Origin of the sequence: Roseibium sediminicola, from assembly GCF_023156505.1 — a bacterium.
GTDB classification, from domain to species: Bacteria; Pseudomonadota; Alphaproteobacteria; order Rhizobiales; family Stappiaceae; genus Roseibium; species Roseibium sediminicola.
Map to the genome: position 1 here is coordinate 57,672 of NZ_JALNMJ010000009.1, position 113,317 is coordinate 170,988.

General features: G+C 61.9%; 106 protein-coding genes and 1 other RNA gene (2 of these 107 only partly in view). 76 read left to right on the forward strand and 31 right to left on the reverse strand.

Features of this window, described 5'->3' with window-relative positions:
• Positions 1-531, reverse strand: partial view of a GntR family transcriptional regulator gene (locus M0H32_RS14120; protein WP_248155043.1) — the 5' portion only. It extends 102 nt beyond the left edge of the window; only the first 531 of its 633 coding nucleotides appear in the window; its start codon is at positions 529-531; the stop codon falls past the left edge of the window.
• Between the two features lie 350 nt (positions 532-881).
• Between M0H32_RS14120 and M0H32_RS14125 the strand changes: the two genes are divergently transcribed.
• Complete coding sequence (locus M0H32_RS14125; protein WP_248155045.1) at positions 882-1,352, forward strand: OsmC family protein; 471 nt, start codon at positions 882-884, stop codon at positions 1,350-1,352.
• Here the strand turns inward: M0H32_RS14125 and M0H32_RS14130 are convergent.
• Positions 1,349-1,972, reverse strand: coding sequence for an alpha-ketoglutarate-dependent dioxygenase AlkB family protein (locus tag M0H32_RS14130; RefSeq protein WP_248155047.1), 624 nt, complete (start codon positions 1,970-1,972; stop codon positions 1,349-1,351). The genes M0H32_RS14125 and M0H32_RS14130 overlap by 4 nt on opposite strands.
• A 22-nt stretch (positions 1,973-1,994) precedes the next feature.
• Positions 1,995-2,852: a glycine-rich domain-containing protein gene (locus M0H32_RS14135; RefSeq protein ID WP_248155049.1), complete on the reverse strand. Its 858-nt coding sequence runs from the start codon at positions 2,850-2,852 to the stop codon at positions 1,995-1,997.
• A 361-nt stretch (positions 2,853-3,213) separates the two neighbouring features.
• Between M0H32_RS14135 and dnaK the strand changes: the two genes are divergently transcribed.
• From dnaK to hslU, 7 genes are all read left to right on the forward strand, one after another.
• Complete coding sequence (gene dnaK, locus M0H32_RS14140; RefSeq protein WP_248155051.1) at positions 3,214-5,139, forward strand: molecular chaperone DnaK; 1,926 nt, start codon at positions 3,214-3,216, stop codon at positions 5,137-5,139.
• A 162-nt stretch (positions 5,140-5,301) separates the two neighbouring features.
• Positions 5,302-6,432: a molecular chaperone DnaJ gene (gene dnaJ, locus M0H32_RS14145; RefSeq protein ID WP_248155053.1), complete on the forward strand. Its 1,131-nt coding sequence runs from the start codon at positions 5,302-5,304 to the stop codon at positions 6,430-6,432.
• 107 nt (positions 6,433-6,539) lie between these two features.
• On the forward strand, positions 6,540-7,202 hold the full coding sequence (locus tag M0H32_RS14150) for a class I SAM-dependent methyltransferase (protein WP_248155055.1): 663 nt from the start codon (positions 6,540-6,542) through the stop codon (positions 7,200-7,202).
• A gap of 126 nt (positions 7,203-7,328) precedes the next feature.
• Entirely contained in the window at positions 7,329-7,904 is a 576-nt protein-coding gene (locus tag M0H32_RS14155) for an NADPH-dependent FMN reductase (protein WP_248155057.1), read from the forward strand.
• 121 nt (positions 7,905-8,025) lie between these two features.
• Positions 8,026-8,586 carry an ATP-dependent protease subunit HslV gene (hslV, locus tag M0H32_RS14160; protein WP_248155059.1) on the forward strand — a complete coding sequence of 187 codons (561 nt, stop codon included), beginning with the start codon at positions 8,026-8,028 and terminating at the stop codon, positions 8,584-8,586.
• A gap of 6 nt (positions 8,587-8,592) precedes the next feature.
• A complete protein-coding gene (locus M0H32_RS14165; protein WP_248155061.1) occupies positions 8,593-9,111 on the forward strand; it encodes a GNAT family N-acetyltransferase in 519 nt (172 codons plus the stop codon).
• Positions 9,112-9,114: 3 nt separating this feature from the next.
• Positions 9,115-10,419 (forward strand): ATP-dependent protease ATPase subunit HslU, encoded by a 1,305-nt coding sequence (gene hslU / locus M0H32_RS14170; protein WP_248155063.1) that lies wholly within the window; start codon positions 9,115-9,117, stop codon positions 10,417-10,419.
• A 16-nt stretch (positions 10,420-10,435) separates the two neighbouring features.
• Here the strand turns inward: hslU and M0H32_RS14175 are convergent, their stop codons facing one another.
• Entirely contained in the window at positions 10,436-11,203 is a 768-nt protein-coding gene (locus M0H32_RS14175) for a GGDEF domain-containing protein (protein WP_248155065.1), read from the reverse strand.
• Between the two features lie 135 nt (positions 11,204-11,338).
• Here M0H32_RS14175 and M0H32_RS14180 point away from each other — a divergent pair, with 135 nt between their 5' ends.
• The 22 genes from M0H32_RS14180 (at position 11,339) to pnp (ending at position 35,423) form a co-directional block, all read left to right on the forward strand.
• A complete protein-coding gene (locus M0H32_RS14180) occupies positions 11,339-11,833 on the forward strand; it encodes a universal stress protein (RefSeq protein WP_248155067.1) in 495 nt (164 codons plus the stop codon).
• A 174-nt stretch (positions 11,834-12,007) separates the two neighbouring features.
• Positions 12,008-12,565 (forward strand): NifU family protein, encoded by a 558-nt coding sequence (locus tag M0H32_RS14185; protein WP_248155069.1) that lies wholly within the window; start codon positions 12,008-12,010, stop codon positions 12,563-12,565.
• 372 nt (positions 12,566-12,937) lie between these two features.
• Positions 12,938-13,615 (forward strand): tRNA (adenosine(37)-N6)-threonylcarbamoyltransferase complex dimerization subunit type 1 TsaB, encoded by a 678-nt coding sequence (tsaB, locus tag M0H32_RS14190; RefSeq protein ID WP_248155372.1) that lies wholly within the window; start codon positions 12,938-12,940, stop codon positions 13,613-13,615.
• On the forward strand, positions 13,612-14,100 hold the full coding sequence (gene rimI / locus M0H32_RS14195) for a ribosomal protein S18-alanine N-acetyltransferase (protein WP_248155071.1): 489 nt from the start codon (positions 13,612-13,614) through the stop codon (positions 14,098-14,100). The genes tsaB and rimI overlap by 4 nt, the downstream gene beginning before the upstream one ends.
• Before the next feature lie 42 nt (positions 14,101-14,142).
• Positions 14,143-14,592, forward strand: coding sequence for a Fur family transcriptional regulator (locus M0H32_RS14200; RefSeq protein ID WP_248155073.1), 450 nt, complete (start codon positions 14,143-14,145; stop codon positions 14,590-14,592).
• Positions 14,585-15,451, forward strand: coding sequence for a lyso-ornithine lipid O-acyltransferase (gene olsA / locus M0H32_RS14205; RefSeq protein WP_248155075.1), 867 nt, complete (start codon positions 14,585-14,587; stop codon positions 15,449-15,451). Before M0H32_RS14200 ends, olsA begins: the two co-directional genes overlap by 8 nt.
• 139 nt (positions 15,452-15,590) lie before the next feature.
• Positions 15,591-17,069, forward strand: a complete 1,479-nt coding sequence (gene miaB / locus M0H32_RS14210) for a tRNA (N6-isopentenyl adenosine(37)-C2)-methylthiotransferase MiaB (protein WP_248155077.1) — start codon at positions 15,591-15,593, stop codon at positions 17,067-17,069.
• A 16-nt stretch (positions 17,070-17,085) separates the two neighbouring features.
• Complete coding sequence (locus M0H32_RS14215) at positions 17,086-18,219, forward strand: PhoH family protein (protein ID WP_425607320.1); 1,134 nt, start codon at positions 17,086-17,088, stop codon at positions 18,217-18,219.
• Between the two features lie 15 nt (positions 18,220-18,234).
• Positions 18,235-18,747: an rRNA maturation RNase YbeY gene (ybeY, locus tag M0H32_RS14220; protein ID WP_248155079.1), complete on the forward strand. Its 513-nt coding sequence runs from the start codon at positions 18,235-18,237 to the stop codon at positions 18,745-18,747.
• A 36-nt stretch (positions 18,748-18,783) separates the two neighbouring features.
• Positions 18,784-19,986, forward strand: a complete 1,203-nt coding sequence (locus tag M0H32_RS14225; protein WP_425607321.1) for a transporter associated domain-containing protein — start codon at positions 18,784-18,786, stop codon at positions 19,984-19,986.
• A 117-nt stretch (positions 19,987-20,103) separates the two neighbouring features.
• Positions 20,104-21,714 carry an apolipoprotein N-acyltransferase gene (gene lnt / locus M0H32_RS14230; RefSeq protein ID WP_248155083.1) on the forward strand — a complete coding sequence of 537 codons (1,611 nt, stop codon included), beginning with the start codon at positions 20,104-20,106 and terminating at the stop codon, positions 21,712-21,714.
• Between the two features lie 197 nt (positions 21,715-21,911).
• Entirely contained in the window at positions 21,912-22,316 is a 405-nt protein-coding gene (locus M0H32_RS14235; protein ID WP_248155085.1) for a helix-turn-helix domain-containing protein, read from the forward strand.
• Positions 22,317-22,427: 111 nt separating this feature from the next.
• Positions 22,428-23,600 (forward strand): methionine adenosyltransferase, encoded by a 1,173-nt coding sequence (gene metK, locus M0H32_RS14240; RefSeq protein ID WP_248155087.1) that lies wholly within the window; start codon positions 22,428-22,430, stop codon positions 23,598-23,600.
• Between the two features lie 264 nt (positions 23,601-23,864).
• The gene (gene trmB, locus M0H32_RS14245; protein WP_248155089.1) at positions 23,865-24,551 is read left to right on the forward strand and encodes a tRNA (guanine(46)-N(7))-methyltransferase TrmB; all 687 of its coding nucleotides are present in this window, start codon (positions 23,865-23,867) and stop codon (positions 24,549-24,551) included.
• A gap of 276 nt (positions 24,552-24,827) precedes the next feature.
• Entirely contained in the window at positions 24,828-25,418 is a 591-nt protein-coding gene (rimP, locus tag M0H32_RS14250; RefSeq protein WP_248155091.1) for a ribosome maturation factor RimP, read from the forward strand.
• Positions 25,419-25,495: 77 nt separating this feature from the next.
• A complete protein-coding gene (nusA, locus tag M0H32_RS14255; RefSeq protein WP_248155093.1) occupies positions 25,496-27,142 on the forward strand; it encodes a transcription termination factor NusA in 1,647 nt (548 codons plus the stop codon).
• A 135-nt stretch (positions 27,143-27,277) separates the two neighbouring features.
• Positions 27,278-27,916: an RNA-binding protein gene (locus M0H32_RS14260; RefSeq protein WP_248155095.1), complete on the forward strand. Its 639-nt coding sequence runs from the start codon at positions 27,278-27,280 to the stop codon at positions 27,914-27,916.
• A 29-nt stretch (positions 27,917-27,945) separates the two neighbouring features.
• Entirely contained in the window at positions 27,946-30,684 is a 2,739-nt protein-coding gene (gene infB / locus M0H32_RS14265) for a translation initiation factor IF-2 (RefSeq protein ID WP_248155097.1), read from the forward strand.
• Between the two features lie 243 nt (positions 30,685-30,927).
• The gene (gene rbfA, locus M0H32_RS14270; RefSeq protein WP_248155098.1) at positions 30,928-31,335 is read left to right on the forward strand and encodes a 30S ribosome-binding factor RbfA; all 408 of its coding nucleotides are present in this window, start codon (positions 30,928-30,930) and stop codon (positions 31,333-31,335) included.
• A 204-nt stretch (positions 31,336-31,539) separates the two neighbouring features.
• Positions 31,540-32,484: a tRNA pseudouridine(55) synthase TruB gene (truB, locus tag M0H32_RS14275; protein WP_248155100.1), complete on the forward strand. Its 945-nt coding sequence runs from the start codon at positions 31,540-31,542 to the stop codon at positions 32,482-32,484.
• Positions 32,485-32,692: 208 nt separating this feature from the next.
• Positions 32,693-32,962 carry a 30S ribosomal protein S15 gene (rpsO, locus tag M0H32_RS14280; protein ID WP_248155102.1) on the forward strand — a complete coding sequence of 90 codons (270 nt, stop codon included), beginning with the start codon at positions 32,693-32,695 and terminating at the stop codon, positions 32,960-32,962.
• Positions 32,963-33,287: 325 nt separating this feature from the next.
• The gene (gene pnp, locus M0H32_RS14285; protein ID WP_248155104.1) at positions 33,288-35,423 is read left to right on the forward strand and encodes a polyribonucleotide nucleotidyltransferase; all 2,136 of its coding nucleotides are present in this window, start codon (positions 33,288-33,290) and stop codon (positions 35,421-35,423) included.
• A 69-nt stretch (positions 35,424-35,492) separates the two neighbouring features.
• Here the strand turns inward: pnp and M0H32_RS14290 are convergent, their stop codons facing one another.
• The gene (locus M0H32_RS14290; protein WP_248155106.1) at positions 35,493-38,246 is read right to left on the reverse strand and encodes an EAL domain-containing protein; all 2,754 of its coding nucleotides are present in this window, start codon (positions 38,244-38,246) and stop codon (positions 35,493-35,495) included.
• Positions 38,247-38,728: 482 nt separating this feature from the next.
• On the opposite strand from M0H32_RS14290, the gene dapB reads away from it, so the two are divergent.
• From dapB to M0H32_RS29640, 3 genes are all read left to right on the forward strand, one after another.
• Positions 38,729-39,532, forward strand: a complete 804-nt coding sequence (gene dapB, locus M0H32_RS14295; protein ID WP_248155376.1) for a 4-hydroxy-tetrahydrodipicolinate reductase — start codon at positions 38,729-38,731, stop codon at positions 39,530-39,532.
• Between the two features lie 29 nt (positions 39,533-39,561).
• The gene (locus M0H32_RS14300; protein WP_248155108.1) at positions 39,562-40,182 is read left to right on the forward strand and encodes a 2,3-bisphosphoglycerate-dependent phosphoglycerate mutase; all 621 of its coding nucleotides are present in this window, start codon (positions 39,562-39,564) and stop codon (positions 40,180-40,182) included.
• A gap of 365 nt (positions 40,183-40,547) precedes the next feature.
• Positions 40,548-42,980, forward strand: coding sequence for a methyl-accepting chemotaxis protein (locus M0H32_RS29640; RefSeq protein ID WP_248155110.1), 2,433 nt, complete (start codon positions 40,548-40,550; stop codon positions 42,978-42,980).
• A 55-nt stretch (positions 42,981-43,035) separates the two neighbouring features.
• On the opposite strand, the gene M0H32_RS14310 is transcribed toward M0H32_RS29640, so the two are convergent.
• From M0H32_RS14310 to M0H32_RS14320, 3 genes are read right to left on the reverse strand one after another with little or no spacing between them, the layout of a single operon-like run.
• A complete protein-coding gene (locus tag M0H32_RS14310; protein ID WP_248155112.1) occupies positions 43,036-44,037 on the reverse strand; it encodes an adenosine kinase in 1,002 nt (333 codons plus the stop codon).
• 37 nt (positions 44,038-44,074) lie between these two features.
• Entirely contained in the window at positions 44,075-44,965 is an 891-nt protein-coding gene (locus M0H32_RS14315; RefSeq protein WP_248155114.1) for a prephenate dehydratase, read from the reverse strand.
• 52 nt (positions 44,966-45,017) lie between these two features.
• Positions 45,018-45,752 carry a 3-deoxy-manno-octulosonate cytidylyltransferase gene (locus M0H32_RS14320; RefSeq protein ID WP_248155116.1) on the reverse strand — a complete coding sequence of 245 codons (735 nt, stop codon included), beginning with the start codon at positions 45,750-45,752 and terminating at the stop codon, positions 45,018-45,020.
• Positions 45,753-45,950: 198 nt separating this feature from the next.
• Here M0H32_RS14320 and M0H32_RS14325 point away from each other — a divergent pair, with 198 nt between their 5' ends.
• The 7 genes from M0H32_RS14325 to M0H32_RS14355 all read left to right on the forward strand — a co-directional run bounded on the left by M0H32_RS14325 (position 45,951) and on the right by M0H32_RS14355 (position 55,964).
• Positions 45,951-46,502, forward strand: a complete 552-nt coding sequence (locus M0H32_RS14325) for a c-type cytochrome (RefSeq protein WP_248155118.1) — start codon at positions 45,951-45,953, stop codon at positions 46,500-46,502.
• A 207-nt stretch (positions 46,503-46,709) separates the two neighbouring features.
• Positions 46,710-48,080 carry a diguanylate cyclase gene (locus tag M0H32_RS14330; protein WP_248155120.1) on the forward strand — a complete coding sequence of 457 codons (1,371 nt, stop codon included), beginning with the start codon at positions 46,710-46,712 and terminating at the stop codon, positions 48,078-48,080.
• Positions 48,081-48,190: 110 nt separating this feature from the next.
• Complete coding sequence (locus tag M0H32_RS14335) at positions 48,191-50,062, forward strand: extracellular solute-binding protein (protein ID WP_248155123.1); 1,872 nt, start codon at positions 48,191-48,193, stop codon at positions 50,060-50,062.
• Entirely contained in the window at positions 50,059-51,945 is a 1,887-nt protein-coding gene (locus M0H32_RS14340) for an extracellular solute-binding protein (protein ID WP_248155125.1), read from the forward strand. The genes M0H32_RS14335 and M0H32_RS14340 overlap by 4 nt, the downstream gene beginning before the upstream one ends.
• Positions 51,946-52,009: 64 nt before the next feature.
• Positions 52,010-53,134, forward strand: a complete 1,125-nt coding sequence (locus M0H32_RS14345; RefSeq protein WP_248155126.1) for a microcin C ABC transporter permease YejB — start codon at positions 52,010-52,012, stop codon at positions 53,132-53,134.
• A gap of 3 nt (positions 53,135-53,137) precedes the next feature.
• Positions 53,138-54,322 carry an ABC transporter permease gene (locus tag M0H32_RS14350; protein WP_248155128.1) on the forward strand — a complete coding sequence of 395 codons (1,185 nt, stop codon included), beginning with the start codon at positions 53,138-53,140 and terminating at the stop codon, positions 54,320-54,322.
• Positions 54,323-54,332: 10 nt separating this feature from the next.
• Positions 54,333-55,964, forward strand: coding sequence for an ABC transporter ATP-binding protein (locus M0H32_RS14355; RefSeq protein WP_248155130.1), 1,632 nt, complete (start codon positions 54,333-54,335; stop codon positions 55,962-55,964).
• On the opposite strand, the gene M0H32_RS14360 is transcribed toward M0H32_RS14355, so the two are convergent.
• From M0H32_RS14360 to M0H32_RS14390, 7 genes are all read right to left on the reverse strand, one after another.
• Positions 55,954-56,604 carry a hypothetical protein gene (locus tag M0H32_RS14360; RefSeq protein WP_248155132.1) on the reverse strand — a complete coding sequence of 217 codons (651 nt, stop codon included), beginning with the start codon at positions 56,602-56,604 and terminating at the stop codon, positions 55,954-55,956. The genes M0H32_RS14355 and M0H32_RS14360 overlap by 11 nt on opposite strands.
• A gap of 14 nt (positions 56,605-56,618) precedes the next feature.
• A complete protein-coding gene (locus M0H32_RS14365) occupies positions 56,619-57,242 on the reverse strand; it encodes a hypothetical protein (protein WP_248155134.1) in 624 nt (207 codons plus the stop codon).
• A gap of 137 nt (positions 57,243-57,379) precedes the next feature.
• Complete coding sequence (locus M0H32_RS14370) at positions 57,380-58,645, reverse strand: SulP family inorganic anion transporter (protein WP_248155136.1); 1,266 nt, start codon at positions 58,643-58,645, stop codon at positions 57,380-57,382.
• 97 nt (positions 58,646-58,742) lie between these two features.
• Positions 58,743-59,957, reverse strand: a complete 1,215-nt coding sequence (locus tag M0H32_RS14375) for a lytic murein transglycosylase (RefSeq protein WP_425607322.1) — start codon at positions 59,955-59,957, stop codon at positions 58,743-58,745.
• Between the two features lie 252 nt (positions 59,958-60,209).
• Positions 60,210-60,788 carry a histidine phosphatase family protein gene (locus M0H32_RS14380; RefSeq protein ID WP_248155138.1) on the reverse strand — a complete coding sequence of 193 codons (579 nt, stop codon included), beginning with the start codon at positions 60,786-60,788 and terminating at the stop codon, positions 60,210-60,212.
• The gene (gene nudC, locus M0H32_RS14385) at positions 60,788-61,738 is read right to left on the reverse strand and encodes an NAD(+) diphosphatase (RefSeq protein WP_248155140.1); all 951 of its coding nucleotides are present in this window, start codon (positions 61,736-61,738) and stop codon (positions 60,788-60,790) included. Before nudC ends, M0H32_RS14380 begins: the two co-directional genes overlap by 1 nt.
• Positions 61,739-61,869: 131 nt before the next feature.
• Positions 61,870-62,289 (reverse strand): HIT domain-containing protein, encoded by a 420-nt coding sequence (locus M0H32_RS14390; protein ID WP_248155142.1) that lies wholly within the window; start codon positions 62,287-62,289, stop codon positions 61,870-61,872.
• A 133-nt stretch (positions 62,290-62,422) separates the two neighbouring features.
• Here M0H32_RS14390 and ffs point away from each other — a divergent pair.
• The 6 genes from ffs to recR all read left to right on the forward strand — a co-directional run bounded on the left by ffs (position 62,423) and on the right by recR (position 66,527).
• Positions 62,423-62,520, forward strand: an RNA gene (gene ffs, locus M0H32_RS14395) — signal recognition particle sRNA small type.
• Positions 62,521-62,827: 307 nt separating this feature from the next.
• Positions 62,828-63,082 carry a hypothetical protein gene (locus tag M0H32_RS14400; protein WP_248155144.1) on the forward strand — a complete coding sequence of 85 codons (255 nt, stop codon included), beginning with the start codon at positions 62,828-62,830 and terminating at the stop codon, positions 63,080-63,082.
• The gene (locus M0H32_RS14405) at positions 63,075-63,473 is read left to right on the forward strand and encodes a hypothetical protein (protein ID WP_248155146.1); all 399 of its coding nucleotides are present in this window, start codon (positions 63,075-63,077) and stop codon (positions 63,471-63,473) included. The genes M0H32_RS14400 and M0H32_RS14405 overlap by 8 nt, the downstream gene beginning before the upstream one ends.
• Before the next feature lie 102 nt (positions 63,474-63,575).
• Positions 63,576-65,486: a DNA polymerase III subunit gamma/tau gene (locus M0H32_RS14410; RefSeq protein ID WP_248155148.1), complete on the forward strand. Its 1,911-nt coding sequence runs from the start codon at positions 63,576-63,578 to the stop codon at positions 65,484-65,486.
• An 89-nt stretch (positions 65,487-65,575) separates the two neighbouring features.
• Positions 65,576-65,896 carry a YbaB/EbfC family nucleoid-associated protein gene (locus M0H32_RS14415; protein WP_248155150.1) on the forward strand — a complete coding sequence of 107 codons (321 nt, stop codon included), beginning with the start codon at positions 65,576-65,578 and terminating at the stop codon, positions 65,894-65,896.
• A 22-nt stretch (positions 65,897-65,918) separates the two neighbouring features.
• Positions 65,919-66,527 carry a recombination mediator RecR gene (gene recR / locus M0H32_RS14420; protein ID WP_248155152.1) on the forward strand — a complete coding sequence of 203 codons (609 nt, stop codon included), beginning with the start codon at positions 65,919-65,921 and terminating at the stop codon, positions 66,525-66,527.
• A gap of 240 nt (positions 66,528-66,767) precedes the next feature.
• On the opposite strand, the gene M0H32_RS14425 is transcribed toward recR, so the two are convergent.
• Positions 66,768-67,505: a class I SAM-dependent methyltransferase gene (locus tag M0H32_RS14425; RefSeq protein WP_248155154.1), complete on the reverse strand. Its 738-nt coding sequence runs from the start codon at positions 67,503-67,505 to the stop codon at positions 66,768-66,770.
• A gap of 431 nt (positions 67,506-67,936) precedes the next feature.
• On the opposite strand from M0H32_RS14425, the gene M0H32_RS14430 reads away from it, so the two are divergent.
• The 7 genes from M0H32_RS14430 to M0H32_RS14460 all read left to right on the forward strand — a co-directional run bounded on the left by M0H32_RS14430 (position 67,937) and on the right by M0H32_RS14460 (position 74,255).
• A complete protein-coding gene (locus M0H32_RS14430; protein WP_248155156.1) occupies positions 67,937-68,650 on the forward strand; it encodes a sulfate transporter family protein in 714 nt (237 codons plus the stop codon).
• 68 nt (positions 68,651-68,718) lie between these two features.
• Positions 68,719-69,654, forward strand: coding sequence for a glutaminase (locus M0H32_RS14435; RefSeq protein WP_248155158.1), 936 nt, complete (start codon positions 68,719-68,721; stop codon positions 69,652-69,654).
• 277 nt (positions 69,655-69,931) lie between these two features.
• Positions 69,932-70,330 (forward strand): succinate dehydrogenase, cytochrome b556 subunit, encoded by a 399-nt coding sequence (sdhC, locus tag M0H32_RS14440; RefSeq protein WP_248155160.1) that lies wholly within the window; start codon positions 69,932-69,934, stop codon positions 70,328-70,330.
• A gap of 11 nt (positions 70,331-70,341) precedes the next feature.
• Positions 70,342-70,725 (forward strand): succinate dehydrogenase, hydrophobic membrane anchor protein, encoded by a 384-nt coding sequence (gene sdhD / locus M0H32_RS14445; protein ID WP_248155162.1) that lies wholly within the window; start codon positions 70,342-70,344, stop codon positions 70,723-70,725.
• 5 nt (positions 70,726-70,730) lie between these two features.
• Positions 70,731-72,557: a succinate dehydrogenase flavoprotein subunit gene (sdhA, locus tag M0H32_RS14450; protein ID WP_248155164.1), complete on the forward strand. Its 1,827-nt coding sequence runs from the start codon at positions 70,731-70,733 to the stop codon at positions 72,555-72,557.
• A gap of 12 nt (positions 72,558-72,569) precedes the next feature.
• On the forward strand, positions 72,570-73,415 hold the full coding sequence (locus M0H32_RS14455; protein ID WP_248155166.1) for an FkbM family methyltransferase: 846 nt from the start codon (positions 72,570-72,572) through the stop codon (positions 73,413-73,415).
• Positions 73,416-73,472: 57 nt separating this feature from the next.
• The gene (locus tag M0H32_RS14460) at positions 73,473-74,255 is read left to right on the forward strand and encodes a succinate dehydrogenase iron-sulfur subunit (protein ID WP_248155168.1); all 783 of its coding nucleotides are present in this window, start codon (positions 73,473-73,475) and stop codon (positions 74,253-74,255) included.
• Positions 74,256-74,530: 275 nt separating this feature from the next.
• On the opposite strand, the gene M0H32_RS14465 is transcribed toward M0H32_RS14460, so the two are convergent.
• Both M0H32_RS14465 and M0H32_RS14470 read right to left on the reverse strand, forming a co-directional pair.
• Positions 74,531-75,316, reverse strand: a complete 786-nt coding sequence (locus M0H32_RS14465) for a methyltransferase domain-containing protein (protein ID WP_248155170.1) — start codon at positions 75,314-75,316, stop codon at positions 74,531-74,533.
• On the reverse strand, positions 75,313-76,506 hold the full coding sequence (locus M0H32_RS14470; protein ID WP_248155172.1) for a Rossmann-fold NAD(P)-binding domain-containing protein: 1,194 nt from the start codon (positions 76,504-76,506) through the stop codon (positions 75,313-75,315). The genes M0H32_RS14465 and M0H32_RS14470 overlap by 4 nt, the downstream gene beginning before the upstream one ends.
• Before the next feature lie 238 nt (positions 76,507-76,744).
• Between M0H32_RS14470 and creD the strand changes: the two genes are divergently transcribed.
• Positions 76,745-78,160, forward strand: a complete 1,416-nt coding sequence (creD, locus tag M0H32_RS14475; protein ID WP_248155174.1) for a cell envelope integrity protein CreD — start codon at positions 76,745-76,747, stop codon at positions 78,158-78,160.
• Between the two features lie 96 nt (positions 78,161-78,256).
• Entirely contained in the window at positions 78,257-78,631 is a 375-nt protein-coding gene (locus M0H32_RS14480; protein WP_248155176.1) for a VOC family protein, read from the forward strand.
• 58 nt (positions 78,632-78,689) lie between these two features.
• On the opposite strand, the gene M0H32_RS14485 is transcribed toward M0H32_RS14480, so the two are convergent.
• Positions 78,690-79,100, reverse strand: a complete 411-nt coding sequence (locus tag M0H32_RS14485) for a VOC family protein (RefSeq protein WP_248155178.1) — start codon at positions 79,098-79,100, stop codon at positions 78,690-78,692.
• 165 nt (positions 79,101-79,265) lie between these two features.
• Between M0H32_RS14485 and M0H32_RS14490 the strand changes: the two genes are divergently transcribed.
• Entirely contained in the window at positions 79,266-79,814 is a 549-nt protein-coding gene (locus M0H32_RS14490) for a winged helix-turn-helix transcriptional regulator (RefSeq protein WP_248155180.1), read from the forward strand.
• A gap of 36 nt (positions 79,815-79,850) precedes the next feature.
• Here the strand turns inward: M0H32_RS14490 and M0H32_RS14495 are convergent, their stop codons facing one another.
• The gene (locus M0H32_RS14495) at positions 79,851-80,303 is read right to left on the reverse strand and encodes a hypothetical protein (RefSeq protein ID WP_248155182.1); all 453 of its coding nucleotides are present in this window, start codon (positions 80,301-80,303) and stop codon (positions 79,851-79,853) included.
• A gap of 100 nt (positions 80,304-80,403) precedes the next feature.
• Here M0H32_RS14495 and msrA point away from each other — a divergent pair, with 100 nt between their 5' ends.
• Positions 80,404-81,048 carry a peptide-methionine (S)-S-oxide reductase MsrA gene (gene msrA / locus M0H32_RS14500; RefSeq protein WP_248155184.1) on the forward strand — a complete coding sequence of 215 codons (645 nt, stop codon included), beginning with the start codon at positions 80,404-80,406 and terminating at the stop codon, positions 81,046-81,048.
• A gap of 222 nt (positions 81,049-81,270) precedes the next feature.
• Complete coding sequence (locus M0H32_RS14505) at positions 81,271-81,699, forward strand: hypothetical protein (protein WP_248155186.1); 429 nt, start codon at positions 81,271-81,273, stop codon at positions 81,697-81,699.
• A 16-nt stretch (positions 81,700-81,715) separates the two neighbouring features.
• Here M0H32_RS14505 and recQ read toward each other — a convergent pair whose 3' ends face one another.
• The 3 genes from recQ to M0H32_RS14520 form a co-directional block, all read right to left on the reverse strand.
• Positions 81,716-83,608, reverse strand: coding sequence for a DNA helicase RecQ (gene recQ / locus M0H32_RS14510; RefSeq protein ID WP_248155188.1), 1,893 nt, complete (start codon positions 83,606-83,608; stop codon positions 81,716-81,718).
• 419 nt (positions 83,609-84,027) lie between these two features.
• Entirely contained in the window at positions 84,028-84,921 is an 894-nt protein-coding gene (locus M0H32_RS14515; RefSeq protein WP_248155191.1) for a GNAT family N-acetyltransferase, read from the reverse strand.
• Between the two features lie 140 nt (positions 84,922-85,061).
• The gene (locus M0H32_RS14520; protein ID WP_248155193.1) at positions 85,062-85,439 is read right to left on the reverse strand and encodes an MAPEG family protein; all 378 of its coding nucleotides are present in this window, start codon (positions 85,437-85,439) and stop codon (positions 85,062-85,064) included.
• Between the two features lie 190 nt (positions 85,440-85,629).
• Here M0H32_RS14520 and M0H32_RS14525 point away from each other — a divergent pair, with 190 nt between their 5' ends.
• From M0H32_RS14525 to M0H32_RS14590, 14 genes are all read left to right on the forward strand, one after another.
• The gene (locus M0H32_RS14525) at positions 85,630-86,091 is read left to right on the forward strand and encodes an arsenate-mycothiol transferase ArsC (RefSeq protein ID WP_248155195.1); all 462 of its coding nucleotides are present in this window, start codon (positions 85,630-85,632) and stop codon (positions 86,089-86,091) included.
• Positions 86,092-86,215: 124 nt separating this feature from the next.
• A complete protein-coding gene (locus tag M0H32_RS14530; RefSeq protein WP_248155197.1) occupies positions 86,216-86,716 on the forward strand; it encodes a protease inhibitor Inh/omp19 family protein in 501 nt (166 codons plus the stop codon).
• 74 nt (positions 86,717-86,790) lie between these two features.
• Positions 86,791-87,573: a DUF7662 domain-containing protein gene (locus tag M0H32_RS14535; protein ID WP_248155199.1), complete on the forward strand. Its 783-nt coding sequence runs from the start codon at positions 86,791-86,793 to the stop codon at positions 87,571-87,573.
• Positions 87,574-88,036: 463 nt separating this feature from the next.
• Positions 88,037-89,194, forward strand: a complete 1,158-nt coding sequence (zapE, locus tag M0H32_RS14540; RefSeq protein WP_248155380.1) for a cell division protein ZapE — start codon at positions 88,037-88,039, stop codon at positions 89,192-89,194.
• A 173-nt stretch (positions 89,195-89,367) separates the two neighbouring features.
• Complete coding sequence (gene mdh, locus M0H32_RS14545) at positions 89,368-90,330, forward strand: malate dehydrogenase (protein ID WP_248155201.1); 963 nt, start codon at positions 89,368-89,370, stop codon at positions 90,328-90,330.
• A 71-nt stretch (positions 90,331-90,401) separates the two neighbouring features.
• Entirely contained in the window at positions 90,402-91,595 is a 1,194-nt protein-coding gene (gene sucC / locus M0H32_RS14550) for an ADP-forming succinate--CoA ligase subunit beta (protein WP_248155203.1), read from the forward strand.
• 539 nt (positions 91,596-92,134) lie between these two features.
• Positions 92,135-93,040, forward strand: a complete 906-nt coding sequence (gene sucD, locus M0H32_RS14555; RefSeq protein WP_248155205.1) for a succinate--CoA ligase subunit alpha — start codon at positions 92,135-92,137, stop codon at positions 93,038-93,040.
• Positions 93,041-93,251: 211 nt separating this feature from the next.
• The gene (locus M0H32_RS14560) at positions 93,252-96,239 is read left to right on the forward strand and encodes a 2-oxoglutarate dehydrogenase E1 component (RefSeq protein ID WP_248155207.1); all 2,988 of its coding nucleotides are present in this window, start codon (positions 93,252-93,254) and stop codon (positions 96,237-96,239) included.
• 65 nt (positions 96,240-96,304) lie between these two features.
• The gene (gene odhB, locus M0H32_RS14565; protein ID WP_248155209.1) at positions 96,305-97,816 is read left to right on the forward strand and encodes a 2-oxoglutarate dehydrogenase complex dihydrolipoyllysine-residue succinyltransferase; all 1,512 of its coding nucleotides are present in this window, start codon (positions 96,305-96,307) and stop codon (positions 97,814-97,816) included.
• A gap of 42 nt (positions 97,817-97,858) precedes the next feature.
• Complete coding sequence (locus M0H32_RS14570; RefSeq protein WP_248155211.1) at positions 97,859-98,473, forward strand: LysE family translocator; 615 nt, start codon at positions 97,859-97,861, stop codon at positions 98,471-98,473.
• Between the two features lie 46 nt (positions 98,474-98,519).
• Complete coding sequence (locus tag M0H32_RS14575) at positions 98,520-99,944, forward strand: caspase family protein (protein WP_248155213.1); 1,425 nt, start codon at positions 98,520-98,522, stop codon at positions 99,942-99,944.
• Between the two features lie 19 nt (positions 99,945-99,963).
• Positions 99,964-100,722 (forward strand): SDR family oxidoreductase, encoded by a 759-nt coding sequence (locus M0H32_RS14580; RefSeq protein ID WP_248155215.1) that lies wholly within the window; start codon positions 99,964-99,966, stop codon positions 100,720-100,722.
• A gap of 44 nt (positions 100,723-100,766) precedes the next feature.
• Entirely contained in the window at positions 100,767-102,170 is a 1,404-nt protein-coding gene (gene lpdA, locus M0H32_RS14585) for a dihydrolipoyl dehydrogenase (protein WP_248155217.1), read from the forward strand.
• Between the two features lie 246 nt (positions 102,171-102,416).
• On the forward strand, positions 102,417-103,892 hold the full coding sequence (locus tag M0H32_RS14590; protein WP_248155219.1) for a hypothetical protein: 1,476 nt from the start codon (positions 102,417-102,419) through the stop codon (positions 103,890-103,892).
• Here M0H32_RS14590 and M0H32_RS14595 read toward each other — a convergent pair.
• The 3 genes from M0H32_RS14595 to M0H32_RS14605 are packed head-to-tail and all read right to left on the reverse strand — an operon-like array spanning position 103,889 to position 105,428.
• Complete coding sequence (locus M0H32_RS14595) at positions 103,889-104,665, reverse strand: methyltransferase domain-containing protein (protein WP_248155221.1); 777 nt, start codon at positions 104,663-104,665, stop codon at positions 103,889-103,891. The two genes, M0H32_RS14590 and M0H32_RS14595, sit on opposite strands and share 4 nt — an antisense overlap.
• Positions 104,666-104,672: 7 nt before the next feature.
• Entirely contained in the window at positions 104,673-104,969 is a 297-nt protein-coding gene (locus M0H32_RS14600) for an antibiotic biosynthesis monooxygenase family protein (protein WP_248155223.1), read from the reverse strand.
• Between the two features lie 39 nt (positions 104,970-105,008).
• A complete protein-coding gene (locus M0H32_RS14605) occupies positions 105,009-105,428 on the reverse strand; it encodes a MerR family transcriptional regulator (protein ID WP_248155225.1) in 420 nt (139 codons plus the stop codon).
• Between the two features lie 84 nt (positions 105,429-105,512).
• Here M0H32_RS14605 and M0H32_RS14610 point away from each other — a divergent pair, with 84 nt between their 5' ends.
• A complete protein-coding gene (locus tag M0H32_RS14610; protein ID WP_248155228.1) occupies positions 105,513-106,151 on the forward strand; it encodes a cation efflux transmembrane domain-containing protein in 639 nt (212 codons plus the stop codon).
• Positions 106,152-106,169: 18 nt separating this feature from the next.
• On the opposite strand, the gene M0H32_RS14615 is transcribed toward M0H32_RS14610, so the two are convergent.
• From M0H32_RS14615 to M0H32_RS14625, 3 genes are all read right to left on the reverse strand, one after another.
• Positions 106,170-107,135, reverse strand: coding sequence for a metallophosphoesterase (locus M0H32_RS14615; protein WP_248155230.1), 966 nt, complete (start codon positions 107,133-107,135; stop codon positions 106,170-106,172).
• A 162-nt stretch (positions 107,136-107,297) separates the two neighbouring features.
• Positions 107,298-107,528, reverse strand: coding sequence for a hypothetical protein (locus M0H32_RS14620; protein ID WP_248155232.1), 231 nt, complete (start codon positions 107,526-107,528; stop codon positions 107,298-107,300).
• Positions 107,529-107,645: 117 nt separating this feature from the next.
• Positions 107,646-108,050 carry a serine/threonine protein kinase gene (locus M0H32_RS14625; RefSeq protein ID WP_248155235.1) on the reverse strand — a complete coding sequence of 135 codons (405 nt, stop codon included), beginning with the start codon at positions 108,048-108,050 and terminating at the stop codon, positions 107,646-107,648.
• Positions 108,051-108,193: 143 nt separating this feature from the next.
• On the opposite strand from M0H32_RS14625, the gene M0H32_RS14630 reads away from it, so the two are divergent.
• Complete coding sequence (locus tag M0H32_RS14630) at positions 108,194-108,697, forward strand: GNAT family N-acetyltransferase (RefSeq protein ID WP_248155237.1); 504 nt, start codon at positions 108,194-108,196, stop codon at positions 108,695-108,697.
• On the opposite strand, the gene M0H32_RS14635 is transcribed toward M0H32_RS14630, so the two are convergent.
• Positions 108,694-109,653: a tyrosine recombinase XerC gene (locus M0H32_RS14635; protein WP_248155239.1), complete on the reverse strand. Its 960-nt coding sequence runs from the start codon at positions 109,651-109,653 to the stop codon at positions 108,694-108,696. The two genes, M0H32_RS14630 and M0H32_RS14635, sit on opposite strands and share 4 nt — an antisense overlap.
• A 408-nt stretch (positions 109,654-110,061) precedes the next feature.
• Between M0H32_RS14635 and M0H32_RS14640 the strand changes: the two genes are divergently transcribed.
• Complete coding sequence (locus M0H32_RS14640) at positions 110,062-110,574, forward strand: Hcp family type VI secretion system effector (RefSeq protein WP_248155241.1); 513 nt, start codon at positions 110,062-110,064, stop codon at positions 110,572-110,574.
• A 206-nt stretch (positions 110,575-110,780) separates the two neighbouring features.
• Here M0H32_RS14640 and fsa read toward each other — a convergent pair whose 3' ends face one another.
• The gene (gene fsa, locus M0H32_RS14645) at positions 110,781-111,434 is read right to left on the reverse strand and encodes a fructose-6-phosphate aldolase (protein WP_248155243.1); all 654 of its coding nucleotides are present in this window, start codon (positions 111,432-111,434) and stop codon (positions 110,781-110,783) included.
• 288 nt (positions 111,435-111,722) lie between these two features.
• On the opposite strand from fsa, the gene M0H32_RS14650 reads away from it, so the two are divergent.
• Positions 111,723-113,317, forward strand: partial view of a primosomal protein N' gene (locus M0H32_RS14650; RefSeq protein ID WP_248155246.1) — the 5' portion only. 601 nt of this gene lie beyond the right edge of the window; the window shows 1,595 of its 2,196 coding nt (coding positions 1-1,595); it begins with the start codon at positions 111,723-111,725; its stop codon lies off the right edge, out of view.

Genomic DNA, 113,317 nt, shown 5'->3' on the forward strand with positions numbered 1-113,317 from the left:
GCATGTCTCGACCAGCTCTTCATGGTCCTTGAGCCAGTCGCCGGTGCGCGAGGGCAAAATGCCGTAGCCGGAAATGTGGATCCGGCAGGTCCGCCTCAGTTCCTCGATCATCGCCAGTTGCCTCGGTCGTCGGGCCGGCAGGTAAAGCGCGCGGTGAAACGCCCAGTCGCCTTCCGCCCAGAGATCCCCCGTCGCATCGATGTTGGAATGCGCCAGCGCGCTGGCGATCCTCTTGAAATCGGCCGCTGACATGTTCGGGATCGCCTGTTTCAGGCAATCCGTCTCCAAGAGGACGCGCAGATCGAACACCTCGGCGATTTCGGCGGCCGACAGGCTGATGACGCGTGCCCGGCGGTTGGGTTCAAGCTCGATCAGCCCGCGCGATGCCAGAAGCTGCAGGGCGTCGCGCACCGGGATCCGGCTCACCGAAAACCGGCTGGCGATGTCGCCCTGTTTCAACTCCTCGCCCGGCCGGAAGGCACCGCCCAGAATGTCGGCTTCCAGCGCGGTCGCGATTTTGTCTGCGGACATGAGATCTCCTTATACCGACCTCAATAGATAGGAACCGATCTGACCGTGTTTGGGGTCTGTTCGGCAAGGAGCAGGTTGCAGGGCGATATGGTTTATCGTTCAAAACCTGGGACGCGGCTGAACAGACCCCAAACACGGCCTTCGGTGGCCTGCTCCGGCCCGCCGGTCAGCGTTGTGCCGCTTGAACGGCCAACCAGGCCGTCCTGCGCAACGCGCCTTGCCGGCCAAACCGGATCAGAGCCATCAGATCGGTTCCTATCTATTGAGGTTGGTATTAGCCCCCCGGCTATAGGCCTCTTGACAGGGCGATGCAATTGAAATGTATAAATGTATACATTTTGGAGAATACCATGACGACCCAACACAGCTACACATCGACGATCGCCTGGACCGGAAACCGCGGCGAGGGCACAAAAACCTATCGCGGCTATGACCGGACCTGGGAGATCCGCACCCCCGGCAAACCAACGGTTTCGTGCTCCAACGATCCGCTGCTTGGCGGCGATCCGGGCCTGCACAATCCGGAAGACCTGCTGCTCTCCTCCCTCGCGAGCTGCCACATGCTCTGGTACCTGCATCTGGCGAGCAGTGCCGGCATCACCGTCATTGCCTATGAAGACCAGCCGGAGGCTCTCGGCGAGACCGAGCGTTCCGGCGCCGGCCGGTTCCTGAGAGCGACCTTGAAGCCGGTGATCACCGTTCCCGCCGGCACCGATCTGGCGAAAGCCGACGCGATCCATCACGAGATCCACAAGGTCTGCTACATCGCCCGCTCGGTGAATTTTCCGGTGAGCTACGAGGCGAGGTATGTGGAGCGTTAATCCGCCGTCACCCGTCTCAGCGTCAGGTTGATCCGCCCGCCGTTCTTCAACAGCGTCGACGTGCCGGGCAGGATGCGGTCAATGCCGTGATAGGCGAGGCGGGCGTCGCCGCCGAGCACCACAACGTCGCCGGAGGCAAGCCGGAAGGATCTGGTCGGATCCTTGCGCGCGGTGCCGCCGACGCGGAAGGTGGCGGTGTCGCCGAGCGAGACGGAGATCACCGGCGCGGTGAACATGTCCTCATCGCGGTCCTGATGCAGCCCCATCCGGGCGCCCGGTTCATAGAAATTGATCAGGCAGGCTTGCGGCGGCGATGCCTCCGGGGCAAGCGCTGCCCACAGGCCGGTCAAGGCCTCCGGCATGGCCGGCCAGGGCCGTCCCGTGACGGGATGCGCCGGCTGATAGCGGTAGCCGTTGATGTCCGAGACCCAGCCGAGCGGGCCGCAATTGCTCATCTTCACCGAGAACGGCTTGCCCGTGCGCGGCATCACCGGTTGAAACAGCGGGGCCTCGGCAACGATCGCGCGGATTGTCTCCAGGAGATCTTCCTGGGCTTTGCGGTCGAAATACTCCGGCAGATAGGCAAGGCCGGTCTGGCCGTTGATGGGCGTCGTGTCCATAGCCGCCTTTTAGCCGAAACTGTCAGTCGCCACCACCGCAGCCGCCGCAACCCGAGCCGCCGCCGCCACTGTCGCTGCCGCAGCTGGAGTCGTTGCCGGAGGTGCTGCATCCGGAGGACCCTCGGCGAGATCTCCTGCCGCGCTTCCGGCCTGAGGACTTGCCGAAGAGCATTTGCAAAACAAACCCGATGACGAAGATGCTGAACACAAATTCGAACGTATGCTCGGAGGCCCAGTGCCAGATCATGTTCCGGGTTTTTTCAATGATCCCCTCGCCGGATGGGCTGCCATGGGCCAGCGCAATGCTGGTGCCTAGGACAAGACACACCAGCGTCAGCAACGCGCTCCAGGCTCTCGCAGGCGTATGTGCGATTTTCCGCGCGCCTGTCTTCAGAACGTCCGGCCAGCGCGGTTTGCGGATCAGCCAAACTTCTTGCGTGTTGATCCGCTGGAAATGGGGCGCCCGGCCGAAACGGATCTCCTCTGGCGGCCAGATGTCAGCCGGCGGCTCGCCGAACTCGATCCGGTAGAGATCGAGGGTTTTCGCATAGGTGCTTTTGAAGAGCGCGCCCTGGTCCGCGCCGCCCTTGGTCGGCATGTGATGCAGCGGGCCGCCGAGAGCCTCCCTGAACGGACCCCAATAGTGTTTGGTATAGGTCAGGTGAAGATGCCAGACCTGATCAACCTCGTCGCTTGGCGTGACCATGCCTTCCCCAAGCTGGCTCAGATAGGCAAACCGCTGGTATTCAAGGATGGCGCGCTGCGCAAAGTCTCCGGACCAGGCATTGTCGCGGGCAAGGCGTCTGGAAAAAGGCAGGTCGGCGGCGACGTCGTCCGGATGGCAGCCTCTGATCCTGTTCCAAAGCTTGGGATCTCTCATGGTCTATCTCTCAGTTCACGTTCGGGCCACTGTCGGGCGAATGGTGCGCGTTGCGGCAAAGCTATCCGGCAAGCCTTTAGGAAATGCGAAACGGGGCCTCGGGTCCCGGAGAGCGGATCAAAATGGCCGTTGACAGGTAACCATTTGCGAAGAACTTGCGTAGAAAAAGCCTGAAGAGGCCTTGTCGGCGGACAGATGTCTTGCAGGCAAAGTTTCATCCACCTATATAGCGGTCAAGCTTCGCGCCAAATCATGAGGGCAACCTCGGGCGCGATGTCCGGGCAGCTCCCGGAACCCAAGTGAGAGGAGCCGGACTGACGCCTTCATGGGTCCTTCCGGCTTGCTAGAAAGAGAGGCAGATATGGCAAAGGTCATTGGTATCGACCTCGGCACGACGAACTCGTGCGTCGCCGTCATGGACGGCAAAGATTCCAAGGTTATTGAAAACGCGGAAGGCGCCCGCACCACCCCTTCCATGGTGGCATTCTCCGATGACGGAGAGCGTCTTGTGGGCCAGCCGGCGAAACGCCAGGCGGTCACGAACCCGACCAACACCCTTTTCGCAGTCAAGCGCCTGATCGGCCGCCGGTTCGACGATCCGACCGTCGCGAAGGACCAGAAGCTGGTTCCGTTCGAAATCGTCAAGGCGGACAATGGCGATGCGTGGGTGGAAGCCAACGGCGAGAAATACTCTCCGTCGCAGGTCTCCGCGTTCATCCTTCAGAAGATGAAGGAAACCGCAGAGAGCTACCTCGGCGAAAAGGTGACCCAGGCGGTCATCACCGTTCCGGCCTACTTCAACGACGCTCAGCGTCAGGCCACCAAGGACGCCGGCAAGATCGCGGGCCTCGAAGTCCTGCGCATCATCAACGAGCCGACCGCAGCCGCGCTGGCCTACGGTCTCGACAAGAACGACGGCAAGACCATCGCGGTCTATGACCTTGGCGGCGGTACCTTCGACGTCTCCATCCTGGAAATCGGCGACGGTGTCTTCGAAGTGAAGTCCACCAACGGCGACACGTTCCTCGGCGGTGAAGACTTCGACATGGTCCTGGTCGACTATTTGGCGTCCGAGTTCAAGAAGGACCAGGGCATCGACCTGAAGAACGACAAGCTGGCTCTGCAGCGCCTGAAAGAGGCCGCTGAAAAGGCCAAGATCGAATTGTCGTCCTCTTCCCAGACCGAAATCAACCTGCCGTTCATCACGGCGGACGCTTCCGGTCCGAAGCACCTGACTTTAAAGCTGACCCGCGCGAAGTTTGAATCGCTGGTCGACGATCTGGTCAAGCGCACCATCGAGCCGATGAAGGCCGCTCTGAAGGATGCCGGTCTTGCGGCCGGTGAGATCGACGAAGTGGTTCTGGTCGGCGGCATGACCCGCATGCCGAAGATCCAGGAAACCGTGAACACCTTCTTCGGCAAGGAGCCGCACAAGGGTGTGAACCCGGACGAAGTCGTGGCCATGGGCGCCGCGATCCAGGCCGGCGTGCTGCAGGGCGACGTCAAGGACGTTCTGCTGCTCGACGTCACCCCGCTGTCGCTCGGCATCGAGACCCTCGGTGGTGTCTTCACCCGACTGATCGACCGCAACACCACGATCCCGACCAAGAAGGGCCAGGTGTTCTCGACCGCTGAAGACAATCAGACGGCCGTGACCATCCGCGTCTTCCAGGGCGAGCGTGAAATGGCTGCGGACAACAAGATCCTCGGCCAGTTCGACCTGGTCGGCCTGCCGCCCGCGCCGCGCGGCGTGCCGCAGATCGAGGTCACCTTCGACATCGACGCCAACGGCATCGTCAACGTGTCCGCCAAGGACAAGGGCACGGGCAAGGAACAGCAGATCCGCATCCAGGCCTCCGGCGGCCTCAGCGACAGCGACATCGACCAGATGATCAAGGACGCTGAATCCCACGCCGACGAGGACAAGAAGCGCAAGGAGCTGGTCGAGGCGAAGAACCAGGGCGAGTCTCTGGTGCATTCGACCGAGAAATCGCTCAAGGACTATGGCGACAAGGTCTCCGAAGACGACAAGTCCGCGATCGAAACCGCTCTGGAAACGCTGAAGGCCTCGCTGGAAGGCGAAGACCTGGAAGACATCAAGGCCAAGACCCAGGCCCTGGCGGAAGCCTCCATGAAACTGGGCGAAGCCATGTATCAGGCGGCCCAGGCCGATGCCGAAGCCGGCGGTGACGCCGGTGAAGAGGCCGAAGGCAAGAAGGCCGACGATGATGTCGTCGACGCGGATTTCGAGGAAGTCAAAGACGAAGACGACAAGAAGTCCGCATAAACCAACCAATCAGCCAGCCGGCTTCCGGCTGGCTGGTTCATTCCCGGCGCCGGTTGCTTGACTGCCTGATGACAAGGGCGCTTGTGCCCGGCGCCTTCGCCGTACTTGGCGCCGGTAATTGCCAGGCTGCCAGCGGTGCAACAACAAGACCGAGAGATCTTGATGTCGAAACGTGATTTCTACGAGGTGCTGGGTGTTTCGCGCGATGCGGACGAGAAAGTGCTGAAAAGCGCCTACCGCAAGATGGCCATGCAGTTTCACCCGGACCGCAATCCGGGCGACGAGGCCGCCGAAGCCAAGTTCAAGGAAGTCAACGAAGCCTATGACACGCTGAAGGACGGCCAGAAACGGGCCGCCTATGACCGGTTCGGTCACGCGGCGTTCGAAAACGGCGGTTTTGGCGGTGGCGGCGGCGCAGGCGCGCATGACTTTTCCTCCACCATGTCCGATATTTTCGAGGAATTTTTCGGCATGGGCGGCGGTGGGCGCCGCTCCGGTGGCCGCGAACGCGGCGCCGATCTACGCTACAATCTCGACATCACGCTGGAAGACGCCTTTGCCGGAAAGACGGTGGAGATCGAGGTGCCGACAAGCGTCACCTGCGACGACTGCACCGGGTCCGGCGCCAAGCCGGGCACCAGCCCGAGCACCTGCCGCACCTGCGGCGGCGCTGGCCGTGTGCGCGCGGCCCAGGGCTTCTTTACCCTGGAGCGCACCTGCCCGAGCTGTCAGGGCCGTGGCCAGGTGATCACGGACCCTTGCGAAAGCTGCGGCGGTTCCGGCCGCAAGACCCAGGAACGCACCCTGTCGGTCAATATTCCGGCCGGCATCGAAGACGGTACCCGGATCCGGCTGGCCGGTGAAGGCGAAGCCGGCGTGCGCGGCGGTCCAGCGGGCGATCTTTACATCTTCCTGTCGATCAAGCCGCATGACCTGTTCCAGCGCGACGGCGCGGATCTTTATTGCCGCGTGCCGATTTCCATGTCGACGGCGACGCTCGGTGGCCAGTTCGACGTTCCAACCGTTGAAGGCTCGACCAGCCGGGTCAAGGTTCCGGAAGGTACCCAGACCGGCAAACAGTTCCGCCTGCGCGGCAAGGGCATGCCGATCATGCGCTCCAGCCAGCACGGCGACATGTATATCCAGGTGACGGTGGAAACGCCGACCAACCTGACCCGCCGCCAGCGGGAACTCCTGGCCGAATTCGAAAAGGAATCCTCCGGCGAGAACCATCCCGCTTCGGCCGGGTTCTTCTCGAAGGTCAAGGATTTCATCGACAATCTCGGAGCTTGAGGCGCATTGCATGTTTTGACAGGGCAAAAGCGCGCAATTTGTGCGCATGCCCATAGCATCTTATTGCAATCACTCTTATATTCGCTTCGTGGGGTGAGTGAGGAAAGATGCTGAAGCGCAATTCAAGCCGTCGGGATGCTCTCTGGGAGAAATTCGAAAAAGCCAATGCCGTCAGGGCGAAGGTTCTGGATGAAGTGAAATTCATCCGCAACTGGGCGCAGAACCCGCTCAGGACCGGGGCGGTCACACCGTCCGGACCGGAGCTGGCGGCGAAGATGGCCTCTTACCTGGCGCCGCGTCCGAATGCTTCTGTGGTGGAGCTGGGCCCGGGAACCGGGGTGGTGACCAAGGCACTGTTTGACCGCGGCTACGCCCATTCGCAGCTGACCCTCATCGAGTATTGTCCGGATTTCTGCGAACTTCTGACGCGTCGCTACCCGGCATTGAATGTGGTGCGGGGCGACGCTTACGCATTGCGCGGCACGCTGGCTGCCGCGAACCGGCTTCCCGAAGGCAAAGCGGACGGACTTCATTCGCTGGACGGTATCGTGTCGTCGCTGCCGCTTCTGACCCGGCCCGAGCCTGCCCGCAAGGCACTCCTGGCCGAAGCCCTCGAGCTGTTGAAGCCGGGCGCCCCATTCATCCAGTTTTCCTATGGTCTCGTTGCCCCGGTCAAACCGGACGGCAGAGGGGTTTCGGTCTACAGCTCCGAATGGGTCTGGAAGAACCTGCCGCCGGCCAGGGTCTGGGTCTACCGCAAGGGCCATTAGGCGCGCCATCAAGACGGTTTAGGAACGCCCTCCAATTTTCATCGAAACGCTCTACATTGACCGGAGTCGCTGTGCCGCGGTCGGAGCGGTGCGTGATACCGAACCAACGGTCAAGGGAACCTGTTGATGCGCAACCCGAAAATCCTCGTCTGTTCCGGTTCCAGCCGGGGCGGGTCCTACAATGGCAAGCTGGCGTCGCTCGCCGCGAAGAAGCTGGCGATCCTGGATGCGGAGGTGACGCATCTGTCCTTGAAGGACTACGCGCTGCCGATCTATGACGGCGACCTGGAAACGAACAGCGGTGTGCCGGACAACGCCAGGAAGCTGCATCGGCACTTTCAGGGCCAGGACGGCATCTTCCTGGCCTGCCCGGAATACAATGCCGGCATCACGCCGCTCCTGAAAAACACCCTCGACTGGATCAGCCGGGTGAAGGAGCCGGGCGAGGCCTACAAGAACAAGGTGTTTGCGATCGGCGCGGCTTCTCCGGGTGCTTTCGGCGGCATGCGCGGACTGATCGGCATGCGCACGATTCTGGAAGTTGGTCTCGGTGCGATGGTGCTGCCGCAGATGGTGTCGGTCGCCAAGGCCGCCAGCGCCTTTGACGAGCGCGGCGCGCTGACCGATGAGCGGGCCGATGGTCAGCTCGACCGGCTGGTGGACGCCCTGTTGCGCGCCACCCGGATCGAAATGTCCCACTGAGAAGTGCCGGGACCTGGCCTCAAAGCCCGGTTCTCACGGCCTGCGGTCCGATGACCGCTTGGAAATGCCGCGATTGCCGCCTACATAGGGCGGCAGCAAGGAAAGACCTTAAGAGGATTGCATGAGCGATACGCGCGAACCGGCCCAGTGGCACGGGACGACGATCATGATGGTGCGCAAGGGCGGCAAGGTGGTGATCGCCGGCGACGGCCAGGTGTCCCTCGGCCAGACCGTGATCAAACACTCCGCCCGCAAGGTGCGGCTGCTGGCCAAGGGCGAGGTCATTGCCGGTTTTGCCGGCGCAACCGCCGACGCCTTCACCCTGTTTGAACGCCTGGAAGCCAAGCTGGAACAATATCCGGGCCAGCTGATGCGCGCCTGTGTGGAACTGGCCAAGGACTGGCGCACGGACCGGTACCTGCGCCGTCTGGAAGCAATGATGCTGGTCGCCGACAAGAATGTCTCCCTGGTGCTGACCGGCACCGGTGACGTTCTGGAACCGGAAGGCGGCGTCATGGGCATCGGCTCGGGCGGCAACTATGCGCTGGCCGCGGGCCGAGCGCTCGCCGACACGGATTTCGACGCCGAGACCATTGCCCGCAAGGCCATGGCGGTGGCCGCGGAAATCTGCGTCTACACCAATTCCAGCGTGACCGTGGAATCGCTGGACACGGCCGAGTGACCGGCCATGGTTTCCTTTCGCCCCGTCACCTCTGACGATCTGCCGCTTCTGGCGGACTGGATGGCGCGCCCGCATTGGCGCGCCTGGTGGGGTGAGCCGGAGACCGAGCTGGGCTACATCCGCGACATGCTCGAAGGGCGCGACACGACCAAGCCCTTCATCTTTCAAGTCGATGGCAGCGACTCTGGCTATATTCAGGTCTGGTATGTGAAGGACCAGCAAGGCCCCGAGGTCGTCACGGACTATCCCTGGGTGGTCCTGCTGCCGAAGGACGCGGTCGGCGTCGATCTGTCGATTGCCGATGGCAAAGAGCTGTCGCGGGGACTTGGAACAAAGGTATTGCAGGCATTTGTCCGCAAATTGCAGCAGGATGGCCACCATCGGATCCTCATCGATCCCGATCCGGCCAACCTGCGCGCCGTGAAGGCCTATAGGAAGGCCGGGTTCAGGGAGATCAAGGACCTCCTGGGCCGCACCGGCGACAGCCTGCTGATGGAACACACAGTGACGGAAGGTACGTCTTAAAACATGTCCGATTTTTCTCCGCGCGAAATCGTTTCAGAACTCGACCGCTACATTGTCGGTCAGAAGGATGCCAAGCGGGCGGTCGCGATCGCGCTCCGCAACCGCTGGCGCCGTCAGCAACTTCAGGGCCAGATGCGCGAGGAGGTTCTGCCCAAGAACATCCTGATGATCGGCCCGACCGGTGTCGGCAAGACCGAAATTTCCCGCCGCCTGGCCAAACTGGCCAACGCGCCGTTCACCAAGGTGGAAGCGACAAAGTTCACCGAGGTCGGTTATGTCGGCCGCGACGTTGAACAGATTGTCCGCGATCTTGTGGAAGCCGGCATCACGCTGGTGCGCGACCAGAAGCGCGAGGCGGTCAAGGCCAAGGCGCATGTGCTCGCCGAGGAACGCGTACTCGACGCGCTGGTCGGCAAGAATGCCAGCCCGGCAACCCGCGACAGTTTCCGCGCCAAGCTGCGCAACGGCGAGATGAACGACAAGGAAATCGAGGTCGAGGTCCGTGCCCAGGCCCAGATGCCGAGCTTCGACCTGCCGGGCATGCCTGGCGCCAGCGTCGGTGTGATGAATGTCTCCGACCTGCTCGGCAAGGCCTTCGGCGGCCAGACCAAGACCAAGCGGACCACGGTCAGCGAGAGTTATGAACTGCTCATCAACGAGGAATCGGACAAGCTGCTCGACGACGACAAGGTCGTCGAGGAGGCGATTTCCCTGGTCGAGAATTCCGGCATCGTCTTCCTGGACGAGATCGACAAGATCTGTGCCCGCGAAGGCCGGGCCGGCGCCGATGTCTCCCGCGAGGGTGTCCAGCGCGACCTGCTGCCGCTGATCGAGGGCACGGTCGTCTCCACCAAGCACGGACCGGTCAAGACCGACCACATCCTGTTCATCGCCTCCGGCGCGTTCCATGTCGCCAAGCCGTCCGACCTCCTGCCGGAACTGCAGGGCCGCCTGCCGATCCGCGTTGAGCTCCGGGCGCTCAACAAGGAGGATTTCCAGGCGATCCTGACCGAGCCGGAAGCCAGCCTCATCAAGCAGTATGTGGCCCTGATGGAAACGGAACAGGTGACGCTGAAATTTACCGAGGACGCGATTGAAGAAATTGCGTCGGTCGCGGTCGATCTCAACGCGTCGGTGGAGAATATCGGCGCCCGGCGCCTGCAGACCGTGATGGAGCGCATCCTCGATGAGATTTCCTTCACCGCGCCGGACCGGGCCGGGGAGGAGGTCGAGATCAGCGCCGACTTCGTCCGCGAGAACATCGGCGATCTCGCCAAGAACGTCGACCTGTCGAAGTTCATTCTCTAAGCAACAAAGTCCGCCTTCAAGCCGACTTGGAGGCGGGTCGGGCGAAATCCAGTTTGACGCAATCGCGGCCGCTGTGTTTCGCCGCATAGAGCTGTTCGTCCGCCTTCCGGTACAAATCCCGGAACGTCGGGCAGTCGTCGAAGATCACACCGCCGATGCTGATGGTGAGCCGGCGGGGCGAACCGCCGGGTGCGAAGGCAACCTCGCGCACGGACTGGCGCATGCGTTCGGCAATGGCGGCGGCGCCCTCGGCGGTCTTCGCGGGCAGAAAAACGCCAAACTCCTCGCCGCCCAGCCGTCCGGCGAGATCGGGCGGCTGCAGGCCGGCGCAAATGGCATCCGCGATTTGCTTTAACGCCTCATCGCCGATGTCATGGCCGAAATGGTCGTTGATTGTCTTGAAATGATCGACGTCGATCACGAGCAGCGCATCAGTGGACCGGTTGGCGCTTGACGCCATCCGCTGGATGTAGCCCTCGACAACTTCCGTAAAGGCGCGCCGGTTGAGCAGCGACGTCAGGCTGTCCGTCGCAGCCAGGTGGGCAAGCTCATGATGGGCAATCGACAATTGCCGCATCTTGTTCAAAAGCAGATAGAAAAAGAACGGGGCCAGCAACAGCGGAATGATGATGTTGTTGTGCGGGTCGCGGCCCCAGCGCCAGGTCCAGGTTTCGAAGGAAAAACTGTCGACGACAAAGGCGACCGCGATACAGACCGCGGTACCCAGCACCGTCAGGACGTAGACCCGCGCCCGCCCTCTTGCCGACCAGTCGAGATTGCGCATGCTCAAGTGTCCGCCGCGCCGCTTAATGCCGTCTTAAATCTACCACAGAACCGTGCGGATCGGGGCATGGCCGCAATGTCATGAGCGACAAATTCGCGGCTTGCGGAGCACGCGCACCGGTGGCAGCATGCGGCCATGGTAGCCATACGAAAAAGCAACGAGGAAGGCCACCGCCGGAAATTTCTGGTCGTGGTCGACGAAACGCCCGAATGCGACCGGGCGATCGTCTATGCCGCCAAACGCGCGGCGCGCACCGGCGGCGTGGTCACACTGGTCTTCATCATCGCCCCCGGCGACTTTCAGCACTGGTTGGGGGTTGAGGACATCATGCGGGCCGAGGCCATGGAAGAGGCCGAATCCGCGCTGGCCAAGGCGACCGAGCGCGTCCGCTCCGTGGCGCGCACAGAGCCGGAAACCGTGGTCCGCGAAGGCGCGAAGGCCGAGGAAATCATGGACCTGATCGAGGCCGACGCCGACATTGCCATTCTGATTCTGGCGGCGAGCACCGGGTCTGAAGGCCCCGGGCCGTTGGTCTCCTCCTTCGCCGGCAAATCCGCGGGAACGTTTCCGATCCCGGTCACCATCGTGCCGGGCAATCTGGACGATGACAGCATCGCGGCCCTGGCCTGATCTTGAGAGCGTGCGGGGCAGCGCTTGACCGGCAGCGATCCGTACCTATCTAGTTTTTAACGGTTCCAAACTGTTGTGGGATGGGGTAGAAGAACCCATCGGTGTTTTGCGATTTGTGGAGAGGCGCGAAACACGGGCGGCACTTGGGCGCGAAAAAGCGCAAGGACAAAAGAAATGTTTATTCAGACGGAAGCCACGCCGAACCCGGCGACGCTGAAATTCCTGCCGGGCCGCGTGGTCCTGCCGGAAGGCACCTATGATTTCCGTTCCAGGGCGGATGCCGGCGTCTCGCCGCTCGCTGAAAAACTGTTCGACGTTCCCGGCGTCGTCGCCGTGTTCTTCGGCCATGACTTCGTCACGGTGACCAAGGACGACACCGACTGGCAGCACATGAAGCCGGCCATTCTCGGTGTCATCATGGAGCAGTTCATGTCGGGCCAGCCAGTCATGTCGGCCGGCCAGTCCGAAGACATCGAAGAAGGCGAATTCTTCGAAACGGGCGACCAGGAAACCGTCAACACCATCAAGGAACTGCTGGAGACCCGGGTCCGTCCGGCCGTCGCCCAGGATGGCGGCGACATCACCTTCAAGGGTTTCAAGGAAGGCGTGGTTTATCTCTCCATGCGCGGCGCCTGCGCCGGCTGCCCGTCTTCCACGGCCACGCTCCAGCACGGCATCCAGAACCTGCTGCGCCACTTCGTTCCGGAAGTGGAAGAAGTCCGCCCGATCTGACGCTGCAACTCCCAGAAGGAATTCAAGGCCCGGTCTCGTTGCCGGGCCTTCACTTTTATGGCCTCTCGGGCCGTCATCCCGGACGGAGCACAGCGAAGATCCGGGATCGGTGAGCCTGGGACTGTCCAAGGAAAAGCGCTCAAAACGTCAACGGCTTCCGGGCTCCCCGATCCCGGCTCGCGCTTCGCTTGGCCGGGATGACGACGGTCGATTTGCTATAGTGGACGCATTGATCCGGGCCTTTAATATTTCCGACCCCCATTCCCTGTGGAACGCAAGCCCCCCTTTGGACTTAGGTCCAAAGCCCCGCTCGACTCGTGGCCCACGCCGGGTTAGTGGCAAGGAGACGAAAACCCCGTGAGCCGAACCCGAATGCGCGTCCTAGCCATCGACACCTCCCTTGCCAATTGTGCTGCTGCCGTCCTGGACGACAGTGTGGCGACCGCCTGTTTCGAGGCCTGCGGCGAGGAGATCGGCCGGGGGCATGCCGAGCGGCTGATGGACATGATCGGCGAAGTCATGGCCGAAAGCTCGACCGCTTTTTCTGAACTCGACCGGGTCGCGGTCACCGTCGGGCCGGGCAGTTTCACCGGCCTGAGGGTCGGCCTCTCGGTCGCGCGCGGCTTCGGCCTCGTGCTGGGCAAACCCGTTGTCGGCGTGACCACACTCGCGGCGATTGCGCGGTCCGCCGCGCCCAGGGACGGCGGTGCGCCGCTACTTGTCGCACTGCCGGGCAAGGGCGACGAAGTCTATTGCCAGCAATTTGATGCCGCCGGAACTCCGGACGGCGAGGCGGGCGTGCGCACGCTCGCCGAGCTTGCGGCGAGCCTGCCGGACACAATAAGATTGGCGGGAGCGGCATCGGAAAAAGTGGCAAGGGAATGTGGTCTTGCCGAGGACCGGATCTTGTCCCGCAGCGGCTTTCCCTTTATCCGGGATGTCGCGGAGCTCGGGATCACCGCCGATCCGGCCAGGTCTTCCCCGTCGCCGCTCTATCTGCGGCCGCCCGATGCGACGCCGCAGACCAAGGGAAGGATTGAACGGCAATGAGTTTTTGGTGGTTCTGGACCCAGCCGCCGGTGATAGAAGAGGCGCTGGACGAGGATCTGCCGAAGATTGCCGAAATCCACGATCTGTCCTTCAAGCACAACTGGAACATCGAGGAATTCGCGCGCATGAAGGCGCAGGACGGCACCACCATTTTGGTGGCGCGCCGGTCCAGCCCCTATGGCACGCGCGCCCCGCTCGGCTTCCTGGTTGTCCGGACCGTGGCGGACGAAGCCGAGGTGATCACCATCGCCGTCCACCCGCGCCAGCGCGGCCGGGGGATCGGCAAGAAACTGATGGAAGCCGCCCTGTTCCGCCTCTACGGCGAGCGCTGTCAGTCCCTGTTCCTGGAAGTCGACGCGGCCAATGAATCGGCCTTGCTGCTCTATCGCGGCCTGGGCTTTCGGGAAGTCGGCAAGCGCAAGGGCTATTACGGCGACAGTGGAGGAGACGGCACGGCGCTTGTCATGCGCATCGATCTTCGTTAAGCGCATAGCGACAACGGAAACCTGAGACCGGACGGCATTGCGATGGCGGTAGAGAAGCAATCGGCACTTGCGGATATGTGCATCGAAAAAGGCATGCGCATGACCGAACAGCGCCGGGTCATTGCCTCCGTCATCGAGGCAGCCTCCGAGGAACATCCGGATGTGGAGGAACTCTACCGCCGCGCCGTCGCCATCGATCCGGGCATTTCCATTTCCACGGTCTATCGAACGGTCAAGCTGTTCGAGGACGCGGGCATGATCGAGCGGCACGATTTTCGCGACGGCCGTTCGCGTTACGAGACCGTTCCGGACGAGCATCACGATCACCTCATCGATCTCAGATCGGGCCAGGTGATCGAGTTCCGCAACGAGGAGATCGAGGCCCTCCAGGAATTCATCGCGCGCAAACTCGGCTACAAGCTGGTCGACCATAGGCTCGAGCTTTATGGAGTGCCCCTGGACCCGGCGAAGGACGAGAAGGGCGATGGCTAACCTCAAGGCCGGAGTGCTGATTTTTGTCCTGACGCTGGTCTCGCTGGTGCTGATCCCGCTGCAATGGATCGCGGTCAAGCTGAAGCTTCCCGTCCAGAGACATCTGCCGCAGCTCTGGCACCGCATCGCCACGCGGCTTGTCGGCATCAAGATCAGCCAGATCGGCACGCCGGCTGTCGATCGTCCTCTGCTGATCGCCGCCAACCATGCCTCCTGGGTCGATATCACGGTGGTCGGGTCGCTGTTGCCGCTGTCCTTCATCGCCAAGTCGGAAGTGTCCGGCTGGCCGGTGTTCGGCCTTTTCGCAAAGCTGCAGCGGACGGTGTTCGTCAATCGCACCAGACGTACGGAAACCGCCCAGGTGGCCGATGCGATTGCGGAGCGCATGGCGGTGGGCGATGCCATGGTGCTGTTCGCCGAAGGCACATCAAATGACGGCAATTGCGTGCTGCCGTTCCGCTCCGCGCTTCTGGGCGCGGCAACCCGCGCCGTCGGCACGGAAGACACCAGGAATGTCTGGGTCCAGCCGCTGTCGGTGGCCTATCAGGGGTTTTACGGCCTGCCGATGGGCCGCGCGCACCGGCCGCATGTCGCCTGGTACGGCGACATGGAGCTGGCGGGCCATCTTTGGGGCATCTTCAGCCGTGGAGCGCTCGATGTCATTGTGCGCTGGGGCGAACCCGTTCTGGTCGACAGGGAAACCGATCGCAAGGCCCTGACGCGCCAGCTCGAAGCCGATGTGCGCGCCATGACGATCGCTTCGCTGATGCAAAAGACCGTCGAAAGCCAAGAAACCGGCGATCTGGAGCCGTTCGACTTCTTCTCAAACGCGGAAAAAACCGCTAAAGCTGGCGCCTGAATTTTTCAAGGTGCCGGCCGCCGGACCCAAGGAGACGGTCCCGAAGAGACGGTACAAGGGCGACTGGCGGACAAGACGCGTTCCGCGCCGCGCACCCGAACCCAAGACATGCGGGCCGAAATACGGCCACGAGGAGCGAATGACAAGCCGCCCGAACAAGGACCAACAGACGTCCCCATCCGTCGACACCGCAGGCGAGCCGAAAGCTGCGAAAGGAAACCTGCGCAAGGTTTTCGTGCGCACCTATGGCTGCCAGATGAATGTCTATGACAGCGAGCGCATGACCGATGTGCTGGCGCCGGAGGGCTTCGAGGCGACCGAAGATCTCAATGATGCCGATCTGGTCATTCTCAATACCTGCCACATCCGGGAAAAGGCGGCGGAAAAGGTCTATTCCGAGCTCGGCCGGATCCGCAAGGTCAAGGAAGAGCGCGCGAAATCGGGCAAGGACATGATGGTTGGCGTTGCCGGCTGCGTCGCCCAGGCCGAGGGCGAGGAGATTTCCCGCCGCGCGCCGATCGTCGACCTGGTCGTCGGACCGCAGAGCTATCACCAGCTGCCGGGGCTTCTGGAAAAGGCGCGCCAGGGCAAGAAGGTCGTCGAAACCGAATTCGACATCGACGCCAAATTCAACCACCTGTCGGGCCAGGCGGAAAAACCTGTCCTGAAGCGGGCGCCGTCCGCCTTTCTGACCGTGCAGGAAGGCTGCGACAAGTTTTGCACCTTCTGCGTGGTGCCTTATACCCGCGGCGCGGAGGTGTCCCGGTCCGTCCAGCAGATCGTCGAGGAAGCGGAGCGCATGGCGTCGGCCGGTGTGCGCGAAGTCACGCTGCTCGGCCAGAACGTCAATGCTTATCACGGCGAGGCAGCCGACGGTGCGACCTGGGGTCTTGGCCGGCTGTTGCGCCGTCTTGCCGAGATCGACGGGCTCGACCGGCTGCGCTACACCACCAGCCATCCGCGCGACATGGATGACGACCTGATCGCTGCCCATGCGGAGCTGAAGAGTCTGATGCCCTATCTGCATCTGCCGGTGCAGTCTGGCTCAGACAAGATCCTGAAGGCCATGAACCGCCGCCACACGCGCGAAGACTATTTCCGCCTGCTCGACCGCATTCGCGCAGCCGCACCCGATATCGCACTGTCCGGCGATTTCATCGTCGGTTTCCCGGGCGAGACAGAGCAGGACTTCGAGGACACGATGGATCTGATCCGCCGGGTGGAATACGGCTCGGCCTTTTCCTTCAAATACAGCCAGCGTCCGGGCACGCCGGGCGCGACCATGGACGATCAGGTGCCCGAGGACGTCAAGTCGGCCCGTCTTGCCGAGCTTCAGGCGCTGATCAGCGATCAGCAGAAGGCGTTCAACGCCTCGCGCCGCGGCATGATCTGCGATGTGCTTCTGGAAAAGACCGGCCGCAATCCGGGTCAGCTGGTCGGAAAATCTCCGTGGTTGCAGCCGGTTCAGCTGGACGCGCAGGAAAATCTGATCGGCAGCATACAAGCGGTGGAAATCGTTGACATCGGGTCCAATTCGCTGTTCGGACGGCTGATTGCGGGGCAAGATACTTTCGACACGGCCGGAGCCGCGGCGGCTCCTGCAAGCCAGGCCGGTTGAGTACAGGAGACGTCATTTGACGCGCGACAGCCAATCTTCTTCCCGCAAGCCTTCGGACCCATCTTCTGCCGCCAGCGCGGCCACCGATACGACCCATATTGTCCTTGCGTTTGAAGACAACCGGCTGATCGGCGACCTGTTCGGTCAGTTCGATCAGAACCTCGCCTTGATCGAGCAGCGGCTCGGGGTCGATGCGATCGCACGCGGCAACCAGGTCACGCTGAAAGGCAGCCAGGGCGCCTGCGCACAGGCGCGCACGGCGCTGGAGGCCATGTATCAGCGGCTCCTTCAGGGCCAGGAAATTCATCCCGGCGATGTCGACGGCGCGCTGCGCATGGCTGCCGCCGCCGAAGCACAGCTGCCCTTGCCGACGCTCGAGCCGAAATCCCGCCTGGCCTTTGCCCAGATCGCCACGCGACGCAAGACCATTGTCGCGCGCACGCCCACCCAGGACGCCTATATCCGGGCAATGGACCGGGCCGACCTGATCTTCGGCACCGGCCCGGCCGGCACCGGCAAGACCTTTCTGGCGGTGGCCTATGCGGCGGCGCTCCTGGAGCGCGGCGACGTTGCCCGGCTGATCCTGTCACGCCCGGCCGTTGAGGCCGGCGAGCGGCTCGGCTTCCTGCCGGGGGAAATGAAGGACAAGGTCGATCCCTATCTCAGGCCGATCTATGACGCGCTTTACGAGATGATGCCGGCGGAAAAGGTTGATCGCGGCCTGCAATCCGGCATGATCGAAGTGGCGCCGCTGGCCTTCATGCGCGGCCGCACGCTGTCCAACGCCGTGGTCCTGCTGGACGAGGCGCAGAACACCACCTCGATGCAGATGAAGATGTTCCTGACCCGCCTCGGCGAAGGCTCGAAAATGATCGTCACCGGTGACCCGAGCCAGATCGACCTGCCGTCCGGGCAGAAATCGGGCCTGCGCGAGGCGCTCGGCCTGTTGACCGATATCCAGGCCGTTTCTCATATCCGCTTCAACGAGACCGATGTTGTGCGCCATGAACTCGTCGGCCGGATCGTGACCGCCTATGACAATGCCTCGCGTGAAGAATCCATGGCGCGCGAGCGCCGCTTCAACGAGCGCCAGCGCGGTGCGGATCCCGACGAAACACCGCCGCGGCCCCGGGAAAGAGTGGTTTCGTGACACGGACCGGACATCATGCCTGACATCCTGCCGGACGGGTTTCAGATCGATCTGTCGATCGAGGCCGGGGACTGGGACGAAGCCGTTCTCATGATCCTGGCCGAGCGAGCGATTGCGGCGGCGTTTGCCGCTGCCGACCTCGAGGTTTTGGATAACACCGAAGTGTCTCTTCTGTTCACCGACGACGCCTCCATTCGGAAACTGAACGCCGAATGGCGGGAAAAAGATAAGCCGACGAATGTTCTTTCTTTCCCCGGAAGCGATCCGCAAGGTGATGTCTACGGTCCCCTCCTGGGAGACATCGTATTTGCCCAGGAAACCGTTGCCCGGGAAGCCGATGAAATGGGAATTGAATTCTCAGATCACCTTTCCCATCTGATTGTTCATGGTTTGCTGCATCTTTTCGACTATGATCATCAGGAAAACGATGAAGCTGAACTGATGGAAAGCCTTGAGAAAGCCATATTGGCCTCTATAGGCATAGACGATCCTTATGCGGACAGGCCGCTTGTGGCCGATGACCGGTAAGGGATACTCCTTGGATATGACGTTCTTGATTGATGGATGATGAGCGCAGTTGAACCGCAAAGTCCGGCAGGTGGAGAAAAATCCGCGTCGTCCGGCCAGCCCCAGGACGGGGAAGACCCGCAACAGATAAAGCCGCAGCGGTCTGCGGCCTTCCTTCAACAGCTCAAACGCCTGTTGCGCTTGGGGCGTCAGTCTTCGAGCCTGCGCGAAAATCTGGAAGACGAACTCGCCCGTGAAGGCGGTGACGCCGCCTTTTCTCCCGAAGAGCGCATGCTTCTCGGCAACATCCTGCGCTTGCGCGAACTCAGGGTGGACGACGTCATGATCCCGCGAGCGGACATAGACGCGGTCGATCTTGGCACCAGCCTCAGCCGCGTGATGGAGCTGTTCCAGAACAGCGGGCACTCGCGCATGCCGGTCTACGAGGAAACCCTCGATGATCCGCGCGGAATGGTCCATATCAAGGACCTGATGGCTTATATCGCGGTGAAAGGAGCGTCCGGCAGAGCTGCAACTGCTGTGGAAAACAGTGCGGATGCAACTGAGTTGCAACCGGATCGGCAAAACGGTATCGCGCGCAACGGTCACAACATGCCGGATCTGGACCTGGCCTGCGTGGATCTGTCGGTCTCGCTCAAGGAAACGGATCTGGTTCGCGAGCTCCTGTTCGTGCCGCCCTCCATGCCGGCAACGGACCTGATGGCCAAGATGCAGGCCGATCGCATCCAGATGGCCCTGGTGATCGACGAATATGGCGGTACGGACGGGCTGGTCTCACTGGAAGACCTGGTCGAGGAAGTTGTCGGCGATATTGAAGACGAGCACGACGAGGACGAGGAGGCCATGCTGGCCGCCGCCGGTGAAGGCGTCTGGATCGCCGATCCGCGCCTGCCGCTTGAGGATCTGGATGGGGTGCTTGGCACCAATCTCACCGAAGGCGAAATCTCCGAGGATGTCGATACGCTCGGAGGTCTGCTCTATGTCTCGGTCGGACGGGTTCCGGTGCGCGGTGAGCTGTTGCTGGTGCCTGAGGAAGTTCCCGGTTTTGAATTCGAAATCATGGACGCGGATCCCAGACGTATCAAGCGGTTGAAGATCCGCCGCCGGCGGACCGAAACACGGCCGCCGGAGCTGCGCCGCCGGCCCAAGAAGCCGGACACACCGCCGCAGGACGGCGATCCCGCACAAGATTCTGTCACCGGGGCTCCCAAGATTGCGGCGTCCGGCGGAAATGGTTGAGACGCGGTGCGTCGACGCCCCGGGAAACACTGCATGGCGGATTAAACCTTGACCGGACTGCGCTGAGCCGACAAACCTCCTGACCGCGAACCTTTCCGGAACAGGGAAAATCTTCATATGCACTGGTTGTCACACCGCCTGTCGGCCCTGCCAAACACGTTTCTATTGGCATGGGGCTGGCAGCGGCGTTTGCTGTGCGTGCTGAGCGGCGCCCTGACCGCCCTTGCCCTGCCGCCTTTTGATTTCTGGCCTGTTCTCCTGGTGAGTTTTCCCTGCCTCGTCTGGCTGCTGGACGGCGCCCTGGAGCCGGGGCCAGGCAAGGGCCTGACAAAGCTGCGCACCGGTTTCGCGCTCGGCTGGCTGTTCGGCTTTGGCTACTTCCTGGCGGGGCTCTGGTGGATCGGCTCGGCGTTCCTGGTTGAGGCCGACCGCTTCGCCTGGCTGATGCCCCTCGCCGTGCTGGCCATGCCGGCGGGCCTGGCCCTATTTACCGGTCTTGGGGTCGCAGTGGCGGCTTTGGTCTGGTCCGACCGGTTCCGCCGCATTCTGCTGCTTGCCGCCTGTCTGACCCTCGCCGACTGGCTGCGCGGTCATGTCCTCACCGGATTTCCCTGGAACACGTTCGGCTACGGCCTTTCCGGATCCCTGACCCTGTCGCAGGCGGCAAGTCTGACCGGCATTTACGGTTTGACATTCCTGGTGGTTGCCATTGGCTCGGCGCCGGCCCTGATGGCGGATGTCAGGCCGCTTTCAAACCGGCTGCGTGCCCAGCTATTCGCGGCGCTCGCCGGGCTTGTCTTGGCCGGATACGGAACCGTGCGCCTGTGGCAACCGGCGCCGCCGGACACAGCGCTCGACATCCGCATCGTTCAGCCCTCTATCGACCAGAGGGACAAATGGCGGCCGGAGTTGCGGGACCAAATCTTTCAAACCTTCCTGGACATGAGCGAAGCGCCGCTTGGCGGCGATGCGCGGATCGGCCAAAACCGCCTGGTGATATGGCCGGAATCGGCCGTGCCCTTCCTGCTGACGCAGGAGCCCGGGGCCCTGTTCCGGATCGGCAAGGTGCTCGGACCGGCCACGGAACTGGTCACAGGCGCGATCCGCGGCGAACCCGGCACCGACGGCGTGGACTATTACAATAGCGTTTATCTGATCGACGGCGACGGCACGGTGAGCGGCATCTACGACAAGGTGCGCCTGGTCCCCTTCGGCGAATACGTGCCGCTTAAACCATTGCTGGAAAAGCTCGGAATTACAAATCTTGCGGGTCCCTTGGCGGGCTTCGAGGCCGGTTACCAGCCGCGTGTACTGACCACCTCCGAAAGTTTTAGTTTTCTACCCATGATTTGCTACGAGGCAATTTTTCCGGGCGCGCTCGGCCGCGCGAAGGGGGAACCGACTTTTCTGCTGAACGTGACAAACGACGCCTGGTTCGGGCAGACGCCTGGCCCTCACCAGCATTTCGCTCAGGCGCGGCTGCGCGCGATAGAAACCGGATTGCCGCTGATTCGGGCCGCAAATACGGGCATTTCCGCCATTGTTGACCCTCGGGGTGCCGTTGTTGCGAAACTTGGGATCTTTGAGGCGGGGGTGATCGACGGTAGGCTTCCGCAGAGATTAAGTACTCCTCTCTACGGCAGAACCGGCGATATTCCGGTGCTGATCATTTCGATATTCATTGTAGTATTTGCCAGTATTCATCAATACAACCGCGATTCGCGCTAAAATTGATAAATTTTGTTTGAGTTGAGTGAAGGAAGTGTGATACAACCGTGAAATAGCCGATTGAAGGCTATCACATGTACAAGTGAAAGGTTGAGGGCAAACTTCGGTCTTCTGAGCCTGTGGGGGGATTTCAGGGGAGCTTGTGCAAACAAAAACGAGCGGACTTTCACCGCCACAATAAAGAAAGAGCGACACAGATGCCCAGTAAGAAGTCTCCGAATCCAATCGACATTCACGTCGGCAGCCGCGTGCGGCTGCGGCGCATGATGCTTGGCATGAGTCAGGAAAAGCTCGGCGAAGCTCTTGGCATCACTTTCCAGCAAATTCAGAAATATGAAAAAGGCACCAACCGGATCGGTGCCAGCCGGCTGCAGCACATCGCCACTGTCTTGAAAGTGCCGGTGTCCTTCTTCTTCGAAGACGCGCCCGGTACCCCGGAGGAGGCCGAAGGATTCGGCGAAACCCAGCCCACTTCCTACGTCGTTGACTTCCTGTCCTCGTCGGAGGGCCTGTCCCTGAACAAGGCCTTCGTCCGGATCGAGGACCCAAAAGTACGGCGCCGGATCGTCGATCTGGTCCGCTCGCTGGCCGGCGACGACTGATAAAAATGCATGTCACGCTTGACGTGGCGAAAAACTTCTAAGATTGATGCACCAGAAGCGGCGATGTCATCGCCGCTTCTGTCATATTCATTCCCAGAAGGACGATCGCCAATGGCACGTCAGAATTATCTGTTTACCTCCGAATCCGTGTCCGAAGGACACCCGGACAAAGTCTGCGACCGCATTTCCGATGCCGTGGTTGACGCCTATCTTCGCGAGATGCCGGAAGCGCGTGTTGCCTGTGAAACGCTGGCCACCACCAACCGCATCGTGATCGCTGGCGAAACCCGCGGCCCCTCGACCATCACCAACGAATATCTCGCCCATCTGGCGCGCATGGCCGTCAAGGACATCGGCTATGAGCAGGATGGCTTCCATTGGGAAAACTGCGACATCGCGGTGCACCTGCATGCCCAGTCCGCCCATATTGCCCAGGGCGTGGACGCCGGCGGCAACAAGGACGAAGGCGCGGGCGACCAGGGCATCATGTTCGGTTACGCCTGCCGCGAAACTGAAGAACTGATGCCGGCGCCGATCCTTTATTCGCACAAGATCCTGCGCACGCTCGCCGAAGCCCGCAAATCCGGCAAGGAGCCGGTGCTCGGCCCGGACGCCAAGAGCCAGGTCACCGTGCGCTATGAAAACGGCAAGCCGGTTGCGGCCACCTCGATCGTGCTGTCGACCCAGCACCTGGATCCGTCGCTGACCTCCGAAGATGTCCGCAAGATCGTCGATCCCTACATCAAGGCGTCCCTGCCGGAAGGCTGGATCACCGACGAGACCGTCTGGCATGTCAATCCGACCGGTGCCTTTGTCATCGGCGGTCCGGACGGCGATGCCGGCCTGACCGGCCGCAAGATCATCGTCGACACCTATGGCGGTGCTGCACCGCATGGCGGCGGCGCCTTCTCCGGCAAGGATCCGACCAAGGTCGACCGTTCCGCCGCCTATGCCGCGCGCTATCTGGCCAAGAATGTCGTCGCTGCCGATCTGGCCGATCGCTGCACCATTCAGCTGTCCTACGCCATCGGCGTCTCCGAGCCGCTGTCGGTCTATGTCGATCTGCACGGCACGGGCCGTTGCGATGAGGCGAAGCTGGAAAAGGCTCTGCGCGACGTCATGGGGCTGAGCCCGCGTGGCATTCGCGAGCACCTGAAGCTCAACAACCCGATCTATGAGCGCACGGCGGCCTACGGCCATTTTGGCCGGGAGCCGGAGGCCGATGGCGGCTTCTCCTGGGAAAAGGTCGACCTGGTTGACGAGCTGCGCCCGCTTGCGGGATAAGCGCGCAACACCGCTGACCCTTTAGGAAAATACAGATCGCCGGTTCAGCGCCGGCGATCTTTTGGTTTGAAGTAGCGGTGCATCGGTCAAGCGGCGTAACGCTGCCGATGGACTGCTTTGCGTCACCCGGAGGGCCGGGCTCTTGCGTCCGCTGACCACGTTGGCTTGCGCTTGTGGTGGAACCACACCACCGCGCGCAACCCGCCTCGTTAGCAAACGCAACGCACCGGTCAAATGAACCTAGATTGAGTGGAAATGCTCTAGATGACCGACCGTTACGAAGGTTCCTTTTACGGCCGCCGCAAGGGCAAGCCGCTCAGCCCGCGCCGAGAGGCGCTGATGGAAACCGAACTGCCGCGCTTGGGGCTGGACCTGAACGCGCCCGCGCCCGCGGACCTGAGGGACCTGTTCGAAGCCGAGGTGAAATCCGTCTGCCTGGAAGTCGGTTTCGGCGGCGGAGAGCATCTCCTGCACCGGGCAAGAACCAACCCGGATATCGGTTTCATCGGCATCGAGCCATTTGTCGGTAGCATGGCCAAGGCGGTGACGGCCGTCGTCGGTGAGGGGATGAAGAACGTCCGCCTTTATGACGACGACGCGATCAACGTGCTCGACTGGTTGCCGGAGGCGAGCCTCGATCTCGCCTATCAGCTCTATCCGGACCCCTGGCCCAAGAAGCGCCACTGGAAGCGCCGTTTCATCAACGAACAGAATCTCGACCGCTATGCCCGCGCGCTCAAGCCGGGCTGCGAGTTCCGCTTTGCCAGCGACATAGACACCTATGTCGACTGGACATTGCGCCACTGCCGCGATCACGCTGCTTTCGCCTGGACCGCGGAAACCGCAAGCGACTGGAAGACGCCCTGGGACGGCTGGCCGGGCACGCGTTACGAGGCCAAGGCGATACGCGAGGGGCGTGTTGGCCGCTACCTGACCTTTTTGCGCCTGTAACCACCGGTTTCACGCCGCCTTCGGGGCGGCGCTGATTTCTTTTTCGGGAAATCGGCCCGGGGACTTGCCTTTTCGGCCGCTTTGGCGTTATACAGCCGGTGTTTCACCTCATACGGCTTATCTGAGCAGTTGAGAGTGGGCCCGCCGGGGACCCGCTCTTTTTTGTTTAGCTACTGGCCGGAGACAGACGACCGCGAGCAGGATTGCCCTATGTAAATCGTTGATCAGGCACATCTGATGCTCAAGAGCCGGCAACGGCTTGAACAGGAGCCAAGTGTGAGCGCACACGAACCGAGAATTGTAACGGAGCAGGGGCTGGATGCCCGTGTTGCCGCGATTGTGGAGCCGGTCATCGAGGACCTCGGCTACCGCCTGGTGCGCACCAAGATCAGCGCGGCAAACGGCTGCACGCTGCAGATCATGGCCGAACGTCCCGACGGCACGATGACCGTCGAGGACTGTGAAACCATTTCCCGAGCGGTCTCCCCGGCGCTTGACGTTGAGGATCCGATCAACCGGGCCTATCATCTGGAAGTTTCATCACCCGGGATCGACCGCCCGCTGGTGCGCGCCGGCGATTTCAATCGCTGGTCCGGCCATGAGCTGAAGGTCGAGATGGCCGTCATGCTGGACGGCCGCAAGCGGTTCCGGGGAACCCTGCTTGGCGCGGAGGACGGCGTTGCGAAGCTCCGCCTGCCCGACGTCAAGGAAGGCGACGACACCGTTGGCCTGCCGCTGGAAGATATCGGCGAAGCCAGGCTGGTGCTCACGGACGACTTGATTACGGCAGCTCTTCAGGCGGAAAAGGCGGCTTTGGCCGCCCGCGAGACATCGAACGAGCTGTCACAGGACAACAAGCCCAACTAGGCACACGGCTTAGCGGCAACGAGAAGAAACGCGCCACAGACGAACTCGACTGAACTTTGGCGCAAGAGGAGTGGAATATGGCAATCAGCGCAAACCGGCTGGAACTGCTGCAAATCGCTGACGCGGTCGCACGGGAAAAATCCATTGACCGGATGATCGTCATCAACGCAATGGAAGACGCGATCCAGAAGGCGGCCCGCTCCCGCTATGGTACGGAGACGGAAGTCCGCGCCGAAATCAATCCGAAGACCGGCGACATCCGCCTTCAGCGTCTTCTGCAGGTGGTCGAGACGGTCGAGAACATCTCCACCGAGATTGCCCTTGCCGACGCTCAGGCCCGCAACCCGGAAGCCAATCTCGGCGATTTCATCGCAGAGCCGCTGCCGCCGCTCGATTTCGGCCGCATTGCCGCCCAGTCTGCAAAGCAGGTGATCGTGCAGAAGGTGCGCGAAGCCGAGCGCGATCGCCAGTATGAAGAATTCAAGGACCGTGTCGGCGACGTCATCAACGGTGTCGTCAAGCGTGCCGAATACGGCAACGTGATTGTCGACCTCGGCCGCGGTGAGGGCATCGTGCGCCGCGACGAACTGATCCCGCGTGAAATCTTCCGCACCGGCGACCGCATCCGCGCCTTCATTTATGACGTGCGCCGAGAGCAGCGCGGTCCGCAGATCTTCCTGTCGCGCACCCATCCGCAATTCATGGCCAAGCTCTTTGCCCAGGAAGTGCCGGAAATCTACGACGGCGTCATCGAAATCAAGTCCGTTGCCCGCGATCCGGGCTCACGCGCGAAGATCGCCGTGATTTCCAAGGACAGCTCCATTGACCCGGTCGGTGCCTGTGTCGGCATGCGCGGCAGCCGCGTTCAGGCGGTTGTCGGCGAGCTGCAGGGCGAGAAGATCGACATCATTCCGTGGAACGAAGAAGCCGCGACCTTCATCGTCAACGCATTGCAGCCGGCGGAAGTCGCCAAGGTTGTTCTCGATGAGGATGCCGAGCGGATTGAAGTTGTCGTTCCGGATGACCAGCTGTCCCTGGCGATTGGCCGCCGTGGCCAGAACGTGCGTCTGGCGTCCCAGCTGACCGGCTGGGCCATCGACATCATGACCGAGCAGGAAGAAAGCGAACGCCGCCAGAAGGAATTCCAGGACCGTTCGCAGCTCTTCATGGAAGCGCTCAACGTCGACGAGATGGTCGGCCAGCTGCTGGCGACCGAAGGCTTCACCTCCGTCGAGGAAGTCGCCTATGTCGAGCTTGAGGAAATCGCCATGATCGAGGGCTTCGACGACGACACCGCCGTCGAGATCCAGGCACGCGCACGTGATTTCCTGGCCGAGCTGGAAGCCAAGCTCGACGAGGAACGCATCGAACTTGGCGTTTCGGACGACCTGCGCTCGATTGATGGCCTGACAACGGCTATGCTGGTTGCCCTCGGCAAGGACGGTATCAAGTCCATGGAAGATCTGGCGGGCTGCGCGGCAGACGACCTGATCGGCTGGACCGAGCGCAAGGACGGCGAGACCAAGCGGTTCGACGGTGCCTTGTCCGGCTTCGACATGTCCCGGGCCGAAGCGGAGAACGTCGTCATGGCGGCGCGCCTTGCGGCGGGCTGGGTCACCGAGGAAGAACTTGCGGCCCAGGCTGAGGAAGAACAGGAAATCGACGAGGTCGTCGACGTCGCCGAGGCGGACGCCCCGGCAGGCGGCGCGATCCTGAACGGATAAGAACAGGTGAAAGCCTCGGGTGCCGTCCGACTTCGAAAGATGCGGATCAGCCGGCACCGGCAGGCAGATTTGACCAGCATCGCGGCCGCCTTGCGGATCCCGTGAGACCGCTGGCTGGTTCAAAGGAGTGGCAGCGTGCCCAGGAAGAACGAGCCGACCGAACGGCAATGTGCCGTTACCCGGGAGGTTCAACCCGTCAGCTCGCTGATCCGGTTCGTGCTAGACCCCGAGGGGCAAGTGGTTCCGGATCTGAAGCGGGTGCTTCCCGGACGCGGTGTCTGGGTGACCGCCGCGAAAGATGTCGTGGCTGTCGCCGAGAAGGACCGGAAGAAGGTGTTCGGCAGAGGCTTCAAGACGGAAGCCGGGGTCGAGCCCGGACTGGCGGAGCGGGTCGATGCGCTCATGGAACGCTCAGCGCTGCAGGCGCTGTCCATGACGCGCAAGGCCGGCGAGCTGGTCACCGGTTACGCCAAGGTTGAAGCGGCCTTGCGGCGGGATCCCGTCGCAGGACTGATCCATGCCTCGGACGCTGCCGAGGACGGAATGAGAAGGCTCGGGGCGGTGGCTGCGAGCCGTGAGGAACTCGCAAACGGATGCCAAATCGTCCGTTTGTTCGATTCGGACCAATTGGATTTGGCATTGGGCCGGTCAAATGTGATACATGCTGCACTGCTTGCGGGGCAGGCGAGCGAAAATTTTCTGGCGCGGGTACGTGACCTTGAGGATTTTCGCGGGTCTTCCGAAGAAGCACGCAGCGACAAAGGCAACGCCTGAGAAGGCGGTTGCGCAGGACTGAAGGCAATATGAGCGATACGAAAAATCCAGGCGACAAGACAATCAGCGTTGAGCGTGGCAAGACGCTTGGCCTCAAGCGCGGCGGTGGCGATCAGGGAACTGTTCGGCAGTCGTTTTCGCATGGCCGGTCAAAGAACGTCGTCGTGGAAAAGAAAAGGCGCCGTGTCGTAACCCCGGGGCAAGAAGGCAAGCCTGAAGCACCGGCACCGACCACGCAGCGACTTGACCGGCCGTCCGAAGCCCCGCGCAAGCCGCAACAGGCGGATCCCATGGCGGCCAAGCAGGCACGCCGTTCCGCGTCCGGCCAGCGTCAGAAAGGCAATGGCAACGTGCTCAGGACCCTGACCAAGGAAGAGGCCGCCGCGCGCGCAGCCGCCCTTCAGATGGCCAAGGTGCGTGACGAGGAAGACCGCAAGCGCCGCGAGGAAGACGAGAAGCGCCGCGCCGCCGAGGCTGTGCAGCGTCAGGCCGAAGAAGAGGCACGCGCCAAGGCCGAGGCCGAGGAACGCGCCGTGCGCGAAGCCGAGGAAGCCAAGGCGGCTGCGGAACAGGCCAAGGCGGCCCCGACCGAGGAAGCCAAGCCGGAAGCGGCCGAGGCAGCTCCTGCGGCCGAGGCAGCGGCAAGCCCGTCAGCCCGCAAACCTGCTCTGCGCAAGCCGGCCCATGCCGACGGCGGCAAGCCGCCGAGCCTGGACAGTATGGGCAAGCGCAAGGAACCGGCCGCAGCGGCCCGTCCGAAGCCGGAGGCTCGCGAAGCAGGCTCCGAGGACGACCGCAACAAGGGCGGCCTGCGCGCGGTCAAGCGGCCGAAGCAGGCACCGGCACCGACCACGCGTCCGCGTGCGGGTGACGACCGCCGCCGTTCCAAGCTGACGATTTCGGCAGCCACTGGCGGCGACGACGGCCAGCGGGCACGTTCGCTCGCCTCCATGCGCCGGCGCCAGGAAAAGGCCAAGCGCGGCCAGCAGCAGGTGGTGCGCGAGAAGATTTCCCGCGAAGTCACTCTGCCGGAAGCGATCACCATCCAGGAACTCGCCAACCGCATGGCAGAACGCGCCGTCGACGTGATCAAGCTGCTGATGAAGCAGGGCCAGATGCTCAAGATCAACGACGTCATCGACGCCGATACGGCCGAGCTGATCGCCGAGGAAATGGGCCACACGGTCAAGCGCGTTTCCGAAGCGGACGTCGAAGAGGGGCTGTTCGCGACGGAAGACGAGGCAGGCACCCTGAAGGCGCGGCCGCCGGTCGTGACCATCATGGGCCACGTCGACCACGGCAAGACCTCGCTGCTCGACGCGATCCGCAAATCCAAGGTGGTCACCGGCGAAGCCGGCGGCATCACCCAGCATATCGGCGCCTACCAGGTCGATCAGGATGGTCAGAAGATCACCTTCATCGATACGCCGGGCCACGCCGCCTTCTCGCAGATGCGTGCCCGCGGTGCCAAGTCGACCGATATCGTCATCCTTGTCGTGGCCGCCGATGACGGCGTCATGCCGCAGACCAAGGAAGCGATTGCGCATGCCAAGGCCGCCGAGGCGCCGATCATCGTCGCGATCAACAAGATCGACAAGCCGGGCGCCGACCCGAACCGGGTCCGCACGGAGCTGCTCAGCGAAGAACTCGTTGTTGAATCCATGGGCGGCGACATCATCGATGTCGAAGTCTCGGCCCTGAACGGCACCAACCTGGACAAGCTGCTGGAAATGATCCTGCTGCAGTCCGAAGTGCTGGAGCTTCAGGCGAACCCGGACCGCACGGCGGAAGGCGTTGTCATCGAAGCGCAGCTCGACCGCGGCCGCGGCCCGGTTGCCACCGTTCTGGTGCAGAAGGGTACGCTCAAGCCGGGCGACATCCTGGTGGCCGGTTCCGAATGGGGCCGTGTCCGCGCCATGCTCGACGAGAATGGCGAACAGGTGAAGGAAGCCGGTCCGTCCAAGCCGGTCGAGGTTCTGGGCTTCCAGGGCACGCCGGCAGCCGGTGACATGGTCGCCGTGGTCGAGAACGAGGCCCGCGCCCGCGAGATTACCGACTATCGTCAGCGTCAGATCCGCGAAAAGGCCTCGGTTGTTGCTTCGGCAGCCCGAGGTTCGCTCGAGCAGATGATGATGAGCGCGCAGAAGACCGGCCGGAAGGAATTCCCGCTGGTTCTGAAAGCGGACGTGCAGGGCTCGGCGGAAGCCATCGCCCACGCGCTCAACGAACTCGGCAACGAGGAAGTCGGCGCACGCATCCTGCTGTCAGGTGTCGGTGGCATCACCGAAAGCGACATCACGCTGGCGTCGGCCTCCAATGCGCCGATCCTCGGCTTCAACGTGCGTGCCAACAAGCAGGCCCGTGAAGCAGCTGCCCGCGATGGCATCGAGATCCGCTACTACAACGTGATCTACGACCTCGTCGACGATATCAAGTCGGCCATGTCCGGCCTGCTGTCGCCGGAACGCCGCGAGACCTTCCTCGGAAATGCGGAGATCAAGGAAATCTTCCACATTTCCAAAGTCGGCAAGGTTGCGGGCTGTCTGGTCACCGAGGGTGTTGTGGAACGCGGAGCCAATGTTCGCCTCATCCGCGACGACGTGGTCATTCACGAAGGCGAGCTGGGCACGCTCAAGCGCTTCAAGGACGAGGTCAAGAGCGTCGAATCCGGTCAGGAATGCGGCATGAACTTCGTCAAGTACCAGGACATGCGTCCGGGCGACGTCATCGAGTGTTTCCGCGTCGAGCAGATCGCGCGTACGCTCTGATTGACGTCAGACATTAACTTGAAACGGATGTCAGCGGCTTAATCTGTTAAGCCGCTGACATTGTATCTGGTCACTGGTTCCTCCGTCCCGCCATGGCTTGCCCATGGCAGCCAGGCCGACTTTCCTGAACGCCTCCGTTTGTGCTTCAGGCGAGACAACGGCATGGATTGCCGGATCAAGTCCGGCAATGACAACATGTTTCTTGAGACGGCAAGCCGCGCCAGAGATGCAAGGACAACAACAATGGCAAGACAACACGGACAGGACAGCCGTGGCCCGTCGCAGCGTCAGCTCAAGGTCGGCGAGACGGTGCGCAAGGAGCTGTCCGATATCCTGACCCGCGGCCGGTTTTCCGATCCGGACCTGGACGGGGTCATCATCACCATACCGGAAGTGCGCATGACGCCGGACCTGCGCCTGGCGACCTGCCTGGTGATGCCGCTTGGCGGCAAGGACGCCGAGAAGGTGGAGAAGGCGCTCAACCGCAGCGCCAAGTATCTGCGCGGCCAGGTCTCCCGCCGGCTGACCATGAAATACATGCCGGACCTCCGCTTCGTGCTCGACACCCGCTTCGACGACGATGACCGCATCGGCACGCTGCTGCATTCCCCGGACGTTGCCCGGGACCTGGCGGCGGACGAAGAGGAATAGGCTTCACCTGCGGTGCGCCGTCAGATTTCCGACGTCATCCCATGGCTTGACCATGGGACCCATGCCGTGGGGTTTCCACGCGACAAGCTTTGCTTGAGGTTGGGAAACGGCATGGATTGCCGGATCAAGTCCGGCAATGACGAAGGGTTGGTGAATACACCGCTTCCTGATGACCACCCTTCCAAGGATTGATACGGACCCGACATGGCACGGCAGAAGCAGGTCAAACGCAAGAAGAACCCTATCAACGGCTGGCTGGTGCTCGACAAGCCGTACGGCATCACCTCCAACGAGGCGCTCGGCAAGATCAAGCGGATCTTTTCGCCGCAGAAGGTAGGCCATGCCGGCACGCTTGACCCGCGTGCCTCCGGCCTGCTGCCGGTCGCTTTCGGCGAAGCCACCAAGACCGTTCCCTTCGTCATGGACGGCCGCAAGGTCTATCGTTTCGAGGTGACCTGGGGCGCGGAAACCAACACCGACGACACCGAGGGCGAAGTGATTGCGAGCTCGGACGTGCGTCCGGATGCGGCGGCGATCTCCAAAGTGCTCGGAGAATTTGTCGGCACCATCCTGCAGGTGCCGCCGAAATTCTCCGCCATCAAGGTTGCCGGCGAGCGGGCCTATGATCTTGCCCGCGATGGCGAGGAGGTCGAGCTGGAAGCCCGTCCCATTGACGTGCACCGGCTGGACCTGGTCGAGTGCCCGGACGAAAACCGCGCCGTTTTCGAGGCCGAATGCGGCAAGGGCACCTATGTGCGTGCGCTTGCCCGCGATCTCGGCCGCCGCCTCGGCACTTGCGGCCATGTCACCGAGCTGCGCCGCCTGCTGGTCGGTCCGTTCGGCGAGGAGGACCTGATCGCCTTCGATGAGCTGGTCGAGGCTGCTGACGCGCTTGAGGAGGGCGAGGGCGTCGAGGCGCTTGTTGCCGAGTTTATTCTGCCCGTCCGCGATGCCATGGACGCGCTGGTCGAAGTGCCGGTCACGCTCGACGATGCGGCAAAGATCCGCAAGGGCATGGCCGTGCTGCTCCGGGGCCGCGATGCACCGCTGAACACGGACGTCGCTTTTGCCAGCCACGCCGATGTGCCCGTCGCCATCGGTTCAATTGACAAGGGCCGGTTCCAGCCGAGCCGGGTGTTTCATCTTTGAGAATCGGGTATGCCGCGAAAGCATAAGAAATCTCTGGATTTTCCTTATGTTTTCTGCCATATACCGCCGCCATTGGGCACTGATGTCCAATTCGTCCGGAAAGATCCTTTGCTGAACGACATCTCGGCTCTGGGGACATCCGGATCAGGCCTTCGGGCAGTTCAACGCGTCCGGTCAACGGACCTCCACTCTTTGAAAGGAAAGAGCGATGTCGATTACTGCAGAGCGCAAGGCTGAGCTCATCAAGGAATACGCGACCAAAGAAGGCGACACCGGTTCTCCGGAAGTCCAGATCGCGATCCTGACCGAGCGCATCAACAACCTGACCGAACATTTCAAGGGCCATGGCAAGGACAACCACTCCCGCCGCGGTCTCCTGAAGATGGTTGCGCAGCGCCGGTCCCTTCTGGACTACACGCGCGGCAAGAGCGAAGACCGTTACAAGTCGCTCATCGAGCGTCTTGGCATTCGCCGCTAAGGTCGCACTATCTTAAAACGCGGTGGGCGGCATGCCCGCCGCGTTTTTCTTATGGAGGCGCGCTTCCTGAAACCGAACACCGGTTTCGCCGCGTAATTCCCATTTGGAGCGTTTCCATTTGATGGCAAACGCTCTATAGAGACCTCGTGACATGTCATGGGGCAGGATTGCCGGCTCCTTTCCGCGGACCGCGTTGAAAGCAGCTCGTCGTCTTGCCCGTGACCTGTCCGCCGGTAACCGGCCCATCCGGGGCCGACCGGGAACGTGCCTGTCAGCCGTGCTGTACCGAAAACAGCCGGAGCAGGTGAAGCTGTAAGGACAGATGATGTTCGACATTCATCGTGTAGAAGTCGAGTGGGGCGGACGCCCGCTCGTACTCGAAACGGGCAAGGTTGCCCGTCAGGCCGACGGCGCCGTGATGGCGACCTATGGCGAGACCAAAGTTCTGGCGACCGTTGTGTCCGCCAAGGAGCCGAAACCCGGCCAGGATTTCTTCCCGCTCACCGTGAACTACCAGGAAAAGGCCTATGCCGCCGGTAAGATTCCGGGGGGCTTCTTCAAGCGTGAAGGCCGTCCGTCTGAACACGAGACGCTGACCTCGCGCCTGATCGACCGTCCGATCCGCCCGCTGTTCGCCGACGGTTACAAGAACGACACCCAGGTGGTGATCACTGTTCTGTCGCACGACCTGGAAAACGCGCCGGACATCCTGGCGATGGTGGCCTCTTCCGCGGCCCTGACGCTCTCCGGCATACCGTTCATGGGCCCGATCGGCGGCGCCCGTGTCGGTTACATCAACGGTGAATACGTGCTCAACCCGCTGGTTGACGACATGCCGGAATCCTCTCTGGATCTGGTTGTCGCAGGCACCTCCGACGCCGTCCTGATGGTGGAATCGGAAGCCAAGGAACTGGACGAAGACACCATGCTCGGCGCGGTGATGTTCGGCCACAAGGGTTTCCAGCCGGTGATCGACGCGATCATCAAGCTGGCGGAGACCGCCGCCAAGGAACCGCGCGAGCTGGTCCTGCCGGATCACTCCGCTCTCTTTGCCAAGATCAAGGACATGGTTGCCGGCGAAGTCGCCGAAGCCTACAAGATCACCTCCAAGACCGAGCGCAAGAACGCTGTCGACGCCGCCAAGGCGAAGGTCGTCGAGGCCCTGATCACCAACGCCGCCGAAGGCGAAGCGGTTGCAAGCAACGTGCTCGGCGAGCAGTTCAAGAAGCTGGAAGCGGAAATCGTCCGTGGCAACATCCTGGACACCGGTTCGCGCATCGATGGCCGCGATCTGTCGACCGTCCGTGCGATCACGTCCGAAGTCGGCATCCTGCCGCGCGCACACGGTTCCTCGCTGTTCACCCGCGGTGAAACCCAGGGTCTGGTGGTTTCCACCCTCGGCACCGGCGAAGACGAGCAGTTCGTCGACCTGCTTGAAGGCACCATCAAGGCGCACTTCATGCTGCACTACAATTTCCCGCCCTACTCGGTTGGTGAAACTGGCCGCATGGGCTCCCCGGGACGCCGCGAAATCGGCCACGGCAAGCTGGCCTGGCGTGCGATCAACCCGATGATGCCGGCGCATCACGAGTTCCCGTACACCGTCCGCGTCGTTTCCGAAATCACCGAATCCAACGGCTCGTCCTCCATGGCGACCGTTTGCGGCACTTCGCTGGCGCTGATGGATGCGGGCGTTCCGCTGAAGTCTCCGGTGGCCGGTATCGCCATGGGTCTGATCAAGGACGGCGACCGGTTCGCGGTTCTTTCCGACATTCTCGGCGACGAAGATCACCTCGGCGACATGGACTTCAAGGTGGCAGGTTCCGAGAACGGCATCACCGCGCTGCAGATGGACATCAAGATCGACGGTATCACCGAAGAGATCATGAAGGTCGCTCTGGGCCAGGCCAAGGACGGCCGCATCCACATCCTGGGTGAAATGTCCAAGGCCATCACCGAGGCGCGTTCCGAGCTCGGCGAGCACGCACCGCGCATCGAAGTGATGAAGATCCCGGTCGACAAGATCCGTGAAGTCATCGGCTCCGGCGGCAAGGTCATTCGCGAAATCGTGGAAAAGACCGGCGCCAAGGTCAACATCGAGGACGACGGCACCGTCAAGATCGCCTCTGCCGACGGCAAGGCCATCAAGGCCGCCATCAACTGGATCAACTCCATCGCCGCCGAGCCGGAAGTGGGCATGATCTACGAGGGCACCGTTGTGAAATGCGTCGATTTCGGTGCGTTCGTGAACTTCTTCGGTGCCAAGGACGGCCTGGTGCACATCTCCCAGCTGGCTCCGAAGAAAGTTGCCAAGGTCACCGACGTGATCAAGGAAGGCGACAAGGTCTGGGTCAAGCTGATGGGCTTCGACGAGCGCGGCAAGGTCCGCCTGTCCATGAAGGTCGTCGACCAGGAGACCGGCAAGGAAATCGAAAAGAAGGAACGCGAAGACGCCGAATAAGCGGTCTTGCGATCCAGGAAACGAAACGGGGACCTCACGGTCCCCGTTTTTGTTTGAGGGGAGAGCCGCCTACCCGGCCTTGGCCGCGACGGAATCGATCCCGTTCATGCGGCCGAGATAGGCGTGAAAATCGACGCCGGACATGGGCCGCGCGAAATAATAACCCTGGATCCGGGAACAGTTGAAGGACCGGATCAGATCGCATTGCTCGCGGGTCTCCGCGCCTTCGCAGACCACGTCGATGCCGAGCGAGGCGGCCATGGAAATGATTGCCTGCACCAGCGCCTGTCCGTCCATGTCCCGTTCGAGGCCCATGATGAAGGACCGGTCGATCTTGAGCGTGTCGATTGGAAGCCGTTTCAGATAGCTCAGCGAGGAAAAGCCGGTGCCGAAATCGTCGAGCGAGATCTTCACGCCGAGGGCGCTGATCGCCTCCAGGATCTCGACCGGATTGACGCGCTGGTCGTCGAACATCACGCTTTCGGTGATTTCGAGCTGCAGACGGGTCGGGTCCATCTCCATTTCCTGCAAGAGCGCTTGCAGCCGGTCGACAAAACCGGCATCCCGGCATTGGCGCGGCGAGATGTTGACGCTGATCCCGTCGAGTTTCAGACCGTTGCGATTGCAGGAATGATAGAAGCTGCAGGCTTCGCGCAGCACCCATTCGCCCAGGGGAATGATAAGCCCGCATTCCTCGGCGATCTTGATGAATTCCGTTGGCGGAATGCTGCCCAGCTTCGGATCCGTCCAGCGGGCCAGGCTCTCGCAGCTGACCACCCGATTGGTGGAATAGTCGACGATCGGCTGGTAGTTCAGATGCAGTTCGCCCTTTTCGATGGCCTGGCGCAGTGAAATCTCGATCTGTCCGGTGCGGGCGGTCTGTTCGTTCATGCGGGTGGCAAAGAAGCGGTAGCTGGAGCCGCTGTCGGACTTCGCCTGGAACATGCTGGTGTCGGCCTGCAGCAGCAGGGCTTCGTCGTCGTCGCCGTCATTGGGTGTCAGCGTGATGCCGAGGCTCCCGGACATGACCACCTGGATGCCGTTGTCCAGGTCGATGGGTTTGCTGACACTTGCGAGAATGTCGCGGGCAAACTGCTCGATCTGCCAGCGGTCCTCAGGATTTGACAGGATGATCGCGAATTCGTCACCGCCCATGCGGGCGACCGTCTGGTCCGGGCCGAGGGTATCGGTCAGCCTGGAGGCAATGGTCTCGATCACGTGGTCGCCCGCGGTGGGCCCGTAGGTGTCGTTGACGGTTTTGAACCGGTCCAGGTCCAGGATCATCAACGCGGTCAATTCGCCCAGATGTTTGCTGCGCTGGATGGCCTGGCGGAGCCGGTCCATCAGCAGGCGCCGGTTCGGCAGCCCGGTCAGGATGTCGAAATTGGCGTTTTTGGTGGCCAGTTCCTCCTGGCGCTTGCGTTCGCTGATATCGGTGATGGTTGCATAATAGGCGTTCTCGCCGCGCCATTCGGTCACCCGCACATGCTGCTCCAGCCAGACGGTCTCGCCGTCCTTGCGAATGCCCTTGACCTCATAGGCCCGGGGGGCGCCGCCGCTTTCGCGCAGATTGTAATAGCTGCGCAGGCGGCTGTGTTCTTCCGGAGCGTAGATGACAAGGGTCGGGGAATCGACCAGCTGTTTCGGATCGCCCGGCTCATAGCCCAGCATCTGAAGCAGCGCGTCATTGACATAGAGGATCCGGTGATTGGCATGCACCAGCACGCCGTGCAGGGACCCGTCGATCATGTCCTTGAACTGGGCATCTCGGGCGCGCACCGATTCAAACGCGGCCTGGAACATCGCGGCAAGCTTGTTGAATTCCGTGATCAAACCATGGTCCGGTGGTGCCACCAGCCTGTCCTGCCGCAGGCTCATGGCATAGCCGAGCAATCGACCAAGGCCGGCACTTGTGATCCGGTTGACCAAAAGCGCGGCGCCTATCGCCAGAATGGTTGTGTAGAGCAGGAACGGCGTGAACAGCTGGCTGTAGGTCTCTTCGACCTTCTGCAAGGTGTCGACCGGCTGTTTCACGATTGCCGCCATCATGTGACCGTCCAGGCTGTGCATCAGCGGCGCATAGACATAAAGGTGGTCGTCCTGAAGCACGTAAGTGACATCGTCAGGAGTTGTCGTGAGTTTCGGGGGGAGAGGTTCCGTGGTCAGGTCGCCAAGACCGGCCACCACATGGTCGTCGTGGTAAAAGGCCAGATCGTCGACCTTGAGGATTTTCGCCAGCACGCCGGGAAGCGTGTAGGAGTCCGTTACGGTCGTGCCGCCATAGATCTTTCCGAGCGCCTGGCCTGTCTCCGGATCCAGGACCGGCGTCGACAGCGCCGCGGTCACCTCGACCGGGTCCAGAGTATGATTGGCGTAATTCACCCAGATATCCGGCGGCATCGCCGCGCGCACCCCTGTGGGCAGCTGGTTCCGGATATCGATCAGCCCGAGGCTGCCATTGACCCAGCCGTTTTCATCCGGATGGTCGATCAGCAGGATGTCGAGAACGGCGCTGGTCAGTCCCTCGGAGGCGCGATCAATGATCTGCTTTGCCGCCGCCTTGTCGTTGGTTTGCAGCGCCTCGCGGATCTTGGGGTCGGCCGCAATCGTGCGGATCTGCGTTTCCAGCTGATCCAGATGCTGCGTAAAGACAAGCCGGGCAAGCGTCGCTTTCGACTTGGCGCTGCGGGCGATTTCATATTCGGCGATCGACAGGCTGCCAAGATAGGTGATCCAGAACAGCGCAATGGCCGTGCCAATCAGTCCAAAGGCAAACAGGGCCATGACAAGCCGGCTGAATGGTATGGAAAAATTGGCTTTCAATGAAGCGCTCCTGAACAGTCCAGGCTCATGTCACCGACAAGAGGCGGACAAAAAGATCGATGCGTGGCTCTGTTGCCCCGTCACGGCGCTGTGCCGTGAGACAATTCCGTTCGACCGGCTCCACAACTTTAGGCATGCAGTCCCCTTTGAATAAACCTGTTTGTGCCGGACTGTCTGTATGTTGATCATGCTTATATGAAACCCTGAATTTTCGTCGCAATTGTAAGAATAACCTATCGTATGGCAAAGCCTAGCGGGCCCAGGTTTATCTTTGGTGAATTGAATTGGTGAAAATAAATATAGAAAAATGTGGAGTTAACTTGTCAAATTTCGTGAATTTTCCTGATTTGTCATAGTAATATTTAACAGTAATTGGTCAGGCCCGGCCGCGCGTGTCTTCGCGATGATGAGGCGTTTGCCTCCTCCGGCGAACCTGATATACCCCCTTCCGGTATAGATACGTGAGGACGCCGATGGGGCAGATGCGCTTGGTTGTTGTTGGGGCGGGTGGCCGAATGGGCAGGGCTTTGACCCGCGCCGTCACGGAGGCTTCCGGCGCCGGTGTGGTTGCCGCCATTGAACGCGAAGGCTCGGAACTGCTCGGACAGGATGCCGGCGAGCTGGCCGGTGTCGGCACGCTGGGCGTTCCCCTGACCGACGATCCGCTGACGGCCTTTGCGGGCGCCGACGGTGTTCTGGACTTCACCGCGCCGGCAGCAAGCCTCTGGTTTGCCGAACTGGCGGCGCAGGCCCGCATCGTTCACGTGATCGGCACGACCGGCTGGGCCGACGGAGAGGACGAACCTCTGTTGGCCGCCGCCCGCCATGCCCGCATCATCAAGTCTGGCAACATGAGCCTCGGCGTGAACCTGTTGGCAAACCTGGTCCGCCGGGCCGCGGCAGCGCTGGATGCGGATTTCGATATCGAAGTTCTGGAGATGCACCACAAACACAAGGTTGACGCCCCTTCCGGAACCGCGCTGCTTCTTGGAGAAGCGGCAGCGGCTGGCCGCGGCGTCGATCTGGCAGAGCATTCGGTGCGCGCCAGGGACGGCATCTCGGACCCGCGCAGGGGCGGTGACATCGGCTTCGCAACGCTGCGCGGCGGCTCTGTCATCGGCGAGCATTCCGTCATTTTCGCCGGCGAGGGCGAGCGGATCGAACTGACTCACCGCGCCGAAGACCGGCAACTCTTCGCCCGGGGCGCGGTCAAGGCCGCGCTGTGGGGTTTCGACCAGAAACCGGGCTTTTATTCGATGGCCGATGTTCTCGGCCTGACTTCATGACCTTGCGTGTTTAGCTTGAGGAGAATGGCATGGATCGCCTTCTTGTGCTTGTCCGTCACGGACAGAGCGAATGGAATTTGAAAAACCTTTTCACCGGCTGGAAGGATCCGGGTCTGACGGAGCAGGGGATCGCGGAAGCCCACAAGGCGGGCGAGCAGCTCAAGGACCTGAAGCTGACCTTCGATCTGGCATTCACTTCCGTTCTGTCGCGGGCCCAGAAAACCCTCGATATCATTCTCGGCGAACTGGGCCAGACCGGCCTGGAAACCTTCAAGGACCAGGCGCTGAACGAGCGGGACTATGGCGACCTGACAGGGATGAACAAGGACGAGGCACGCGAGCAGTTCGGCGAGGAGCAGGTTCATATCTGGAGACGGTCCTTCGATGTGCCGCCTCCGGGCGGCGAAAGCCTCAAGATGACCGCCGAACGGGTCCTGCCCTATTACAAGGCCGAAATCCTTCCAAAGGTGCTGGCCGGCAAGCGCACCATCGTGGCCGCGCACGGCAATTCGCTGCGGTCCCTGATCATGGAACTGGAAGGCCTCAGCCCGGAAGAAATCCTGAAACGCGAACTCGGCACCGGCACGCCGATCATCTACCGTCTCGATGAAAATGGCGGCGTGATCAGCGTTCAGGATCTGGCCGACTGAGTCGGTGGACGATTCAGCCCGCGGAGGACGCTGGCGGAAAGAGGGGCAGATTTGCCCCTCTTTTTTTGTGGTGAAGCAAGTTTTTTCAAAGGTTGGCAGGCGAATTAAAAAGCGGTGACGTTTCACGAATATGTCCCGCACGCTCCGATATTGGTAATTTCACGCAATAGACAGAAGCGCCGGGGCAGCATCGTAACGTGCGTGGGAAATATTCGTATTTTTGACAATAAAACGGCGATGTCACACAACTGCAATGCGGGGATGTGCCGGCTTATATTTACTTCTGATTTAGTGGTTCGCTGCAGGTTCTGCCCGAAAACGGTGGTTTGTATTCAGCCGTTCAAAGGGTAGCCAGGAGTGAAGCCGTGATATTTCGGCAATTTCAGAACGTCAAATTCGGCACCAAGGTCTGGGGTGGCTTTTCAGCCATTCTCGTCCTCGCCGCCGCGGTGGGAGCCACGGCCACCGTCACCATTTCGGATCTGTCCGGCAGGTCCCGGATCAGCGGAGCCGCAGTGGAGGCCATGGATCTCTTGAAGGCCCTGGACCAATCCAAGGTGGCCTTCCAGACGACCCCTTCTCCTGCGGCGGCGGAGCAGGTTGAACGCAATACCGATGACCTTCTGCGGCAACTTCAGGCCATAGCCGGTCTTTCAAGAGATGGAGAGGGTCTGCGCGAAGGCGTGTCGGCATCGATACAGCAGCTTGAGGAGTTCGACCGGGTATTTGTGCGGCTGGTCGCAAAAACCGAGGAACAGGCCCGGCGCCTGGACACGCTTGCGGCGACCGGAAATGCCCTGGCCGGAATGACGATTGAAATCAGTAATATCGTCCGAAAGGTGCGTTCGGAAACAATCGAGGAAGCCAAAGCCGCGTCCAAAAGGCAGGCCGCGGCCCGGGAGATGACCTTCAGGGCCGAACAACTGCACAAGCTGGCGCTCGTCCTGGCACCAAAATTCGGGCTTGGAGCAAGTTTCAGGCAAAAAGACCTTACGGACGACATCCGGAGCGAGATAGACCGGACGCTTGCCGATATGACGCTCGCCGCCAAAGCCATCCGGTCGACACAGGTCGCGGGTGTCGAGGACACGAGCCTGTCCAAAGTGGCTGGAGACGCGGAGGCGCTGGTTGCGGCTATTCCGGACCTCCTCGCGGAAACCAACCTGTTCAACCGCATGGGCAAGAAGAAGACAGTTGCCGATCTGGTGGCGGCGGTCGAGCAGGGAGGCATCTCGCTGCAATCGGCCTCCGGGGCGGCGCTGGACCGCGAGCTGGCCCTGGCGACAGGCTCGCAGCACCATCTGATTGAGTTGGCGGCGCTCGGTCAGATGGCAATCGATCTTGCCAACTCGGCGTCTTCGGCGCGCTCCGAAACCCTCGAATTCGTCGCCGGCCTCAGAAAGGATGGCACGATCCAGGCTAGTGTCTCGCGTCTCCAGGCCGCGGCGCGGGCCCTGGACAGCCGGCCGGAATTGGCGGCAACGCTCGAACAGACCGGCAGCATTTTCCAGACAGTGCTGCAGTTCGATCAGGCATTCGAAGACATCGTGCGTGCGCGTCAGGATCTCGTGCGGCTGGAACAGGGGCTCGATCAGGCCGCGGCCAGGGCGGGTCAGCAGATTGCCGAAATATCCTCTGAACAGAGCCTGGAAATGCAGAACGCGGGCAAGAAGGCGCTGATCATCATCTTGGCCACCGTCCTCATCGCCATTTCCTTAGGTGTCGTTCTCGCCGCGCTTTTGAACCGCGCCATCACGACGCCCATCAAGACCCTGACCAACGTGATGGCGGCTCTCGCCGAAGGCAGCAACGACGTGGCAATCAGCGGCCTTGGGCGCGGCGACGAAATCGGCGCGATGTCGCGCACTGTCCAGGTGTTCAAGGAAAACGCCGTCGAGCGGGAGCGGCTGCGCGCGGAACGGCGCGCGGAAGAAGCACAGCGCCGCGAAAGGCAGCAGACAATCGAGAGTCTGATTGCCGCGTTTCGCGAAACGATTCAGGGCCTTCTGAGTTCGGTCGGCGAGACAGCACTTGGCCTCGACGACACGGCCAGGACACTCACGGACACGGCGCGCCACAGCGCGCACAAGGCCGATGAAACCAGGGAAGCGTCAGGTGTGGCCAGTGGCAACGTCGGCACGGTTGCCTTGGCGGCGGATGAACTGGCGTCTTCCATCAGGGAGATCAGTTCCCAGGTGACGCTGACCACCGAAGTCGTCGGCCGGGCCACGGAAAGCACGCGCGTGACCAATGACAAGGTCTCGGGCCTGGCGGAGACCGCCGCCAAGATCGGTGAGGTGGTAACGCTGATCCAGGCCATCGCGGAACAGACCAACCTCCTAGCCCTGAACGCAACGATCGAGGCGGCCCGTGCCGGGGAAGCAGGCCGGGGATTTGCGGTCGTGGCGGCGGAAGTGAAGGAGCTCGCCACGCAGACCTCGCGGGCGACTGAGGAGATCTCCAGCCAGATCACGGCCATTCAGTCGGCGACCAGAGAGTCGGTGGAAGCCATTGCGGGTATCACGCGCACCATGGACGAGGTGAATTCCTATACCGGGGCGATTGCCACCGCTGTCTCGCAGCAAGGCGCGGCTACCAGCGCGATCTCGACCAACGTCCGGCAGGCGGCGCAGGGAACGGAGATCGTCAGCGTCAACATCGCCGACCTGTCTGGTGCGGTCGACCAGACGGCGGCGTCAGCTGAACATGTGGTGCAGGCCTCCGGCGAACTCGGCGCGCGGACGGAGGAACTACGCCGGGAAGTCGACCGGTTTCTGTCGAGTGTCGCCGCGGCCTAGGCGCGCAAATACCGGCGAAACGAAAACGGGCGGCCATCTGGCCGCCCGTTGTGCTTCAGACCTTATAGCCGTTTTGCTGCGCGATGTTCTTCAGCGGCCGTTCCGGACGGGCGCCGACATGGCTGATCACGCTGGCGGCGCACAGGCAGCCGAGTTCGGCGGCGTTGGCCAGGGAATAGTCCCGTGCCAGGCCAAACAGGAACCCGGAGGCGAACAGGTCGCCGGCGCCGGTCAGGTCGACGACATTTTCGACTTCCTGTGCGGCCACCTTGTGGGTTTCCTCGCCGTTGATCACCATCGCGCCTTCCTTGCCGAGGGTCAGCGCGGTCAGGGCGCCGGTCTCCCGGGCAGCGGCAATCGCCGTGTCGAGGTCGGCGGTCTCATAGAGCGCCCGCAGCTCATGTTCGTTGGCGAACATGAGATCGACGACACCGTCGGTCAGCATCGACTGGAACTCGCTGCGGTAACGGTCGACACAGAAGGAATCGGACAGGGTGATCGCCACCTTGCGTTCGTTGAGATGGGCGACTTCTGCGGCCTTCAGAAAGGCCTTCTTGGCCTCTTCCGGATCCCACAGATAGCCTTCCATATAGGTGACGGCGGCGGCGGCCACGACATCCTCGTCGACATCGGCCGGGGTGAACTCGGTGCAGGCGCCCAGATAGGTGTTCATGGTGCGCTCGCCGTCCGGCGTGATCAGGATCATGGAGCGGGCCGTGGGCTTCCATTCGCGCAGCCTCGGCGTGTTGAAATAGACGCCGGTGCCGTTCATGTCGTGATAGTAGCTGTCGCCGAGCTCATCTTCGGCAACCTTGCCGAAATAGGCCGGCCGGCCACCCAAGGAGGCAATGCCCGCCGCCGTGTTACCGGCGCTGCCGCCCGAGACACGGACGGTCTGGCCCATCTTGTCGAACAGGCGGACGGCTTCGTCGGTCTCGATGAGGCGCATGGAGCCCTTGATGAGGTTCTCCTGGAGCAGGAAGTCCTCCTCGACATGGGCAAAGACATCGCAGATGGCATTGCCGATGCACAGGGCGTCAAATCTGGTTTCAGTCATGAAATCCTCTGGTTTTGCCAGGTGGGTTTGTGCGGCGTCAGGAATGCGGGTTCGGCCGCAGGGCGCGGTTGGCTTCCGGTTCCCTGATCTTGTCCCGGAATGGGCTCGCCCGGTAAACGCCAAGCATGTTCAGTTCGGCGCAGAAAAAGGCCAGTTCCTCAAGCGCGAGGCCGACAGCCGGATCATCCGGATGGCCCTCTACATCGGCATAGAACATGGACGCGAAAAACTGGCCTTCCAATTGATAGGATTCCAGCTTTGTCATGTTGACCCCATTGGTCGCAAACCCTCCGAGCGCCTTGTAAAGCGCGGCCGGAACGTTGCGGACCCGGAAGATGAACGTGGTGATAACCGGCTGGCCGTTATGCGCGGCCTCCATTTTATCGCGCGAGAGAATAACAAAGCGTGTCGTGTTGTGAGCAGCGTCTTCGACGTCGCGCCGCAAGATATCCAGGCCGTAGATTTCCGCGGCCATTTCCGGCGCCAGGGCAGCGACCGTCGGGTCATTCAGTTCCGCGATCTGACGGGCCGATCCTGCTGTGTCGCCGCCGACGACTGCGGTCAGGTTGAGCTCGCGAATGACTTTTCTGCACTGTCCCAGGGCGTGGATGTGGCTTTGCACCTTGGTCAGTCCCTCCACTGTCGCGCCCTTGGGCGCCATCAGCTGGAAGCGGATCGGCATGAAATATTCGCCGATAATGTGCAGGTCGGATTTGGGCAGCAGATGATGGATGTCGGCGACCCGGCCGGCGACCGAATTCTCGATCGGGATCATGGCCAGATCGGCCGACCCGTCGGCCATGGCCGAAAAGCAGTCCTCAAATGTCGGGCACGGAATGGCCTCGTAATCCGGATAGACACTGCGGCAGGCCATATGCGAATTGGCGCCGGTTTCGCCTTGAAATACAATTCTTTTTCTGTCGTTCATCGGTCTTTCCGCCCTGCGGTATACATCGGTTGGAGGGGCTTGCTGTCTCGGGTCAGTGGCTTTGATAGGCGGCGCGGGCCCGCTCCAGGTCTTCTGGCGTGTTCACGTCCATCGGAGCGCTGTCGATGATCGAAATATCGATCCGCATGCCCGCTTCAAGGGCGCGCAGCTGCTCCAGCTTCTCTCGCATTTCGAGCGGCGAGGGCGGCAGAGCAACGAAACGGGCCAAAGCCGCCCGGCGGTAGGCATATATGCCAATGTGCTGGTAAAGCGGCCCGTCTCCGCTCGGTGCGGTCGCCCGCGTGAAATAAAGCGCCCGATGGTGGCCGTGGCCATTCGGGGTGGTCACCGCCTTGACGAAACTCGGATCGTCGCGAAAGGCCGGTTCCGTGATTTCGGTCATGATTGTGCCGACCGCGACGTCTGAAACGCTCAGCGGCGCGAAGGCTGCGCGAATCGCCGCAGGCTCGATCTGGGGCACATCGCCCTGCACATTCAGGACAACATCGTGGTTTCCGTCAGGATCCAGCAGTCCGGCGGCCTCGAAAATCCGGTCGGAACCGGACGCATGGTCCTCCCGGGTCATGACTGCCCGGCCACCATGGTCCTGAACGGCCTCAAAGATGTCCTGGTGGTCGCAAGCCACGGCAACCGCGCCAATATCAGCGTTTTGGGCCTGTTCCAAAACCCGCACAATCATCGGTTTTCCGCAAATATCGGCAAGTGGCTTGCGCGGCAGGCGGGTCGCGGCGAGGCGCGCCGGAATAATGACGAGTGCTGAAGTCAACAGGGTCTCCCAAGGGCCGGATGAACGTGGCGAAGGGCAAAAAAATACCGGCCGCGTCCGTTTGTCGTATCAGATGCCCTTTTAAAGCTATGGACAGCAAGGTCAAAAAATTTGTAGGTTCCGGCAAAATTCGAAAAGCTGATAGGGCGCGCAGCCGAGCTGCGTGCCCGGACGCGTATGAGCTTGGAGCCGGAGAGAATGGATTCGTTCACGTTGAACAAGGTCGCAGGTGCGATCCTGGGGGTTCTTATTTTGGTGATGGGTGTCGGCATTGTGTCCGACATCATTTTCCATCCGACAATCCCCGGTAAACCGGGCTACGAGATCGTTGTCGCGTCCGCCGAGGACAGCACTTCGGAAGTGAGCGCGGTTCCGGAAGTTGCGCCGATCTCCGAACGCCTCGTCGAGGCATCGGCCGAAGACGGTGCAAAGGTCGCCAAGAAATGTGCGGCTTGCCACGATTTCTCCCAGGGTGGTGCCAACAAGGTTGGCCCGGCGCTTTGGGATATCGTCGGTCGCAAGCCGGGTGGTCATGAAGGTTTCGGTTATTCCGCTGCGATGACGGCTTATGGCGAAGAAAACCCGGAATGGACCTATGAAGAGCTGGACCATTTCCTCGAGTCCCCGAAGAAACTCGTCAGCGGCACGTCCATGGGCTTTGCCGGGCTGCGTAAACCGGAAGACCGCGCAGACCTGATTGCTTATCTCCGTGAGCAGTCGGACTCGCCGGCGCCGCTGCCGACAGAGTAATTGTAGACGACGCAGTAGCTGCGACACTGTACAGTAGAGAAGCCGGGTGAAAGACCCGGCTTTTTTATTTGAATTATATGAAAAATTAACAAATCTTACGTTACGTACTATTATCGCGGGCGTGCAAGGTCGGGCAAGGACCGTATGGGCATCAATCTGACGCGGAATACATTTTCGAAGTCGAATGGAACGTGGGTCGCGTCCATTGTGGCTGCCGTCTGTTTTCTGGCAGGCATCGCCGTCACGGCGCATGTCGGGCAGCTGGTCCGCAATGAACTGGTCTCTCAACACAAGCAACGGGCAGTTGCCAGTCTTTCCGAGGCGCGGGCGCGCCTTGAAGGTGAAATTGGCCGAACGGTGGCCTATGGCCTCGGTATTCGGGCCTATGTGACGCAGTTTGTCGACAAGCCCTTCGACATGGAGGACTACCGCGAAATCGGCGTCGAACTGATCGAGGAAAATCCCTCCATCCGGTCAATCGGCCTGGCGCCTAACAATATCCTTCGCGCCGTCTTCCCTTTTGAGCCGAACCAGTCCGCGATCGGCCTGAATTACCGGATGAACACGGCCCAATGGCCGGCGATCCGAAGAGCCATGATGACGCGGGAAGTTGTGATCGCGGGCCCTCTGGAGCTCGTGCAGGGCGGTACAGCCCTCCTGATCCGCATTCCGGTGTTCCCGGCGGCCTTTCCCGGTCAGCCGATGGACGAGCGCAGCTATTGGGGCGTCGCCACGCTGGTGCTCGACCAGGACGGCATGATGAGGTCCGCAGGCATCACCGACGTCATCAACGGGATCCGGATCGGCATCGTCAACAAGGGCACCATCGACAGCAACAAAATGATCTTCGGCAGCCCGTCCCTGTTCGAGAAGGACCATGTGTCCCTGCCCCTGCACCTGCCGGGCGGCCTAGACTGGGATCTGATCGGCTACCCCGAGGCCGGCTGGTCGAGTGCTGGCAACCAGGTCTGGATCACGCAGCTGGTCGGTAGTCTGATTTCCCTCGTCTTCGGCGCGATGGCGTTTCTGCTGATCAGCGAGGTCTACAAGGTCCGCTCCATGGCGCTGCATGATCCGCTCACGGGATTGGCCAACCGCCGCCTGCTGGAGGACCGCATGCACCAGCTTGCCGCCATGTGCGAACGCTCGGGCGCTGGTTTTGAAATCTTCTATGTGGACCTGGATGCCTTCAAGCCGGTCAACGACAATTACGGTCACGCGGTCGGCGACCAGCTGCTGATCGAGGTCGGACAAAGGCTGCAAAACCAGATCCGTCAGACCGACACCGTGGCACGGGTCGGCGGCGACGAATTCATCGTCCTGACCCCCGGCAACATGCGCAGGCAGGAAAAGGAAACCTTCCTGCAACGCCTCGGGGAAAAGGTGGCGCAGGTGTTCGAGTATTCGGGCGCGCGCATCGATGTAAAAGCCAGTATCGGATCGGCCAGCTATCCGGGCGATGCCGCAACTGTGGAAGACTTGCTCAGGGTTGCCGACGGTAGAATGTACGCGCAAAAGGCAAGAACTAAGCAGAATTCACAGGAACTTCCCTCCAAAGGCCTTCCCCAGACAGGTTAAATTTCTGTCATCTCGGCAACCAGCAGGTGACGCATGGCCAGCTGGTCCCTACACTGTTCTCATAAACCCGCTGATTTGGGTGTCAGGAACCGGAAGGGACGGAGAAGCCGATGGTGTTCACAAGGCGTTTTTGCAGGCAGGCAGCCGCTGGGTTGCTTTGGGCAGGCGTGCTCGGCGCCTCTTTTTCGCCCGCCGTTGCTGAAGAGCCCGAGTGGCAGCATGCTGCCGCGCTCAACGGAACACCCAAATACGGACCCGACGTCACCCATTTCGACTATGTCAATCCGGAAGCGCCGAAGGGCGGCACCGTGCGCCTCGCCGGCAGCGGCGGCTTCGACACGTTCAACATTCTGGCCCAGAAGGGCAGCATCGCCCCCGGGGTCAGGCTCATTTATGAAAGCCTCATGGAGGGGTCTCTCGATGAGGACACAATCAGTGCGCAATACGGCGTGCTTGCCGAGGCCATCCGTTTTCCGGACGACTATTCCTGGGTCGAATACCGGTTGAATCCGGAGGCCCGCTGGCATGACGGTGTGCCTGTGACGGCCGAGGACGTGGTCTGGTCCTTCGAAAAGGCGGTCGAGCTCGACCCGCAACGCAGGTTCTACTTCCAGAATGTCGACAAGACCGAGATTGTCGGTGAGCACACGATCCGGTTTACCTTTGATGTCAGCGGTAATCGCGAGCTGCCCAAGATCATGGGCCAGCTTCAGGTCCTGCCAAAACACTGGTGGGAGGCAAAGGACAAGGACGGCGAGCCTCGCGACATTGCCCGCTCCACGCTGGAACCGCCGCTCGGCTCAGGCCCCTACCGGATCAAGAGCTTTTCTCCCAACCGCCAGGTGATTTACGAGCGGGTCGACGATTATTGGGGCAAGGATCTGCCGATTCGAGTCGGTACCAACAATATCGACGAAATCCGCTATGTCTCCTTCCTGGACGACGCCGTCCAGTTCGAGGCCTTCAAGGGCGACCAGTACGATTTTCATGTCGAGCGCAGCTCGAGCCAATGGGCCAAGCGCTATGACTTCCCGGCCGTGAAGGACGGCCGGGTGGTCAAGGAGATCTTCCCGGACAAGTCGACGGGCGTTATGCAGGGCTTTTTCCTGAACCTGCGCCGCGAAAAGTTCCAGGACCCGCTGGTCCGCCGGGCGCTCAACTACGCCTATGATTTCGAGACCACCAACCGGATCGTGTCCGCGAACCTGCTTAAACGGGTCAATTCCTACTTTGCCGGCACCGAGCTGGCCTCCTCAGGCTTGCCGCAAGGCAAGGAGCTGGAAATCCTGGAAGAGGTCCGCGATCTGGTGCCGCCGGAGGTCTTCACCGAGGAATACACCAACCCGGTCGGTGGCTCGCCCGAGAATGTCAGGGCCAATCTGCGCGAAGCGGTCAAGCTGCTGCGCCAGGCGGGCTTTGAATTGAAAGACCGCAAGCTCATCGACCCCAAGACCGGCGAGCAGCTTTCCATCGAGTTTCTCTACCGGGACAAGGCCAGCGAGCGCACGCTACTGCCCTATGCCAAGAACCTGGAAGCCATCGGCATCAAGCCGGTGCTGCGCCTGGTCGACAACTCGCAATTCATCAACCGGATCCGCAGCCGGGATTTCGACACCACCGTTCTGGCCATTGGCCAAACGCTGTCGCCGGGCAATGAACAGCGTGAGTACTGGGGGTCGGAAGCCGCCGACAATGACAGTTCTGCCAACTATGCCGGCATCAAGAACCCGGCGATCGACAAGCTGATCGACAGGGTCATTTTCGCAGAGGATAGGGACACCCTGGTGGCCGCGACCCATGCGCTCGACCGGGTCCTGTTGTGGAACCACTATGTGGTCCCTCAGTTTTTCGTCGACGAGACCCGCACGGCGCGCTGGAACCGGTTCAGCCACCCCGAGACCATGCCGGACTACAGCACCGGATTTCCGACGATCTGGTGGTATGACGCGGAAAAAGCCGCCAAGACGGGAGCAGCCAAATGAGCGAGCAACTGTCGCCCTCCCGCCGTCAGGTCCTGCAGCTGAGCGGCGCGGCCGCACTGACCGCAGCGGTCCCCGGGTTGCCACGCCCGGCTCTGGCCCAGGAGGCCCCCAACGCACTGCACGGTCTGTCGGTGTTCGGCGATCTGAAATATCCGGCCGACTTCACCCATTTCGATTATGTCAATCCGGACGCCCCGAAAGGCGGCACCTTCTCGTTCCAGGCGCCCTACTGGTATTACAACCAGAATGTCCAGACCTACAACACCTTCAACACGTTCATCCTGAAGGGCGATGCTCCGCCGCGGATGGAGCTGTGTTTCGACACGCTGATGGTGCGGGCCTGGGATGAGGCCGACGCGGTCTATGGTCTTGTGGCCAAGACAGTCGAGGTCTCGGAAGACGGTAACGTCTATACCTTCAACCTGCGCCCGGAGGCCCGTTTCCACGACGGTTCCAAGCTGACGGCGGAGGATGTCGCCTATTCGATCATGCTGATCAAGGCGGAAGGCCATCCGCTGCTCAGCCAGCCGCTGGCGGTGCTGAAGGACGCGGAAGTGCTTGGCGACTATCGGCTCGCACTGCATTTCGATGGCAGCCAGGCGCGCAACTTTCCGCTCGCGGTGGCGGCCGGCTACCCGATCTTCTCCAAGCGCTACTACACCGCCTATGACTTCAAGCAATCCACGCTGACGCCGCCGCTGTCCTCCGGCCCCTTCAAGGTCGGCAAGCACGCCATCGGCCGCTATGTCGAGTATCACAGGGTGGAAAAATACTGGGCCCGCGATCTTCCCGTCACCAGGGGGCGCTTCAACTTCAGTACGGTGCGTGTCGAGTTTTTCCGCGAGCGCCAGATCGCGTTCGAGGCCTTCAAGAAAGGCGATATTTTCTACCGCGAGGAATTCACGTCGAAAAACTGGGCGACGGAATACAATTTTCCGGCGGTCGAGGACAATCGGGTCGTGCGCCGCGAATTTCCGGATGGCCGGCCGTCCGGTGCCCAGGGCTGGTTCATCAACACCCGCCGCGAGAAGTTCAAGGACCCTCGGGTGCGCGAGGCTCTCGGTTACGCGTTCGATTTCGAATGGTCCAATCAGACACTGTTCTACGGCCTTTATGAGCGTACGGCGTCGTTTTTCGAGAATTCCGACATGAAGGCCGAGGGCCTGCCCTCGAAGGCGGAGCTTGCCCTTCTGGAGCCGTTCCGCGACCAGCTGCCCGAAACCGTATTCGGCGAGGCGATCCTGCCGCCGGTGAGCGACGGCTCCGGAAATGACCGCAAGCTGCTGCGCAAGGCAAGCGAGCTTCTGGCCGAGGCCGGTTACAGGCGCGAAGGCACCGACCTCGTCGGACCGGACGGCAAGCCACTGGAAATAGAGTTCTTGAACAACACGGTTGCCTTCGAGCGGATCACGAATCCCTTGCTCAAGAACCTGGAACGGCTGGGTATTAAGGCGAACCTGCGCATCGTCGATCCCGCCCAGTATCAGGCGCGGTTGAACGACTATGATTTCGACATCGCCAGCCGGCGCTATTCGTTGTCGCCGACGCTCTCCGATACGATCCGGGAAATGTGGGGATCGAAAGCCGCCGCAACCCCGGGGACCTACAACACGGCCGGAATCTCCAGCCCCGTCGTCGACGCCCTGATCGACAAGGCCATCGCCGCGCAGACACGCGCGGAAATGAACACCGCCGCAAGAGCCCTCGACCGGGTGCTGCGCGCCGGCCATTACTGGATCCCCCAGTGGTACAAGAGCATCCACACTGTCGCCATGTGGGATGTCTACGGCTATCCGGAAGAACCACCGCGGTATTTCTTCCCGATTGAAGAACTCTGGTGGATAGAAGCCGAAAAGGCGGAAAAACTCGGCAAAGGCCGTTAAGTTTAAACGTGACACCTCGGGCCCGTTTCAGAAGGCCAGACCATAAAGGGAATGCACACACTCCATGGGCGCCTATATCCTTCGCCGCTTGCTGTTGATGATCCCGACCCTTGTCGGGATCCTGGCTGTCAATTTCCTGATCATCCAGTTTGCGCCCGGCGGGCCGGTCGAGCGGGTCATCGCCCAGCTGCAGGGGACGGATGTTTCGGCAACCTCGCGGATCAGCGGCGGCGGCGGCGACATGATCGGCGCCGGCAACGATGCCTCGGGCGGCAGCGGCGCGGCCTCCGCCGACGGCGTCAGCTCCAAATACCGTGGTGCGCAGGGACTGGACCCGGAATTCATCAAGCAGCTGGAAGCTCAGTTCGGCTTCGACAAGCCGCCGCTGGAACGCTTCCTGAAGATGCTTGGCGACTATGCCCTGTTCGATTTCGGCGAAAGTTACTTCCGCGACATCAAGATCATCGACCTGATCAAGGAAAAACTGCCCGTCTCCATTTCCCTCGGTCTCTGGATGACGCTGATTTCCTATGCGGTCTCGATCCCGCTCGGCATCAGGAAGGCGGTCTCCGACGGCTCCCGCTTCGATGTCTGGACATCCGGCGTGATCGTGGTCGCCTATGCCATTCCGGGCTTCCTGTTCGCGGTGCTTTTGATCGTGCTCTTTGCCGGCGGGTCTTTCTGGGACCTGTTCCCGCTGCGGGGTCTTGTCTCCGACAACTGGGAGGAACTTTCCTGGCCGGCCCGGATCGCCGATTATTTCTGGCACCTGGCCCTGCCGCTGACCGCCATGGCCCTGTCCGCCTTCGCAACCACGACGCTACTGACCAAGAACTCGTTCCTCGACGAAATCCGCAAGCAATACGTCATCACGGCCAGGGCCAAGGGCCTGACCGAGCACCAGGTGCTCTATGGCCACGTCTTCCGCAATGCCATGCTGATCGTCGTCGCCGGCTTCCCCGGGGCGTTCATCTCGTCCTTCTTCGCCGGGGCTCTGCTGATCGAGACGATCTTCTCGCTCGACGGTCTCGGGCTGCTCGGATTTGAATCGGTGATCAACCGCGACTATGCCGTCGTTTTTGCCACCGTCTATATCTTCGGACTGATGGGGCTGCTGGTCAGCTTGATCTCCGACCTCACCTATACCTGGATCGATCCGCGGATCGATTTCGAAAGCCGGGAGGTCTGAGCTATGGATTCCCGACTGAACAAGGATATGGAAGGCGCGGGCTACGACGTGCTCAACCCGCTGCCGGAAGAAACCGCGCCGCCGCCGGCGAAGATGCGGCTGTCGCCGATCAACCAGAGGCGGCTTGCCAATTTCAAGGCCAACAGGCGGGGCTACTGGTCACTCTGGATCTTTCTGGTGCTGTTCACCCTGGCCATGTTCGCCGAGTTTATCGCCAACGACCGGCCGATCCTTGTGTCCTACAAGGGCGAATTGCTGATGCCGGTCTTCGTCGACTACCCGGAAGACAAATTCGGCGGCTTCCTGGCGGTGACCAACTACAAGGACGGGTTCATCCGCGACGAGATCAACGCCAATGGCTGGATGCTGTGGCCGCCGGTCCGCTACTCCTACGATTCCCGCAACCTGAACCCGCCCGTGCCCGTGCCGGCGCCCCCCTCGTGGACCATGGACAAGGAGGAACGCTGCGCGAAGTATCCGGAGGGCGCGAACGATCCCGGCTGCATCGTCGGCAACTGGAACTGGCTCGGTACCGATGACCAGGCCCGGGACGTCTTTGCACGGCTGCTCTACGGCTTCCGGATTTCCGTCCTGTTTGGCCTTGCGCTGACCCTGGCTTCCTCCGTCATCGGCATCGCCGCCGGGGCTGTGCAGGGCTACTACGGCGGCTGGACCGACCTTCTGTTCCAGCGTTTCATCGAGATCTGGACCGCGGTGCCGACGCTCTACCTGATCCTGATCGTGTCCTCGTTTCTGGTGCCAGGCTTCTGGACGCTGTTCACCATCCTGCTTGCCTTTTCCTGGGTGGCGCTGGTCGGGGTGGTGCGCGCGGAATTCCTGCGCGGCCGTAACTTCGAATATATCTCGGCGGCGCGCGCGCTGGGCGTTTCCAACAGGGTGATCATGTGGCGGCACCTGCTGCCAAATGCGATGGTGGCGACGCTGACCTTCATGCCCTTCATCCTGAACGGGTCGATCTCGACGCTGACGGCGCTCGATTTTCTCGGCTTCGGCCTGCCGCCCGGCTCCGCTTCGCTCGGCGAATTGCTCGCCCAGGGCAAGAACAATCTCCAGGCGCCCTGGCTCGGCATCACCGGCTTCATCGTGATCTCGCTGATGCTCAGCCTGCTGATTTTCATCGGCGAAGCCGTGCGCGACGCCTTCGATCCGCGCAAGAGCCTCGGGTAGGGAGACAAGAATGACAAACGAGAAACTCCTGTCCGTGGAAGACCTGTCGGTTGCCTTCACCCAAGGTGGCAGGGAGACGCTGGCCGTCGACCGGATTTCCTTTGAGATCCACAAGGGCGAGACGGTTGCCCTGGTCGGCGAGAGCGGCTCCGGCAAATCGGTGTCCGCTCTGTCGGTTCTGAAGTTGCTGCCCTATCCGGCGGCCTCGCATCCGTCCGGCAGGATCCTGATGCACGGCAAGGACCTGCTGACGGCCGGCGACGCAGAGATGCGCAAGGTGCGCGGCAACGATGTCTCGATGATCTTCCAGGAACCGATGACGTCGCTGAACCCCTTGCATGTGGTCGAGAAGCAGATTGCGGAAATCCTGATGGTGCATCGGGGCATGGGCGAGACCCAGGCCAGGGCCCGTGTACTGGAACTGCTCCATCAGGTGGGCATCCGCGAACCGGAAAAGCGCCTGAAATCCTATCCGCACCAGCTTTCCGGGGGGCAGCGCCAGCGGGTCATGATCGCCATGGCCCTTGCCAACGAGCCGGACCTCCTGATTGCCGACGAGCCGACCACCGCGCTGGATGTCACCGTGCAGGCCCAGATCCTGGAGCTCTTGAAGGCGCTCAAGAAGAGGCAGGGCATGGCCATGCTCTTCATCACCCATGATCTCGGCATCGTGCGCAAATTCGCCGACCGTGTCTGCGTCATGACCGGCGGCAAGATCGTCGAGCAGGGTCCCGTCGCCGAGATTTTCGACAACCCTCAGCACAGCTATACCAAGCACCTTCTGGCGGCCGAACCGAAGGGCCAGCCGCCGGCGACCGACAAGGACAAGCCGATCATCGTTCAGGCGGACGACCTCAAGGTCTGGTTCCCGGTCAAGCGCGGCTTCCTGCGCAAGACGGTCGATCACATCAAGGCGGTCGACGGCATCGATGTGAAGGTCCGCCAGGGCCAGACGCTCGGCATTGTCGGCGAGAGCGGCTCGGGCAAGACCACGCTGGGTCTCGCCATTCTGCGGATGATTTCCTCAAAGGGGAAGATCACCTTCAACGGCGCAGATATCCAGGCCAATTCCTGGAAGGAAATGCGGCCGCTGCGCCGGGACATGCAGATCGTGTTCCAGGACCCTTACGGCGCCCTCAGCCCGCGCATGTCGGTCGCCGATATTGTCGGTGAGGGGCTGCAGGTGCATTTCCCCGGCATTTCAGCAGAAGAACGCGACCGCAAGGTCGCCAAGGCGCTGGAAGAGGTCGGGCTCGACGCCTCCACCCGGCACCGGTACCCGCATGAATTTTCCGGCGGCCAGCGTCAGCGCATCTCGATAGCGCGGGCCATGGTGCTGGAGCCCAAATTCGTCATGCTGGACGAACCGACCTCGGCGCTCGACATGAGCGTTCAGGCTCAGGTGGTGGACCTGTTGCGCGACCTGCAGAAGGCGCATGGCCTGGCTTACCTCTTCATCTCTCACGATCTGAAGGTCGTCCGGGCGCTTGCCAACGAGGTCATTGTCATGCGCCAGGGCAAGGTGGTGGAACAGGGGCCGGCGGAGCAGATCTTCGATGCGCCGCAGACCGATTACACCAAGGCTCTGATGGCCGCCGCCTTCCGGCTTGAGGCGGCTCCGGAAGGGGTTGTCAGCGCGTAGGGCTTCGGTTGTCGGGACAAGGGCCGAGCGGCACGGCGTCGCCCTCCAGCCCCTCGGCGGCCATCAGAGTTTGCAGATCGGCGTTTTTCAGCAAGGGTACGTAGCCACCGAGTTCGGGTGCCTTCAGATAAGTGCTGACCACGATTTTCTCCGGTTTTTTGGCGGCGGCGAGGCAGGCATCGACGCTGATGTCCATGCTGCCATTCACCTTGTCGCGCTCCGCCTTGTCCATGGCCACAAGCCGTGACTGGAATGCCTTGAACGTGTTTATCCTGCTCTCCGGCAGCCGGTAGATTTCGAGCCGCCAACCGGTCTGCAGCTCGGCTGAAAGTTCCACTTTTTCGGCAGGCGTCTCCACCCGCTCGAAGGCTAGTTCTTCCTTGATCAGCATCTTGCCGCTGGATTTTTCCTGGAGGGTCAGCCGCATCTGTGCGGCGCCCTCCGGGATGCGGATGCTGTCCGGGTATTTGACAGCAATCCGCAATGTCTCCGGTGCGGTTTTCAGAAAATCGAAGTCGCTGAGCTTGACCATTGTGGCCAGCGGAACGTGGCCGCAGGCACTCAGAAAGAGAACACAGGTACCTGCCAGAACCACCTGTGCCGCCGCGCGGGGGAAATGCCGTCTCGATCCGTTGGACACGACTGGCTCCAATATCACTGCTGTTGCAGGCAGGGTTTGACCGGATCCCTTTGCCCGGACCGGTCGGTGAGTGGTACGTTGCGCAAGTCAAAGTCCTTTTCCAGAAGCACGTAATCCTGAAACTCGGACGTTTTCAGATAGGTCGAAATCAGCATTTGTCCGCTGTCCTGCGGGTCGACCTTGCAGCCGGCGACGTCGATGACCAATTCCCCGGCGATCTTGTCCTGGCGCTCCTTGGGCATCGCCAGATATTTCGCCTGCAGAGCCCTGAGTTCCGCAACCTGCCGGTCCGGGATCCGGTAGATGGAAACGCGCTCGTCGCCGCGCCGCCCGGACAGCAGTTTTTCCGGTCGGATCACGGGGATAGTCCTTGTCAGAAGAACCTCCTTTTCGCGCAGCACGTTTCCGGATTTTCGGTCCTTCAACAGGATCTTCACCCGGGCTCCGCCCTGCGGCACATCCAGACGATGCGAGTGGCGCACGGCAATGCGGAACATAGCCGGATCGGTCTTTGCGGGGTTGAACGCATCGAGGTCGGATGCCCAGGAGGATGGACCGGGAACAGCCAGAACCAGAACCAGCCACAGGGATTTGGGACGCAGAAAGGGGCGTGTGCGCCGGAACGCAGGTCCAAACATGACAAGAACTCCAATTAAAACGACATCTATTAATTATCGTAAAACAATAAGAAATGAAAATGGTATTTCTGTGGCGGCGGCGCGGAGACACCACTTCTGCCAAGTCGGTCTTGAGAAAGCGGATAGAGCGAGCGGCTTCAGCGCTCCGGCATCGACCAGTCTTCGGGCGGTTTGCCATGTTCGCGCAAGCGCAATGCAAGGCCGATGGCAACGCCGACGCCGATGGCGACGGTCAGGTCGACCAGCACGGTCAGGACCAGCGTGATGAGGAGCAAGAGCCGGTCGGCAAGCGGTTCGGCAAGATAGTGCTTCCACTTGTGCGGTTCGCTCATTGCCCAGGCGGTCAGCACGAGCAGCGCCGCCATCGCGGGCAGGGCGAGGTAACCCGCAAGCGGGGCGGCAACCAGCATGACCAGAAAAATGGTGACGGCGTGGATCAGTCCGGCAACGGGGGTCTTGCCGCCGGCGCGGATGTTGGTGGCCGTGCGCGCGATCGCCCCGGTCGCCGGCAGGCCACCGAAGAGTGACGAGGCCAGATTGGCCGTGCCTTGCGCCAGCATTTCCGCGTTGGGCCGGTGTTTTCCTTCGATGATCCGATCGGCGACCATGGCGGAGAGCAGAGATTCCACACCGGCCAGGAACGCGATCACCACGGCGGAGGGAAACAGCTCGACGATACGGTCCACGGAGATCTCTGGGAGAGAGGGGACCGGCAGAGTATTGGGCAGCGCGCCGAACCGCGACGCAATCGTCTCCACGGGCAAACTCAGGACAACAACGGCGGCGGATGCCGCGCCAACCGCCAGGATAAGACCCGGAAATCGCGGGGCGAGCCGGCGCAGCGCAACGATCAGCAGCAGTGTGGACAGCGCCACGGCGCTAGCCGCGAACGATGCGCTGCCCCGTGCGCCCCAGAGGGCTTCCAACTTGTCGAGAAAGTCGGCGGGCACCTTGGTGAGCTGGAGGCCGAAGAAATCCTTGATCTGACTGGAGGCGATGATGACGGCGATGCCGATGGTGAACCCGTTGACGACCGGTTCGGGCACATAACGGATCAGGCCGCCGATCCGGAAGACCCCGGCCAGAAGCAGCATCATCCCGGCCATGAAGGTGGCCAGCACCAGACCGTCATAACCGTGTTCGGCAATCACGCTGAAGACGACCACGATGAAGGCGCCGGTCGGCCCGCCTATCTGGACCCGGCTGCCCCCCAGAAGCGAGATGAAGAACCCGCCGACAATGGCCGTCACCAGCCCCTTGCCCGGATCCGCGCCGGACGCGATCGCGATCGCCAGGCTCAGCGGCAGCGCCACCATGGCAACGGTGACCCCGGCCGCGAGATCGGCAAGGAACAGACGCAGGGAATAGTCCTGCAGGGTCGTGACGATCTTGGGGAGCCGCATCAAGGCACCGGGAGGACGGAAAGTGAGGAGAGCCTTACTGTTCCGCAGGTGGCGGCCAAATGCAAATCAATGTCGTCCGGCGGGACCTAATGCCGCGTCAACCGACCCAGCAGGTGGCGAAGAAGCCGTTTTTCTCCTGGTCCCTGCCGATGGACCGGCGGGTCTTGAAGCCGATCAGGCCGTCGGCGCCGCCGACATCGTGGCCAAGGCCCTCAAGACGCAGCTGCAGATTGCGCACAGCGCCGCGGGTGGTCTCCTTCATCGGTTTCCATTCGCCGGCAAAGCCCTTGTTGCTGCTGTAGCGGTCCGCCAGGTGGCCGACAAAGAGCGCATAGGCATCGCTCTCGTTGTATTCCTTGATGACGTAGAAATTTTCCGTCGCGATGAAAGCCGGGCCGTAGCGGCCCGCCGGCAGCAGAATGTTGCCCTGGCGATTGATCTCGTAATCCGGGAAAGGCTTGCCGCTGACCCGTTTGACGCCCTCGCGCACGAAGTCGGAGATCTTCTGGCGGTTGTCCGGCCCCTCGCGCGTGCAGGAAACGGTTTGAGGCAGATGGACCTCATAACCCCAGTCGCGCCCCTTCTGCCAGCCGTGCTCCGACAGGTAATGGGCGATCGAGGCCATGGTGTCGACATCGGAAGTCCAGATGTTGCGTTTGCCATCGCCGTCGAAATCGACGGCATATTTCAGATACGACGACGGCAGAAATTGCGGTTGGCCCATGGCGCCGCCCCAGGAGCTTTTCATGGCGCGGCGGGAGACGTCGCCGTTCTGCAGGATCTGCAAGGCTGCGACCACCTCGCCTTTGAAAAAGTCCGGCCGCTGGCCCATGAAAGCCTGAGTGGCGACGACGCGCAGGGCGTCATAGGGGATCTTGGCGCCGCCATAGCCCGATTCCCTTGCCCAGATCGCCAGGATGATCCGCTTGGGCACGCCATAACGTGCCTCGATCCGCTGCAGCGCGGCGGCATGTTGTTGCATCAGGCTGCGCCCGCGCGGCACCAGGGCGTTGAACTGGCTGGCGCGGAAATAGCGTGCCGGTGAGCGGAATTCGGCCTGGAAATTGACCTTCGGCGGCGTGCCCTTGCCGCCAGGCCCGACCAGTCCCGGCAGAGATGTGTCCGGTGTCAGGCCGCTCAGCTCCCGGTCGATGACGGCCTGGGAGACACCGGCCTTCCGTGCCGCCGGCGCGATCTCGGAATTCAGGAACTGCCGGAACTGGGCGTCGTATTGTCCGGCTTGTGTAGGCGAAGAGAGGCATGTGACAACCGCAAGCGCGGCTAGGGCAAGCTTCGGCAAAGTCTGGATCACAACAAACTCCCGTTTCAGGCGTCGGCCCGGACAGAAACAACACCGTCATCCTGAGGAAGCGCGGAGCGCTGTCTCGAAGGATGGGCCGCTTGCTCCGGCGTTTGCCGCCGATCCTTCGAGACAGGTCTGAAGGCCCTCCTCAGGATGAGGCCGAAGATTTGGTCTGACGGTGCCGAAGGACAGCCGCCATCTGCTTATCCAAGCCACATTCACGGTGACCCTAGCATGAACTCCAGCCGGGGCCGACTGCGCTTAGAGCTCTGTCCAAGCCAAATTGCGGCCGGTCTGGGTCATCAGCCAGTCCTTGTCGAAGCGGTACCAGCTGCCGCCGCGCTTCTGGTCATGCGCCCGCGAGATCGGCACGGCCATCAGATGGCACATCAACAGCGTGCCAACGGCGCCGTGGCCGACAAAAAGCACCGGGTCGTCTTCCGGTATATGCCGAAGCGCGCTTTTCACTCCCGTGACGATCCGGTCCTGGGCGTCGACCGCCCGTTCCCAGCCGCGCACGGAGTCATGCGGCTTGGCGAAAAAGGCATCGGCGGTTGCCTCGAATTCCAGCGGTGGCAGGAAACCGGTGGCGCTGCGATCGTTCTCATGCAGGAACCGCAAGGCGCGGTGGAACACGCCCTTGCGCCCGCAAAACACCTGCGCGGTTTCGATCGCCTTTTGCTCGCTGCTGGAAATCACCTGGCGGATGTCACCGGCAAAGGGCAAAGCGGCGGCCCTGGCGGCGCGTTCCCGGCCAGTCTCCGACAGGCCCCAGTCCGGTACCGGAACCTCTGGGTCGATCTTCACTTCCGGATGGGTGAGGTAGATGCACCAGGACATCAGAGGCGCCCCTCCAGCCAGCCGGTGATCAGCTCATAGGCGATGGAAATCGATGGCGGGATCAAATGGCCTTCCGGATGGGTGTGGGCAACCATCTGGCGGACCTCGTCCCGGTCGCACCATTTGCAGGCTTCCAGCTCGTCATCCTCGATTTCAATGTCGAAAGAGGTCGCGGTGCCGATACAGCCGAGCATCAGGTTGGCCGGAAACGGCCAGGGCTGGTTGGAGATCAGCCGCACGTCGCCGACCTGGATGCCGGATTCCTCAAGCGTTTCGCGGCGCACGGCCTGTTCGATGGTCTCGCCCGGTTCCATGAATCCGGCGAGCGTTGTGTAGATCCCTTCCGGCAGGCGTGCGGGGCGGCCGAGCAGGGCCTTCTCGCCGCTTGCGTCGGTGATCAGCATGATCACGCAAGGATCGGTGCGCGGAAAATGAGTGCCCTCACAGGAGGGGCAGTCGCGCCGGTAGCCGGCCTCGGCCATGAGGGTCTTTTCGCCGCAACGCGAGCAGTGGCGATGGCTGCGGTGCCAATGGATCAGCGCGCGCGCCTGGGCCAGCGCCCCCATGTCTTCCGGCGGCAGGGCGTTCTGCAGCGCCAGCGTGCGCAGGTCGATCAGCTGCAGGTCGTCCCGCTCGGCCAGCTCTTCGTCGTCCTGCGGAAGCGTTGTCGAGAAAAGTGCCTTTCCGGTTGCCTGCCGAAGGCCCAGAAAGACCAATTCCGCCGGATCGGCGCCGAGGGCCTTTGCGCTGTCCAAAGTGTGGCCGAGCGTGAGCGTTGCTCCGGCCTGAAACACCAGGGTGCGTGCTGTCGACAGAACGATTTCCGTATCCGGCTTGTGGAGCAACCCATCGAGATAGGCCTTGTCGCCGCGTTTGGTCGACCGCCGGTCGAGCGTGTTGCCGAGAAAACTCATCTCCATCGGCTGGAGTTCGGCGGCAGTGGCACGCATGGGAATGTCCTTGGATTGCTTGGGGCGAGATGACAATGGGACCGGAGCCTAGTCCAACCAGGTCTGGAGGAAAAGCTTGGGAGGGTAGCTTATGCGATCAACTCTGAATGCAAATTGAGACAGGCCGAAGCCTAGCCGTTCGTATCCGCCAGCGCCTCGCGCAGCTGGTCGATCAGGCTTTCGGCCTTGTCCGGCTCATAGGCCAGCGCCGGCACCACGCCCCAGGCCGGCCCGGGCCAGGCGGCATCCTCGCGGAAGCGGGCGATCACGTGCACATGCAGTTGCGAGACCATGTTGCCAAGCGCGCCGACATTGAGTTTCTCGCAGTCGGTAACCTGCCGGAGGCACGTGCTCGCCAGCGCAATCTCGCGCATCAATTGTTGCTGGTCGGCCTCGTCCAGATCGATGATCTCCACCAGATCGGATTTGCGCGGCACCAGCAGGAGCCAGGGATAATTGGCGTCCTTCATCAGCCGGACGGCGCAAAGCGGCAGGTCGGCGACAAACAGACTGTCGCCTTCCAGGCGAGGGTTGAGATTGAAGAAGGTCATGAGTGGGCTCCGAAGCGAATTGCCCGAACGGTACACGGTCCGGAGCGTCTTTGGCGAGCACGATTTCCCGGCAAATAAAAACCGGAACCGCCCCCTTGCCAAACCCCGGGGGGCATCTGATATAACGCACTCGGGAGGTTGGTGGTGGACGAGCCACTCGCCAACCGGGTCAGGTCCGGAAGGAAGCAGCCCTAACGAGCCTCGGCACGGGTCGCCGTGCCAGCCTCCCACCCTATCAAAAGCTTGAAAGCTTTGCTGGAAGCACCGCCGGACAACCGCGGTGCTTTTTTGTTTTTCCTGGCGCAAAATGCCTCGGTGTCACCCCGGACGACCGAAGGGAGATCCGGGCCCACTCATTTCCAGAGACATAGTTCAGTGTTCTCAAAGTCCGAGTTCTGCTGCTGAGCCCTTCCCAGCCGCATCGACAAGCGGATTTGCGAGTAGGCCCCGGATCTGCGCTGCGCTTGTCCGGGGTGACACCCGTGGTTCGTTCGTGCCCTATATTGACAAAATAGTACCTTGGTACCAAAGTACCAAAATGATAAAAACGATCGAACGTGTTCAGACCGGCGTCCGTTTGGAAAAACGGCTTTTGAAGGTGTTGAAGGGATTGGCGGAGCATCTCGATATCTCGCTCGGCGACCTGATCGAAGGGCTCGCGCTGCACGCTTTTGAAAACAGGCCGCCCTTCTCCGAGGAAACCCTTGGCAAGATCGCGCAGCTCAAAAGCGTCTACGATCTCGACCTGAGCGCCTTGGACAGCCACAAGCTCAAGGATGGAGCGGATGAGTGAGAGCAGAAATTATCCGGATCTGACGGACCGATTTGAAGCCGGGACGCTCGCGCCTGAAGGCTTTAGCCATGTCGACCATATCGGCGTCGCCTGCCAGATGTTGCAGCGGTATGACTTTCTCGACGCGGCGCAGCGCTACGGCCATGCACTGCGGGGTCTCGCGGCGAGGGCCGGTGCACCTGACAAGTTCAACGTCACGATCACGCTGGCCTTTCTTGGCCTTCTGGCGGAACGCATGGCCGGGACGGCCCACAAGAGCTTTGCCGAATTCCTGGAAAAGAACCCGGACCTGACCTCCAGAACGCTGATGGCGACCTGGTATTCCGAGGGCCGCCTGGCCTCCGGCACGGCCCGTCAGCGCTTCCTGATGCCGGACCGGTTCCAGGCCTGAAAGAGGCAATTGCCGATGCATCCGGACATTGCTTGAAACCAACCACAGAAAAACTTTCAAAGGACCGTCCCACTTTTCGAAAAAGTCGGTATGGTGCGGCTCATGGACGAGACTGGCTTTCCCGATGAGAGCGGCGCCGAGGCGCCCGGTTTGATGAGTGGCGGCGGAGCGGCGGCAGCTGCGCCCAATGACGGCGCTTATCGTGTGCTGGCCCGCAAATACCGGCCGAAAACCTTTGAGGACCTGGTCGGCCAGGAGCCGATGGTCCAGACTCTGGAAAACGCCTTCGACACCGGCCGCATTGCCCAGGCCTGGATGCTGACCGGCGTGCGCGGTGTCGGCAAGACGACGACCGCCCGCATCCTCGCCCGCGGCCTCAATTACGAGATCCCGGGTGCTGCGGACAAGCCGACGGTCAAACTGACCCAGGAAGGCACGCACTGCAAGGCGATCATGGAAGGCCGCCATGTCGATGTCATCGAGATGGACGCAGCCTCCCACACCGGCATCAACGACATACGCGAGATCATCGATGCGGCCCGCTACCGACCGGCAACGGCGCGCTACAAGGTCTACATCATCGACGAAGTGCACATGCTCTCCAACGCGGCCTTCAACGGTCTTCTGAAGACCCTGGAAGAGCCGCCGGAACATGTGAAATTCATCTTCGCCACCACCGAAATCCGGAAAGTTCCGATCACGGTGCTGTCGCGCTGCCAGCGCTTCGACCTGCGCCGGATCGAACAGTCCAAGCTGATCGGCCTGCTGCGCCGGATCTCGGACGCGGAAGGCATCCAGATCACCGACGAGGCCCTGATGCTGATTGCCCGGGCCGGCGAGGGCTCGGCGCGCGATTCGCTGTCCCTGCTCGATCAGGCCATGGCGCATGGCTCCGGCGCGATCGAGGCGGACCACCTGCGCCAGATGCTTGGCCTGGCCGACCGCGCCCGGGTGATCGATCTTTTCGGCCACGTCATGGCCGGCCGCATCGAGGAAGCCCTCGGTGAATTGCAGGCGCAGTATGAAGTCGGCGCCGACCCAGCAATCGTGCTGACGGACCTGGCGGATTTCACCCACCTGGTCACTCGCATGAAGGTGGCGCCGAAATCGGCGGACGAATCGTCCGTGACCGAGGCTGAGCGCGCCCGCGGCCGCGAATATGCCGACGAGCTGTCGGTACGGCTCCTGTCCCGCGCCTGGCAGATCCTTCTGAAGGGTGTCCAGGAGGTCCAGGCCGCCTCCAAGCCGCTGGCGGCCGCCGACATGGTCCTGGTACGCCTTGCCTATGCCGCCGACCTGCCCGATCCGGGCGAGCTGATGGCGCAGATCCGGAGCGGCCAGACACCGATGGCCGGTAGCGTACCTTCCGGTGGCGGCAGCGCACCGACCGGTGGCGGAGCCCAGGCCATGGCGGTCGGCATGAGCCACGGCTCTGGCGGCGGCGGCAACGGTCCGACCATGCAGGCCTCCGCGCGGCCGCAGCTTTCCGCCATCCAGGGCGGCATGCCGGCCCAGCAGGTGTCGCCCCAGGTGGCGCCGCAACCGGACGTCCAGCCCGCGCCGGCCTATAACCTCAAAAACCTGCATGACTGCGCCGCGCTCGCCTCGGAAAAACGCGACATCCCGATGAAGGTGGCGATCCAGCGGCAGATGCGGCTGGTGAAATTCGAGCCGGGCAAGATCGAAATCCAGCCGACCGAGGACGCACCCGCCGACATCACCGGCGAATTCGGCCGCAAATTGACCGAATGGACCGGCCAGCGCTGGTTCGTGGTGGTCTCGCGCAACCAGGGCCGGCCGACCATCCACGAAGAGAACGAAGCCAATCAGCAGCAGCTTCTCTCCGACGCCAAGTCGCATCCGACGGTCGCGTCGCTGCTCGCCGCCTTTCCGGGCGCGAAGGTGGTCGACGTCACGGTCAAGGTTTCAGAAGAGGCCGATGCGGCTCTGGCCGACCCGATGGTCAGCGATCCGCTCCTGAGCGAAGCGCTTGGCGATGACGAAGACGATTGATCGGGACGGATAGTTCTCTTACATGCAGGTCCAGAACGAGTTTTGACGCGCGGCAGGGCGCCGCTGCGGGTGATTGAAGGAGAGATCCAATGGATTTCCTGAAAATGATGAAGCAGGCCAAGCAGATGCAGGAGCAGATGGGCTCGCTTCAGGAAAAGATTGTCGAGATCGAGGTCGAAGGCACCGCCGGCGCCGGTCTGGTCAAGGTCACGCTGAACGGCAAGGGCGACCTGAAGGGCATCGCTATCGATCCCTCGCTTCTGAAGGAAGACGAAAAGGAAATCCTGGAAGACCTGATCATCGCCGCCCACACGGAAGCACGCGCCAAGGTCGAACAGGCCATTCAGGAACAGACCCAGGAACTGATGGGCGGCCTCGGTCTCCCCGCTGGCATGAAACTGCCGTTCTGAGGCCGGGACGGGGCAGGGCCGGATGGCGCAAAAACAGGTTGCTGGACCGGAAATCGAGCGGCTGATTCAGCTCCTGGCGAAACTGCCGGGGCTCGGGCCGCGGTCGGCCCGCCGCGCCGCGCTGCATCTCATCAAGAAAAAGGACCAGCTGCTGCTGCCGCTCGCCGAGGCCATGGGCGTCGCGGTCCGCGACATCGGCATCTGTTCCACCTGCGGCACCGTCGACACGTCGGATCCCTGCACCATTTGTTCCGACCCGAAACGGGACCCCGGGGTTCTGATCGTGGTCGAGGATGTCGCCGATCTCTGGGCGTTGGAACGGGCCGGGGCGGTCAATGCCCGCTACCATGTGCTCGGTGGCACCCTGTCGCCGCTGGACGGTGTCGGACCGGAAGACCTCAATCTTGCCAGCCTGATCGAGCGCTGCGGCGCGGAGGATCTCAACGAGGTCATCCTGGCGATCAACGCCACGGTCGAAGGTCAGACGACCGCCCATTACATCATGGATCAGCTTGCTCACCTTGACGTCAACGTTACGCGTCTGGCCCATGGCGTTCCGGTCGGTGGCGAGCTGGATTATCTGGACGAGGGCACCTTGGCCCAGGCCTTGAGGGCGCGGACGCGGTTTTGAGGCGCAACGGGTCTGGTGAACTTTGCTGCTGAAGCCTTTTTGAGGTGATCCGTCACCCCGGTGATCATCCCGGCCTTGAGCCGGGACCCAATCCACTTCGCCACGCGGCAAGAGAAATTGGCTCGAGCGCTGACAACCTGCATCGCATTGCCTCTTCCCCTCGCTCTGGAAACCAATGGGTCCCCGATCGCGCTGCGCTTGTCGGGGATGACACCTGAGGGGAGGCGGCGCTTTGCTTTCCTACCGCTCGAATAAAAACGCCGAACAGAACAGGTCGCCCGGAAAGCGGAACAGTTCCTGGACACGGCTGAATCCGGCACGCTCCCCCATTGCAATCCAGTCTTCCGGCGGTTCCGGATAGTCGTAGGTGCGGATGTGGTTCCACAGATGGGCGTATTCCCTCTCCGTCAGAGAGGAGAACCGGCGGCGCAATTCTCCCTCCCAGCGGGAGGTGAACTGGCTCCGTGTTTCGCTCGCCCGGCAGACCGGTTCCGCGCAGACAAAAATTCCGCCGGGTCTGAGTGCACCGCGAAGGGCCAGCAGCATGTCCTGCTTCTGCGCCCGGTCCAGATGGTGGATGGAAAACCCGCACCAGATGATGTCGCAGCTTTGCGGACGCGCCAGTACGGCATCGCGCATGTCTTCTTCTGACAGGGTCACGGCAAAGGGAACTTCCGCCATGACCTCGGCGGCGCATTTGAGTGCCGGGCGGGACAGGTCAATGCCCTCATAGCGGGACACCTTGCTGCCCTTCAGAACGCAACGCGCAAGGCTGGCGTCGCCGCAGGCGAGATCCAGAAACGTGAACGGCCGGTCGAAGCGGGTCTCGATCAGCCTGCGCAGGATCTGGCCGAGCTCGCGATGATGCATCTCGTTGGCGCGCACCAGCTTGTGGTAGATCCCCCATTCGTATTGAAACATGTCGAGAGCCTCGGACGCGGCAGCAGGGGTGTCTGCAACAGATTGAAGCTGTGTCATGAAGGCTCCCGAAGTTCTTAACGGGTGAGACCGGTAGACCGGCCACAACCAAATTGGTGGCTTGAGGCGATTATACAACGAAAGGTTGATGATTGTTTACTTCGGCCGCGTAGGGTGTTGAATGTCGCGCAACTACACAAATACTCACGGTGTCCCCCCGGCCAAGCGCAGCGCGAGCCGGGGCCTACTCTCAGGACCGCTTGTTGGAGCGACGGAGTTTGCTTGTGGTTTACATCGCAAAACAGGCTCTCTGGAAATGAGTAGGTCCCGGGTCTCCCTTCGGTCGCCCGGGGTGACACATGTGATATCTGATAGTCCGAAAGCCACTGCCCATGGGTGGTGGTTGCTTTCAACCGGTACCCACCCGCCCTTGCGCCGATCCTCTCCACCCCCTATGTCGGGGCGGTCTTTCTCAAACCGTCGAAGGTGCCATGTTCCAAGCCGCTGCCCGTGCCATGTCCGAGGTGTTCGAACCGCCGTTCCGGGCGATCTTCTGGAAGATGCTCGGCTTCACGCTCGGCATTCTGGTGGTGATCTGGATCGTGCTGCAGTGGCTGGTGACGCATTTTCTGGGCGTGGCGGCGACCGAATATGGCGGCGGCGCCGGTTGGGTCGGCTGGATCGAATGGTCGATCTCGATCCTGACCGGCATTGGCGCCGTGTTCGTGCTCGGCTTCCTGATCGCGCCGATTTCCGCCCTCTTCGCCGGCCTCTTTCAGGACGAGATCGCCGATATCGTCGACCGGAAGGATTATCCGGGCGACCGGCCCGGCAGGGCATTGCCGTTCACGCAGGCGGTGATGCAGACGATCAAGTTCACCGGCGTGGTTATTCTGGGCAACCTGTTCGCGCTGATCCTGCTGCTGGTTCCAGGCGTCAACCTGGTCGCGTTCTTCCTGGTCAACGGCTATCTGCTCGGCCGGGAATTCTTCGAATTCGCCGCCATGCGCTTCATGCCGGCGGCCGAGGCAAAGGCCTTCCGCAAGGCACGTGGGGGCACGGTGTTTCTCGCCGGCCTGATCATCGCAGGCCTTCTGGCCGTGCCGATCCTCAATCTGGTGACGCCGATCTTCGCGACCATCTTCATGCTGCATCTCTACAAGAGACTGGCCGCCGAGCGGCAACGGGTCGCCGGAACCCCTTAACCGCCGCAAACAGGCCTTGCATCAACGGCCACAATCTGACCAAGTGCCCCTCCGTTAGGGAGGAATGCATGCAGGACCTGCTGACCGAGATCGCCGAGGCGGCGGCCGCCAATCCGGACAAGGGCGCGGTCGCGACCTATATTCCGGAACTCGCCGGCATCGACCCGGACCAGTTCGGCATGGCCATTGCCCTGGCCGACGGCCGGGTGTTCACCTCGGGCGACGCCGATGTGCCGTTCTCGATTCAGTCGGTCTCGAAAGTGTTTGCCCTGGCATTGGCGCTCGGCCGGGTCGGCGATCAGCTCTGGTACCGGGTCGGCCGCGAGCCATCCGGGCTTTCCTTCGATTCGATCCTGCTGCTGGAGCGCGAGGACGGTATTCCGCGCAATCCCTTCATCAATGCCGGCGCGCTGGTGACCACCGATACCTATCTGTCGGGTTCGAGCCCGCGCGAGGCACTCGGCGAGCTGCTGCGCTTCATCCGCGCCGCGGCCGACGATGACAGCATTCACATGAACGAGAAGGTGGCCAAGTCCGAGATCGCGACCGGCCACCGCAATTTCTCGCTGGCCCATTATCTCGCCTCGCACGGCAATCTGCGCTCCTCGGTCGACAAGGTGCTCGGCACCTATTGCCATCAATGCGCGGTGGAAATGACTTGCCGCCAGCTGGCGATCGCCGGCCGGTTCCTGGTTGACGCGCCGAACATGCCGTCCCTTGTCTCGGTGGAACGTCGACGCCGCATCAACGCGCTGATGATGACCTGCGGCCATTACGACGGCTCCGGCGATTTTGCCTTCCGGGTCGGCATGCCGGGCAAGAGCGGCGTCGGCGGCGGCATCCTGGTGATCTCGCCCAGCAGGGCGGCCATCGCCGTGTGGTCGCCGGGGCTGAACCGCTACGGAAATTCAAAGCTCGGCACGGAAGCCATGGAGCTCTTCGCGCACCGCACCGGCTGGTCCGTTTTCGGCGTGCCCCATGGCGGGGACGGCGTTCACGTCTAGGTCACTTTTCATCACCAGGTGAATTTAAAACGATATAGAAGTGGTTGCGGGCCACTTTGGCCTATAGGATATTTTGACGTTTGCGAGCGTTGGCGCTAGAACCCCTCTAGACAACGCTTTGATTTGCTTACGTTTGCGTAAACGTAAACCGGAGCGGAATGCGCTAAGGATGCGTCGTTGCCATCGGCGATCCGCCGTGCCGCCAGGCACGACAGGTCAGTGAGAACGGTGCGTTTTTCGCTCAATTCGCTCTAGCGTCGTACGGGAGAGGAATTCCATGTCGAACGCCGATATGAGGGGCAACCGCCCCCTGTCGCCCCATCTTCAGATATACAAACCCATTCTGACGATGGTCATGTCCATCCTGCACCGCATCACCGGCGCAGCGCTTTATTTCGGCACCATCCTGCTCGCCTGGTGGCTGATTGCCGCGGCGGCCGGTCCGGCCTACTTCGATTTGGTCAATGGCATCTACGGTTCGTTCATCGGCCGCTTGATCCTGTTCGGCTTCACCTGGGCGCTTGTGCATCACATGCTCGGCGGCCTGCGCCACTTCATCTGGGACATGGGCGCCGGCTTCGGCAAGGAAGCCCGCGAATGGCTCGCCAAGGCGACCATCATCGGTTCCGTAGTCCTGACCCTGGTGCTCTGGGTCATCGGCTACATGGTTCGCTGAAGGAGAGTGTCATGAGCGATATGCGCACACCCTTGAACAAGGTCCGCGGGCTCGGTTCGGCCAAGGAAGGCACCGATCATTTCTGGAAACAGCGCCTGACGGCCGTTGCCAATGTCTTCCTGATCTCCTTCTTCGTGATTCTCGTCATCTCCATGCAGGGCTCTTCCCAAGCGGATGTGGTCGAGACGCTGAAGAACCCGCTCGTATCCATCATCCTGCTCCTGGTGATCCTCTCCGGCGTCTATCACATGAAGCTCGGCATGCAGGTGATCATCGAGGACTACGTGCACGGCGAAGGCCTCAAGTTCCTCACCCTGATGGCGAACACCTTCTTCTGTGCCTTTATCGGTTTCGGCTGCGTCTTCGCAGTGCTCAAGATTGGCTTTGGAGGCTGACCCGGATGGCCAAGAGTTATGAATTTGTCGACCACACCTATGACGTGGTCGTGGTCGGTGCCGGCGGCGCGGGGCTGCGGGCAACGCTCGGCATGGCCGAGCAGGGCCTCAGAACGGCCTGCATCACCAAGGTGTTCCCGACCCGCTCCCACACGGTCGCCGCCCAGGGCGGCATCGCCGCGTCCTTGAAGAACATGACGCCGGACTGCTGGGAATGGCACATGTACGACACGGTGAAGGGTTCCGACTGGCTCGGCGACACCGACGCCATGGAATATCTTGCCCGTGAAGCACCGAAGGCGGTCTATGAGCTGGAGCATTACGGTGTGCCGTTCTCCCGCACCGAGGAAGGCAAGATCTACCAGCGCCCGTTCGGCGGGCACATGCAGAACTACGGCGAAGGCCCTCCCGTGCAGCGCACCTGCGCGGCGGCCGACCGCACCGGTCACGCCATCCTGCACACGCTTTATGGCCAGTCCCTGCGCAACAATGCCGAATTCTACATCGAGTATTTCGCGCTCGACCTGATCATGTCCGAGGACGGCGCCTGTCAGGGCGTGATCGCCTGGAACCTCGACGACGGCACCATCCACCGCTTCGCGGCCAAGATGGTCGTGCTGGCGACCGGCGGTTACGGCCGGGCCTTCTTCTCGGCAACCTCCGCCCACACCTGCACCGGCGACGGCGGCGGCATGGTTTCCCGTGCCGGCCTGCCGCTGCAGGACATGGAATTCGTTCAGTTCCACCCGACCGGCATCTACGGCTCCGGCTGCCTGATCACCGAAGGCGCCCGCGGCGAGGGCGGCTATCTGGTCAATTCCCAGGGCGAACGCTTCATGGAGCGTTATGCACCTTCGGCCAAGGACCTGGCCTCCCGCGACGTGGTCTCGCGCTGCATGACCATGGAAATCCGGGAAGGCCGCGGTGTCGGCAAGAACAAGGACCACATCTTCCTGCACCTGGATCACCTCGATCCGGCGCTGCTGGCCGAGCGTCTGCCGGGCATTTCGGAATCAGCCCGCATCTTTGCCGGCGTTGATGTCACCAAGGATCCGATCCCGGTGCTGCCGACCGTCCACTACAACATGGGCGGCATCCCGACCAACTATTGGGGCGAGGTGCTGAACGCGGACGGCGACAACCCGAACCGGATCCAGGAAGGCCTGATGGCCGTCGGCGAAGCGGGCTGTGCGTCTGTTCACGGCGCCAACCGTCTCGGCTCCAACTCGCTGATTGACCTGGTGGTCTTCGGCCGCGCGGCCGCCATCAAGGCCGGCGAAGTGGTCGATCCGAAGGAAGCCGTGCCGACGCCGAACGAAGCGTCCTGCGAAAAGATCATGGACCGCTTCGACAAGCTGCGGCACGCGGACGGGGCGATCGCGACAGCGGATCTGCGCGACAAGATGCAGCGCGCCATGCAGGAAGACGCCGCCGTCTTCCGCACCCAGGAAAGCCTGGAACAGGGCTGCAAGCGTTTGACCGAGATCTGGGGCGAGATGAAGGACCTGAAGGTTTCCGACCGCTCGATGATCTGGAACTCCGATCTGGTGGAAACGCTGGAGCTGGAGAACCTGATGGCCAACGCCATCACCACGGTCTATGGCGCGGAAGCCCGCAAGGAAAGCCGCGGCGCCCATGCGCGAGAGGACTACAAGGACGGTCCGTTCTCCGGCCGCAACGACGAGGAATGGCGCAAGCACACGCTGTCCTGGGTCGATGAGAACGGCAACGTCAAGCTGGACTACCGCCCGGTGGTGCTCGACCCGCTGACGACCCTGGAACAGGGCGGCATCGACCCGAAGAAGATCGCGCCGAAAGCGCGTGTCTACTAGGGAGCGGCACGCGTGAGCCAGGCGGCAACTCTTCCCGATACCAGATCCCCGTTCGGCACCTATCCCGCCGAACGGCTGGTGCGGGCTGCCTGGCGCCTGGCCGACCGGCACGACCTGTCTCGCGGCCTGCGCAAGCGCATCCGTGCCCTGGTGGCCCGTTTCTTCAAGGGGCCCTATGACCTGGAAGCGGAAGGCCTGAAGTTTAGGATCTATCCGGGCGAGAATTATGACGACCGCAAGATCCTCGCCAAGGGCCGCTTGCCGGAGCGCGAGGAGCACAGGCTGCTCGAACCGCATCTCGGAGAAGGCAAGGTCTTTGTCGATGTCGGCGCCAATATCGGCTCCTATTCGATCTTTGCCGCCAGGTCCGGTGCCGACGTGCTGGCCATCGAGGCCAACCCGCAGACAGCGACCAAGCTGGGCTTCAACGTCAAGGCCAACGAGCTGGACAACGTCAAGATCGTCAACTCGGCGGTCGGCCCGCGCGAAGACACGCTGCCCTTGTGGCAGGAGCCCAGCAATTGTGGTTTCGCCACCTTTGTCGAGGACCTGACCACGGGCGAATGGGCCGGCGACTGGTCGCCGACCTTCGTCAAGGTGCGGCCGCTCACGGGCATCGCCCACGATCTTGGCCTCAACCGGATCGATGTTCTGAAAGTGGATGTGGAAGGCTTCGAGGACCGTGTCCTCTTGCCCTTCCTGCGTCACGCGGAAAGGTCGCTGTGGCCCCGCGTGATCCTTCTTGAAACCAATTGCCGGCCCTATTGGACCGAGGATTGCCTGCCCGAGCTGGCAAACCGGGACTACAGGATCACCGGCCGGACGAATGACAACATGATTTTCGAGCTCGCTGCCTGAGTTCGAACACATTCAGGCCCGGACGCGAAATCAGGGCCCAACGCGGAGCATGTACAAATGGTTCAGCTGACGCTACCCAGGAACTCCACGGTGACCGAGGGCAAGGTGTGGGACAAGCCGGAAGGCGCGACCAACCTGCGCGAATACCGGATCTACCGCTGGAACCCGGATGACGGCCGCAACCCGCGGGTCGACACCTATTTTGTCGATGCGGACGATTGCGGGCCGATGGTGCTCGACGGGCTCATCTACATCAAGAACAAGATCGACCCGACGCTGACCTTCCGCCGGTCCTGCCGCGAAGGCATCTGCGGCTCCTGCGCCATGAACATCGACGGCACCAACACCCTGGCCTGCACCAAGGGCACGGACGAGATCGCCGGCGACGTCGTCAAGATCTATCCGCTGCCGCACATGGCGGTCGTCAAGGATCTGGTCCCGGACCTGACCAACTTCTACGCCCAGCACCGCTCCATCGAGCCCTGGCTGAAAACGGTCTCGCCGGCGCCGGAAAAGGAATGGCGCCAGTCCCACGAGGACCGGGTCAAGCTGGACGGCCTCTACGAGTGCATCCTCTGCGCCTGCTGCTCGACCTCCTGCCCGAGCTACTGGTGGAACGGCGACCGTTACCTCGGCCCGGCCATCCTGCTGCAGGCCTATCGCTGGCTGATCGACAGCCGCGACGAGGCCACCGGCGAGCGCCTGGACAATCTGGAAGACCCGTTCCGGCTTTACCGCTGCCACACCATCATGAACTGCAGCCAAGCCTGCCCGAAAGGCCTCAACCCGGCCAAGGCAATCGCCGAGATCAAGAAGATGATGGTCGAACGCCGGGTTTGATTTTCTGGTGTTCTGGAGTTTGGAAAGGCCGTCCCTCGGGGCGGTCTTTGTGTTTTCCGCTCCGTCATTCCGGACGCTCTGCAGCGCAGCTGCAGGACCAGATCCGGAATCCAGCGCGTACTTCGCGCCGCAGGCGCGCCTTTATTAATAAAGCCAGATACTTGAACGGTATTGTGCTCGCTTTCGCTCGCGCTGATGCCCTGGGTTCCGGATCGGCGCGCAGCGGCGCTGCACTTGTCCGGAATGACCCGTCGAGGGGGCGTGGATACCGCTCTTCACCCCTTCGCCCGGCACACTAGCAGCGAACTGTTGCACCAGCCACGGAAGCCCGACAGCTGGCCAAGGGCGCGTGTCAGCCTTTTTTCCATCGGTTTCAGCGGTCCCCATTCGAACGTCTTGCCACGCAGGTGATGGAACAGCTTGCCGTGGCGATTGCGCTCCTCGTACCAGGGGCTCAGCATCGGCAGGTAAGGCAGGCAGGAGAGGTAGCCGATGCCGTGCACGGCCTCGATGGTGACCGCCCGGCCGACAATCTCCGACCATTCCTTGAGCGTCATGCGCACATGATGCTCCGGATAATGCAGATGGGGCAGCTTCAGCCGATCGAGCCGGTAGAGCTGCGGCACCACGGCCAGGATCAGGCCGCCGTGGGCGACCACCTGGCCGCATTGGCGCATCACCGATTCGATCGCCGGGCCCTGGCCGGGCAGGTGCTCCAGCACATCCAGAAGCGTGATCACGTCCGGGCGCCAGGGCAGGTCCGCCCGATGCTCGGAAAGGCGTGTGGCGTCGAGCACGATGTCCGGTTCAAAGCTGGCCTCATAGTCAGCGCCGCAATAGTCGAATTCGAGGCCCGTCTCTCTCAGGTAGGTCCTTGAGATCGAGGTCGAACAGCCGATGTCGAGGATCCGTGGCGGCCGGCCGAGATCCGGAGCCCGTTCACGGATCTGCCGCGCCACCACATCGAATTTCACGGTGCCATAGAGATTGCGCTCCGCCTGCGCGAGTTTCCTGACCAGGTATTCGGAATGAACGGTGACCTCCGCCGGGGCGTCCGTCACATCTCGTCTCTCTGCTCGATCCAGAGTTGGGTGCACGCTGCCTCTCCTTCTGTGTCCAGTCGGTGAATGCCGGGTTCGTAGGTGTAGGTGGTGAGATCGGCCATCAGCACGATCAGCTCACCGAGGATCAGCTCGACGATCTCATCGGCGACACTGCCGGAGCCCGGAACGAAATTGACCGGATAGCCGTCATTGACCAGGCAGATCTGCCGGTCCTGCCCGGTGCCTTCGCCGTTAAGCTGAAAGGCGCGGATCGAGGGATGGAGTTCGTAGGACGGATGGGCTTCCAGGAAATCGACGTCGATTTCGATCCGGCGCGAGCTGGCACTGGCCACCAGACAGCCGTTGCGCAGCTGCCGGAGCACCTTTTGGGTGACGGACAGGCGTCCGGCAGCGCCAACCACAAGGTCGCAGGCGCCGAGATCGCCAGATACGAGGCTGGCGTCGAAACCGGAGAGGCGCGCCTCGGCGACCTTCAGCGGATTGATGTCGATCAGCGAGGGGATCACATCGAGGCGGCGCAGGCCCTTGGCCACGCCGAAACCGATCCAGCCCGCTCCGAAGACGGCGGCCCGGCGTCCGGCCAGGCTGTTGCCGAGATCGCGCATCAGGCCGTCCAGGCAGCGAGCAATGGTCTCGCCGCAACGCGCCGCCTCCAACCGTTTCAACTCGCTGTCGGCGCAATGCAGGACAGGGATCTTGAGGTCAATCTGTGCGGCGCGCCAGACACCCTGCTTGGTGATCTCGACCACGCCTTCAACGAGGTCTAGCTGATCGGCAAACGTCTCATGCAGCACTTCGACCACATAGCCGCCGACCTCCTGAATGACCAGTTTCTGGCGAGAGGCGCGGCAAGCAAGAAGGCTCTTTGCAAGAAGGTCCACCAGCACCGATTTGAACGCGTCTTCCGTTTTCGGACAATGCACCCGCTCGCCATAGCGGTCCTGCCATTTCAGCCTTGTCGCATCGCTGCCGGAAGAATAGGGGATGCCGACGATGGCATCGAAGTCCATGACGCCGGCCAGTGCGTCGATCATGCGCATCGTGTCGTCAAACAAATGGGCAACCAGCAGGTAGCGGTGGGCATCGCTCCGGCCGAGATTGAGCCGCCTGACCAGCGCAGGCAGATAGTCCGCACGGCGGGCATAGGCGGGCGCGGCCTGAAAAGGCGGCTTTTGCAATGTATTCATTGATATATTTCCCAATGCTCTTGCCATTTTGGCATTCAGTTCATGACAAGAACAAGTCCCGGTTGAGAAAATAGGACGGGAAAGGCGTGAGGCAAACGGGCCGCCGCCGGTCATGCACAGTTTCTGCGAAAACAATGCTGAGGAGACCGGCAAACCCGGCCCGATTGCGCCCTGATGACACGCGACGCTCGAGCCGTTCCCGGACGCATTGACCGTCCTCTGGCAGAGGGTTGACTGAATGACACATGAAACTGACACCGCAACGGCCGCGGCCCGGCCAGCCGGCACACCGCCGCCGTTCCAGCCGCGGGGCTTCCTGAATTCTCCAGGAGTAAAATTCGTTCTGATCGGCATCCTGACCGTGATGCTGATGGTGCCGTGCCTGTTTGTCTGGGCACTGGTGGAGGAACGGGCCGAGCGTGCGCGTGACGTCGCCCGGGACATCGCCGGCTCCTGGGGCGGCACACAACAGATCAACGGGCCCTATCTCGTCGTCCCCTTCAGTGAAACATTGGCCATCGGATCGGGCGACAAGGCCAAATCGGAGGTCCATTGGCGCACGGCGGTCCTGTTTCCCGAAACGCTGTCCGTTTCGGGCGATGTCCAGGTCGAGGAACGGCGGAAGTCGATCTACTCGCTGCCCGTCTATGCCAGCGCGCTCGACCTGAGCGGCCGCTTCGCCGCGCCGCCCGAGACCATGTTCGAACCGGAAAAAGGCGGTACGATCGATATTGCCGCCGACAGGGCCGTTCTCGTCGTTGGCATCGGCGACGTGCGTGCCCTGAAGAGCGAGGTGGCGCTGACCATGGATGGCGGCACGGCCGTTCCGTTCGAGCCGGGTACCGGTCCCCTGCTCAATGGCGGTGGGGCCTCCGGGATCAATGTGGCCGTGCCCGCCCTCAAGTGGCGCAAGGGCTTTTCCTTCCAGATCCCGCTCACGCTCAATGGCTCGACCGCCGTCTTTGTTGCGCCGGCGGGACAAAGCACCTCCGTCGCGCTTTCCTCCAACTGGCCGCATCCGGGCTTTACCGGAGCCTTTCTGCCGGACCGGCGAACGATCACCGAGACCGGCTTTGAAGCCGACTGGAGCATTCCCTATCTGGCGCGCGGCATCCCGAAAACCCTGGTCACCGACAGGTTGCCCCTACAGGACAAGCAGCTGGGGGTCAGGTTTGTCGAACCGGTGAATTTCTACCAGACCATCTCCCGGTCGCTGAAATATGCCGTTGGCTTCATCAGTCTGACCTTCCTGGCAGTGTTCGTCCTGGAAATGCGTTCCGGCTGGAGCTTCCACTGGATCCAGTACGGCCTGGTCGGCGTGGCGCTGATCACCTTCTATGTCATGTTGCTGGCCCTGGCCGAACATGTCGGCTACGGCCTTGCCTACCTGGTGGCGGCGGGCGCGGCCACCGCGCTCAATGCGGTCTATGTCGGCTCCTCGCTGAAAAGCCGGTCGGCCGGAGCCGTGATGACCGTGGTTTTGGCGGCGATCTTCGGCGTGTTGTTCGCGCTGATGAACGAACAGGATTATGCGCTCCTGATCGGTTCGGTCATTGCCTTCCTGGCCCTGGCGGTGACCATGTTCGTCACGCAGAAGATCGACTGGAGCGGACGGGGAGTGGAGGGGAGGGCGCCGGCCGCAAACGCCGCTTGAGACAGTGCTGTCACTCAAAAACAGACAGGGCGGGTCTTGCGACCCGCCTTATTTTGTTCGATATTTGTTCCATCTCAAATCAGGAGGAAGAACACAATGCACAGAAGCCGGCTGGGGGAATTGGTCATTGACTGCGAAGGCGGGGACATCGACTCCCATGCCGCCTTCTGGGCGCAGACTTTGGGGCGGAAGGTCGAGGCCGAACCGAAAAACCCGCGCTATCGCCGCCTGATCGGAGAAGCGGGCGAAATCGGCGTTCTGCTGCAGGCAGTCGACCATCCCGCTCGGGTCCATCTGGATATCGAGACCGACGATCTGTCACAGGAGGTCGCCCGGCTGGAAAAGCTTGGTGCGCTCATCGTGGAGCGGTTCGAAAACTGGACGGTGATGGAAGCGACCAGTGGTCACCGGTTCTGTGTTGTCAAATCGCAGCTCACCGAAGGCGATGCGGCAACAAGGTCGTGGCCGTAGATCTGTAGGACATTGCCGCTTGCGTGGGGTCGCAAGCGGCACTGCACCTCAGAACCGCTCACTTCGGAAGAGCGTAGAACCCGAGTGCGTTTCCGAACGGATCGGCAAACTCCGAATAGGTGACAACGCCCGGAACCTCGACGGCTTCGCCCGTCGCGATGCCGGCATCGGCGCGTGTGCCTTGAGCGGCCGTCATATCGTCGACCAGATATCGGATGACCGCTCCCTGCGGTTGTTGGCCTTCCGGCTCGAACAATTGCAGCCAGACACCCGGCGCGACCTTGAACTCGACAAGACCGGGAGCCGGTCTGATCACTTCGGTGTCCGGTCCCAGGAAAGCTCCGTACCAACGCTCGGCTTCACTCAGCGAGGGAACAGGTACGCCAACGGTGATTTCCTGGAAGGGTTCTGCCTGGCTGACTGCCGTCAAGGCAAGAAAAGCTAGGGACGACAAAGAGAGCAGGCGCATGTGCGAGTTCCTTTCCTCAAACCGTGACCGGCTCCGAAAGTGCTGGAATTCCTCGGGAGAGAGGGTCCACTCGCACACCTTTTGCGGAGGCTGCCGACGGCGATTTCTCGTTGATATGTAAAGCGTAAGATTTGCTTTTCACGCAAATTATACTAACTATACTTTATGGACATAAACCTGTTTGTCAACATCACGTCCAAGGCCTGGTCGCTGGCCATCCTGTCGAGCCTGCATGCGGGAGTTCCCGGCCGGCAGGCGGCACTGCTGACGGCGACCGGAGCCGGCAGAACGGCTTTCTCCCAAAGCCTGGACCATCTGACCCGGATCGGGTTGCTGGAGCGCAACCCCGGCCACGGCCATCCCTTGCGGCCGGAATTCAGACTCACGGCACCGGGGTTGGAGGCGGCGGCGCTCGCGAGCCGGATCCAGGCAATTGCCGGAGACGACGACCGGGTCCTGCTCCGCCGGTCCTGGACCTTGCCGGTCCTGTCGTCGCTTCAAGGTCCGCGCCAGTTTTGCAGCATCAAAAGGGACCTGCGCACGATCACGGATCGTGCGCTGTCGCAATCCTTGAAGGCGATGGAGGACCGCAACTGGGTTGAAAGAAGCGTCGATGGCGCCGCCCGGCCGCCAAGATCGATCTACACAGCCGTCAATACGGGAGCAATGATCACCGACATCGTCCGGCCCGCCATTGTGTTTGCCGGGGTTTGACCCAGACTTTGCGCCGCGACAACGCGCGGCCGCCCATCAGTCGGCGTTCTGATCGAGCAGTTTGAAGAGCCGCTCGAGATCGCCATTCAGAACACCGCTTGAGACGGCCGCTGCCTCAAGCCGGCAGGGCTGGTCGCCGATGTCGTGGAGAAAATAGACAGGTTTGCGCAGGGCGTAACCGCAGGCGGCTTCCATGAGCGTGTTCGCTCCGACATATCCTGGTATGTCGTGCTTTTCGGTGTTTGCGATCAAAACCACATCGCCCCGACGGATCACCTCAAAATAGTCGGAGAGAAACGCTTTCTTGCGGGCGACCGCCTGCATCGGTGAGAGAGCGGTCCAGTCGAAGCCGGCTTCTTCCGGAACCGGCGTGGACACCGTGTGGCCGTCGCGGCGCAATTGACCCGCCAGCCGTTCCATGAGGTCGAGCGTCGACATGGAGCCGCATATCACGATGTGGCGTTGTGCGGATTGGAGCGTGTTTGCCATCACGGCAGCCTCACGGTCATGTGCGGAAAGAAGAAGGCGAGTTGAGTGGACTGTGGTTCGAGACGCGTTACCTCTGTCAGCAACGATTGGAGGATCTATCATGAAGCGTGTTCTGACGCTAACCCTTGCCGCTCTTGTCTCCGGTGTGGCGCCGGCAACGAGCGCACACGCCGAAACCGCCATTCTGGCAGGCGGATGTTTCTGGTGTGTGGAATCGGACCTTGAAAAACTCCCGGGCGTTCGCGACGTGGTCTCGGGATATGCGGGCGGCACGACGCAGAACCCGACCTACAAGTCCTATGAACGCGGCGGCCACCGCGAAGTGGTTAAGGTCGATTTCGACGAGACCAGGATCAGCTATGGCGAGTTGGTCGGCATATTTCTGAGGACCGTCGACGTGACCGATTCCGGCGGCCAGTTCTGCGACCGCGGTTTTTCCTATTCCACCGCCATCTATCCCCTGGACGAAGCGCAAGCCAAGCAGGCAAAGGCGGAGATCGAGACGGCGAACAAACAGCTCGGCGGCAAGGTGGTCACGCCCGTCGAACAGTCTGCCGTATTCTGGCCGGCCGAGGATTATCACCAGAACTATTACAAGAGCCCCGTGCGCACGCTGACAAGGTTCGGTTACGTCTCGCGCGCGGACGCCTACAAAGGCTATCGCAAGGGCTGCGGACGGGATGCGCGCGTGAAGGCGGTCTGGGGCAGCGAGGCCTACAAGGGGTTGCCGAAGGCCGGCTCATAACGCGTCGGCCGAACTGTGTTCCAGATCACGGAAAAAAGGACTGTTCCCGGATTAGAATGACTGTGTTTGCCGTAACGTAACTTTTGTCCTACATTTTATTGTGGGCTTGCGTCTCATGAGGCCGTTGTCATGCTAAGTTTGTTTGGAAGTCGAGCAAGAACGGAGCCGGAATTCATTTCCGAATTGAGAGCTGTCGAGACGGAGGACCGCCTCCGAAAAAACATGGCCGGCATGCTGGATGCTGCCGGTCTGGAGATTTGCGACACCAACACACCGACGGAATTTGCCGCCGCGGCGACGGTCGCGATCATGAAACTTGTTCTCAAAACGGTCGGTCGGGACTTCGACAGCCTGTCGTTCGAGAACAGGTTTGTGACCGGTCTGTTTGGCTTTCTTTTGGCGCACAAGCTAAGCCGGCGGACCAACGCGGATCTCGGCGTCGTGCTCGGCATCGCCGGCCTCGATCTCTTTTCCCGAGAGGAAATCGACCAGGTCTACAAACTCGGATCGTCCTACCGGCGCCTGCGCCAGCATCGGCAGATGCATCTGGCTCTGGGAGAGATCATCGAGGGCTTCCTGTCCCATCCGGATGAGGACGCCCTCGCCAATCTCGCCAGTCTCTACCAGATGTGCCTAAGAGCTGAGGCCTGAGTGCTGGGTCCTGACCCTAGACCCCTGCTTCGAAGGCCTCGACGAGATCCAGAAAGGCGTCGCCGTATTTTTCCAGCTTCGACTGACCGACACCGGACACCGACAGCAAGGCGTCCGGCGTTACCGGCCGCGCGGCGGCGATGCCGGCCAGCGTCGCGTCCGGGAACACCACATAGGGCGGTACATTCTGATCGCGGGCAATCTGGGTCCTGAGCCGGCGCAGACGTTCGAACAGAAGCTTGTCGTCGTCCTGAAGTTCGTCGGCGATCGAAGCGGTCCGCGACGTGCGCGTCTTCTTCAAACCGGCTGCGTTGCGGTCTTTGCGCAAAGCCAGTTTCTCGTCGCCGCGCAACACGCCCCGGGACTTTTCCGTCAGCACCAGCGCGCCGAAATGGGCATGATCGACATCGACATATCCGGCCGCAACCAGCTGGCGGGCAATCGATTGCCACGTCTTGAGCGCAAGATCCTGGCCGATGCCGAAGACGGACAGGTTGTCGTGGCCGAAGCGGCTGGTCTTGTCGTTGGACTTGCCGAGCAGGACGTCGATTACATGGCCCGCGCCGAACCGCTGGCCGGTGCGGTAGATCGCCGACATCAGTTTCTGGGCCGCTTCCGTGCCGTCCCAGGTCTCGACCGGCGACAGGCAGGTGTCGCAATTGCCGCAAGGCTGGGGATAGGTCTCGCCGAAATGGGCCAGCAGGGCCTGGCGTCGGCAGCCTGACGTTTCGCAAATGCCCAAAAGCGCATTCAGCTTGGCATTTTCCGCGCGTTTGACCTCGTCGGGCGCATCGCCCTCCGCGATCATGCGCCTGCGCTGCACAAGGTCGGCCATGCCATAGGCCATGAAGGCTTCCGAGGGCGCGCCGTCGCGTCCGGCGCGGCCTGTCTCCTGGTAATAGGCCTCGACCGACGACGGCAGGTCCAGATGGGCGACATAACGCACATCCGGCTTGTCGATGCCCATGCCGAAGGCGACGGTCGCCACCAGGCACAGGCCTTCTTCCAGCAGAAACGCGTCCTGGTTGGCCGCGCGCCGGTCCGCCGGCAGGCCGGCATGATAGGGCAGCGCCTTGACCCCCTTCGAGGTCAGCCAGTCGGCGATGTCCTCGACCTTGGCCCGGCTGAGGCAATAGACGATGCCGCTTTCGCCCTCGTGTTTTTTCAGGAAATCCAGGAGCTGCTGGCGCTGGTTGGTGCGCTCGACAATCTCGTAGCGGATGTTCGGCCGGTCGAAGCTGGTCGAGAAGACCTCGGCCTCCTCCAGCTGCAGCCGTGCCAGAATGTCCTTTTGCGTATGCGGGTCGGCCGTCGCGGTCAGCGCCACCCTGGGCACGCCGGGATAGCGTTCGCGCAAACAGGAGAGCGACAGGTATTCAGGCCGGAAGTCGTGACCCCACTGGCTGACACAATGGGCTTCGTCGATAGCAAAAAGCGCGATGTCCAGCGTGTCCAGAAAGCGGCGGAAGCTCTCGATGCCGAGCCGTTCCGGCGTCACGTATAAAAGCTCGATCTCGCCCCGGCGCAGGTCGTCGCGAAGCGCCGATTGTTCGTCCTGGGAGAGTGTGGAGTTGAAAGCCGCCGCCTTCACGCCGGCCGCCGTCAGCGCGCCGACCTGGTCCTTCATCAACGCGATCAGCGGTGAGACGACAATGCCGACCCCGCGGCGGCACAGCGCCGGGATCTGGTAACACAAGGACTTGCCGGCCCCGGTCGGAAACAGCACCACGGCATCCTTACCCTCGACCAGCGTCTCGATAACCGCCTGCTGCTTGCCGCGAAATTCGCTGTAGCCGAAGACTTTTTGCAGCACCGCGCGCGGCTTGGGCTCCGCGCGCACGAGCGGAGCGCTGGGGGCGGCTTGAGGGGACAGGACGTCATCCGCGGAGATCGCGGGCGAAACGGACATGGGCCAGCAGGTTCCTTTGATTCTCCCGCACAATGTCCTATTCGCACCTTGAGGGCAATCAGCGCCGAACCGTGCCTGTGGATGACGCGGGACTGCTGCAAGGCAAGCCTTTTGCGGAACGCCTGGGGGCGTGAGCCTAGGGTCTGTGGACAATTAGGTTTCGGTCTTGGCGCTTGTCGGATTTCGGTCTTCGAGCAGGAGGAAAGTTCGCAGTGGTGTTGCCCACAACAAGGACTTTCCGACGCACGCGAAACCGAAATCCGCTGCGTCCCCCCAGATGTTGGCAATGGGGATTTGGCTCAAATGGCTCATTTCGGCGTCGCAAAGGCTTGAAAGGGCCGACCCTTCCCGCGCCTTTGCTTCTGGAAATTGAGCCATTTGCATCCAAACCAAGACCAAATCCTAATTGTCCACAGACCCTAAAACTCCGCGTCCGGATCCTGGGCCAGGGTTTCGGCGCAATGAATACGCATCTGTTCGGTCAGTTCGCCGAGGTCGCCTTCCAGCCGTTCGGGGCGGATCGGCTTGCCGAAATGCACGTTGAACCTGGCATTCTTCTTGTTGAGCAGCTCATTGAACACGGTCATGTCGCGCAGTTCCGTCGACACCCGGGCCAGGAAATAGAACAGGCCGGAATTGCGTCCGCCCATATGCATCGGAATGATCGGTGCCTTGTTCTTTTTTGCCAAAGCCAGCGCGGAGGTCATCCAGGGCCGTTCGGTCAACTTGCCGTCATGCCAATAGGCGAGGCGCCCCGAGGGGAACAGAACGACCACACGCTCCTTGGAAAAGGCCGCTCTGGCGATCTTCAGCGTTTCCTTGGATTTTTCCTGGCTCTTGAAGTCGGCGCGCCATTCCACCGGCACGATCATGTCCGCGAGCCGCGGATTGATCCGGATCGCGTCCCGGTTGGCGAAGATCGAGAGGTCGTCGCGCCGCGGCTTGATGGCGTCGTAGAGCACCACGCCGTCGGCAATGCCCGTCGGATGGTTGGAGACCAGCACCACCGGTCCCGTTGCCGGCACCCGGTCCAGGCCGAGCGTCGTGACATCCAGCTCCAGCAGATCACTTAGATGGGCAAAGACGTCCAGCGCTTCCATTTGCGCGATCGTGTCGGCCATGTCGACGGCGGACTTGTAGCGCAGGATCTTGTGCGCGAACGGCCGGATCAGCGGCCACCACGGACTGGCCATGACCAGCTTGCCGCGTTCGGCGATCAGGGTGTCGACAATATGCGGGTCGCTGACAAGCTTCTTGGACGCTGCCTGGGGGCGCGTCGGCAAGGTGTCCGTCGTCTGGTCGGTCGTCCGCACAATGCACCTCTGCCCTTCGGGAACTTGCGTCACTCCCTTGCATCGTTAGCGAAATCAGCCGCTTGGTGCAAACGATCCTTGCAGAAATTGCCGCGCTAAGGATCGGTCATGCCCGGCTAATTATCTGAAAATGCGTAGCTTCAACTCCATAGGGAACTGGTGAACAACGCGATCGTTGTCAAGAACGCCGCGAACCAGGCGATCGACCTTGGCGACGCCCTGTCCGTCAAATAGCAGAACACGTAGACCACCCTGAGCATCACAAAAAGCACGGCCAGCCGATCGATCCAGCCCGGGTCGCCACCCTGGCTCAAGGCAACAAAAACTGCGACGGCGAAAAAGGGAAACGCCTCGAACCCATTGGCCTGCGCCCATTGCGAGCGCGCGCGAAATCCGTCTCTCCAATAGGCCGGGTCACGCGGTTTGGCGTTGTTGAAGTCCCGATTGAGCTTGGCGGGCAGGGCCGACAGGATCGGCAGGATCGCAGCGGCAAGAACGCACCACAGGGCGATGGGCATGAGGGTCTCCTCCAGGCTGTGTCTCGGCGGGCGCCGGCGCGGCCGGTCACGCCGGTTATATCAACCGTTTTGAAGATATCCTCATGTAAATCCGGTCCGGCCCCTTTTTGTCATAAAGTTTTCCCGGTCAGGGGGTACGGGGAGGCCGCCGCTCGGCAAGCGCCGGGACCGGACCAGCCGAATAAGGGACATGTCCTTGCCGAGAACCACCGTATTGTTCGTTTGCCCGGACAACAGCCTGTTGTCGCCGTTGGCCGAGGCCTATCTCAATGCGCGGGCGGGTGGCCTGATGCGGGCCTTTTCCGCCGGCATTGAGCCTGCCAGGACACTCAACCGGCATGTCCGCCGGCTGTTGTCTGCCGCCGGCATCGAGGCCGAGGGCCTGTCACCCAAATCGATTGACATTTTTTTGATGCCCCATGCCGAAGTGCCCGACAGGGTGATCTACCTGACGGGCCAGGCGCGTGTTGCACTGCCGCCGCACTGGAAGATGACCACATCCAGTCACTGGTGGAGCATCACGGAAAACCCGCCTGTTGCCGCAAATTTCGGCGCTTGCGCGGGATATTTCGGCCGGATCGTGGATGCCATCGACCGCTTGCTGGAACCGGCGCGAAGCGGCATTGGAGACCCGGCCTGGAAGGTGGCCTAGCCGGTTCGCCGGCCGCCGATCTTGGAGTTTTTGGATTTTCGACAAATTGTGGGCTAAGAGATGCTCCCATAATGGGACGATGGTGAGGGATTGATTCGTCATGAAACGCGCGGGAAAATTGGTTTTGGCAGTCGCACTGGTGGCCGCGGTCGCGGGGTGCCAGCGGTTTTCGAGGGGCCCCAACTACGCGGAGCCGTTACCGGCGACACCGACCACGCCGGTGAATTCCGGCAACCTGAGCCCGCTGGATCCGAATGCTGCTCTCGGCACTGATCCGAACAATCCGGGGGCGCAGCCCGCCGATCTTGCCAGCAATCCGGTGTCCGCGCCGGCCGACGCCAAGGAAGTTGGCCGCACGGATCTTCTGGGCGGCTGGAATCTGTCCTCGGCCGGAGACAACTGCAAGGCATTCATGACCCTGACGACCTGGTCGGGCGGCTACCGGGCAAATACCAGAGGTTGTGCCAATCCTGTCCTGACCGGAATCGCCGCATGGGATCTCAGTGGCAATCAGGTGGTCCTGAAGGACGGCACCGGCCTGATCGTCGCGCAGCTTTATTCCAGCGCAGCCGGGCAGTTTAACGGCCAAACCTCCACCGGTGCACCGATCTCGCTCTACCGTTAAACGGCCTCCGTATTTTTGCTGGACACGACACGTTATAGGTGTATATTTGCATGGCTACCGGAAAGGCTGTGCAAATGTCAAAGTATGAACCATTGCGGGAACATCTGGCGAGGCGTGACGATGTCGTCTGGGCTGCCAAGCTGAACGAAGTGGAAGCAATCATCGGATCCTCGCTTCCCAAAAGCGCCCGGGAACACCGGACGTGGTGGGCGAATTCCGGCGGCAGCCTCGTGCATCAGAACGCCTGGCTCGATGCCGGTTGGCGCGTGGAACGCACCGATCTGATGCGTGACGTCATCGTTTTCCGCCGCCTGCGCATCGGCGGGACTGCGGCAGCCGGCGCAAGCCGGGTGGACCGGACGGCCAGAAACCCTCAAAAGGCCGCCGAGAAACGCCTTGCCAAGGAAATGGCGGCCCTGCGTCAGCCGGCGACGGTTACGCTTCGGTCCGAATGGACTCCGCTTGGCGACGTCCAGCGCACGCCCTGTTCCAGCAGCGCCATTCCCCGGGAAGGCGGCGTGTTGCGCTTTGCCGCCATGAATGGGGACGAGGTCGTGACCGTGATTGTCGCGACCCTTTCCGTCCACCAGGCCTACCGGAGCCTGCGCATGGAAATGAAGGGGCTCGACAACGACACGGGCAGCCAGATTGGCCGGGATCTCTGCGAAAAGACCGAAATCGATCCCAAATCGCCGGTCGAGTGCGATGTGGTCAAATCCGGAAATGCCTGGTTGTTGACCGACGGCCGTGGCCGCAAGGCCAATCTGGACGACCAGTCCGAATGCTATCTTGTTGCTCAGCTTCTGTTTCTTCAGGAGGTACAGAGCGGCCGCAAGGCGACCTTGCTGCTGCGTTAGAGGAATGTGCCAGCCGCCCGGAGCGGCCGGCCGTTTCGGAATCTGGTTCCTCCCGCACGGGGTAAGCCCTCCCGTGCCCGGCACCCGCAGCGCTCCCACCAGGCTGCGGGTGTTTGGTTTTAAGACGCAAGTTTCAATACCGTCAGCCGCCACCAAAGGCGGCCTGTCGCCGGGCGGTTGGCCTCTCCCGTGTCGCGCTCCCCACCTGGCGTGGAATTGGTCCGGACGCTGAAGCGCCGGCGCCGGTGCCGGCCACAGGGTCCGGTCTGGGCCATACGCAATTCGTATAAGTGCTGTTCCCCGAAATCCATATTTTTCAATCGGTTAAAATGAATTTCCGTGACTCTCTGTGTCAAAATCATTGCAGTTCGTGACTTGCATCTGCGACGTTTTGACCTTAAGCCCCCGCCAAGATCACGTCCACGACCCCATGAAGTCTCATGGAGGGAGCAGCCCCTTGAAGATGGAACTGCCGGTCAACCGCGCGCTGAACGCCCGTTACGACGCCCTGGTTGCGTCCGGTGAGATATCGGAAGACCCTGTTCAGCGGGAGGCGGTGCGCCAGCTCGATCTCCTCAACACCCGCCTTGCCGAAACGCGGCTCGCTTCCAAGAAAAGTTCGCTTGGCTGGCTGTTCGCCAACAAGAAGAACCAGCTGTGGGCCTCCGTTCAGGGTCTTTACATGTGGGGTGGGGTCGGGCGTGGCAAGACCATGCTGATGGACCTCTTTTTCGAGGTCACGGTCATCCGCCGCAAACGCCGGGTCCATTTCCACGAATTCATGACTGATGTGCATGAGCGCATCCACCAGCACCGCCAGGCTCACAAACGCGGCGAGGTCAAGGGCGACGATCCGATCCCGCCGGTGGCCGGTCAGATCGCCGACGAAACCCGGCTGCTTCTGTTCGACGAGTTCTCGGTCACCGACATAGCCGACGCCATGATCCTGGGGCGGCTGTTCACCCAGCTGTTCGAGCGTGGTGTCATCGTCGTCGCCACGTCCAACGTCGAGCCGTCGAAGCTCTACAAGGACGGTCTGAACCGGCAGTTGTTCATGCCTTTCGTCGAGATGCTGAAATCCAGGGTCGAGATCCTGCATCTGGATTCTCCGACCGACTACCGGCTTGAGAAGCTGGCCGGCGCGCCGGTCTATGTCACGCCGCTCGGCGAGGCCGCAACCGCGCAGATGGACGATCTCTTCGCGAGACTGACCCACAACATGACGCCCCACGCCGAAGAGCTGGAGAACAAGGGCCGCAAGATCCCGGTGCCGGTTGTTGCCTCGGGCGCTGCGCGTTTCACCTTTGACGATCTCTGCATGCAGCCGCTGGGGGCAAGCGACTATCTGCGCATCGCCCATGCCTATGGCACGGTCTTCATCGACAATGTTCCGGTCCTGTCGAAGGCAAGACGCAACGAGGCCAAGCGCTTCATCAACCTGATCGACACGCTTTACGATAACGGCATCAAGCTTGTTGTCTCCGCGGAGGCGGAGCCGCAGGATCTTTATGTCGGCGAGGACGGCACCGAAGCCTTCGAATTCGACCGCACGGCCTCGCGGTTGATCGAGATGCGGTCCGAGGCGTACCTTGCGGGAGAAAGACGGCAGGTGCACGCATAGGTCTGCATTCCCTATAGGGGAATTATGCAGGCGGGAAGAAATGAGAAATTTTGCCCGGGATTGCGCAATAATCTTTTGGCGAGGTTGCGCGCCCGCGGCAAAGGGAGTAGTGCCAACCTCAGTCATCAGAGGATGGCATAGAGTTCCATCTTACGTAAAGGGAAACTTTCGAAATGGCGCGGAACAAGATTGCCTTGATCGGCTCTGGTCAGATCGGCGGCACACTCGCTCATCTGGCAGGTTTGAAGGAACTGGGAGACATCGTACTCTTCGACATCGCGGAAGGCATGCCCCAGGGCAAGGCGCTCGATCTCGCCGAGTCCTCCCCGGTCGACGGCTTTGACGCCAAACTGGCGGGTGCCAACAGCTACGAAGCCATCGAAGGCTCCGACGTTGTCATCGTCACCGCCGGTGTTCCGCGCAAGCCAGGCATGAGCCGCGACGATCTTCTGGAAATCAACCTGAAGGTCATGGAGCAGGTCGGTGCCGGCATCGCGAAATATGCCCCGAACGCCTTTGTCATCTGCATCACCAACCCGCTCGACGCCATGGTCTGGGCGCTGCAGAAATTTTCCGGCCTGCCGAAGAACAAGGTCGTCGGCATGGCCGGCGTGCTCGACAGCGCCCGCTTCCGCTACTTCCTGGCCGACGAGTTCAACGTTTCCGTTGAAGACGTCACCGCCTTCGTTCTGGGCGGCCACGGCGACACCATGGTGCCGCTGACCCGCTACTCCACCGTTGCCGGCATTCCGCTGCCGGACCTGGTCAAGATGGGCTGGTGCACCGCCGAGCGCCTGGAAGAAATCGTCCAGCGCACCCGTGACGGCGGCGCCGAGATCGTCGGCCTGCTGAAAACCGGTTCCGCCTTCTACGCCCCGGCCTCTTCCGCCATCGCGATGGCTGAGAGCTACCTTAAGGACAAGAAGCGCGTCGTGCCCTGCGCCGCCGCTCTCGACGGCCAGTACGGCCTGAAAGACACCTATGTCGGCGTGCCGGTCGTCATCGGTGCCGATGGCGTCGAGCGCGTCATCGAGATCGATCTTCAGGGCGAGGAAAAAGCCAATTTCGACAAGTCGGTCGCATCGGTCGACGGTCTCGTCGAGGCCTGCAAGAAGATCCAGCCGGCGCTGGCCTAACGCGCCTGCAAGAGTATAAGCGGCCGTCCTTCATGTTTTAGAAGGACGGTCCTCCGACCAGGGGGAACCACATGAACATTCATGAATACCAGGCCAAGGCGGTGCTGAAGGAATTCGGTGCTCCGGTGGCCGAAGGCGTCGCCATTTTCTCGGCCGACGAAGCCGAGGCAGCAGCCAAGAAACTTCCCGGACCGCTTTGGGTGGTCAAGACCCAGATCCATGCCGGCGGCCGCGGCAAGGGCAAGTTCAAGGAACTGCCCGAAGACGCCAAGGGCGGTGTCCGCCTCGCCTTCTCGCTGGACGAAGTCACCGCGCATGCCAAGGAAATGCTCGGCAACACGCTGGTCACCAAGCAGACCGGCCCGGCCGGCAAGGTGGTCAACCGTCTCTACATCGAAGACGGCGCCGACATCGAGCGCGAACTCTATCTCTCCATCCTGGTCGACCGCACCGTCGGCCGTCCGGCTTTCGTGGTGTCCACCGAAGGCGGCATGGACATCGAGGCGGTTGCCGAAGAGACGCCTGAGAAAATCATCACCCTTCCGATCGACCCGGAAACCGGTGTCACCGGGGCAGACGCCGGCAAGCTCTGCGACGCTCTGGAACTGTCCGGCGCGGCCCGCGAAGACGGCATGAAACTGTTCCCGATCCTGCACAAGGCCTTCGTCGAGAAGGACATGAGCCTTCTGGAAGTGAACCCGCTGATCGTCATGAAGGACGGCCGTCTGCGCGTCCTCGACGCCAAGGTCTCCTTTGACGGCAACGCGCTGTTCCGTCATCCGGACATCATGGAACTGCGCGACGTCACCGAGGAAGACGCGAAGGAAATCGAGGCGTCCAAGCACGACCTCGCCTATGTCGCGCTCGACGGCGACATCGGCTGCATGGTCAATGGCGCCGGCCTTGCCATGGCGACCATGGACATCATCAAGCTCTACGGCGCCGAGCCGGCCAACTTCCTCGATGTTGGCGGTGGCGCTTCCAAGGAGAAGGTGACGGCCGCGTTCAAGATCATCACCTCCGATCCGAACGTGAAGGGCATCCTGGTCAACATCTTCGGCGGCATCATGCGCTGCGACGTGATCGCGGAAGGCGTGGTCGCGGCCGTCAAGGAAGTCGGCCTGCAGGTTCCGCTCGTTGTGCGCCTGGAAGGAACCAACGTGGAGCTCGGCAAGACGATCATCAACGAAAGCGGTCTCAACGTGATCGCCGCCGATGATCTCGACGACGCCGCCCAGAAAATCGTGAAAGCTGTGAAGGGCTGATCTGGATGCGAGCGTGGACCCAACTCCTGGCGGTAACGGTCGTTGCATTGAGCTTCCTGAGTGAAGCGGCCTTTGCAGCGGACCCGGGTTCGCGCTCGTGGATCAATAAACGAGTTAACTTCTGGGAACACGTTTGCCTGGGGCCAGTGTTAAGCGGCAAGTCCTTTGAGACAGCGTCCAGGAAAGCCGGGTTCAGTCGGAATCCTGACGGCACTTTCAGTTACAAGAAGACTGAGATTGTAGCGTCAATGAGAGGTTCCGGAGCCAAATGTGAATGTCGTTTCACCTTTGGTTCGACCAAGCCGAACAAGGCTGCAACCAGCCTCATTCAGAGGACGGTACGGGTCGCTGGCGGCAAATTTACACCTGACGAAAGTCCTCAATCTGTTGGAAGCATCCGAATTGGCAAAACCCGGGCAGTCGTTCGCGTTTTCAAATTTCGGAACTTCGATGCGGATTGGGTAGGTGCGACGATTACCGGGACAGCTGCTTGCGCGGCCAAAATTTAGCGACGAACACAACTGAGGAACTTCAAAAAGATGTCCATCCTCGTCAACAGAGACACGAAAATCATCGTTCAGGGCCTGACCGGCAAGACCGGCACGTTCCACACGGAACAGGCGCTGGAATATTACGGCACCAAGATGGTTGCCGGCGTTCACCCGAAAAAGGGTGGCGAAACCTGGGGCAGCGTTGAAGGCTCCGCCCAGCTGCCGATCTATGCATCGGTCGGCGAAGCCAAGGAGGCCACCGGCGCCGACGCTTCCGTGATCTACGTTCCGCCGGCAGGCGCGGGCGCAGCGATCATCGAGGCGATCGAGGCGGAGATCCCGTTCATCGTCTGCATCACCGAGGGCATCCCGGTCGCCGACATGGTCAAGGTCAAGGCCAAGCTGGACAAGTCCAAGTCGCGCCTGCTCGGCCCGAACTGCCCGGGCATCCTGACCCCGGAAGAGTGCAAGATCGGCATCATGCCGGGCTCGATCTTCAAGAAGGGCTCCGTTGGCGTCGTCTCCCGCTCCGGCACGCTGACCTATGAGGCGGTCTTCCAGACCACCAATGCCGGCCTTGGCCAGACCACGGCCGTCGGCATCGGCGGCGACCCGGTCAAGGGCACCGAGTTCATCGACGTCCTGGAAATGTTCCTGGCCGACGACGAGACCCAGTCGATCATCATGATCGGCGAGATCGGCGGTTCCGCCGAGGAAGAGGCCGCGCAGTTCCTGAAGGACGAGGCCAAGAAGGGCCGCAAGAAGCCGATGGCCGGTTTCATCGCGGGCCGTACCGCCCCTCCGGGCCGCACCATGGGCCATGCCGGTGCCGTGATCTCCGGCGGCAAGGGCGGCGCGGAAGACAAGATCGCCGCCATGGAAGAGGCCGGCATCAAGGTGTCGCCGTCTCCGGCGAAGCTCGGCGAGACCCTTCTCGAGGTCTTGAAGGGCTAAAAACCTGGATTATGTGTGGCGGGAAGCGGAAACTGTTTACGTTTCCCGCTGCATGGTGAAAGGTGGGTTGCGGCGCTGAGTGTGCCGCACCCAATATTCGAGGGGCTGGTGAGACGGGGCAACCTGCCACTGGTCATGTTAGGGAACCGGCCGCGGGTCATATTTTCGGCCCGCCAAACAAAAAGGGCGGAGCAGCCCTCCGCTAAAGGACATGGCACGGCAGGAAGCGAACAACGTATTCGCACTGACGTCGTTGCTTTACGGCGCCAACGCAGCCTATATCGAAGACCTCTACGCACAGTACAAGACGGATCCGAACTCGGTTGATGCCGAGTGGCGGGACTTCTTTGCGGCCTTCCAGGACGAGAAGGAAGCCGTCCTGAAGGAAGCGCGTGGGGCGACCTGGAAACGCAAGGACTGGCCGATCGAGGCCAATGGCGACCTGGTCAACGCCTTTGACGGCAACTGGGGGCCGATCGAGCAGAAGATCGGCGACAAGCTGAAGCAGAAGGCGGATGCCAAGGGGGCGCCGATTTCGGACACAGAGGTCCATCAGGCGACGCGCGATTCCGTACGCGCCCTGATGATGATCCGCGCCTACCGCATGCGCGGCCACCTGCACGCCGATCTCGACCCGCTCGGCCTTGCCGGCAAGGGCGACCATGAAGAACTGCACCCGTCTTCCTATGGCTTCGTCGAGGCCGACTGGGACCGCAAGATCTTCATCGATCACGTGCTGGGTCTCGAATACGCCACCATCCGCGAGATGCTGGAAATCCTGAAGCGGACCTATTGCTCGACCCTCGGCGTCGAGTTCATGCATATTTCCGATCCGGCCGCCAAGGCCTGGATCCAGGAGCGCATCGAGGGCCCGGACAAGCAGGTGGCGTTTACCACCGAGGGCAAGAAGGCGATCCTGAACAAGCTGATCGAGGCGGAAGGCTTCGAGAAGTTCCTGGATGTCAAATACACCGGCACCAAGCGTTTTGGCCTGGACGGCGGTGAAGCCCTGATCCCGGCGCTGGAACAGATCATCAAGCGCGGCGGCCAGATGGGCCTGAAGGACATCGTGTTCGGCATGGCTCACCGCGGCCGCCTGAACGTGTTGTCGCAGGTGATGGCCAAGCCGCACCGCGCCATCTTCCACGAGTTCAAGGGCGGCTCCTACGCGCCGGACGAAGTGGAAGGCTCGGGCGATGTGAAATACCACCTCGGCGCCTCCTCCGACCGCACCTTCGACGGCAATGATGTGCACCTGTCGCTGACGGCGAACCCGTCGCATCTGGAAATCGTCAACCCGGTGGTGCTCGGCAAGGCCCGCGCCAAGCAGGACCAGCTCGCCGCCGACGACAAGGGCAACTTCATCGAGACCACGGAAGTCGACCGCGGCACCGTTCTGCCGCTGCTGCTGCATGGCGACGCCGCGTTTGCCGGCCAGGGTGTCGTGGCCGAGTGCTTTGGCCTCTCCGCCCTCCGCGGCCACCGCACCGGCGGCTCGATCCATGTGATCATCAACAACCAGATCGGCTTCACCACCAACCCGCGCTTCTCTCGCTCCTCGCCGTATCCGTCGGATATGGCGAAGGTGATCGAATCGCCGATCTTCCACGTCAATGCGGACGACCCGGAAGCGGTGGTGTTTGCCGCCAAGATCGCAATCGAATACCGCCAGACGTTCCACCGTCCGGTGGTCATCGACATGATCTGCTACCGGCGCTTCGGCCACAACGAAGGCGACGAGCCGGCGTTCACGCAGCCGATCATGTACCGCAAGATCCGCAAGCATGCGACGACCCTGCAGCTCTATTCGGAACGTCTGATCAAGGAAGGCGTCCTGAGCCAGGAGGAAGTCGATCAGATGAAAGCCGACTGGCGCAAGCATCTGGACGACGAGTTCGACGCGGGCCAGGCGTTCAAGCCAAACAAGGCCGACTGGCTGGACGGCAAGTGGTCCGGCATGAAACGCGCCGACGACGAAGACGATCCGCGCCGCGGCGAAACCGGACTGCCGATGGACGAACTGAAGAACATCGGCCGGGCGCTGACCCATGTGCCGGAAGGCTTCAACATCCACCGCACCATCGCCCGCTTCATGAAGCAGCGCGAGCGCATGATCGAGACCGGTGAGGGCGTCGACTGGGCGACCGCCGAGGCGCTCGCTTTTGCCTCGCTGCTGAAGGAAGGCCATCCGGTGCGCCTGTCCGGTCAGGATTGCGAGCGTGGCACGTTCTCACAGCGCCATTCGGTGCTCTACGACCAGGAAGACGAAAGCCGCTACATTCCGCTGAACCACATCTCGCCCGATCAGCAGCGCTACGAGGTCATCAACTCGATGCTGTCGGAAGAGGCTGTGCTTGGCTTCGAATACGGCTATTCGCTGGCCGAACCGCGGGCGTTGACCATGTGGGAAGCCCAGTTCGGCGACTTCGCCAACGGCGCACAGGTTCTGTTCGACCAGTTCATCTCGTCCGGCGAGCGCAAGTGGCTGCGCATGTCTGGTCTGGTCTGCCTGTTGCCGCACGGTTATGAAGGCCAGGGCCCGGAACACTCTTCCGCGCGTCTGGAGCGTTTCCTTCAGCTCTGCGCGGAAGACAACATGCAGGTGGCGAACTGCTCGACACCGTCGAACTACTTCCACATCCTGCGCCGTCAGCTGCGCCGCGACATCCGCAAGCCGCTGATCCTGATGACGCCGAAATCCCTGCTCCGGCACAAGAAGGCTGTGTCGAGGCTCGAGGAGCTTGGTCCGGATTCCACCTTCCACCGTCTCCTGTGGGACGATTGGGGACCGAACTTGTCCTCCGAGGGCAAGCTCGTTTCGGACGACAAGATCCGGCGCGTGGTGATGTGTTCGGGCAAGGTCTATTACGACCTGTTCGAGGAGCGCGAGAAACGGGGCATCAACGACGTCTACCTGATGCGCGTCGAGCAGCTTTACCCGTTCCCGAAAAAGGCGCTGATGCTGGAACTGGCCCGTTTCCCGCAGGCCGAAATGGTCTGGTGTCAGGAAGAGCCGAAGAACATGGGCAGCTGGTTCTTCGTCGAGCCCTATATCGAATGGGTGCTGGGCCAGATCGACGCCAAGCACCAGCGCCCGCGTTATGCCGGCCGCAATGCGATGGCATCGACCGCCACCGGTCTGATGTCCGCGCATCTGGCGCAGATGCAGGCGTTCCTCGAAGAGGCGCTCGGAGAGTAATCCTTAAGAGGGCTTGCGGGCCCTCTTTTCAAAATTTGGCCAGGTAATTTTAAGAGAAGGCGACCATGGCAACCGAAATTCGCGTGCCCACGCTGGGTGAATCCGTTTCTGAAGCAACCATTGCACAGTGGTTCAAAAAACCGGGCGACGCCGTTGCCCAGGACGAGCCGCTGGTGGAACTGGAAACCGACAAGGTGACGGTGGAAGTTCCGGCCCCGGCCGCCGGTACCCTGGAAAGCATCGTGGTCAAGGAAGGCGACACTGTCGAGGTCGGCGCACTTCTGGGCCAGATCGCCGAGGGCGCGGGCGCGGCTCCGGCCGCTCCTGCCAAGCAGGACAACGAACCCCAGGCGAAATCCGCCGGCAAGGCCGATCTGGTCGACGTCGTGACGCCGAGCGCCGGTGAATCCGTCACCGAGGCTGAAGTTGGCGAATGGAGCGTCAAGGTCGGCGATACCGTCAAGGCCGACGACACGCTGGTCGAACTGGAAACCGACAAGGCCGCCCAGGAAGTGCCGGCCCCGGTCGCCGGCACCATCGTCAAGATCGCTGCCGAGACCGGCACCACTGTCGAGCCGGGAGTGCTGCTCTGCCAGATCGATCCGTCCGGTGAAGGCGTTGCCGCGGCTCCGGCCGCCGCTGCCGCACCGGCTCCTTCCGCTCCGGCTGCAAGCGCCGGCTCGTCCATGCCGCCGGCACCGTCCGCCCAGAAGATGATGGCGGAAAACAATCTCTCCGCCGATCAGGTTGCCGGCTCCGGAAAGCGCGGCCAGGTGCTGAAGGAAGACGTGATCAACGCGATTGCTTCAGGCGCGACTGCCGCCGCCGCTCCGGCCCCGGCCGCCGTCGCTCGCGGGCCGGTCAACGCCCAGGACGAGGTGCGCGAGGAACGCGTGCGCATGACCAAGCTGCGCCAGACCATCGCGCGCCGCCTGAAGGATGCCCAGAACACGGCGGCCATGCTGACCACCTATAACGAGGTCGACATGGGCCCGGTCATGGAACTGCGCAAGCAGTACAAGGACCTCTTTGAGAAGAAACACGGCGTCAAGCTCGGCTTCATGGGCTTCTTCACCAAGGCGGTGACCCATGCGCTGAAAGAGATCCCGGCGGTCAATGCCGAGATCGACGGCACCGACATCATCTACAAGAACTTCTGCCACGTGGGCGTGGCGGTGGGTACCGACAAGGGCCTGGTGGTCCCGGTGGTGCGCGACGCCGACCAGATGTCGATTGCCGAGATCGAGAAGGAAATCGGCAATCTCGGCCGCAAGGCCCGGGACGGCAAATTGGGCATGGCTGATATGTCCGGCGGCACCTTCACCATCTCCAATGGCGGGGTGTATGGTTCGCTCATGTCGTCGCCGATCCTGAACGCGCCGCAGTCGGGCATCCTCGGCATGCACAAGATCCAGGAACGTCCGATGGCCGTGAACGGCCAGGTGGTGATCCGTCCGATGATGTATCTGGCGCTCTCCTACGACCACCGGATCGTCGACGGCAAGGAAGCCGTGACCTTCCTGGTACGGGTCAAGGAAAGCCTGGAAGACCCGCAGCGCCTGGTTCTGGATCTCTGATCCGGAACCGCCACTCGGAAACGACCTCAAGGGACCCGCATCATGAGCCTGGAATTTCTGATCACAGCCCTGATCGTGGTGCTGGTCCCCGGAACCGGTGTCGTCTACACGGTGGCCGTCGGGCTCGGCAAGGGGCGGCAGGCGTCCGTCGCCGCCGCTTTCGGCTGCACGCTCGGCATCATTCCGGCGATCCTCGCCTCCGTGGTCGGTCTGGCGGCGCTGATGCATACCAGCGCGCTGGTGTTCCAGGCCGTGAAATATGCCGGGGTCGCCTACCTGCTCTATCTCGCCTGGCAGACCCTCAAGGACAGTGGGCCGCTGGAACTGAAAGCCGACAAGAGCGCGCGCAAGAGCTTCTTTGCCACGGCGCGCACCGGCTTCTTGATCAACATTCTCAATCCCAAACTGACCGTGTTCTTTCTGGCCTTCCTGCCGCAATTCGTCAGCCCTGCCGCCGCCAACCCGACACTGGACATGCTGGCCATGGGCGGCGTCTTTATGGCGATGACCTTCGCGGTCTTCGTCGTCTACGGCTTCTTTGCCTCGCTAATCGGCGAGAAGGTTCTGAAAAGCGATCGTGTCGTGGTCTGGATGCGCCGGACAGTGGCCGCGACCTTTGCCGGTTTCGGGCTGCGGCTGGCCCTGGCGGAACAGTAATCAAGGACGCCGTCCGGGAAACGGCAGGCATCGGGAGGACAAGGAAATGAGCATGCTGCTGCGCTTTGTTCTTGCGGTGGTCTTTGTTGCCGGATCCCTGTTCGCCCAGCTGACGGCCGCCCAGAGCGAGCAGCCGCGCACGGCACTGGTCATCGGCAATGCGGCCTACGACTATGCTCCGCTCGCCAATCCGGTGAATGATGCCGTCGCCATTGCACGCTCGCTCACGAGCGCCGGTTTCGATGTCATTTTGCAGACCGATGCCGACAGGGCGGCCATGGATGCGGCCGTCGAGGCCTTTGCCGGCAAGCTGCGCGACAATGGCGGCGTCGGCCTGCTCTATTATGCCGGCCACGGCATCCAGATCGACGGTGAGAACTACCTACTGCCGGTCGGTGACGCGCCGGCCGAGGTCGAGGCGCTGAAAGACAGCGCGGTCGCCGTCAGCGACGCCGTCGAAGCGATGACGAGTGCCCATGAGGGCCTCAACATCGTCGTGCTCGACGCCTGCCGCAACAATCCGCTGACCGGTTCCACCAAAGGCCTGACCCGCATCGACAGTTCCGCGCGCCTGTTCGTCTCCTATTCGACCTCGCCCGGCGGGGTCGCGCTTGACGGCGAGGGCGACAACAGCCCCTATACCAAACATCTGGCCGAGGCCATCGAAACCCCGGCGCTGTCCCTGGAGCAGACCTTCAAGCGCACACTGAAAGGCGTGTTCCAGGAAACCGATGGCCAGCAGACGCCCTGGATCTCGTCGTCCTTCTTCGGCGATTTCACCTTTGTTCCGGCACCCGGCGACGATACCGCGCCAGCCCAGGTCGCTGCCGTCTCCTCGATCGGCAAGGCCTTGCAGGAGAGCATCGCGCGCGCCGGCCCGGCCCACCGGATCTCCGGCATCTACCGGGTTCAGGGCACAAATCCGAACGGCACGGTCTATGACGGCATGATGGCGATCACGCCGGATGACAGCCCGGACAATTCAAAAGTCCGGTTCACCTGGTGGATCGGCAAGGATGTCTTCACCGGCGTTGGCGAATTCGCAGGCCGCATGCTTGTGGTCAACTGGGGCGACAAACACCCCGTCGTCTATACGTTCAGCGGTGGCGAAAATCTGGACGGCGAATGGGCCGACGGCTCGGCGACGGAACGGCTGTCGCTTTATGCCCGTGCCGCGCCAGGCCCGCAGGATCTGCTGGAGGGCACCTACGCGGTCTCGGGCCGCAATCCCAACGGCACCACCTATACCGGCACAGTGACACTGTCCCGCCAGGGCAGCAGATACACGCTGATCTGGAAGGTCGGCGCCACCGGTTATCGCGGTGTCGGCGAACTGGAAGGCAACGTGCTGACGGTTGACTGGGGTGACAAGACTCCTGTTGTCTATGCGCTGACGGCAGAAGGTGGTCTGAAAGGTTTGTGGGCGGCCGGACGCGGAGCAGAAGAATTGACCCGTCTGGAAGGGCAATAGGAACCCGTGGTGAAAACGCATGGCTAACACGGTTGTTTTGGTGACGGGCGGAAGCCGCGGTATTGGCGCGGCGGTGAGCCGGAAGGTGGCCGCGCTCGGTCACACGGTCATCGTCAACTACGCCCAGAACGGCACGGCCGCCGATGCGCTTGTGGCCGAGATCAAGGCAGCTGGCGGCACGGCGGTCGCGGTGCAAGGCGACGTCCAGAACGAAGCGGATGTGCTGCATCTCTTCGCGGAAGCCGACCGGCTCGGAACACTCGTTGGGCTCGTCAACAATGCCGGCGTGGTCGACCTGTCGCAGCGTGTCGATGAAATGACCCTGGCGCGGCTGACCAGGATGTTCTCCATCAACGTGATCGGCGCGTTTCTCTGTGCCCGCGAGGCGGTCAAGCGCATGTCGACCAAACATGGCGGCGCGGGTGGCGCCATCGTCAATCTCGGTTCGGCCGGGTCCAAACTCGGCTCGCCAAATCAGTATGTCGACTACGCCGCCTCGAAGGGCGCGATCGATACCATGACGGTCGGTCTCGCTCTTGAAGTCGCCGACGAAGGCATTCGCGTCAACGGTGTCCGCCCGGGCATCATCGACACCGACATCCATGCCTCCGGCGGCGCGCCCGACCGTGTGGCGCAGCTCAAATCCCGTTTGCCGATGAAACGTGCCGGTACCGCCGACGAGGTGGCCGACGCGATCCTCTGGCTCCTCTCCGATCAGTCCAGCTATACAACCGGGACCATGCTCGATGTCTCCGGCGGCCGGGCTGTCCTACCCTAACCACTTGTTCGACCCTGAAATTGAAAGAGGCAAAGGCGACCCAAATGTCCCAATATGATCTTGTCGTCATCGGAACCGGCCCCGGCGGCTATGTCTGCGCGATCAAGGCCGCGCAGCTCGGCCTGAAGACGGCCGTCGTCGAAAAACGCGCAACGCTTGGCGGCACCTGCCTCAACATCGGCTGCATTCCCTCCAAGGCATTGCTGCATGCCTCGGAAATGTTCGAAGAGGCCGGCCACGGTTTCGAGAAGATCGGTATCAAGGTGGCCAAGCCCAAGCTCGATCTGCCGGCGATGATGAAACACAAGTCCGATGTGGTCGACGCCAATGTCGGCGGCATCGCCTTCCTGATGAAGAAGAACAAGATCGACGTCCACACCGGCACCGGCAAGATTCTCTCTGCGGGCAAGGTCGAGGTCACGACTGAGGACGGCAAGGCCACGGTTCTGGATACCAAGAACATCGTCATTGCCACCGGCTCCGACGTCATGCCGTTGCCGGGTGTCGAGATCGACGAAAAGCAGGTCGTCTCCTCAACGGGCGCGCTTGAGCTGGACAAGGTTCCGGGCAAGCTGGTTGTCGTCGGCGGCGGTGTCATCGGCCTCGAGCTCGGCTCGGTCTGGAACCGGCTTGGGTCCCAGGTCACCGTGGTCGAGTTCATGGACAAGATCCTTGGCCCAATGGATGGTGACGTTTCCAAGAACTTCCAGCGCATGCTGAAAAAGCAGGGCATGGAGTTCAAGCTCTCGTCCAAGGTCACGGGTGTCGAGAAGAAGGGCAAGGGCCTTGCCGTCACCGTTGAACCCGCCAAGGGCGGCGATGCCCAGGTGATCGAAGCCGATATCGTTCTGGTCGCCATCGGCCGCCGTCCCTACAGCGAAGGCCTGGGCCTCGACAGTGCCGGCGTGGCGCTGGACGAGCGCGGCCGGGTGCAGATCGACGCTCATTACAAGACCAATGTCGACGGCATCTACGCCATTGGCGACGTGGTCGTCGGCCCGATGCTGGCGCACAAGGCCGAGGACGAAGGTGTTGCGGTTGCTGAAATTCTCGCCGGCCAGGCCGGTCACGTGAATTACGACGTCATTCCGGGCGTGGTCTACACCCAGCCGGAAGTGGCCTCTGTCGGCAAGACCGAAGAAGAGCTGAAGGCGGCCGGTGTCGAGTACAAGACCGGCAAGTTCGTCTTCTCCGCCAACGGTCGGGCCCGCGCCATGAACAAGACCGACGGCTTTGCCAAGGTTCTGGCCGACGCCAAGACCGACCGGGTTCTCGGCGTTCACATCGTCGGCTTCGGCGCAGGCGAGATGATCCACGAGGCAGCCGTTCTGATGGAATTCGGCGGCTCTTCGGAAGATCTGGCGCGCACATGCCACGCTCACCCGACCATGTCGGAAGCCGTCAAGGAGGCCGCGCTCGGCGCGTTCGCCAAGACGATCCACTCGTAATCCGATGGAGGCCGGTCACGGGCCGGCTCCGGATCGGGCATGGAAAGCCGGAGGTTCTCGCAAGATGAGAGCCCCCGGCTTTTTGTTTTTAGAGCATTTTCGGTTGCCTTTGACCGAACCTGCGGTCCAGAATTGAACGTGTTCGAAATGTAAGGATGGCAGGAAACGTCAGGGGGCATTTTGGGACGCGGCGAAGCAGTCACAGCGAAGCCGGCCGCTCTTGGGTCCGGGGTGGGGCTCTTTTTCATGGCCGGGCTTGTCCTGCCGCTGCTGAGCGGGCTGGTTTTCTTTTGGCCTGAGCGCACAATCGCCAATGTCGACGACCTGTTTTTTGTCCCCTGGGCAATGGAAGTCGCGGAGACACGGCGCCACTGGAACAGCCTGCTGGCGGTCCAGTTTCCCGAGCTCACCTCCTACCACCTGCAGCCGCGCCTGCATCTGATACTTGCGGGTACCTATTTTGCCGTCGCCGGTGCCAGCACTGCGACACTCGTCCTGTTCGAGTTCCTGTGTTACGCGCTGACCAGCCTTGCCTTCGTGCTTCTCTGCCTGCGATTGAACCTGCGGCTGGCCGTCCTGTTCACACCGCTGATCTTTGCCCCGCTCTACGTGGTGTCAGGGTTCCGGCTCGAGCTGACCGGCGGATTGCTGTTCATGGCCGGCCTGTTGCTGTCCTTGCCGTTGCTGACAGCGGCCGGGACTGGACGGCCAGACGAAAGTCGGCGGGAATCCGCTGCAGGCATTTCCGGCAAACTCCTTCTTGCCATTGCCCCTCTGGCAGCACCGTCGGTCTTTGCCTGGAGCCTTGGAGCGATTGCCGTTCTGGAGCTTTGGCGATTGCTGACACGCCGCGCGGGGCTCGGCCGGATCCTTCTGGAAGGGGCGGTCGCGCTTTCGCTTGCCTTGAGCGTCTTTGCCATTTCCATCGACTTTGAATTCGCGGAGTTTCTGGCCCAGTTCACCTATCACGCCAGCCGGTCGGTCGGTCACGGCTTCAATGAGGAAGCCGTGTTGCGCGCTGCACTGTTCGCGGTCTGTGCCTTTGCGTTGCGCCGTCGCAAGGCAACGGCCGCCGCCATGCTGTGCGCCTGTCTGGCGGCCGGGCAATTGATTGCCGCGTTTCTGCATGACAAGGCGCTTATCCGCAACCTCGCCGCGTCCATGGTGTTCCTGCTGACGGTCGACGCAGGGTTGAACAGGCATTGGCAATGGGCGAAAGCCATGCTGTTTGCGGCGGTTTTCGTGGTCGTGTCGGTGAACTTCTTCAGTTTCTACCTGTTTGCCGACCCTGCGGAAAACGCGCAGGCCGTTCAGACCGCCTATCTTGCGGATATAGCTGATGGCAAACGTGTCTTTGTCGACGAGACCATGGCGCATCACTATCTCGATCACCAGACGGACGGCGCACTGGCCTGGACCTGGGGCGGCACCTTTCCCGACAGCCGGCTGAACGATATAAAGGACCTCGGTGAAGGCGATGTCTGGTATCTGAGCGACTACACGCTGCGCGGTTATCTGAAGGGGCATACGGACATTGCCAGGACACTCTGGCCCGACACGGACTACCTGCATGTGCCCCAGATTTCCTGCGTTCTCGGCCGCCATTCCTGCAATCTGCCGGCAACCCGCTGGACCGTGATCCGCCTCGAGCGCAGGAACGGCGACCTGCTGGTTCAGGACCTTGGCGTGGACCGGGAGCCTCGACTCTTGGCTTCAGATTAGAGCTTGCGCGCCGATATCACGAAGTGGGTGATGGAAAAGAAGAACCGGCCCGCATCGGACAAGGCTTGTTGTTCCTCGGCCCAGGCCCTGGCGTCTTCCGCCGAAACCAGTCCCTTGTTCACCACATAGGGCTCCATCAGATGGATCATCATGTTGGCGAGCCCGTCCGGGTTAAGAACGGTGGCGCTGAAAGGAACGGGGAGGACTGCGTCGACGGCAAAGCCGCCCGCGCGCAAGAGCGGCGGCAGTACCGCAGGGATGCAGCGTTCCACCAGGTGGCCGTCCCAGGCGTCGATCATCTTCTCCATGCGGTCCGCATGGTCGCTGAACCAGGTAATCGTGTCCCAGTGCATGTCGCCGATGACCAGTCGGCCGCCGGGTTTGAGGAGGCGGTGGGCCTCCGCCACCGCCCCGGGCAGATCGTCCAGGTACTCAAATACCTGCAAAGACACGGCCTTGTCGACCGAGGCACTGTCCAGCGGGATTTGCGTTGCCGTCCCGTCATGAAAGGCAACATTGTCCCAATCGGCGCAACGCGCGACAGCAGCCGAGCGCATGTCCTCGCTCGGGTCGATGCCGATAACGCGGCCATGGTCGCCGACGGTGCGGGCAAGTTCCAGGGTCAGCATGCCGTTGCCGCAGCCGATATCGGCGATGATGTCGCCCGGTTTCGGTCCGAGCGCATCGAAGGACGCCCGGCGGCGGCGTGAGAAATCCGCGCCCTGATAGGCGGTTTCCAGAAGCTTTGCCGTCTTGGCGTTGAAGTTAAGCATGCAAAGTCTAAGCCTCGACCAGATCGTAATGCTTGATCACCCGGGATTCGACCAGCTCAGCTTCGGCCGGATCTATATGCGGGCTTTGATAGTCTTCTCCGACAAAGGCCTTGAGAGACGCCAAGTCCTGCCAGATCATGACAAAACTGAACTCGCGCGGGCTGTCCGGCCGGGGCGCGCCTGGCAGCACGGAGACGATTCCCGGCGTCCCCTTCATCAAGGGGATCGCGGTTTCATGGAAAAAGCGGCTGAACTCGGTTTCCTTGCCGGGCCGGATGACGACCTGAAAGATCCGCATGATCATGCTGGCCTCCTGAGTTGGGTGCCGGCATCCTAACACGCTTCAATGCTCCTCCCGGCACAGGCTGTGGTCGCCGAAGGCCTTGAGCACATTGCACTCCAGAACCGTGTGATCTCCTTCACAGCTTGTTGCGATTCGCTTCAGCTCTGCCTCCAGCTTTTTCAGATGACGGATGCGGTCGCGCACGGATTTGAGCTGCTCGATGGCGATCCGGTTGGCCTGACTGCAGGGTTTGTCAGGATGCTGGCTCAGCTCGATCAGATCGCGGATCGCCGGCATGGGCAGGCCAAGATCGCGGCAATGCCGGATGAACCCGAGCCGCTCCAGATCACCCTGAAGGTAACGCCGCTGGTTGCCTTCCGTGCGGATCGGCGTGTTCAGCAGTCCTTCCTGTTCGTAATACCGTATGGTCGGCACCTTGACCCCTGTGCGCTTCGACAGCTCGCCGATCGAAAATTCCATAAAAACCTCTTGAACCTCTAGTTGCTAGAGCAATTACAAAGACATCAACCGACAAAATCAAGAACGGAAATCACGGAGAGAAGCATGGGTGCCTGTTGCGGCCATTCCAATTCCGCCTTTGACGGCATGTCGAAGGACTATCGTCGCCGCCTTTGGCTGGTCATCGCCCTAAATGCCGGCATGTTCGCCGTCGAAATGGTTGCCGGTCAGGCGGCCGGGTCAAAGGCCTTGCAGGCCGACGCGCTCGATTTTTTCGGCGATGCGGTGACCTACGGCATTTCGCTTGCGGTGATCGGGGCCTCCCTGAAAACCCGGGCGCTGGCGGCGCTCGCCAAGGGCGGCAGCCTGCTTTTGATGGGGATCTGGGTCGCGATCTCGACGCTCTATCAGGTCTTTGTATTGGGCGTGCCCGAAGCCGCCGTGATGGGCTCGGTGGGCTTCCTGGCTCTGGCTGTCAATCTGGCAAGTGTCATGCTGCTGGTGCGCTACAAGGACGGCGATGCCAATGTGCGCTCCGTGTGGCTGTGTTCGCGCAACGACGCCATCGGCAATGTCGCGGTCATGCTGGCGGCGCTCGGCGTCTGGGGCTCGGCAACTGCCTGGCCGGACCTGATCGTCGCCGGCCTGATGGCGAGCCTCTTTGTCAATTCCGCCGTCCAGATCCTCACCCAGGCCATCCGGGAATACCGCCACAAGACGGATCACGCGGTCGCGGGCGAGTAATGTTTCACTCTGAAGGGATCAGGCAGTTCTTATTTGGTCTGATCCCCCGAGATGCACCATGGTGATTTCCGGCGGCACGCCGAAGCGGATCGGCAGGATTGAGCAGCCGAGTCCGCCTGAGACAATCAGGTGCCGCGGCTCAGTATCAAGGCGCAGATGCCGCATCAGGGTCGTGCCCTCCGTCTCGACGATATGGCCATAGGCATAGCTGCGGCCGTGCTTCTTCGGAAAGGCCGGCAGGTAGCCGAAACAATTGACCTGGCCGCCATGGGTGTGCCCGCTCACCGTCAGGCTGACGCGGGACGGAACCTCGCCGATGATGTCCGGCTCATGGGCCATCAGAAGCACCGGAGCGTCGTCGGTTACCTGGGCAAGAGTGCCATCAAGATCGTCCAGGCCGCGCCAGCGGCGGCGATTGTATTTGCGAAAAGGCGCGAGTGCGATCTGATCGTCCAGGCCGGCGAGCCAGAAGGCCTTGCCGTCTTTTTGAAGGCGCACGGCCCGGTTCTGGTATAGCGGAATACCTGCCCGCACCAGTGCCCGGCCGTATTTGGTCTGGCCCTCGCCGGAGCGCTGTGCTTGCGGGTCGTCCCACCAGTCGTGATTGCCGAGAATGGCATGGGTGCCGAGAGGGGCGGACAAGTCGCCGAACAGATCTGCCCAGGCCTGGGGCGGGATCGGAGCATGCTGCCATTTGTGGCTGGCAACATAGTCGCCGAGCATCAGGATGATATCGGGTTTGAGCGCGTTGGTCTGGGCGACGATGGAACGGACCCGGTCGAGACCCATCCAGGGATCGCAAATATGCGGGTCGGCAATCAGCGCCGCGGTCAGCTGGAGATCCTTTGGCCAGCGCGGCGGCGTAAGGTAATAGCTCTGGAGACGCAGACGGAAGGGTTCGATGCCGACCGCATAGGCGGGCGCGGACAGAACCCCGAGCGCGGCAACTCCAAGTCCTTTCAGGAAACGGCGTCTGGAAATCATGGCAGCGGGCAACCGTGTCAAAAGAGGTCGATTGAAAAAGGCTACAGTTCGGCTGCGACCTGAAAGAGGCGATATTCAGCAGATTTTGTGCAAAGACGGGTCGGCGAAAAAAGCCCGCTGAAAAGCAGCGGGCCAAAGCATGGAGCATTGCGGTGTTGCAGACTATTCCGCCGGTGTGTCTTCGGGCAGAACAATCTGTTCGGTCAGCGCGTCGTCGCTCAGATCGTTGGTGGCGATGGCGACATCCGCGTCGATCTGCGGGATGCTATCGGTTTGCGCGACGGTCATCTTGTCTTCGGCCTTGGCGGTCTTGTTCCAGGAGCAGGCCTGTGCCGGCACGACCGCAAATGCGGTCAGGGCGAGAACTGCAACGCCGGATTTCAAAAGATGCATTGAACCCTCCGTCCGTTTCGCTGCGCGAGTTACGCAGTATCACGTAGGGTAAGGCAAATCATCGTTCAGGCAAGGAAAAAGCGGAAACTGATTATCATCAGCGTTAAGAGCGAACGCTCACTTGCGCCGGAGATTAAAGGTTTTGTCCGTGCGCGGTTCCGACAAGTCATTGACGATGTTGATGACATGCGTGTCGAGCATGTCCCCGAAGGCCTTCAGCGTGAGTTGCTTGCTGCTGAGGAACCCGATCAGCAGAACCTGGATGGCGCCGTCGGAACGCATCTCGCCCTGCGTCCAGCCCCACTTGCAGTCGCGTGGGATGCAGGAAGTGAAGGCACGAACCCTGACATGAACCTCTTCGTCCTGGCAGCGGCTTTCCACCTCGATACGGGAGATTTCCTTCGGGGCGGCGTCCGGATTGACCCAGATACCGTCTTCGGGGATCGGGCAATAGACGCGCTGTGCCTGGGACGGCACGGCGGAAGCGAAAAGAAAACCGGCAACGAGCAGGATCAGACGCATGCGCATTCTCCCAAGAAGGCCGGCTTGCCGACCGGTGAGCGTTCCTGCAACAACCTAACCGATTGGCGCCGCTGCCGCTACACCGGCGTTCAGGCTATGATGATCCTCGAAACTGATTCCAATCACAGTACCAGAGACTTAATATGCATTCCCTGGAAACCGGGCGCCATGTTCTGAGGCCGCCGGAAGAACGCGACTTTCCGGTTTATGGCTTGTTTTTCGGCGATGGCGAAGCGTCGCGCTTTTATGGCGGTCCTTTGCGGACGGATCAGGCCTGGCGGGTTCTTGCCGGGCACCTCGGCCATTGGCACTTGCGCGGCTATGGTATGTGGGTGATCGAGCCGAAGGACGGCTCCGGCGTCATCGGCGGTTGCGGCTTTGTCTGGCCGGAAGGTTGGCCGCGGCGGGAATTGACCTGGTGGCTGCTTCCGGAAGCCCGCGGCACGGGCGCCGCCGTGGAAGTGTCTGAAGCCGCGATCCACCATGCTTATGAGACCTATGGCTGGCCACAGGTGGAAACGCACATGAATGACGACAACCACGCCGCCTGGGGCCTGGTGCGCAAGCTTGGCGGCAAACCGATCGCCCGGGAGCGCTTCCCGGACGGTCTGGAACGGACGGTCTATGGACTGCCGCAGCCCGCCTAACGGCGCGGGTGCGCCTTGTCATAGGCGGCGAGCAGATGGGCGCTGTCGATCTCGGTATAGATCTGGGTGGAGGCCAGGCTCGCGTGTCCGAGCAGCTCCTGGATCGTCCTGAGGTCGCCGCCGCCGGCCAGAAGATGGGTGGCGAAGGAATGGCGCAGGGCGTGCGGTGTCGCGCTGTCCGGCAGGCCGAGCGCGCCCCTGAGCCGGGCCATGGCCAGCTGGATCATACGAGGGTTCAGAGGCCCGCCCCTTGCGCCCACAAACAACGGCCCGTCCGGGCTGACCGGGTAGGGACAGAGTTTCAGGTAGAGTTCGACGGCCTCGCAGACAGCAGGCAGGATCGGCACGATCCGCTCCTTGCCGCCTTTGCCGATGATGCGCAGCGTCCTGGTGCCGGCTTTCGGCGCCATGGCACCGGTCAGCGACAGAGCCTCGGAGATGCGCAGGCCGCAGCCGTAGAGCAGGGTCAGGACGGCGGCATTTCGGGCCTCCAGCCAGGCTTCGGTTTCCATGCCGAGATCACCGCTGGAAATTTCGATCGCATCCCGGGCGGCAACCGGTTTGGGCAGGGAGCGTGCCTGACGTGGTGGCCGGATGACTGAGGAGGCGGCCGCATTGACCTCGCCTCGGCGTTCCAGAAATTTCAGGAAGGAGCGGATTCCGGCAAGACCGCGCGCCAGCGAACGGCTCTGCACGCCCTGGCGCCGTCGGCTGGCGAGAAAGCCCCGGAAGTCTGCAGGCTTCAGGCTGGCAATGTCCTTCAGGTCCGGAGCGCCGCCCAGATGCATCGTCAGGAAGCGCAGGAACTGACGCAGGTCGCGCTCATAAGCCACAAGGGTCTTGTCCGCGAGACGGCGTTCGTCGGCAAGGTGGTCCAGCCATTGGTCCACCCGGCGGTTCAGATCCGGCCGGGCGGTCACGAGAAGGGAATCGGTGTCTGTCGAAGCGGTGCTCATGCGGCCAGTCTGCCGCCCGAGCTGCAACGGTTCCGTTAATGGCACGCGAAATGTGCAGATCAACGTACATGGTGCCGGTGTCAGGACGGATCTCAGACGCAATTTTTGTGCGGGTCAGGCCACCGGAGACACCTTGGAAACGCATTTTGTGATGTTCGTCACACTTTCACTGCGCATGTTTGTTCGCACCTTCCGGGCGACTGTGCAGAATTCTGCACAGTTCCACATTTTGGCGCTTTGACGAAAACAGTATTTTCAGCAGTAAAGTCAGTTACTTACAAAAATTTTGAAGAGTTGGCACGGCCGTTGCAATTCTGTTGGCATCGGCACCGGACAACACGGCGCCCCGGAAATCGAAAACAAACAGACGATCACTGAACACGATCACTGGCATCAAGGAGACTGAAAATGTCCAACATCGCATATGTCACCATCAAAGGTTCGACCCAGGGCGACATCACATCCGACGCCACCACCGCAGACAGCATCGGCAACCTGTGGCAGGAAGGCCATGAGGGCGAGTCCCTGGTCTATGCTTTCGAACAGAATGCGGTTGTGCCGCGCGATCCGCAGTCCGGTTCCATCATCGCCACCCGCCGTCACATGCCGACCACCTTCATGAAGCCGGTCGACAAGGCTACCCCGTTGCTGTGGCAGGCATTGGCCACCGGCGAAACCCTGGAAATCGAAGTCCAGTTCTGGCGCACGTCAACCTCGGGCGTTCAGGAACACTACTACACGGTCAAATTCGAAGACGCCGTCCTGGTCGAAGGCAAGACGATCCTGCCGGATGTGAATGACGAAGCCAACGCCTCCCGCGGCGACACCGACAAGTGGTCCTTCACCTTCCGCAAGGCCATCTGGACCCACGAAGTCGCCGGCACCAACGCTTCCGACGATTACCGCAAGCCGGTCACCTGATCACGACGAGCCGCCTATGGGCCGCGACCTGCAACGCGGCCCATAACAGCCGGAAGGATGCCCCTCCCGCCGGCTGGAACCGCCCGGACCACACGCCGGGCGGTTCTTTTTTATGCCGTTTACCGCGCTTTGGTCACGTTAAAAAAACGTTAACAAAAAAACGGCCCGGAAAATCCGGGCCGTTCGTATTTTCGGAGTTGGCTGGATCAGAGAATGCTCTGACCGGTCTTGGCCCAGTCGGCCAGGAAAGCTTCGAGGCCCTTGTCGGTCAGCGGGTGCTTGACCAGGGCTTTCAGGGTTGCCGGCGGTACGGTGGCGACGTCGGCGCCGATGATGGCGCAATCCTTGACGTGGTTTGGCGTACGGATCGAGGCTGCCAGGATTTCCGTGTCGAAGCCGTAATTGTCGTAGATCACCCGGATTTCGCGGATCAGCTCGAGGCCGTCGGCATGGATGTCGTCGAGGCGGCCGATAAACGGAGAGATGTAGGTGGCGCCGGCCTTGGCGGCGAGCAGGGCCTGGTTGGCCGAGAAGCACAGGGTGACGTTGGTCTTGGTGCCTTCCTCGGTCAGCTGCTTGCAGGCTTTCAGGCCGTCAAAGGTCAGCGGCAGCTTGATCACCACATTGCCCGCGATCGCGCGCAGGATATGGGCTTCCTTGATCATGGTGTCGAAGTCGGTTGCGGCGACTTCGGCGGAAACGTCGCCGTCGGTGATGGCGCAGATCTCGGCGATCACGTCCTTGAAGTCCCGGCCGGACTTGGCGATCAGCGACGGATTGGTGGTCACGCCGTCCAGGAGACCGGTCGATTCCAGTTCCTTGATTTCGGCTGTGTCGGCGGTGTCGACGAAGAATTTCATGCGGTTCTACTCCCTGTGGGGCGCCCCGTTTCCCGGCGGAGGCCGGTCGCCGGACTTTTCGTCCGCGGCCGGGGCAAAACGATTGAATGGTCAGCCGCGCCCTCTTTACCCTAGGATGGGGACAAGAAGAACCCCTGATTCTCCGGTGGACGAAAAATTTGTGGTACGTACCTCAAAAACAATCGCACTTGAACCGCCTCATGGAGCGGGCAAAGTCTCTCGATCCTTCGGGAGAACCGAAAAGGCCCGAAGCGGCCGATGCGCGCGACGGTGAGGACTTGAGTTTCAGTGCTGTTTGACGATCCAGATTTTCAGGAAACGATTGCCAGCGTACTCGTGCCGGTCGCCGTGCCCGGCGCCTATACCTACAAGGTGCCGCCTGGCAAATCTGTTGTGCCCGGAACCATCGTCAAGGTGCCGCTCGGCTCCCGCGAGGTGATCGGAGCCGTCTGGGACATCGAGCCGGACGCGGCGATCAACCCGAAAAAGCTGAAGACCATCTCGCGGGTCTATGACGAGACACCGCCGCTCGATGAAGACCTGCGCCGCTTCGTCGACTGGGTCGCTGGCTGGACCCTCGGCGCACCTGGCATGGTGCTGCGCATGGTACTGCGCTCGGAAGAAGCGCTCGAGCCGGAAGCGCCGGTCCCGGGCGTGCGCCGGATCGAGGGCGCGGAGCCCGACCGGATGACCCCGGCTCGCGGTCGTGTGCTGGCAACGCTGGAAGACGGTTTTGCCTGGACCAAGAGCGGCCTTGCTCATGCGGCGGGCGTGTCTTCGTCCGTGATCGACGGGCTCCTGAAACAGGACGTCCTGGAAACTGTGATGATGCCGGCCAGCCCGCCGCCGCCGAAACCGCAGCTCGACTATGCCCAGAAACCTTTGACCCCGGCTCAGCAGGCAGCCGCCGAGGGACTGGTCGCCTGTTTCGACAAGGGCGGCAGCGTTGCCCTGATCGACGGCGTCACGGGCTCGGGCAAAACGGAAGTCTATTTCGAGGCGATCGCCGAGGCCTTGCGGCGCGGCAAGCAGGCCCTGGTGCTCCTGCCCGAAATTGCGCTGACCGAACAGTTCCTGCGCCGCTTTGAACAAAGGTTTGGCGTCTATCCCGCCGAGTGGCACTCACAAATCACGGTCAAGAACCGCGCCCGCGTCTGGCGCGGCGTTGCCAGCGGCGACGTGCGCGTGGTCATTGGTGCGCGCTCGTCGCTGTTCCTGCCCTTCAAGGAACTGGGCCTGATCATCGTCGACGAGGAACATGACGCCGCCTTCAAACAGGACGACCGGGTGCCCTACAGCGCCCGCGACATGGCGGTCGTGCGCGGGCACCTGTCCGGCTTTCCCGTCGTGCTGGCCTCCGCGACCCCGTCCGTGGAAAGCATCGTCAATGCGGAAACAGGTCGTTACCGGCTGCTTGAGCTGCCGGAGCGGGCTTCGGGAGCCGCCCTGCCGGAGCTCAGCGCCGTCGACATGCGACAGGACGGGCCGGAGCGCGGCCGCTGGCTGGCGCCCGAGCTGATCCATGCCATCAAGGAGACGTTCGAGGAGGGCAGCCAGTCGCTGCTGTTCCTGAACCGGCGCGGCTATGCCCCGCTGACCCTCTGCCGCACCTGCGGTCACCGGTTCCAATGCGCCCATTGCAGTGCCTGGCTGGTCGAACACCGCTTCCAGAAAAAGCTCGTCTGCCACCATTGCGGCCACTCGGAGCCGGTGCCGCAGGCATGCCCGTCCTGCCAGAGCACGGACAGCCTGGTTGCCTGCGGGCCGGGCGTTGAGCGAATCGCCGAGGAGGTCTCCGACCGGTTCCCGCAAGCCCGCGTCCTGGTCTTGTCCTCGGACATGGCCGGCGGTCCCGAGCGGCTCAAGCGCGAGATGAAGATCGT

What these genes read in the sequence shown, in the direction of transcription:
- M0H32_RS14125 (WP_248155045.1), top strand. Translation starts at nt 882, where the DNA reads ATGACGACCCAACACAGCTACACATCGACGATCGCCTGGACCGGAAAC.
- M0H32_RS14130 (WP_248155047.1), bottom strand. Translation starts at nt 1,972, where the DNA reads ATGGACACGACGCCCATCAACGGCCAGACCGGCCTTGCCTATCTGCCG.
- M0H32_RS14135 (WP_248155049.1), bottom strand. Translation starts at nt 2,852, where the DNA reads ATGAGAGATCCCAAGCTTTGGAACAGGATCAGAGGCTGCCATCCGGAC.
- dnaK (WP_248155051.1), top strand. Translation starts at nt 3,214, where the DNA reads ATGGCAAAGGTCATTGGTATCGACCTCGGCACGACGAACTCGTGCGTC.
- dnaJ (WP_248155053.1), top strand. Translation starts at nt 5,302, where the DNA reads ATGTCGAAACGTGATTTCTACGAGGTGCTGGGTGTTTCGCGCGATGCG.
- M0H32_RS14150 (WP_248155055.1), top strand. Translation starts at nt 6,540, where the DNA reads ATGCTGAAGCGCAATTCAAGCCGTCGGGATGCTCTCTGGGAGAAATTC.
- M0H32_RS14155 (WP_248155057.1), top strand. Translation starts at nt 7,329, where the DNA reads ATGCGCAACCCGAAAATCCTCGTCTGTTCCGGTTCCAGCCGGGGCGGG.
- hslV (WP_248155059.1), top strand. Translation starts at nt 8,026, where the DNA reads ATGAGCGATACGCGCGAACCGGCCCAGTGGCACGGGACGACGATCATG.
- M0H32_RS14165 (WP_248155061.1), top strand. Translation starts at nt 8,593, where the DNA reads ATGGTTTCCTTTCGCCCCGTCACCTCTGACGATCTGCCGCTTCTGGCG.
- hslU (WP_248155063.1), top strand. Translation starts at nt 9,115, where the DNA reads ATGTCCGATTTTTCTCCGCGCGAAATCGTTTCAGAACTCGACCGCTAC.
- M0H32_RS14175 (WP_248155065.1), bottom strand. Translation starts at nt 11,203, where the DNA reads ATGCGCAATCTCGACTGGTCGGCAAGAGGGCGGGCGCGGGTCTACGTC.
- M0H32_RS14180 (WP_248155067.1), top strand. Translation starts at nt 11,339, where the DNA reads ATGGTAGCCATACGAAAAAGCAACGAGGAAGGCCACCGCCGGAAATTT.
- M0H32_RS14185 (WP_248155069.1), top strand. Translation starts at nt 12,008, where the DNA reads ATGTTTATTCAGACGGAAGCCACGCCGAACCCGGCGACGCTGAAATTC.
- tsaB (WP_248155372.1), top strand. Translation starts at nt 12,938, where the DNA reads ATGCGCGTCCTAGCCATCGACACCTCCCTTGCCAATTGTGCTGCTGCC.
- rimI (WP_248155071.1), top strand. Translation starts at nt 13,612, where the DNA reads ATGAGTTTTTGGTGGTTCTGGACCCAGCCGCCGGTGATAGAAGAGGCG.
- M0H32_RS14200 (WP_248155073.1), top strand. Translation starts at nt 14,143, where the DNA reads ATGGCGGTAGAGAAGCAATCGGCACTTGCGGATATGTGCATCGAAAAA.
- olsA (WP_248155075.1), top strand. Translation starts at nt 14,585, where the DNA reads ATGGCTAACCTCAAGGCCGGAGTGCTGATTTTTGTCCTGACGCTGGTC.
- miaB (WP_248155077.1), top strand. Translation starts at nt 15,591, where the DNA reads ATGACAAGCCGCCCGAACAAGGACCAACAGACGTCCCCATCCGTCGAC.
- ybeY (WP_248155079.1), top strand. Translation starts at nt 18,235, where the DNA reads ATGCCTGACATCCTGCCGGACGGGTTTCAGATCGATCTGTCGATCGAG.
- M0H32_RS14225 (WP_425607321.1), top strand. Translation starts at nt 18,784, where the DNA reads ATGATGAGCGCAGTTGAACCGCAAAGTCCGGCAGGTGGAGAAAAATCC.
- lnt (WP_248155083.1), top strand. Translation starts at nt 20,104, where the DNA reads ATGCACTGGTTGTCACACCGCCTGTCGGCCCTGCCAAACACGTTTCTA.
- M0H32_RS14235 (WP_248155085.1), top strand. Translation starts at nt 21,912, where the DNA reads ATGCCCAGTAAGAAGTCTCCGAATCCAATCGACATTCACGTCGGCAGC.
- metK (WP_248155087.1), top strand. Translation starts at nt 22,428, where the DNA reads ATGGCACGTCAGAATTATCTGTTTACCTCCGAATCCGTGTCCGAAGGA.
- trmB (WP_248155089.1), top strand. Translation starts at nt 23,865, where the DNA reads ATGACCGACCGTTACGAAGGTTCCTTTTACGGCCGCCGCAAGGGCAAG.
- nusA (WP_248155093.1), top strand. Translation starts at nt 25,496, where the DNA reads ATGGCAATCAGCGCAAACCGGCTGGAACTGCTGCAAATCGCTGACGCG.
- infB (WP_248155097.1), top strand. Translation starts at nt 27,946, where the DNA reads ATGAGCGATACGAAAAATCCAGGCGACAAGACAATCAGCGTTGAGCGT.
- rbfA (WP_248155098.1), top strand. Translation starts at nt 30,928, where the DNA reads ATGGCAAGACAACACGGACAGGACAGCCGTGGCCCGTCGCAGCGTCAG.
- truB (WP_248155100.1), top strand. Translation starts at nt 31,540, where the DNA reads ATGGCACGGCAGAAGCAGGTCAAACGCAAGAAGAACCCTATCAACGGC.
- rpsO (WP_248155102.1), top strand. Translation starts at nt 32,693, where the DNA reads ATGTCGATTACTGCAGAGCGCAAGGCTGAGCTCATCAAGGAATACGCG.
- pnp (WP_248155104.1), top strand. Translation starts at nt 33,288, where the DNA reads ATGTTCGACATTCATCGTGTAGAAGTCGAGTGGGGCGGACGCCCGCTC.
- dapB (WP_248155376.1), top strand. Translation starts at nt 38,729, where the DNA reads ATGCGCTTGGTTGTTGTTGGGGCGGGTGGCCGAATGGGCAGGGCTTTG.
- M0H32_RS14300 (WP_248155108.1), top strand. Translation starts at nt 39,562, where the DNA reads ATGGATCGCCTTCTTGTGCTTGTCCGTCACGGACAGAGCGAATGGAAT.
- M0H32_RS14310 (WP_248155112.1), bottom strand. Translation starts at nt 44,037, where the DNA reads ATGACTGAAACCAGATTTGACGCCCTGTGCATCGGCAATGCCATCTGC.
- M0H32_RS14315 (WP_248155114.1), bottom strand. Translation starts at nt 44,965, where the DNA reads ATGAACGACAGAAAAAGAATTGTATTTCAAGGCGAAACCGGCGCCAAT.
- M0H32_RS14325 (WP_248155118.1), top strand. Translation starts at nt 45,951, where the DNA reads ATGGATTCGTTCACGTTGAACAAGGTCGCAGGTGCGATCCTGGGGGTT.
- M0H32_RS14335 (WP_248155123.1), top strand. Translation starts at nt 48,191, where the DNA reads ATGGTGTTCACAAGGCGTTTTTGCAGGCAGGCAGCCGCTGGGTTGCTT.
- M0H32_RS14340 (WP_248155125.1), top strand. Translation starts at nt 50,059, where the DNA reads ATGAGCGAGCAACTGTCGCCCTCCCGCCGTCAGGTCCTGCAGCTGAGC.
- M0H32_RS14345 (WP_248155126.1), top strand. Translation starts at nt 52,010, where the DNA reads ATGGGCGCCTATATCCTTCGCCGCTTGCTGTTGATGATCCCGACCCTT.
- M0H32_RS14350 (WP_248155128.1), top strand. Translation starts at nt 53,138, where the DNA reads ATGGATTCCCGACTGAACAAGGATATGGAAGGCGCGGGCTACGACGTG.
- M0H32_RS14355 (WP_248155130.1), top strand. Translation starts at nt 54,333, where the DNA reads ATGACAAACGAGAAACTCCTGTCCGTGGAAGACCTGTCGGTTGCCTTC.
- M0H32_RS14365 (WP_248155134.1), bottom strand. Translation starts at nt 57,242, where the DNA reads ATGTTTGGACCTGCGTTCCGGCGCACACGCCCCTTTCTGCGTCCCAAA.
- M0H32_RS14370 (WP_248155136.1), bottom strand. Translation starts at nt 58,645, where the DNA reads ATGCGGCTCCCCAAGATCGTCACGACCCTGCAGGACTATTCCCTGCGT.
- M0H32_RS14380 (WP_248155138.1), bottom strand. Translation starts at nt 60,788, where the DNA reads ATGTCCTGGTGCATCTACCTCACCCATCCGGAAGTGAAGATCGACCCA.
- nudC (WP_248155140.1), bottom strand. Translation starts at nt 61,738, where the DNA reads ATGCGTGCCACTGCCGCCGAACTCCAGCCGATGGAGATGAGTTTTCTC.
- M0H32_RS14390 (WP_248155142.1), bottom strand. Translation starts at nt 62,289, where the DNA reads ATGACCTTCTTCAATCTCAACCCTCGCCTGGAAGGCGACAGTCTGTTT.
- M0H32_RS14400 (WP_248155144.1), top strand. Translation starts at nt 62,828, where the DNA reads ATGATAAAAACGATCGAACGTGTTCAGACCGGCGTCCGTTTGGAAAAA.
- M0H32_RS14405 (WP_248155146.1), top strand. Translation starts at nt 63,075, where the DNA reads ATGAGTGAGAGCAGAAATTATCCGGATCTGACGGACCGATTTGAAGCC.
- M0H32_RS14410 (WP_248155148.1), top strand. Translation starts at nt 63,576, where the DNA reads ATGGACGAGACTGGCTTTCCCGATGAGAGCGGCGCCGAGGCGCCCGGT.
- M0H32_RS14415 (WP_248155150.1), top strand. Translation starts at nt 65,576, where the DNA reads ATGGATTTCCTGAAAATGATGAAGCAGGCCAAGCAGATGCAGGAGCAG.
- recR (WP_248155152.1), top strand. Translation starts at nt 65,919, where the DNA reads ATGGCGCAAAAACAGGTTGCTGGACCGGAAATCGAGCGGCTGATTCAG.
- M0H32_RS14425 (WP_248155154.1), bottom strand. Translation starts at nt 67,505, where the DNA reads ATGACACAGCTTCAATCTGTTGCAGACACCCCTGCTGCCGCGTCCGAG.
- M0H32_RS14430 (WP_248155156.1), top strand. Translation starts at nt 67,937, where the DNA reads ATGTTCCAAGCCGCTGCCCGTGCCATGTCCGAGGTGTTCGAACCGCCG.
- M0H32_RS14435 (WP_248155158.1), top strand. Translation starts at nt 68,719, where the DNA reads ATGCAGGACCTGCTGACCGAGATCGCCGAGGCGGCGGCCGCCAATCCG.
- sdhC (WP_248155160.1), top strand. Translation starts at nt 69,932, where the DNA reads ATGTCGAACGCCGATATGAGGGGCAACCGCCCCCTGTCGCCCCATCTT.
- sdhD (WP_248155162.1), top strand. Translation starts at nt 70,342, where the DNA reads ATGAGCGATATGCGCACACCCTTGAACAAGGTCCGCGGGCTCGGTTCG.
- sdhA (WP_248155164.1), top strand. Translation starts at nt 70,731, where the DNA reads ATGGCCAAGAGTTATGAATTTGTCGACCACACCTATGACGTGGTCGTG.
- M0H32_RS14460 (WP_248155168.1), top strand. Translation starts at nt 73,473, where the DNA reads ATGGTTCAGCTGACGCTACCCAGGAACTCCACGGTGACCGAGGGCAAG.
- M0H32_RS14470 (WP_248155172.1), bottom strand. Translation starts at nt 76,506, where the DNA reads ATGAATACATTGCAAAAGCCGCCTTTTCAGGCCGCGCCCGCCTATGCC.
- creD (WP_248155174.1), top strand. Translation starts at nt 76,745, where the DNA reads ATGACACATGAAACTGACACCGCAACGGCCGCGGCCCGGCCAGCCGGC.
- M0H32_RS14480 (WP_248155176.1), top strand. Translation starts at nt 78,257, where the DNA reads ATGCACAGAAGCCGGCTGGGGGAATTGGTCATTGACTGCGAAGGCGGG.
- M0H32_RS14485 (WP_248155178.1), bottom strand. Translation starts at nt 79,100, where the DNA reads ATGCGCCTGCTCTCTTTGTCGTCCCTAGCTTTTCTTGCCTTGACGGCA.
- M0H32_RS14490 (WP_248155180.1), top strand. Translation starts at nt 79,266, where the DNA reads ATGGACATAAACCTGTTTGTCAACATCACGTCCAAGGCCTGGTCGCTG.
- M0H32_RS14495 (WP_248155182.1), bottom strand. Translation starts at nt 80,303, where the DNA reads ATGGCAAACACGCTCCAATCCGCACAACGCCACATCGTGATATGCGGC.
- msrA (WP_248155184.1), top strand. Translation starts at nt 80,404, where the DNA reads ATGAAGCGTGTTCTGACGCTAACCCTTGCCGCTCTTGTCTCCGGTGTG.
- M0H32_RS14505 (WP_248155186.1), top strand. Translation starts at nt 81,271, where the DNA reads ATGGCCGGCATGCTGGATGCTGCCGGTCTGGAGATTTGCGACACCAAC.
- recQ (WP_248155188.1), bottom strand. Translation starts at nt 83,608, where the DNA reads ATGTCCGTTTCGCCCGCGATCTCCGCGGATGACGTCCTGTCCCCTCAA.
- M0H32_RS14520 (WP_248155193.1), bottom strand. Translation starts at nt 85,439, where the DNA reads ATGCCCATCGCCCTGTGGTGCGTTCTTGCCGCTGCGATCCTGCCGATC.
- M0H32_RS14525 (WP_248155195.1), top strand. Translation starts at nt 85,630, where the DNA reads ATGTCCTTGCCGAGAACCACCGTATTGTTCGTTTGCCCGGACAACAGC.
- M0H32_RS14535 (WP_248155199.1), top strand. Translation starts at nt 86,791, where the DNA reads ATGTCAAAGTATGAACCATTGCGGGAACATCTGGCGAGGCGTGACGAT.
- zapE (WP_248155380.1), top strand. Translation starts at nt 88,037, where the DNA reads ATGGAACTGCCGGTCAACCGCGCGCTGAACGCCCGTTACGACGCCCTG.
- mdh (WP_248155201.1), top strand. Translation starts at nt 89,368, where the DNA reads ATGGCGCGGAACAAGATTGCCTTGATCGGCTCTGGTCAGATCGGCGGC.
- sucC (WP_248155203.1), top strand. Translation starts at nt 90,402, where the DNA reads ATGAACATTCATGAATACCAGGCCAAGGCGGTGCTGAAGGAATTCGGT.
- sucD (WP_248155205.1), top strand. Translation starts at nt 92,135, where the DNA reads ATGTCCATCCTCGTCAACAGAGACACGAAAATCATCGTTCAGGGCCTG.
- M0H32_RS14560 (WP_248155207.1), top strand. Translation starts at nt 93,252, where the DNA reads ATGGCACGGCAGGAAGCGAACAACGTATTCGCACTGACGTCGTTGCTT.
- odhB (WP_248155209.1), top strand. Translation starts at nt 96,305, where the DNA reads ATGGCAACCGAAATTCGCGTGCCCACGCTGGGTGAATCCGTTTCTGAA.
- M0H32_RS14570 (WP_248155211.1), top strand. Translation starts at nt 97,859, where the DNA reads ATGAGCCTGGAATTTCTGATCACAGCCCTGATCGTGGTGCTGGTCCCC.
- M0H32_RS14575 (WP_248155213.1), top strand. Translation starts at nt 98,520, where the DNA reads ATGAGCATGCTGCTGCGCTTTGTTCTTGCGGTGGTCTTTGTTGCCGGA.
- M0H32_RS14580 (WP_248155215.1), top strand. Translation starts at nt 99,964, where the DNA reads ATGGCTAACACGGTTGTTTTGGTGACGGGCGGAAGCCGCGGTATTGGC.
- lpdA (WP_248155217.1), top strand. Translation starts at nt 100,767, where the DNA reads ATGTCCCAATATGATCTTGTCGTCATCGGAACCGGCCCCGGCGGCTAT.
- M0H32_RS14590 (WP_248155219.1), top strand. Translation starts at nt 102,417, where the DNA reads ATGGCCGGGCTTGTCCTGCCGCTGCTGAGCGGGCTGGTTTTCTTTTGG.
- M0H32_RS14595 (WP_248155221.1), bottom strand. Translation starts at nt 104,665, where the DNA reads ATGCTTAACTTCAACGCCAAGACGGCAAAGCTTCTGGAAACCGCCTAT.
- M0H32_RS14600 (WP_248155223.1), bottom strand. Translation starts at nt 104,969, where the DNA reads ATGATCATGCGGATCTTTCAGGTCGTCATCCGGCCCGGCAAGGAAACC.
- M0H32_RS14605 (WP_248155225.1), bottom strand. Translation starts at nt 105,428, where the DNA reads ATGGAATTTTCGATCGGCGAGCTGTCGAAGCGCACAGGGGTCAAGGTG.
- M0H32_RS14610 (WP_248155228.1), top strand. Translation starts at nt 105,513, where the DNA reads ATGGGTGCCTGTTGCGGCCATTCCAATTCCGCCTTTGACGGCATGTCG.
- M0H32_RS14615 (WP_248155230.1), bottom strand. Translation starts at nt 107,135, where the DNA reads ATGATTTCCAGACGCCGTTTCCTGAAAGGACTTGGAGTTGCCGCGCTC.
- M0H32_RS14620 (WP_248155232.1), bottom strand. Translation starts at nt 107,528, where the DNA reads ATGCATCTTTTGAAATCCGGCGTTGCAGTTCTCGCCCTGACCGCATTT.
- M0H32_RS14625 (WP_248155235.1), bottom strand. Translation starts at nt 108,050, where the DNA reads ATGCGTCTGATCCTGCTCGTTGCCGGTTTTCTTTTCGCTTCCGCCGTG.
- M0H32_RS14630 (WP_248155237.1), top strand. Translation starts at nt 108,194, where the DNA reads ATGCATTCCCTGGAAACCGGGCGCCATGTTCTGAGGCCGCCGGAAGAA.
- M0H32_RS14635 (WP_248155239.1), bottom strand. Translation starts at nt 109,653, where the DNA reads ATGAGCACCGCTTCGACAGACACCGATTCCCTTCTCGTGACCGCCCGG.
- M0H32_RS14640 (WP_248155241.1), top strand. Translation starts at nt 110,062, where the DNA reads ATGTCCAACATCGCATATGTCACCATCAAAGGTTCGACCCAGGGCGAC.
- fsa (WP_248155243.1), bottom strand. Translation starts at nt 111,434, where the DNA reads ATGAAATTCTTCGTCGACACCGCCGACACAGCCGAAATCAAGGAACTG.